This is a genomic window from Stenotrophomonas sp. STEN020 (assembly GCF_056760195.1).
The window spans coordinates 1-100,247 of record NZ_JBRREI010000012.1; the positions used below are offsets into that span (position 1 = coordinate 1).

The following is a 100,247-nucleotide window of genomic DNA, read 5'->3' on the forward strand; positions in this document are numbered from 1 at the left end:
AACAACCCCCACCAAAAACTTGTCGGGCCCGCCCTGGGCGGGGGTGGTGTCTTCCCCGCCCCCCCTCTTCCTCTTGTTTGGCTCGGCACTACATCTGCTCAGAACTCGAGCACCTCACCATCAGCTGGAACCCACAGGCGATCCGCCAGCCCGGCCTCCCGCGCAGCCAGCAGCAACGCCTGCCGACTCACCGGACAATGGCTCAACGCCTCCAGATGATTGGCAACAACAACGCCTTCGGCAATGCGCGCAAACGCCAGCGCCTCATCAAGGCCCATGATGATCTCCCCACCAAGATCAAACCGCGCGCCGCCGGCTGGAATGACACAGACATCCGGCTGATGCCTGCGCACGAAATCTTCGACGGCGGGCGTAAGCACGGTGTCGCCAGACAGATACAGACGAGGCTCGCCGGGGATCTCAATCAGATAGCCCACGCCGTGCTCCATGAAGCGCCCGATCACACCACGTCCGTGAGTGCAGCGCACGGTACGAATGCTCCCGCCTAGAAAAGGACTTCCGAGTTCGTGCGCCGCAGGCAATGGCTGCACGTTCAAGCCGCGCGTCGCCAGATGCCCAGCATCATGCGGCGTGCAGATCACCGGAATGCGGCGCTCGCGCAACCAGCGTTTGCCGGCACGATCCAGGTGATCGAAGTGACCTTTCTGGCAGTGGGTGATCAGGCAATGGGTAACCGACTGCAGCGACGGCTCGGCTTCCGCTGGCAGATCCACCAGCGGGTTGCGCTGCAGACCGGCAAACAGGCGCAGCGGCGGCAACACCGCCCTGCCTGCCAACATCGGATCGACCAAGATTCGATGCGGACCGATTTCAACAATGATCGTGGCATTGCGGAGCTGCTGGATTTTCATGGCATGGCCGATGGAAAGAGGCGCCCATGGTGAGCCGGTACGGCCTGCCTGATAATGGCAAGAAACGCCATATTCCATTCAATACCAGCCATGCCAAAAACCTGCCAGATCGGCCTCTTGCTCTTTCCCGGCTGCATGCCTGCCGGCCTGCTTGCCTTTGCCGACCTGCTGCATGCAGCCAATCGCCGCACCGGCAAGCCGCTGTTCCAAACCCGGTTCGTCGGCTTGAAAGCCGGGCCGGTCAACTGCAGCCAAGGTCTGGAAATGCAGGCCCACAGCAGCATCGATGACCCACTTCTCGATGCCGTGCTCGTACCCGGATTCTGGGCCGAATCCGCAGCCGAGGTGGAAGCCGCACTGCAGAACAACGCTGCACTGATTCGGGCGCTTTCGCGGTTTCCAAAGCGCGCCCGACTGTGGAGCTATTGCGTCGGCGTCAGCCTCGCTGCAGCCAGTGGGCGCCTGGACGGGCAAGCAGCCACCGCCACCTGGTGGCTGCTCGACACCCTGCGCAAGCACCATCCGAAGATACGCTGGCAGGCAGAGAACACCTGCATCTATGCAGCACGACATGCCACCGCAAGCGGCGTCAGCGGCTACCTGCCGATTGCGCAGAATCTGATTGAACAGGCAGTCAGTCCGGCCATCCTGCAGGACCTGGTCAAGCTGATGGTGCTGCCAAGGCCCGCACAAACCCACAATGTTTTCCAGGCGCTCAGCCTCATCCAGCAACCCAGCGACTTGCTGCGCAAGCTGCACGCGTCGATCGAAGCATTGCCCGCAGATCAGCTGACAGTGGACAAGCTCGCAGAACTACTGGGCATGTCCAGCCGCACGCTTGCGCGCAAGGTGAAGGACGAGACTGGCTACGCCGCAGCAACGTACTCGCGCCGCATCAAACTGGCGCAGGTAGCCGAACGCCTGACGCTGACCTCGGCGCCGCTTTCAACAATCAGCAACGAACTGGGCTTCAGCAGCGACTCGAACCTGCAGCGCATGTTCAAGGAGCTCACCCACCTCACGCCCATGCAGTACCGGCAGCGGTTTTCGCGTCAGTGATGCCAGCGAGCCGAGCGTGGCTCGGCACTACATCGCATCGCGCAGGGCTGAGCTCTGGTCATCCTGCTCGTCCTTGAAACAGGATACGCAAGGGCATCCCAACCAAACACCCAGCCCCCTTATTTGTTGCCGGCCGCGTTGTCGCGACGGAACAGCTCCCATTCTTCGATCTGGGTGCCATCGGCAAGGTGGCAGATGCCGTATTCGCCACCTTCGCTGTTTTTCTTGATTTCGACCTTGCCGCCCTTTTTCACGCAATATTCGGACGCGGGATTGGCCATGCCTACACGCTTCTGACTAGCCTCGGTAGTGGTGTCATTTTTCGGCGCACAGGCTGCAACCGAGCCAAACAACGACAAGGCAGCTAAACAAATTACAACGGATTTCATCGGTGCTCTCCAGGGCTACTGCCATATTTTCAGCCGCAAGCCCGCAAAAGATTGTGATGACCTTGCAGCTTCCCAGCCAACCCGTCGGGCCATCGCATGCAAAGTATCGCGCGAGAGCATTGCACACGCGCGCAACAACGTTCTGGAGGCTGCCAGCAGCCTGGATTGACAAGCTACCCAGCACGCAAACAGCCCATGCCCACAACAGCGTTGCCGGAAGCATTGCGCCGCACCGGCAGGTTTGAATGCCCATTTGACAGCCAGTAAAATCCACCCTTTGTAGAAGGAGAGGAACGTGGCCAAAGACGAGCTGCTTCACGACATGTTGAACACCTTGGACAGGCTTATCACCGTCTTCTCTTCCCCCACCCCGGATGAAAAAGCCTGGCGCGAGGCGATCATCGAGATGCGCGGGATCCGCGCCTCATTGCCCGCATCTCCAATATTGGAGAGATTCGTGGGCAAGCGCATCAGGCAGTCTCTCGATATTCGCGGTTTGAGCCTCACCAATGGCCCAGCCACGCGAGCTCTCCTCGGCCCCAGCATCGTGGCCAACCTGACGCTGGCCAGGCAAGTCCTGGAAGGCTACCTGGGCAAGCCCTGAGGATAGAAACCAGTTACCTGTCACTCTTGGCGGCCCCTGGCCTGAGCAAAAATCAGCGACGGGTTTACGTCAATGCGTTGAGGCGACACTTCCACTGTTCTTCGGGATTTGACCGGCACGAGCATGCTTGAGCCAATATGCGCCTCTCGCCACGGATCGGCATCGGCCTCAATTTCAGTGCGCAGACAGCCCTTTCTTCCGGCCGCTACGATCCGCCGCCCTACCCGATAGAGAAATCGTCAATGTCCGACCTACCGCCTCTTCCCAGTCTGATGCCTGGACGCTATCGCCATTTCAAAGGCGGCGAATACGAGGTCATCGGCCTCGCCCGGAGCAGCGAAACGTTGGAAGCGCTGGTGCTCTACAAGCCGCTGTATGGCGACCTGGGTGTGTGGGCCCGGCCCTATGCGATGTTCGTGGAACAGGTGACTGTCGAAGGTGTTTCTCAGCCGAGGTTTGCCTACCAAGGCTGATATCGGCGTGCAGGCGCGACCATTTCACACGCAGCACCGTGCCGGAGCCTAAACGAGTCACAGCGAGACCGACCTGCGCAGTGACAAGTTCAGAGGCAGCTGACGCTACCGATGTCCCCACTTCTTGAACGCAATCGCTGCCGTCTCAGCTCGCAATCTGCGCTCATTTCGCCGCGCCCATTCCTCGCATCCCGCCTTGCCGGTCTCGTAGCTCCGGCAGTTGCGCGGCGGATGCAGCACCGCTCCGCCAGCTGGGGGCAGGTGGTACGCCAGATTCACGAACCACGATCCGTCCAGCCGCTCGACCAATCGGGATACAGCAATCTCGTTGACGTAGATCGCCGTCAGCTGGCTCTCGAAGTCTGCGACCTTCGCCCATTTGAAGTTGTCTGGAAGCATGGCCCAGCATGGCGCGATGGCGTCTCAGAGGCTGGGATCTGAGACAGCAATGCCTTCAACCAAGTGATGCCGCCTTGAATGGCTAATCAGCCCTGAACTCATCCGGCCAGAGTGGCTCTCGCTTGATCGGGTGGCTGATCTGAATGCGGGGTGCCTCGATTCTCGAACCCTGCCCAACTGGAACTGGAACTGGAACTGGAGTTGGGACTGATCTTTCAATAAGTGTGTACGCCGAAAGAGAGAACTGGCGAAGGACTCCTTTACTCATCCCGTAGCCACCCCGGCCGGCTCCTTCGCCTTGGTGGGATAGGTGAGCAGATAGAGCAGCACAAGGATGCCCCCCACCGGCGCCAGACTGATCAGCTGCCACCACGGATTGAAACCAGCGTCGCGCAGGCGCCGGGTGCAGGCCGCTATCCAGGGCAGCAGCACCACCAGCGAAGCGATTTCCAGCGCCCACTGGCCAATGGCTTCAGCGAAAAGCTGGGCGAAGGCAAGCACCATCGCCACAGCCAGGGCGAACCACCAGAAGTCCGCCCGCGGGGTTGTGCCAGTGAACTCAAGCCCGCGCAGCACGCCGTCGCGCATTGCCTCCAGCGCTGGCTGACTGGGGGACGGAGTACCAGTCAGCAGGCTTTCGGCAGGCACCTCGAAGACGGCAGCCAGTGCCCGCAAGGATTCCGTCGAGATCTTCGCGCCTGACTCCAGGCGCTGGATGGTCCTCAGGTTCAAACCGCTCAGATTGGCCAACTGCTCCTGCGACCATTGCCGGCCGGTGCGGAGCTCGCGAAGTCGGGCGCTGTTGATGTGCATGAAAGATTCCTTGAATCAGTTGTTTGGCTCACCAACATCATCCCGACGTTCCCGGTCGCGGGTAACGACATCAGCCCGACACGGGCAGGACACGAACCCGACCCGGCACTGGCGGTCCCATATCTGGCCTGAGCATAGCGCCCTGCGCGCCCAGGATTCATGCATTAGGGGAGTCGTCCTGAGGACAGCCTGCAGGGGATGCCCCGAAACTGGTTGCGGCCAATCACTGCTCCACTGCATCCAGCCAGTGCCTCGTGGCTCGTCAGCGAAGTAGCGGACAGCTGGCAACAACAACGAAAAAGGGCCTGCGCAATGAAGCGCAAGCCCTTGTTCGTGATGCAGTAGTGGTCGGGACGGCCGGATTTGAACCGACGACCCTCTGCCCCCCAGGCAGATGCGCTACCAGGCTGCGCTACGCCCCGATCGTTACTGCTTTCGCCTTGCGACGAGCCGGTGATTATACCGGTTTTCACACAAAAAGTTCAGCGACGGAGCAGTTGCAGTACTTCTTCCAGCTCCATGCGCACCTGCTTGATGATCTGGTTGCTCAGCGCCGACTCTTCGCGGGCGCCCTCGCCTTCCAATCGCAGGCGGGCGCCACCGATGGTGTAGCCCTGTTCGTACAGCAGACCGCGGATCTGCCGCACCATCAGCACGTCATGGCGCTGATAGTAACGACGGTTGCCACGGCGCTTGCCTGGCTCAAGGCTGGGGAACTCGGTTTCCCAATAGCGCAGCACGTGCGGCTTGACGTCGCACAGCTCGCTCACTTCACCAATGGTGAAGTAACGCTTGGCCGGAATCGGCGGAAGTTCGCGGTTACTGCCCGGATCCAGCATATGCCTCCACCCGCTCCTTGAGCTTCTGGCCCGGACGGAAGGTGACTACCGTACGGGCGGAAATCGGAATTTCCTCGCCGGTCTTTGGGTTGCGACCCGGGCGCTGGTTCTTGCGCCGCAGATCGAAATTGCCGAAGCCCGACAGCTTCACTTGACGTCCCTGTTCCAATGCATCGCGCAACACATCGAAAAACGCGTCGACAAACTCCTTGGCCTCGCGCTTGTTCAGACCGACTTCGTCGAACAAACGATCCGCCATCTCCGCCTTGGTCAATGCCATGCCTGCTCCCTGTATCCCGCCTCAGCCACGGATCTTTGCGCCGTGCCCATGATCAATCGCCGTCACCACGTCGGTGACTACGGCTTCCACGTCACGGTCCGTCAATGTGCGCGACTTGTCCTGCAAAATCAAGCCCATAGCCAAACTCTTGAAACCCGGCTCGACGCCTTGGCCGACATAACGGTCAAACAGCGCCACGTCACGCAGCAGTTCGCCAGCAGATGCCCGGATGGTTGCCGACAGCTCAGCCCAGCTGACCGATTCAGCCACGACCACGGCCAGATCCCGACGGACCGCCGGGAAGCGCGACAGCTCACTGGAACGCGGCAGCGAACGCGCAGCCAGCGGAGCCAGGTCCAGCTCGAAAGCGTAGACATCGGCGTCCACGTCCATGGCCTTGGTCAGGCGCGGGTGCAGTTGGCCGATCCAGCCGATGCACTCGCCATCACGCCAGATGTCCGCCGAGCGGGCCGGGTGTGCATACGGGCGCTGCGAGGCACGGAACTCCAGGACTGCGCCGGAAGCGGCAGCCAGCGATTCCAGATCACCCTTCAGGTCATGGAAATCGACCTTGCGCGCCTTCTCGCCCCACTGCAGGGTGGCGGCATCGCCGCACACGGCAGCTGCAATGCGAACGGTTTCCTTCGGCGCGGGCTTGCCCTCGCCAGCCTGCGCGGCGAACACGCGACCGATCTCGAACAGACGCACGCGACCAGCCTGACGGGCGACGTTGCGGCCCAGCGTTGCCACCAGACCCGGCAGCAGTAACGGACGCATCACTGCCAGCTCGGCCGACAGCGGGTTGGCCAGCGCAACCAGACCTTCGCTCTGCTGCCACTGCTTCAGCAGCTCGGCATCAACGAAGGCGAAGTTGATGGTTTCCAGCATTTCGCGGGCCACCAGCTGGCGGCGCAAGCTGAGGTCATCCAGACGGGTTTCGCTGGGCATGGCGATACGTGCAGCGCCGCCCGGCAAGGTGGTCGGGATCGACTCATAGCCGTGGATACGGGCCAGTTCTTCGATCAGGTCTTCTTCGATGGCGATATCGAAGCGACGGCTCGGGCCGGTAACGGTCCAGCCATCGGCAACAGTCTCGACCTGCATGCCAAGCGCGCGCAGGATGCGCTCCACTTCGGCGTCTTCAATCTGGATGCCGAGCACGCGCACGATGCGGGCGCGACGCAGCAGGATCCTGGCGGCGACCGGCAAGTCGGCTTCGCGCACGGCTTCGGTGACCGGCGCCGGCGTACCGCCAGCCAGTTCCACTACCAGCTTGGTGGCGTACTCGATGGCGGTGCGCGGCAGCTGCGGATCGACGCCACGCTCGAAGCGGTGACCGGCATCGGTGTGCAGGCCGAGCTTGCGGCCGCGGCCCATGATCGCCGCCGGGGCGAAATGCGCAGCCTCCAGGAATACCTTGCTGGTCGCATCGGTGACGCGGGTATCGAAGCCACCCATCAGGCCAGCCAGGCCGACCGGACGGTCGGCATCGGTCACCACCAGGAAGCTGTCATCCAGCGCGGCGTCGCGTCCGTCCAGCAGCTTGAGGCTTTCACCGGCACGCGAACGGCGCACGGCAATCGGCCCCTTCAGCGTATCCAGGTCATAAGCATGCATCGGCTGACCGAGTTCCAGCATCACGTACTGGGTGATATCGACCAGCAGCGACACCGGACGAACACCACTGCGGCGCAGGCGCTCGGCCATCCACAGCGGCGTGGTCGCGGCGGCGTTGACGCCTTCGATCACGCGGCCGAGGTAACGAGGCGCCTCAGCACCGGCTTCGAGCTGGATGCTCAGTTCACGTGCACCCTGTGCCGGCACGGCATCGGCGGCAAACGGCTTCACTTCGCTGCGGGTAGCGGCAGCCACGTCGAAGGCGATGCCACGCACGCTGAAGCAATCGGCGCGGTTCGGAGTGAGTTTGATCTCGATGCTGGCGTCCGGCAGGCCGAGGTACTCAACCAGCGCGGTGCCGACCGGTGCGCCGTCCGGCAGTTCCAGCAGGCCGGAAGCGTCGTTGTCCAGCCCCAGCTCCTTGGCCGAGCACAGCATGCCGTTGGATTCCACGCCGCGCAGCTTGGCCGGCTTGATCTTCAGCTCGCCGATCTGCGCGCCAACCATTGCCAGCGGTGCAACCAGACCCGGGCGCGCATTCGGCGCGCCGCAGACGATCTGCAGCAGCTCGGCCTGGCCTGCGTCGACCTTGCAGATCTGCAGACGGTCGGCTTCCGGATGGCGGGTCGCTTCGACGATGCGCGCGACCACCACGTTATCCAGGCCTGCGCCCAGCGCGGTGACTTCTTCGACTTCCAGACCGATGGCAGTCAGCACGGCACTGAGTTCGTCGCGCGATGCGGTGGTCGGTACGTGGCTGCGCAGCCAGCTTTCAGAGAATTTCATGTGTTTACCTTGATGGGAGGCGGGCCTCCCGTTGCGGTTTTTTGTTGATACCCGGCGCTTTGCGCCTGGGGTTGGTCAACGTTTGGAAGCTGCCGAGCATGGCTCGGCACTACACAGTTCGCCTTTAGGCGAACTGCTTGAGGAAGCGGACGTCGTTTTCGAAGAAGGCGCGCAGGTCATTGACGCCGTAACGCAGCATCGCAAAACGCTCAACGCCCAGGCCGAAGGCGAAGCCGGTGTAACGCTCCGGATCGATGCCAACCGACTTCAACACGTTCGGGTGGACCATGCCGCAGCCCAGCACTTCCAGCCAGCGGGTGCTGCCATCGGGCTGCTGCCAGGCGATATCCACTTCCGCACCCGGCTCCACGAACGGGAAGTAGCTCGGGCGGAAACGCATCTCGAAATCGCGCTCGAAGAAGGCGCGCACGAACTCGGACAAGGTGCCCTTGAGGTCGGCGAAGTTGGAGTGCTCATCCACCAGCAGACCTTCAACCTGATGGAACATCGGCGAATGGGTCTGGTCGCTGTCGCTGCGGTACACCTTGCCAGCCGCGATCATGCGCAGCGGCGGCTTGTGCTCGCCCATGTAGCGCACCTGCACACCGGAGGTATGCGTGCGCAGCAGGCGGCCGTCGCCGAAGTAGAAGGTGTCGTGCATGGCGCGCGCCGGGTGGTGCGGCGGGAAGTTCAGCGCTTCGAAGTTGTGCCAGTCGTCTTCGATTTCCGGGCCTTCGGACAGTTCGTAACCGAGGCGGGCGAAGATTTCGGTGATGCGCTCCAGGGTGCGCGTGACCGGGTGCAGGCCGCCGCGCTCGCCATGACGGCCCGGCAAGGTGACATCGATGCTTTCAGAAGCCAGACGTGCATCCAGCGCGGCGTTTTCCAGCAGCGTCTTGCGCTCACCCAGGGCCGAGGACACGGCGTCGCGCGCGATGTTGATCGCCTCGCCTGCCGCCTTGCGCTCGTCGGCCGGCAATGCGCCAAGCTGCTTGAGCTGGGCAGTGATGCTGCCACTCTTGCCCAACAGCGAAACACGCAGGTTTTCCAGCGTTTCCGGGCTCTGCGCCGCGGCCACATCGGCCAGCGCCTGCGCGGTCAAGGATTGGATGTCACTCATGGGATCGACGAAACCTCTGGCCGGCTTGCCTACGCGGTACGCGCCGGGCCGACCCCCGTCGCCACCAGTGGCTGACCGCCGCGCAACCATCGGCAGCGGCAACCAGCACAAAAAAGAATGGGGAAGGACTTGCGCCCTTCCCCATGCATTGTCTCACCACAGCCGCTGCGCGTGAACGCTACAACTGCTGCAAGAAGAACTTATGCCGCCAGTGCGCCCTTGGCCTTTTCTGCCAGAGCGGCAAAACCGGCTGCGTCGTGCACGGCGATATCAGCCAGAACCTTACGGTCCAGGGTGATACCAGCCTTCAGCAGGCCGTTCATGAAACGGCTGTAGCTCAGGCCGTTGATGCGGGCAGCCGCATTGATGCGGGTGATCCACAGCGAACGGAAATTGCGCTTCTTCTGCTTACGGCCAATGTAGGCGTATTGCTGTGCCTTGATGACTGCCTGCTTGGCAACGCGGAAGACCTTGCGACGGGCGTTGTAATAGCCCTTGGCGAGATCCAATACTTTCTTGTGGCGGCGGCGCGCCTGCACACCACGCTTTACTCGTGCCATGGTTCAGTCCTCAGAGGTAGGGAAGCATACGGTCCAGACGGCCTGCGTCTTCTGCGCGGACGTGATTCGTCTGACGCAGGTTACGCTTCCGCTTGGTCGCTTTCTTCGTGAGGATGTGGCTACGGTTGGCGTGACCGCACTTGTACTTGCCGGAGGCGGTCTTGCGGAAACGCTTGGCCGCCGCCCGGTTGGTCTTGATCTTGGGCATTGCTATGTCCTTGATGGTCTCTTTTCACTGACTGGGCGGTGGTTTTACCCACACTTTCCGTCCCTGCCCTTGTCTGTTTAAAGCCCACACTCCCACTGGAGGCAGGCAGGTCCTGGGTGAAGCAAACAACAAACCCGGCGAACCGGGTCGCCCATTATGCCTTGCGCACCAGCCACTTGCAAACTGCAAGCAGGTTGGCACCCAAAATAGCTGAACAGGCATGCAAACAGGGAGGCAGCCGAAGCCCCTCCCTGTTCAGCAAAGCAGCAGACCCGAGGGCCGACGGCTTACTTCTTCTTCGGCGCGATCATCATGACCATCTGCCGGCCTTCCAGGCGCGGACGGGACTCGATCACGATGTCCTCACCCAGATCAGCCTCGATCCGGTTGGCCATTTCGCGACCCAGTTCCTGATGGCTCATTTCGCGGCCACGGAAGCGGATGTTGACCTTGATCTTGTCGCCCTCTTCGAGGAAACCGCGCATCTTGCGCAGCTTGATCTGGTAGTCGCCCTCGTCCGTGACCGGACGGAACTTCACTTCCTTGATCTCGACCTGCTTGGTCTTCTTCTTGGCCTCGTTGGCCTTCTTCTGCGCTTCGAACTTGAACTTGCCGAAATCCATGATCTTGCAGACCGGCGGATCGGCCTGCGGCTGGATTTCAACCAGGTCCAGGCCTTCGTCTTCGGCCATGGACAGCGCTTCGTCGCGCGACAACACGCCAATCATTTCACCGTCACTGCCGATCACGCGTACGCGCGGCACCCGGATTTCCTGATTACGGCGGTTCTGTTTGTTGTCAGGGATACTGATATTGCAATCTCCAAGTGGATTAGTACCGGCCCTGCGGAGTGTCCGCCGGGGCCGGGGCCCTACTTACTTCAATGTTTCAATTCTGCCTGCAGCCGTTCGACGAAGGCCTGAACCGACATCGAACCAAGGTCTTCACCGGACCGCGTGCGCACGGCCACGGCCCCGTTTTCCTTCTCGCGGTCACCAATGACCAGCAGGTACGGTACGCGCTGCAGCGTATGCTCGCGAATCTTATAGCCGATCTTCTCGTTGCGCAAATCGGCGTCAACCCGGAAGCCTTGATTTGCAAGGCTTTTGCGAACTTCCTCGACGTAATCGGCCTGGGCGTCGGTGATATTGGCCACCATCACCTGCACCGGCGCCAGCCAGGTCGGGAACGAACCGGCGTGCTGCTCGATCAGAATGCCCAGGAAACGCTCCATCGAGCCCACGATCGCACGGTGCAGCATCACCGGATGCCGTTTCTGGCTGTTTTCATCGACGTATTCGGCACCAAGGCGGCCCGGCATCATGAAATCGACCTGCATGGTGCCCAGCTGCCAGGTGCGGCCGATGGCGTCCTTCAGGTGGTACTCGATCTTCGGGCCGTAGAACGCGCCTTCACCCGGCAGTTCCTGCCACTCGACACCGCAGCTGGACAGCGCGGTGCGCAGCGCGCCCTCAGCCTTGTCCCAGGTTTCGTCGTCGCCCAGACGCGATTCCGGACGCAGCGCGATCTTGATCTGGATTTCCTCGAAACCGAACGCCTTGTACACCGCCAGCGCCTGCTGGTGGAAGGCCGTCACTTCGGCTTCTACCTGGCTCTCGGTGCAGAAGATGTGGCCATCGTCCTGGGTGAAACCACGCACGCGCAGGATGCCGTGCAGCGCGCCGGACGGCTCATTGCGATGGCAAGCACCGAACTCGCCGTAGCGGATCGGCAGGTCGCGGTAGCTGTGCAGGCCCTGGTTGAACAGCTGCACGTGACCCGGGCAGTTCATCGGTTTCAGCGCATAGGTGCGCTTCTCCGACTCGGTGAAGAACATGTTGTCCTGGTAGTTGTCCCAGTGACCGGACTTCTTCCACAGGCTCACGTCGAGGATCTGCGGGCAACGCACTTCGCCGTAACCACTCTCACGGTAAACATTGCGCATGTACTGCTCGACGACCTGCCAGATCGACCAGCCCTTCGGGTGCCAGAACACCAGACCCGGCGCCTCTTCCTGCAGATGAAACAGATCCTGCTGCTTGCCGATGCGGCGGTGGTCGCGCATTTCAGCTTCTTCGATGCGCTTGATGTAGGCCTCAAGCTGCTTCTTGTCGGCCCATGCGGTGCCGTAGATGCGCTGCAGCTGCTCGTTCTTGGCATCGCCGCGCCAGTACGCACCAGAGATGCGCATCAGCTTGAAGGACTTCAGGAAACGCGTGTTCGGCACGTGCGGGCCACGGCACATGTCCACGTATTCCTGGTGGTAGTACATGCCCATCGCGGTGACGTCATCGGACATGTCTTCGATCAGGCGCAGCTTGTAGTCCTCGCCACGCGCCTTGAAGATTTCGATCACTTCCGCGCGCGGCGTAACCTTCTTGACGACGTCGTAGTCCTGCGCGATCAGCTCGCCCATGCGCTTCTCGATCGCCGCCATGTCTTCCGGCGTGAACGGGCGCTCGTTGTAGATGTCGTAGTAGAAGCCTTCGGCGATGACCGGACCGATCACCATCTTGGCCTCCGGATACAGCTGCTTTACGGCATGGCCGACCAGGTGGGCGCAGGAGTGGCGGATGATCTCCACGCCCTCCTCGTCCTTGGCGGTGATGATGCGCAGCGATGCGTCGTGATCAATCACGTCGCTGGCATCAACCTGCACGCCATCAACGGCGCCGGCAATGGTGGCCTTGGCCAGACCCGCACCAATGGACTGGGCAACGTCCATGACGCTGACCGGGTTTTCGAACTGACGGACGCTGCCGTCTGGGAGAGTGATGTTGATCATGGGATTCACCAAAGGTCACGGCCCGCCGGGCGGGCTGGAAACAACGCCAACAGGCGCGGTTTCACGGGATTCACGGAATTCTGGGCAATAAAAAAGCGCCACGACGGCGCCTGCATCAGGGCGGTGGCGGGATTCAGCAGTGGGCGATGGTAGTGCTCATGTCACACGCTCGGCCGGCGTTTCGCGCGGGCCACCTTGATTGCCGAAGGGGTTGTTATGGAGATATTAAACCAATCGGGGCAAACCTGCTCTGGGGCTTTCCGCGCCGCCAACTCACTGTCAGCACCAGAAGGCTGAACGCCCGCCTGCGCGGCTGACACTCGCCAGCATCAATGCACCTCCGCCGCTTCAGAAAAGCAACTGGGCACCACCCCGAAAGCCCCACAAAGCCAATGAAATCAGCAACCAAGTGAGGGTGTCGATAGCCTCCAGCCTTCAGCAATCGACATTCCGGCGATCCAGCCCCACCCAAGCGGTCGGACATCGGCGGCACGCGCCGATCATCAATGCCCGGCCACACCCACTTGGCGCTGCGCCCTACCAAAAACCGGAAGATTCTTGCTCACGCAGTGAATGCCGCCGCCACCAGCGGCGATCGGGTCGATATTGATCTGGACGACCTCCCGCCCCGGATAGAGCGACTTCAGCAGATCCCTGCAGCGCGCATCGGCCTCGGCATCACCGAACTCGGGCGCGATGACCGCACCATTGATCGGCAGGAAGTTGATGTATCCAGCAGCGTAGTCAGCCTCCCGCGTGTAGACGTTGTCACGCGGCGCCTCGGGCGGCGACAGCGTGTGCACCTGCAGGCGTCGCCCATCAGCGTCGGTCGCCGCCCGGAGTATCTCCAGGTGCCGACGCGTAACCGCAAAATCATAGGACTCCGGATCGTTGTCGAGGTTGGCGATAACGACACCCGGTGACGCGAATCGCGCATAGAAATCAACGTGGGCATCAGTGATGTCCTGCCCCTTGATTCCCGGCAGCCAGATGATCTTGCGTAGGCCAAGCAGCGACTTCAGCTCATCTTCGATCTGCGCACGACTCATGCCCGGGTTGCGGTTATCGTTGACCCAGCAACTCTCGGTCATGATCGCCGTGCCATCACCGTCCACCTCGATGCCGCCACCTTCGCCAGTGAGCCGACTGCGCATATAGCGCGCCTGCAGATCATCGCCCAGCACCTTCGCCACGGCGGTATCGCCAGCATAGGCCTGCTTGCGCCCCCAGCCGTTGAAGTTGAAATCAACCAGCCCGAGCTGCGCATCGCGCCCGAGCACAAAACAACCGCCGTAATCGCGTACCCATATGTCATCGAGCGGCATCGGCATGTAGCGGATATTGGCATTGCCGCAAGCACGCCGAGCCTCAGCCTCCTGCGCCTGACGGCAAAGCACAGTGACGGGTTGATAGCGGGAAATCGTGCGGGCGAGCAGCGCGACAGTCCTGTTCACAGGCGCAGCCCAATCACGCCAGACAGCCTTGGATGCGGCATAGGCCAGAAACACACGCTCCTGCGCCACCTCCTCCGCCGGCATGCGCCAGCCCTGCCCTGCTGCATCCAACGGCGCACACAAGCCACTTTTGATAGATGCCGCCGCGCCAAGGCCAACGGAGAGCTGCGCAAGAAACTGCCTACGGTTCAACATCACATCACCTCAAGGATAGGCGGCGATTTCATCAGACATTCGGCAGGCACGCGTGAACCGGCCACTACCGACGCGGAGGGTGCCAGCAGAGGTCAGATTCCACAGAACAAGCGGATAGTCCCGCCCAACTGATGAAGGCGCTGTCGCGAGCGACGGCGGGCGGAACTCCCTCACGACACCAGCCACAGGCAAAACCCACGCAGCACGACGCCAAGCAAGAGTGCCCAGCCATGACCATCAGCGAACAAATCCGGGTTGCCACGGGAACCTCCGGGCAGACGAAGCGAAATGCAAAGCCCAAGGGACTGATTCGCTCTTCAAGTGATTCCACCGAAACCGCTATACCGGGTTTCAAGTGGTGGGCGGTACAGGGTTCGAACCTGTGACCCCTACCATGTCAAGGTAGTGCTCTACCGCTGAGCTAACCGCCCGTTTGAAGCCTTTCTACGTTACGAGGGCCGGATCAGCCTTGCCGCAACGTATAACATCACCTGGAAACAAAAAACCCGGCCAGCGCCGGGCTTTCGTTGCCACTTCGCGAGGAAGTGGTGGGCGGTACAGGGTTCGAACCTGTGACCCCTACCATGTCAAGGTAGTGCTCTACCGCTGAGCTAACCGCCCGTCTCAGCAACAATTTCTTCGTTGCGAGGGCGCGTATCTTAACCCTGCTCTTCACGAAGAACAACCGTTTTCTCGAAAAATTTCACACCGGGCCGCCTCAGCCCAGATTCGCCTCCTTCAGGCGATGGATCTGGTCACGGATACGCGCGGCATCCTCGAACTCCAGATCCCGGGCGTGCTGGTACATCGTCTGCTCCAGCTCCTTGAGGCGCGCGGCCAGCTTGACCGGCTCCAGCGGCAGGTAATCGCTCTCGGGCTCGGCCACGCGACGCCCCTTGCCCTTGGCGCTGGACTTGGGCGAACTTTCCTCGTGCGCGCCCTCGAGGATGTCGACGATTGGCCGCACCACGGACTGCGGCACGATGCCGTGCTGTTCGTTGTATTCCACCTGCTTCTGCCGGCGACGGTCGGTCTCATCGATCGCCGCCTGCATCGAGCGGGTCATCTTGTCGGCATACAGGATGGCTTTGCCGCGGACATTACGCGCAGCACGACCGATGGTCTGGATCAGCGAGCCGGTTGAGCGCAGGAAGCCCTCCTTGTCGGCATCGAGAATCGCGACCAGCGACACCTCGGGCATGTCCAAGCCTTCGCGCAGCAAGTTGATACCAACCAGCACATCGAACTTGCCTAGGCGTAGATCGCGGATGATTTCCACGCGCTCCACCGTGTCCACGTCCGAGTGCAGGTAGCGCACTCGGATGCCGTGTTCGCTCAGGTATTCGGTGAGGTTCTCGGCCATGCGCTTGGTCAGCGTGGTGACCAGCACGCGGTCACCCATCTTGATGCGCTCAGTCGCCTGCGACATCAGGTCATCAACCTGGGTACCGACCGGGCGGATCTCCACCTGCGGATCGATCAGACCGGTCGGGCGCACCACCAACTCGGTGATGTCGTTGCCCGACTCGCGCAACTCATATGGACCCGGCGTTGCCGACACATAAATGGCACGCGGCGACCGCGCCTCCCACTCTTCGAAGCGCAGCGGCCGGTTGTCCAGCGCCGAAGGCAGGCGGAAGCCGAATTCCACCAGGGTCTCCTTACGCGACCGGTCACCCTTGTACATGGCACCGATCTGCGGAATGGTCACGTGCGATTCGTCGATGACCAGCAACGCATCCGGCGGCAGGTAATCGAACAGTGTCGGTGGCGGATCGCCAGCCGCCTTGCCGGTAAGGTGACGCGAGTAGTTCTCGATGCCATTGCAGTATCCAACCTCGGCCATCATTTCCAGATCGTACTGGGTGCGCTGCGCCAGCCGCTGCGCCTCGACCAGCTTGTTCTGCGCGTACAACTGCTCCAGCCGCTCCTTCAGCTCGACCTTGATGGTCTCGACCGCCGCCAGCACACGCTCACGCGTGGTCGCGTAGTGGGTCTTCGGATAGATGGTGTAGCGCTGCATCTTGCGCAGGCTTTCGCCGGTCAGCGGGTCGAACATGCTCAGTTGCTCGATATCACCATCGAACAACTCGATGCGCAGCGCCTCGCTGTCCAGCTCGGCCGGGAACACATCGATCACCTCACCGCGTACGCGGAAGGTGCCTCGCTGCAGTTCGTACTCGTTGCGGGTGTACTGCAACTGGGTCAGGTGCTTGATGAGATCGCGCTGATCGATACGCTCACCCTTGGACAGGATCAGGCGCAGCGACAGATAGTCTTCCGGCGCACCGAGGCCATAGATGGCCGACACCGTCGCCACCACGATCGCATCCGGCCGCGACAACAGTGTCTTGGTTGCCGCCAGACGCATCTGCTCGATGTGTTCGTTGATCGAACTATCCTTCTCGATGAAGGTGTCCGACGAAGGCACATAGGCCTCGGGCTGGTAGTAATCGTAGTAACTGACGAAGTATTCCACCGCGTTGTTCGGGAAGAACGCCTTGAACTCGCCGTACAACTGCGCCGCCAGGGTCTTGTTCGGCGCCATCACCAAGGTCGGGCGCTGCACCTGCTGCACCACATTGGCAATGGTGTAGGTCTTGCCAGAGCCGGTCACGCCCAGCAGGGTCTGCTTGGCGATGCCAGCCTCGAAGTTGGCCACCAGCTTTTCGATGGCGGCCGGCTGGTCGCCGGCGGGCGAATACGGCGATACGAGCTGGAAGCTATCGGACATGGCGAGTAAGACCTGCGTGGACTACCCAGTATAGCCAGCCCCGAGAAGACGACGCCGCAAGGGCTAACCCCATGTTCAGCCACTCCCTCCGGCGACACCGCTGCCAGGGACCGTTGGCGAGCATCGTTGCTCACATTCCAGACATTCGGCCATGCCAGCCTCCAGTTCATCCCACCCGCACCATCCAGTTGCACACCAGGGCGGCACCAGCATGGTCGAACTGCTTGTCTGCATCTGCGTGGCCGCCACGCTTGCCGGGATCGCGGCGACACAACTTGCACCACTGCTTGAGCGCAACCGCGCAGTTGCCGCCAGCAACGCGGTGGTGGCGCAACTCTATCTGGCCAGGACGACAGCGGTGAACCGGCGCACCGCAACGGTACTCTGCCCGTCCAGCACCGGCATTTACTGCAGCAGTGGCACCGATTGGACGATGGAATGGCTGATCTTTCTTGATGGCGACGGCAACGGCCGCCCGGACGCGGCGACTGACATCATCCGCGCCGATCCGCCAACGGTTTCTGGTGTGCAACTATTCAGCACCGTTGGCAGAACCCGCATCCGTTACCTGCCTGACGGTCGCAGCAGCGGCTCAAATCTCACGCTATCCATCTGCAGCGACAACGGTGCCCTGCTCAGCAAGGTCGTGGTCAACAACGCAGGCCGGGCGCGTAGCCAGCGCGGCAGCAATGTCGCCAGATGCCCAAAGTAGTCCGAAGGTGTTGCAACAATCTGCAGGGCTAAGTAGAATGCGCCTCCCCGCCCGAATAGCTCAGCCGGTTAGAGCACTTGACTGTTAATCAGGGGGTCGTTGGTTCGAGTCCAACTTCGGGCGCCAAAATTTAAAACCTGCGAGCAATCGCAGGTTTTTTTTTGCCGCCACTTTTTGAAGCCCGAAAACAGGACGGGCCGCAAAGCGGCCCGTCCATCAACTTTCAGACAACACTCAGAAGCACTTGCTCGTATCCGAGCCTGCCGAACCAGTCACGGCTCGTGCGCCATTCTGGTTGATGCTGATCGTCTTGCACAGCGCGTCCTTCGAATCCTGTGAGCCCTGCGGAACTGCACTGATCGTATAGGTGGTAGCCGTTACGTTGGAGCGTCCGATGGCGTAATGCGCGCTTATCTCATTCTGGCAAGGCAGCACAGTGCCCGCCGCTAGACCGGTATACCCGCCCCCCGGGTTGCTGGCGTATTGCCGCTCCATCAACTGTCCCCACTCCAGTATGCAGCCAGCCGCAGCGACACGGCGCCCTTTGACCACATGATTGATGTAGCTCGGGTAGGCGATGGCGGCAAGAATGCCGATCACCGCCACCACGACCATCAATTCGATCAGCGTGAAACCTTTCTGTTTCGACATGTTCATATCCCCGCTGCTCATTCCGGAACGATTTCACGCCAGCTGATACGGCTTGGACGACCAATGGTTGGCGGATTGGTCCCATCACTCTGGGTGCCACTGCTACCGTCGCTGCCCGGACCCTGCCCGGTACCCACAGTCGCCAACGAACTGGTCATATTGACCTCGGTGGGCATACCACCTGCGACCCCGATCGAGCCGATAACACCGCCATTCAATCCGGTCTGATCCGTGAAGTAGCCGCCACTCTTTGGACTGGTGCCGGTGAAAATATTGATGGCATTGACATAACCACTACCGGTAGCGCCATTGCAATCAACGCCTTCAGCAGGGATCTGCGATGCAAGATACATCGCAGATCCATACACCGTTGGCGCCGACGTCACCCGCTCGGGAACTTTCAGATCAATATACCAACCCTTCTTGCCAGCCGGCAGCGCCGAGTAACTTTCGAATCCACGCGCATCCTTCCCACTCGCCGTCTTGCCAGTGAAAGGAATGGTACGGGCCTGCAACTCGGAACGATTGGCAATGGTCGAATTGGAGTCAATGATGCCGTAGATACTCTGCACCTGGCTAGTTGTAGTCGCATTGCCAGGCACATCACTGCTCGAAATAAACCTACCCGTGCCGAATCCGACAAAAACATTGCCAGAAGTATCCCGGCCTACACCAAGACCGCCGGTTATCGGCTGAGGGGCCTTATTCGCATCCACCGCCTGGAACAACCTCACTGCGGTAGTGCTTGGCGTGTCACCCTGGAAATCCCAGCGCCAGATATTACCCTTCAGGTCGCCGCCGTAAACGACGTCGATCTTACCGTCGCCATTCAGATCCGCCAGACCGGTAGACATCAAACCATTACCCGTCCCGGTGTCAGCCACCAACTTACGCGTATCGAGAATGGTGCCCGTCGGCGACAGCTCGTAGGCATATAGCGTTGCGGACCCGTTTGGGCTGTCAATACCATTGGGCACCAGCGCATAGGTCTTGCCCCCGTTACCTTTACGAATACGGACTGCGCCAAGCACATAACCCATATCCAAATCATCGTCCGGAGTCGCACTGGATTTTGGCGTCTGGAACGTCCTGTCCCACAATACGTTGCTTGTACCCATTCTGGTCGAATCGGTTACATCCAGAGCAAACACACCGCGACCACCCCGCCCCAACGCCGCAACCAATATGTTCTTGCCATTGCCCTGATTGGCCCTGCTGATCACGTCCATCTGCCCATCGACAAAATAACGATGCGTATACGCCGTGGAACTCAGGCTGGCCATCGACTCGAAATCAACACCCTTGGGCACGTACGAGAACAAAATCTTGCCGTTATCAGCATTGATCCCGTGCAACATGCCATCGTTGGCACCGACATACACCATCTTGTTGTCGGCGACAAAAGCCGGCGACGAATCAACGATATCACCGAGCGGATAGGCGCGAGCACGCAGCACACCACCAACCTTGGACTCCTCCTTGCTCTGATCACCACGCAGATAGGCGATATTATCGACAGCCGAAACCGCATCAACGCTGCTGGCACGCGCGAAAACGGAAGTATTGGCCATGGCGCTGGTGAATAGCTGGGCAGTGCCATCCTTGCTGGTCAATATGGTCCGATCCTTGAACCCACTCGCATTGACCCCACCACCAGCAAAGCTACTGGAAAGCGACCACAGCGGCGTATCGGAAACACCAGTCAAAGCCGCATTGAACGGACTGGCAATCAGGTTGCCGATCCACGACACCGAGGTAAAGCCGGCCACGAAAGTCAGGGTCGCAGAGTCGGTCTTGGTTGAGCTGGAGGCGATATTGGAACCTGACGCACTACGCGCATCGATCGAAGCCAGTGCTGCAGACAGTGCATTCGCAAATTTTTCGGTATCGGTTGCGACGATGAAATCGCCCCGACCATTTATTGCCGCATGCCAAAGATCATCAATGCGCTGTTTGCCATCACTGCTGCTCCACGAAGTATTCGCATACTTGTCGCTCCCCCAGACATCCGGGAACGGATTCGGGGAAGCCAACTTGGGATCAAAATTCCCTTGCAGACCAATTGATACGCCAAAAGTCACCATATGCTGCCATGTCGCAGGATCCCGACTACTGGGGCGAATCGAGTTCGGCATCGCCGATTCGGGGCGCATGTCATTCTTCCAATAATAATAAGCCACGTCAGCCAGGGAGTAAGCCGTATTATCGGCGTAGGGATAACCTGCGCCCGAATCCACGTTGCCCGCACCGTCACCAGCGTTCTTGCCATCCGAATATTTCGCAATATCCCCACCCACGAATCCGGACTTACTGTTCCAATACCCGTCAGTGGTCAAAATTGCATAATTCTGGCGACATATCAGCTTATTGCCAGCCGAATCTTTCCACGGGTCATCGGTAGCAAAATAGCGCCCAGCGCGCTGCAAGGCACCATGCAGCGGCGTGCCGTCACTTGCACCAGCACCCTGCAATCGGGAGTAGAAATTCTCACGGTTCCTATCCAGAAAGAGGCCACCATCGGTACCTATGGCGATCGGAAGATTCGGCGAACTACCTGTTACATCATTACCACTACCGCCGCGATTCCAGATCGTGTCATAGCCAACCCGATAATTTTTTCCAAGCTTTGCGAAGGCCTCGGAGGCCCCGGCCTTGGCCATTTTGTTGCGCGTACGATGATATTGATACCAGTTGGCGAAATTCTGCAGCTCATCCTGCTGAGTCCGCCCAGTAGGTGTCACATCCGTCCAACCGCCCCATCCGGATACGTTGTACGTAACATTTGCACTATTTCCGCCATTGTAGATGTCGAAATAAACGGTAGTGTACCCAGACCCAATATAAACGTCCTTGACTACACTGTTCGAATCATTGTAGTCAATCAGCGACGAATTGGAGCAGTCTTTCTTGGAGTAAACATTGAGATTGGTATTCCCGTTACCCGTCAAACTGAACGTCACCGTGTCCACACCACTGACCACAACAGGAAAGCAGGACGAGTAGTTACGCCTACCCACTGTCACACTTCCACTGGCCAGCGATGAAAACCTAGAAGCGCGCTGCACGACTCCCTCGGCATAATTTCCAGAAGCAGTAGATTTAACAATACGGTATTTATCGTAATTGCCTAAATTGACCCCCGGAGTAGCAACATTCGCCTTCGGTACGTAGAAAAATGATTCAGGACTGCCCCGCAAATCGAAATTACCCGTCAAATTTGTGGCAGCCGATGACACTCCCCTGAAATTCGCAGAGGACAATCGTTTAACGGAATTCGTTGTATCGGACTCGGCAACTGCAGTATGCCAAGGCAAATATGACTTCAATGGATTGTAATATAACGTATTGGTTACATAAGAACGATCCGATGCATTATCAGAAAGGCCATCTGAACTATCATCAGGCATTCGCTGAAACGCCATTGAGCCCGAATCATCCAAGATCAGCATGATATTCGGCGGCACCGAATCACCACCGGTAAGCAGCGGATAGGGCGGGAATGAAACCGCTTGCGCCGAGCCTGCGGCCATCATCGATACCAACATGGCGCCGAGACCCAGGCGAATATGCTCCGACAGACTGTTTTTGCAGAATGCAGTTTTCATGACGTGCCCCATCAGCGGCGATACAACGATTGGACGATCACCTCTGCACCCGTAGCGGTCGCAGCATAAGAGGTGATACGAAAGACACTCTGCTCGCTCGTAGCAATGCAGGGCTTGGAAAGATCGATACAGTCAGATGCACCACCACCATTAACGGAAGTGCCGAAGTTCTCAATTACAAACCTCGGTGTGATAGAGCCATTGACCGTGCTTACTGCCGAACCCTGCCGGAACTGACCACTGACCCAGAAACTCGCCGCCGCCCAAGGCGCATCCGCATTGGGCAGCGGTGTCGCGCACAGCCCGGCAGAACACCCTGAACTGGGAAACCCGAGAGTACTGTCGCGCACAACGATCTCAGCCTGGCGCAAGCCGGCTTCCGCTACCTGGAAAGCCATGCTGCGCGAAATGGTATTGGCGGCCATGCGCTCCTGCATGATGGCGCCACGCATGGAGGCCAGCCCCAACAAGGTGATCACTACCAGCATCATCAGCACCACGATCAGTGCCGCGCCGGTCTGCCCGCCTCGCCCAAGTGCCCTGTATTGGTAATTCATTGAATGTCATCCTGGTGATTACGGAGAACGATGAAGTCCTCCATGGTCCGCGACAACACCGAGCCATCCACACCACGCCGGTCCGAATCGGTCATCGAGCCCTGCGCTGCCTGCAAGGTCATTACCAGGTGAATGGATGTCACCCGTCCCCAGCCAGCCGCAGCCTCGACCGCAGCGGCGTTGACATAGTTTGCCGCGCTGCCGATCTTGTAGCCCAAGGTCATTGCGGTAACACCTTCAGCGATCTCACTGCGGGCGCCTTGCACCGTGCGATACAGCGAAGAACCACCGCGCCCATTGTCAGCCACGGTCCAACCCGCCTCATAGGGAACAACCACGAACGCGGGCGAGCGACCGATACCGCGCGGGCATGCAGTCACGTCCGCTGCGGTTGGGGTTGTGGCAATACGGAAACAATAACCAGGCCCCGAAACCGGCGCACTGCACTGACTGGCATCCGGCACTGGAGTAAACCCAGCACCACAGTTCTTGCCCGCCGCATGCTGGACCGTCGCGCCGGAAACACCCGTAGCGGAAAATACGATCGCCTGATCGCTGTTGCACACCATCAAGGCTTGATTGGCAACCAAGCCTGCCGCTGTATTGAGCGTCAAGGCATCAGCCGGTCTCTTATGGTCCTGCACGCGGTACTCGCGCCCGTTGGCCAAGTACAACGACACAGAATCATTCCCGCCACTAGTGCTACCAAATACCCCATTGGCAAAACGCGCCCAGAACTGCGCGTCCGCGCCGGTCATCTGGATGGTGATCGGGTTGCTCGCATTGAAGCGGGAGCATGGATTGACCCCTGCTTCGCGAATGTCACGCGCCATCATCTCGAACGCAGCACGCTGGTTTTCCTGGATCCGACCCACCGCTTCGGTTGAACCATAGACGCGGCGGTTGGACAAGAAAATGCTGCCCGCTGCGGCCACGACCAGCAGGCCCAGCAACAGGGCAACCATCAATTCGATCAGCGTAAAACCGCGCTGCCGGCGGGAGCTCAGGGCTTTCATAGGTTACTGGCCACCTCAACCTTCTGCTGGGCGTCGCCGCCAGTTGCGCGCGCGTCATTCCATTGCACACCAACGGTGCAGCTCATCGTACTGGCAACGCAGACCACCCGCCCCATCGCATCGGGGGCCACTGTCCGCTGCAAACCCACGAGCCAGCCTGCCATGGTGCCGGGATCGCCGCGAGTCCCTGCGACATAGATATTGGTGTTGTAGGTACCAAGATTGGCCCGATCGGCGCGGATGATGTCCATCATCGAATACGCCTGCAGCGCCGCCTGGGTACGTGCAGCCGAGCTGCCACTGTTCTTCAGGGTGATGGCCTGCAATGCGGCGATACCGAGCACACCGATTGCCAGAATCAACACTGCAACCATCACCTCGATCATGCTGATACCGCGCTGTTGCGCGAACCCGAACCTGCGTTTTCCACCATAACGAGTCATATCAGATATCTCCCGGAGCCGAACAGCCAGCACCTGCCGCTCGGCGCGCAGATGCAATGCGCACTACCGCTGCCGAAACGTCAACAGCGTTGTTGCCACCCAAGTTGGCAGCGCATAGCGAGATGGTGCCGCTGGTCGCCGCCCCCACCTGCACGAAGCCGGCGGACGAAAAACCAATCCGCGCGGTGCCTGACACATTTGCACTGGGGACCAAACGCAGCGCGGGGTTCGCTGTTATCGAGCGCAACACCAAGGGAACGCCATTCTTCGTCGACAGCACGATCCAGCGCGACCCCATGCTGCCCGAGCAAGTAGTACCGTCATTGCTGGCGCACAGCACCGTACTGGAACGCCGCGTCAATGCCTCGGCACGCGCCAACTGCAAGGCGGCGATCATTTCATTACTGCTGGAAACAAGGCGGTTGTGACTGATCATCTTGCTGAAAGCGGGCACCGCGATCGCAGTCACAATCGCAATCACCGCGACCGTCACCATCATCTCGACCAGAGTGAAGCCCCTGGCGTGTGTCGCCCCTGCCCTGCAACCTCTTGCTGGCCGAAACCTGACCATGCGCAAGCTCCCCATATTGTCTAAGCTGACACGCTATGCCAGCCCCCACACCATAGCCAGCTCCTGCCGATGGACGGTAACTCATTCATGACCAATGGCAGCCACCACACCAGGCCAGCCGCCGGACAGGCGATCACCCCACTCGATGCCCTGTGGAAGGCCCCAGCCATCATCTGGACGATCATTGCCGGCGAAGGCCTGGCCATCATCCTGGCGCTGGCGCCGGAGATCAGCGGCAGTCGCTGGGTATTGTTCGGGGCGCTTTCATTGATGGTGCAATGGGTGTCATTGTCCGCACTGGGCGCTCTTTACTTGCTGCGCACCCCGCTGTCACGTCTACCCCCGACCTGGGTGGCCAACATCACCCTGCTGCTGCTGGTGGTATGCAACCTGCTGGTCGGCGCCGCCTGCTGGTGGCTGCTCAAGGCGTTGTGGCCGATGTCGGAAAGCAACTGGCTGTCCGCACTACTGCGATTCACCGGCATCGTACTCACCTTCGGGTTGTTGGGCGTCGCCGCTTTCCAAAACCATTGGCGCGCCCGTCAACTCGCGGTGCGCACCAAGCAAGCCGAGCTTGAAGCGCTGCAGGCACGGATCCGCCCACACTTTCTGTTCAACACACTCAATACCGGCGCAGCCCTGGTGCACCAACGTCCAGAGGTTGTGGAACACCTTCTGCTGGACCTGGCCGACCTGTTCCGCGCCGCGCTTGCCGGGCCGCAGGAAATATCTTTGGCAGACGAAATCGCCCTGACCCAGCGTTATGTCGAGATCGAGAAGCTGCGCTTTGGCGAACGCATGCGCATTTCCTGGGACGTCCCGGCGCCACTACCGGCCATCATGGTGCCCACACTGTCGTTGCAGCCGCTGGTTGAGAACGCAATCCGTTATGGGGTCGAACCGTACGCCGAAGGCGGCGACGTCAACGTCACCGTTCGCCAGGAGATGAACCTGGTAAAGGTAACGATAGAGAACGCGTTGCCGCCGACGGGCTACGCACCAATGCGCGGCGGCCACAAGGTTGGCCTGGAATCAGCCAGAGCCCGTATCCAGGCCCTCACCGCAGGTCTGGGCGATGTGACGACACACTCAACGAACGGCCGCCACATCACCACGGTCACCCTACCGGGCTGATACTCAGGCAACCACCTGATAACACGGGCGGTATTCACCCGATATCTTCATCCGGCGCTGTTCGACAAACGCGCGCAGCAGCTCGTCCAAGGCCTGCATCATCTCGGTATCGCCATGGATCTTGAACGGGCCGAATTCCTCGATCCGGGCCATGCTCTCTTCCTTGACGTTGCCGGCGACGATGCCGGAGAACGCACGGCGCAGGTCGGCGGCCAGATCCGGTGCCGGGCGACCCTTGTGCAGGTCCAGGCCAGCCATGGCTTCATGCGTGGGCACGAACGGCTGCTGGTAGGCCAGCGGGATTTCCACCTGCCAGTTGTAGAAGAACGAGTCACGCTGCGCGAGACGGAATTCACGTACACGCTTGATGCCTTGCGACATCTTGCGGGCAACGCCGACCGGGTCCCCCACGATGATCTCGTAGCGTTCGGCCGCCTTGTCACCCAGCGTCAAACGAATGAATCGGTCGATCTGCTGGAAATACGGCGCGGCGATGGCCGGGCCACTGAGAATCAGCGGGAACGGCAGGTCCTTGTTCTCCTCGCTCAACAGGATGCCGAGCAGGTACAGGATCTCCTCGGCGGTACCGACGCCGCCCGGGAACACGATGATGCCGTGGCCGAGACGGACAAACGCCTCCAGGCGCTTCTCGATGTCCGGCATGATCACCAGATGGTTGACGATCGGATTCGGCGACTCGGCGGCGATGATGCCCGGCTCGGTGATGCCGATGTAGCGGGTATTGGTCTTGCGCTGCTTGGCGTGGGCAATGGTGGCGCCCTTCATCGGCCCCTTCATTGCACCCGGGCCACAGCCGGTGCAGATGTCCAGGCCGCGCAGGCCCAGCTCATAGCCGACCTGTTTGGTGTACAGGTATTCGTCACGCGAGATCGAGTGACCGCCCCAGCACACGACCAGGTTCGGGTCGCTGGGCTGCAGGATGCGCGCATTGCGCAGCACGCCGAACACCGCATTGGTGATGCCGTCGGAGGTCTCCAGGTCGGAGGCGTATTCCGGCCCCAACTCGATGGCCATATAGGCCAGGTCGCGCACCACCGAGAACAGCAGCTCGGCGATACCGCGGATGATTTCACCATCAACGAACGCCACCGCCGGCGCATTGCTCAGGTCGATGCGGACACCACGGTCCTGCTGGGTCACCTGTACATCGAAATCAGGATACAGGTCGCGCGCAGCGCGCGGGTCGTCCGAAGCGCTGCCACTGGTCAACACTGCCAGCGCACAGCGCCGCAGCAATTCATGCATGCCGCCACCGGAAGCGTCGCGCAACCGCGCCACTTCTGCCCGCGACAAGACATCCAGACCACCGCGCGGATAAATACGTGCGTCCTGCACCGGCAACGCCCTCGCTGCCACTTCACTCTTGGTCATGTCCACAACTGCTCCTTCCTCTTTGGCGATCGACTTTAGCGCTCCCCCCATTAAAAAGAAAACGGCCGGGTTGCCCCGGCCGTTTTCGGTTTACATCCGATCAATCAGACGATCAGAACTGGTAGCGGAAGCCCAGCTGCAGCGACCACTGCGAGACACCCTGGTTGAAACCATCGGCGTCCGCGTTGGCGGCGGTCGGCTTGTCGTTGTACAGCTTGTCGTACACATACTTGCCGTCGACCATGCCGGCCAGGTTGGCACCGCGGGCATTTGCATAGAAGCCGTAGTCGTAGATCTGACCCCACTTCTTGTTCAGCATGTTGCCAACGTTCTGCACGTCAAGCCAGATTTCCGACTTGTGGCCCTTCATGAAGCCCGGCAGTTCCTGCGACACGCGGATGTCGAAGGTGTTGATCCAGCCGGTACGGAAACCGTTGGCCGGCGCATAGCTGCCAGCGTACTTGGCCAGCTGCGGGTTCTCTGCCAACCAGGCGAAGAACTGCTGCTCCAGCTTCGGGTCGGCCTTGAACACGCCGGTCTTGGTGTCGAAGGCACCGAACAGCACGTCACCCGGACCCTTCGGCACGTAGAACAGGTCGTTGGAGCTACGGCCATCACCATTGGCATCGCCGTTGAAGATGTAGCTGTACGGACGGCCACTGCGGCCTTCGTACACCAAGCCGACGCGGGTCTGGTAGTCACCGAAGAACTTGTGCTTCCAGTCCAACGAACCGGACACACGGTCCTTGATCTCGTAACGCGAGGTGGTCTCCGTGTTCGAGTTGACGTTGAAGGAATACTGGTTACCCCAACCCGAGCTGGCGGTGGAGCTGGTCAGCGAACCCACTTCAGTGGCGTCGGTGTAGGTGTAGCCCAGGCTCCAGGACCAATCACTGCCTTCGGTGAACGGCTTGCTCAGCGAGACGGTGAACTGACTGGTGCGACCCTTGTCGGTGTTGTCGATCAGGAAGACGTCGCTGTAGGCCTTATTGCGACCAGCGCGGTTGTCGTCCGCGATCCAAGCGCCATTGACGCTCTTGGCCGGGTTCCAGTACATGTCGCGGCCATCTGGACCGATGAAGGACGGCACCAGTTCGCCATCCACCACCTTGCCGATGTTCAAGGACTTGTAGTACAGGCCATCCTTGGTCTTGGTGACCAGCACTTCGGCCGAGGCCACGATGCCATACCACGGCAGTTCATGGTCGAACGCAAGGTTCGCCTTGTACAGCGACGGCAGCTTGAAGTCCTTGCCGACGAAGCTCACGCCCTGGGCCGCAGGAGTCGCGCCCGGGATCGGCTGGTTGCTGCCATCTGGGCTGAAGTTGAACGGCGGGGTAGTAAGGTTGTTGTTGTTGATGTTGTACGAATCGTAGTTGTAGCCGGTGTTGGAGAAGCTGTTGCTGATCCACACCTGCGGTGCATCACCCTGGAACAGGCCAACACCACCACGCAGCTGGGTCGGACGGTCCGAATCGAAGGTGTAGTTGAAACCAGCGCGCGGCTGAATCAGGAAACCACTACCGAACACCTTGCTGTTGTTATAGCCAAAGTAGGCTTCCGCCGGTGCGTTGTACTGCGGCGACGGGCTGACTTCCGGGCGATCGCCACGCAGGCCCAGGGTCAGGGTCAGGTTGTTGTTGACGTACCAGGTATCCTGCACGAACAGACCGAGGTTGCTGTTCTTGTAGCTGGCCGCGATCGAACCCGGAGCACGCTCCTTGTTGTACTGGTAATTCGCCCAGTTACCCTTGGCGAAGTTGTCCAGACCGAGGAATGTGTAAACACCCCAGCTGGCGCGACCAAACAGGTTGTAGATGTCGTTGTCGCTGTAATCGACGCCGAACTTCAGGGTATGGTCACCGAGGATGTAGCTACCCGAACCGGAGTAGTTCCAGGTCTTGGTCTGCAGGATGTTGCCCTGCGAGTTGGTTTCGGTACCCATGAACAGCACATCGCCGGTCGGGCGCGACTGGGTGCCGTCGAAGTAGATGGCGATGCTCGGTGCGTTGGTCGGCACTACGCGCTCGGAGGCGAAATCGCGGTACGAGACCTTGAACTCGGTGGAGAAGTTGTCGCTCCAATCGCTGAACAACTGACCGACATAGCTCTCGACCGTCTTGTTCTGCTGGTACCAGTACGAGCTCAGCGAGGCCTGGCTGCTGCTGCCCATGCCGTTGATGCGCAGCTTGCTCTGGTCCAACTTGCTGTAGCGGACGCTGGCGCGGTGATCGTCGTTGATGTTCCAGTCGATCTTCAGCGCGTACTCTTCCAGCTCGGTATCACCATTGCTGGAAAGGCCACCGGCATCGATACCGTAGACGTCCTTGGCAATCTGCTGCGCCTTGGCAACTTCAGCCATGCCGTACTTGGCCGTCGCCTTGCCCAGCACGCTGCTGCCGATGTCGGCACCCGGAGCGGCCTGCTTGAACTTCTCGTAGTTGGCGAAGAAGAACAGGCGATCCTTGAGGATCGGGCCGCCGAAGGTGGCGCCGTAGGTCTTTTCTTCGGTGAAGCCGTTGAACTTCTTGCCGTCCGGGTTGTTGCCAAACCAGTCGCCATCACGGTAGGTGCCGTACACCGAACCGTGGAATTCGTTGGTACCGGACTTGGTCACGGCGTTGACGGTTGCACCGGCAGCGCTGGCGATGGACACGTCGTAGTTGGACAGGTTGATGTCCAGCGCTTCGATGGCTTCCATCGACACCGGCTGACGCCGGGTGGTCATGTTGTTGCCTTCCAGACCAAACGTATCGCTGGCCGACACGCCGTCGATGTTGATCGAGTTGTAACGCGGGTTCAGGCCACCGGCCGAGATCGCACCCGAAGCGCGGTCAACGAAAGCCACACGCGGGTCAAGACGCATGTAGTCCTGGATGTTGCCACCGATCGACGGCAGCGCTTCCATCTGCACCTGGCTCAGGTTGGTACCCGAACCCATCTTGGTGGAGCTGAAAACTTCCGAGCCACCGCCGACGGCCATGACCTGGATCGCTTCCAGGTTGGTAGCTGCCAGGTCACCAGTCAGCTGGGCATTGATGGTGCCGGTCTGGTTCACGCCCAGATAGACGCCATCTTCGGTCTTGGTGCCTTCACCGGGCTTGGTGATGGTGATGGTGTACGGACCACCCACGCGCAGACCGCGGGCGTTGTAACGACCAGCCGCATCGGTGGTCGCACGGCTGACCGTGCCCGACTCGACGTGAGTGATGGTGACTTCAGCACCAGCAACCGGCTGGCCGCCGTTGTTCATGACCTGACCGCCGACGCCGGCAGAGGTGCTCTGTGCGAAAGCCGGTGCAGCCGCAAGTGCAACGACAAGACCAAGTGCAAGCTTGGACATCTTGATACGCGGGTGATTCATAGGTGGGTAGCCTCGAAACGAGTTGGCGATTGAGAAAAAACGCGATCCATCAGCCCCGGGGTCAACCGAGCGCCTGATCGTCTTGAATCTGGGGGTCCCTTCCGAGGCGGTTTCAGCCGCAACGGTTAAGATAAGGTTAACACGGTAATGACAATTTATGACTGCAAGAAGACAGCGGTATTGCGCTGCAGCAGTTTCCCCTACGGCAGATCAATCAGTTAGCGGATTGACGCCAGATAGGTCCCCAGACCATCCAGCAGCATCTGTACCGAAATTGCGACCAATAGCATGCCCATCAAGCGCTCCAGCGCGGTCAGCGCGCGGGCCCCCAGCAGCTTGTACAGCAGGGTTGCCGACATCAGGATCGCCGCTGTCCCACCCCAGGCCAACAGCAAGGCCAGGCTCCAATCGCCCAGCCGTTCTGGTTCATTGCTACCCATCAGCATCACCGCCGCCATGCCCGAAGGCCCGGCTACCAGCGGGATCGCCATCGGCACGATGAAGGGCTCACCGTCCGGCACCGCACCCATCAGGCCCTCCGGGCGCGGGAAGATCATGCGGATACCAATCAGGAACAGCACGATGCCGCCGGCAATGGCCACCGACTCCTGACGCAGATGCATCAGCTCCAGCGCGTACTTGCCGCCCCATAGAAAGGCCATCAGCACCGCCAGTGCTATCAGCAGCTCACGCACCAGCACCACCCGCTGCCGCCGGGGCGTCAACGGTTTGAGCAGGCTGAGGAATACCGGGATGTTACCCAGCGGGTCCAGGATCAGAAACAGCAGCAGCGCCGCTGAAAGGATGGTCACGGAGCCAGATCCAGCACCTTTCCACGCCACTGCGCCCCGCTGGCAGCAAGCAGCTGCACGCTGGCTGCGGCGTAATTGGCCGGATCCACCGGTGCCGCATCCTCCTCATGGGTGAATGCGCGCGCCCGCAGCCCGGTGCGCATTGGCCCCGGCTGCATGCCGCAGACCCGAACCGGGCCATTGCGCAGCTCGTGGCCCAGGCTCTCGATCAGCCCGCGCAGCCCATACTGGGCTACCCCGTAACCGCCCCAATAGGCTTGCCCGACCCGCCGCGGATCATCCAGCGCGAACACCACCGCCGCGTCCTCGCGCTGCCGCAGCAAGGGCAGGCAAGCCTGGGTCAACCAGGCACGGGCGGTCAGATTGACGTGGATCGCCCGGGCGAAGGCTGCAGGATCACCGGAAGCAAACGGGGTCAGCCCGGCAAAATCTGCCGCGCAATGCAGCACGCCGTCCAGCCGCCCGAGCTCGGACTCCAGCCGTTCAGCCAAGGCCGCGTAGTCATCGGGGCTGGCGCCCTCCAGATCCAGCGGATACAGCATTGGCTCGGGGCCGAGCTGCGCCGCACTGTCATAGACGCGATTGAGCTTGGCCACCTTGCGGCCCAGCATCACCACCGTCGCGCCCGCCTCGGTACAGGCCCGGGTCGCCGCTGCGCCCAAACCGCCCGCAGCGCCGGCTATTAGAATTACCCGATCGGCAAGATCGGCGCCCTCGCTCCCCCGAGGTTGGGCACTCACGCTTGCCCGGCCTCGGCAACAATACTCTTCAGCTCCCCGGACTCCAGCAGCTCCAGAATGATGTCGCAGCCGCCAATCAACTCGCCGTGCATGAAGAACTGCGGGAAGGTGGCCAGGTTCGAGTAGCGCGGCAGATTTGCCCGCACCTCCGGGAACTCAAGCAGATTGACCGTGCGCAGATTGATTGCCCCGGCGGCCGTCAGCGCCTGCACCGCGCGGCTGGAAAAGCCGCACATCGGGTACTGCGGCGTACCCTTCATGAACAGGACAAGGGGATGTTGCTCCACCTCAGCCTGGATTTGTTCCATCACCGGCATTCGAATTCTCCCTACTGCGAAAGAACGGCCCGTCCTGGTCGGATAGACTTTCCCGTGGTTGACCATTGTAAGCCGAGCCGGCCAACTCCCGTCGCCCTGCCCCGAAAAGAATCTCCAATGCCCGTCCAACAGCCTGAATTGCCCTACGCCCGTACCGCGCTGCAACCGCACATTTCCGCAGAAACCCTGGACCTGCATTACGGCAGACACCATCGCGGCTATGTGGATACGGTCAATGCGCGCATCGCCGGCACCGAGCTGGACGAGCTGCCGCTGGAGGAGATCGTGCGCAACAGCCAGGGCAGCCTGTTCCTGGCAGCGGCGCAGGCATGGAACCACGACTTCTTCTGGCAATGCCTGCACCCGCGTGCCGGCGGCGACCCGCACGGGCTGCTGGCCGAGCACATAAATCGGCAGTTCGGCGACGTGCAGAAGCTGCGTGAGGAGTTCAATCGTGCAGCCTTGGCAGTGCTTGGCTCTGGCTGGACCTGGCTGGTGCAGCACCCGGACGGCAAGCTGGCCATCGTCAGCACCCGCCATGCGAACACACCGCTGACCGGCACCAGCACACCCTTGCTGGTCTGCGATGTGTGGGAACACGCGTATTACAGCGACTACCAGAGTGATCGCGCACGCTTTCTGCAGGCGTTCTGGAAACTGGTGAACTGGGATTTTGTTGCGGCGCAGCTACGCTGAGGGTGAATGGCGGGAGCGCATTCTGCCGCCACAGGATGCCTGTACCGATTTGGCTTTGGCTCTAAGCCGTCATTCCCGCGCAGGCGGGAATCGCCCCTGCCCCTGCTTCAGACTCTGAACTACTTGTAGGCTGGAGCAACCGCGCGCAGCGGTGGCCGTAGAAGCAAAAGCGCAGAAGCCAGAGCGATTCCCGCCTACGCGGGAATGACGACCTGAAAATTCCCAGGCTACTCCCTCAGCGATTCCCACCTTCGCGGGAATGACGACCTGAAAATTCCCAGGCCACTCCCACGGCGATTACCGCCTGCGCGGGAATGGTGATTTGAAATTCTCTGAGTGAGCCAGAAGCACCGAACACTTCACTCGTGCGCAGCCACCGCATCCAGCACACGTGCCGAATACACCAGCGCCGCGCCTGCATTGAGCGCCACCGCCACACCCAGCGCCTCGGCGATTTCCTCGCGACTGGCACCCTGCTTCAAGGCAGCGTCGACATGGGTGGTGATGCAGCCATCGCAACGGGTGGTCACCGCCACCGCCAACGCGATCAACTCGCGGGTCTTGCCGTCCAGATGATTGGTCTGCGCGCCAGCACCGCTCAAGGTGATATAGCCCTTCAGCGTATCCGGCGAGAGCTTGCCGAGCTCGCCGATACGACCCTTCAACTCACGGCGGTAATCATTCCAGTCGAGCATGGGAGGTTCTCCAGTTGGGACTGGAGAACCTTACTCCGGCAATGATTAGCTCGCCGTCATGCCATCGCGACGCAGTGTTTCCACCACCGGCGCAACCTGCTCCTGGCGACCCAAGGCCTCGCCAACGCGCAGCAGGGCGTCAGCCAGAGCGGCCGGAGCGTCATCACGCAGGTTGGCATGGCCGACCTTGCGTCCTTCACGGGCCTGCTTGCCGTAGTCGTGCCAGTGACCAGCAGCTTCAGCCAGTACAGGCTTGGCATCGGGCATCTGCCCCAGCCAATTCAGCATGCAGGCGTGGCCCAGCATGCGGGTATCGCCCAAAGGCATGCCAAGCACGGCGCGGAGGTGGTTCTCGAACTGCGAGGTTTCAGCACCGTCGCTGGTCCAATGGCCCGAATTGTGCACGCGCGGCGCCATCTCGTTGGCCAACAGCGCATCGCCTCGACAGAACAGCTCCAGCGCGAATACGCCAACGTAGTCCAAGCGCTCGGCAACACGGCGCGCATAGGCAATCGCCGTGGCCTGCTGCTCTGTAGACAGCACCGCCGGCGCCAGACTGGCCGACAGCACACCGTCGACATGCCAGTTGGCAGTCAGCGGCCAAGCGCGGAACTCACCGTCGCGACCGCGCACGGCCACCACACTGATTTCCCGCTCAAATGCCACAAAGCCTTCGAGGATCAGCCCGGTCTTGTCGACCTGTGCGCCCAGCGTCTGCCATGCCGTATCGATATCCGCTGCATCGCGGATGCGGAACTGGCCCTTGCCGTCATAGCCCAGCCGCCGCGTCTTGAGGATGCACGGCATACCGAACTCGGCAGCTTTGGCAGCCAGCTCATCGCGGCTGCGGATATCGGCAAACGCCGGCAACGCGATGCCCAGTTCCTGGAACAAGGTCTTTTCGCTGAGCCTATCCTGCGCCACCGCCAGCGCAGCCGGATTCGGAAACACCGGCTTGCGCTCGGCCAGCCAATGCGCACTGGCGGCGGGCACGTTTTCGAAATCGAAGGTGATCACATCGACCTTGGCCGCGAACTCAGCCAGCGCCTCGGTGTCATCGAAGTTGCCCACCTGCAACGGCGCCACCTGCCCTGCACAAGCATCGGCAGCCGGATCGAACACCACGAAACGCAGGCCCAGCGGAGCACTCGCCAGCGCCATCATGCGGGCCAGCTGCCCGCCGCCCAGAATGCCAACCGTGATCATTGGCGCGGATCGTCCGCAGCCATCACATCTTCGGTCTGGCGCGCGCGGAAGGCTTCCAGCGCAGCACCGATCTGCGGCTGCTCGGCAGCCAGCATTGCCGCGGCGAACAGGGCTGCATTGGAAGCACCTGCATTGCCGATGGCAAAGGTCGCCACCGGGATGCCAGCTGGCATCTGCACGATCGACAGCAGCGAATCCATGCCGTTGAGCGCCTTGGACTGCACCGGCACGCCCAGCACCGGCACGGCGGTCTTGGCAGCCAGCATGCCCGGCAGGTGCGCCGCACCGCCGGCACCGCCGATGATCGCGCGCAGGCCACGCGGGCCCGCCTGCTCGGCATAGCTGAACAAAACATCCGGGGTCCGGTGCGCTGAAACTACCTTCACTTCATACGGAACGCCCAAAGCATCAAGCTTTTGGGCGGCGTGCTGCATGGTTTCCCAGTCTGAGCGGGAACCCATCACGATGCCGACTAGCGGCGCGGGGTGGTTGGGGGTCATTGGCCGTCACCTGCTGCAAAGACGTATTCTAGCCGTCTTCCCCGCAAGACCACGAACTGATGGACCGCAAACTGCTCGACCTGCTCGTCTCCCCCGACACCCGCCAGCCGCTGTTCCTGCTGGAAAGCGCCGGCCTGGACGCCCTCAACCGCGCCATCAGCAACGGCGGCGTGACCCGCGCCGACGGCAGCCCGCAGGCCCAACCGCTGCGCGAAGCCCTGATCAGCGGTGACCGCAAGCAAGTGTTCCGCGTCGATGACGGCATCCCGGTGCTGCTGGCCGATGAAGCCATCGCCACTGCCCAGATCACCGATTTCCCGGCCAAATAATGCTGCCGCACCCGCCGCTGGCCCCGCCGCAGGAACAGATTGACGCCGATGTCGCCCGCGCCCTGGCCGAGGACATCGGCAGCGGCGACGTCACCGCCGCGCTGTTGCCCGATGCCGCCGATGTCGCCTACCTGCTGTGCAAGCAGGATGCAGTGATCGCCGGCAGGCCTTGGTTCGACGCCGCCCATCGTGCACTGGACCCGCAGGTCCGGATCGATTGGCGGGTGTTGGAAGGCGACCACGTCAGCGCCGGCACGGTGCTGGCAACCCTGAGCGGGCGCAGCCGCAGCCTGGTCAGCGCCGAGCGCACCTCGCTCAACTTCCTGCAGACCCTGTCCGGCACCGCCACCATCACCGCGCGCTACGTCGCGGCGGTGGCAGGCACCAAGGCGCGCATCCTCGACACCCGCAAAACCCTGCCCGGCCTACGCCTGGCGCAGAAGTACGCGGTGCGCTGCGGCGGCGGCGACAACCACCGCATCGGCCTGTTCGATACGGTGATGCTGAAAGAGAACCACATCCGCGCCGCCGGCTCATTGACTGCCGCCGTGCACGCCGCACGCGTGCAGCAACCCAATCTTCCCCTGGTAGTGGAAGTAGAAGACCTGCAGCAGCTGCAAGAGGCCTTGGCCGCTGGTTGCGAACGCATCCTTATCGACGACTTCAGCGCGGCGATGCGCCGCGATGCGGTGCGCATCACTGCAGGGCGGATTCCACTGGAAGTCTCCGGCAGCGTCGACATGACCACGCTGCGCGCCATCGCCGAAGACGGCGTGGATTGCGTTTCCATCGGCGGGCTGACCAAACATGTGCAAGCCATCGATCTGTCGCTGAAACTGGGCCCGCCACCGCATTGACTCACAGCATGCACACGGCCCCGGCTGCAACACTCCCCCAACATCCCTCGCGGAGCCCGCTGTGGCATATCGATTCCTGCTGTGCGGTCTGACCCTGCTGCTACCCGCCTTGCCGGCGATGGCAGCCGAAGCCTGTGATGTGCCGCCGCGCTATGGCCTGAGCGAGACCGCCAAGGCCATCGTCGCGACGGCCTGCGGTGAACACCGCCTATGGTATCGACCCTTCATCGACCGCGATGGCCGCATTGCCAGTCTCGGCGTTACCGAGGCCGAGAACGAGCATCTGGCCGATAACGGCCTGATCGCCTGGCAGCGCGTCGTCGGCTATTGGCGCGACAGCGGCACGCTTGGCCCGATGGGCGCCATTGCCGGTGCCAGCAGCTGCGCGCAACCTGCAGGCAATCGTTTCACCGATAGCGACTGCCGCGCGTTCCTGATCGACAACCCGTGGTCAGCCGCCTTCATCTCCTGGGTGATGACACGTGCTGCCGTGCCCGGCTTCACCCGCTCGCCGCGCCATATCGACTACATCCGCGCCGCCTATCAAGGCGGCAGCAACGGCATGCCGTATCGCCTGGCCGACCCGGCCAACGAGAAACCGGCTCCCGGCGACATGCTCTGCTTCCTGCGCGACCGCAGCAGCACCTTGAACTACGCTGGGCTTATCCAGGCACTGGGCAGCGGCCGCGCCGGCAACTGGAAGTCACATTGCGAGATCGTGGTCAGCGCAAACATGGGCGGCGATCGCACGCTTTATCTGGTCGGCGGCAACGTCGCCAATTCGGTGGTGATGCGCAAGCTCATGCTTGACCGTACCGGCCTGCTCGAGCTGCCCAAAGCCAATGTTGCGCAGGCGCAAAGCTGGGCAGTTGAGCAGCGCTGCTCGCCGGGTCAAGAGGAAGAGTGCAACCTCAACCGGCAGGACTGGGCCGCATTATTGAAACTGACCGCAACCAACCCGGCACCGGCATTCAATTCGACCGCACCCTTGCCACCACCACCGGACGAACCGATTCCAACACCGGTCACTCACTGAGGCCTGCTGACGCGCGGGCATCAACAGCAAACAGAGGGCTGCGCATGGATGAGCAGATCGCCTAAAGTGCTCGCATGCCTACCCTTCTTATCCTGATGATTGTCGGCGCGATTGGTTTTGCGTTCTGGGACCGCTCCCGCGCTGCTGCCGACCGCGCCACCGAACTCGGCCGCAATGCCTGCCGCGCCGCCGACGTGCAATGGCTGGACCAGAGCGTGCACAGCACCGGCCTGCGCCTGTGCCGCCTGCCCAACGGCTGGCTGGGCTTCGAGCGCAGCTTCCGTTTCGACTATTCCTACGACGGCCAGGATCGCCACACCGGCCGCATGGTGTTGCGCGGCCGCGAACTGATCTCGTTCAGCGGCCCCGCTGCCGCCCAGATCGGCCGCCTGCGCAAAAGCACCGAAGAAGCAGAAGACATCTGATCCACCGTAGTGCCGAGCCATGCTCGGCAGAAGCCTTACCAACAAACCCGACCCGGTAGTGCCGAGCCATGCTCGGCAGAGGCCTTACCGATACGTTCCTGATGCTGCATACATTTGTAGGAGCGGCGTAAGCCGCGAAGCCCATGCCCCATAAGCATGCGGACATGCCAGCAACCTGACAGAACACCAGCTTCGCGGCTGACGCCGCTCCCACAACAGCCTTCCGGCACCGATTAAAAAGCCCCAGCCGAGCATGGCTCGGCTCTACCCAAAGCCCGCAAGCAAAACCGCCGCCGTGCGGCGGCGGCGGAATTATTTGACTACCCGCAGGAACGGACGCTTTGCCGTAGGCTGCGGACGCTCTGGCGGATCGGTCGGCGGCGTATCGTCGTCATCCGGCGTGGTCTCGGTGCCCGGAATGTCATCCGGCAAGGCCATGCCCTGCCCGGTCTCGCGCGCATAGACAGCAAGAATGGCCGAGATCGGCACGTACACCGGGAAACTGGTTCCGGAGAAGCGCGCAGTGAAGCTCACCGCGTCATTGTCGATATGCAGGCCAACAACCGCGCGCTCGGCAATATTGAGCACCACCCGCTCTTCCTTGACCGCACTGCTCGGCACCTGCACGCCGGGAACCCCGGCATCGACCATCACGTGCGGCGTCATGCCGTTGTCATTGATCCACTCGACCAACGCCCGCAACAGATACGGGCGATGGCTGCTCATCCGGAAAGTTTCTTCAGTCATTGCACAAGTGTACGCGGCATTGAAGCGCGATCACCGCCTTGCGGCGGTGATCGATAAGTTCGGATACAGCCGGGGACTGCTCAGCCCGGCAGTTCGCGCAGCTTCTTTTCCTGATCGGTCAGGCTACGAACGAAGGCCGGATGGCGGAAAAAGCGATTGCCATAATCTTCGATCGCCTTGCCATCCTTGGGCAGCGCAACGCCCAAGGATTCCAGCCGCCAGATGATCGGCGCAATCGCGCAGTCAGCCAGGCTCATTTCCGGGTTGAGGAAGAACTTGGAGGCCTTGAACAAAGGCACCGACTGCGCGACCAGCTCCTTCAAGCGCTTGCGGCCAGCCTCAGCCTGGGTCTTGTTGCCCATCTGAATGGCCTGCACCTGCGGCACCCAGTCATGTTCGATGCGCAGCATCGCCAGACGCAGCCGTGCGCGCGACAAGGGGTCAACCGGCATCAACGGCGGGTGCGGATAGCGTTCGTCCAGATACTCACTCACCACCGAAGCCGCATACAGCACCAACTCACGCTCAACCAAGGTCGGCACGGAGTGATACGGATTCAGATCGATCAGATCTTCCGGCGGATTCTGCGCGTCGACCGGCACCAGATCGTAAGTCACGCCCTTGGCCGCCAGTACCAGCCGCACCCGATGACACAGGGCATCGTCGTTTGCAGAGAACAAGGTCAGGGTATTACGCATACGCACACTCGCCGCCATCAAAGGCTCTCCATCGGTCGGATTCCGCCAACCTTACGGCCCCGCCAGCACATTGCCGACGGTGACCACGGTTACCCGAGTGTGCCAAGCCACAGGCGCAGTTGCCAAGGCCTCTGCGCACAATCCCCGGCTTGCACCCAGCTCAATGCACGTCTTTCCAGTACTCGGTCTTGACCAGATAGGCCAGGAAGGTAAGCAGGACCAGGAACAACACCACCCAGACGCCCAGGCTCTGCCGCTTCAACGCAGCCGGCTCACCGGCATATTCCAGGAAATTGGTGATGTCACGCACGGTCTGGTCGTAGCTGCGCGGGTCCACCTTGCCCGGCTGGGCCAATGTGAGCCCAACTACCGGCGGCTCCAATCCTTCCTGCTCAGCCTTGCCGTGAATCGCATGCTGCATGCCCTGCAGCTCCCACAATGGGTTGGGCATTGAGGCATTCGGAAACACGCTGTTGTTCCAGCCCAACGGCCGCGACTCGTCCACATAGAACGATTTGAGATAGCTGTAGACCCAATCGCTACCACGCACCCGCGAAATCAGGCTCAGGTCCGGCGGCATCTTGCCGAACCACTTGGTCGCCTCATCGTGCGGCATCGCTACCTGGATCTGCTCGCCGTAGGCGGCACCGGTGAAATTCAGGTTATCCATCACCTGCTGCTCGGTCAGACCGAGGTCTTCGCCAATGCGCGAATAACGCAGGTACTTCAGCGAATGACAGCCCGAGCAGTAGCTCATGTAGGCCTGCGCACCACGCTGCAGCGATGCACGATCGCCCAGATCATTGCCGGCCTGCATCAGCTTACCGCCACCGGAGGCAAACGCCGGGACACAGAACATCATCGCGGCAGCCATCGCCAACCGCACAATCCATTTGTCAGTCATGCGTCGTCACCCGGTCCGGTACCTGCTTGCTGCTGTCGATCTTCGTCCACAGCGGCATGGTGATGAAGAAACCAAAGTACAGGAAGGTCAGCACGCGGCCCACCCAGGTTTCCCAGATTGCCGTGCCCGGGCCGGAACCAATCACGCCCAACCACACGAAGCACACCACCAGGATGCCCAGCATCACCTTGGAGATCGGCCCGCGGTAACGGACCGACTTGACCTTGGCCTTGTCCAGCCACGGCACCAGAAACAGGATGGCAATGGCAGAGAACATCACCATCACACCACCGAGCTTGTTCGGGATCACCCGCAACATCGCGTAGTACGGCGTGTAATACCAGACCGGCTTGATGTGCTCTGGGGTCACCAGTCGGTTGGCCTCGGTGAAATTGTCATGCTCGAGGAACAAGCCACCGAATACCGGCGCGAAGAAGATGATGAAAGCCGCCAAGGTGAGCAGGAAGCAGACTCCGAACAGATCCTTGACCGTGTAGTACGGGTGGAACGGTATGCCATCGGTCGGCGCGGTCGGCGACCAGCGATTACCCTTCGGCCCCTTCTTGATCTCCACACCGTCAGGGTTGTTGGAACCCACCTCGTGCAATGCGCCCAGGTGCAGCACCACCAGCAACAGCAGCACCAGCGGCATCGCAATCACGTGCAAGGCAAAGAAACGGTTAAGCGTGGCATCGCCGGGCAGGTAGTCACCCATGATCCATTCGGTCAGGCCATTGCCGATCACCGGGATGGCACCGAACAGCGAGATGATGACCTTGGCACCCCAGAACGACATCTGCCCCCAAGGCAGCACGTAGCCCATGAAGGCTTCGGCCATCAGCACCAGGTAGATCAGCATGCCCAGGATCCACACCAGCTCGCGCGGCTTCTTGTAACTGCCGTACATCAGTCCACGGAACATGTGCAGGTAGACCACGATGAAGAACAGCGAGGCGCCGGTGCTGTGCATGTAGCGGATCAGCCAGCCCCACTCCACGTCGCGCATGATGTATTCGACCGAGGCGAACGCCTCGGCTGCGCTGGGCTTGAAATGCATCGTCAGGAAGATGCCGGTGACGATCTGGTTGACCAGGATCACCATCGCCAACGAGCCGAAGTAGTACCAGAAGTTGAAGTTCTTCGGCGCGTAGTACTCGCTGATGTGTTTGCGGTACACCGGCATCAGGCCAGGCGCGCGCTCATTGACCCAGTCGGCCACGCCGCTGACGGTGCGGGTAAGAATATTGTCGGCCATGATCAGGCTGCTCCCTGCGGATCAACGCCAATGACAAGGGTGTTGTCATCCACATAATGGTGCGGCGGCACCAGCAGGTTGATCGGCGCCGGCACGTCCTGGAACACGCGCCCGGACATGTCGAAACGCGACTTGTGGCAGGGGCAGAAATAGCCGCCCTTCCACTGCGCGTCGTAGGGCTCGGGGCGGATCTCGGCAACCATCTCCGGCGAGCAGCCAAGATGGGTACACAGACCTACCAGCACGGATACATCCGGCTTGATCGAGCGGAATTCGGGATTGCCCTTGAGCACGTAATCCGGCTGCTGGTCCTTGTTGCCGGACTCCGGATCTTTAAGGCGCGCATCCAGGGTAGGCAATGCCTGCAGGATGGCCTTGGAACGTTTGACGATCCAGATCGGCTGGCCACGCCATTCCAGGATCAGCCGTTGGCCTTCCTGCAAAGCGCTGATATCGGCAGTCACCGGGGCACCGGCCAACTTGGCACGGGCGCTGGGATTCCACGACTTGATGAAAGGAACTGCGGCGAAACCAACACCGACTGCCCCGACCACAGCTGTGGTCGCTGTCAAAAACCGCCGACGTCCGGTGTTGACTGGATCATTTACCCCATCGTTTGCCATCCGGCACTCCGATAATGATTAGGTAGCTAGAGGCTGCCAGCGGTCTGGTGGGGGCCATCCCGCTCTGAATCGAATCGTTCCGGAGTGTAGCGGAACGCTTAACGCTGACACAACGCGATCAAACACCAGTCCGCGAAATTTGTCACGGCCTGCTGCAACAGAATCATTCGGGGACAGTCTACTGGCGCGTGGCCAGCTCGCCACGGTAGCGGTCGGCCAACTGTGCGACGCGCTGCACGTAGTACTGGGTTTCCTTGTAAGGAGGTACACCGCCATGGCGGTCCACCGCACCTTCGCCGGCGTTGTAGCCTGCTGCGGCCAAGGTCAGGTTGCCATTGAAACGACGCAGCAACCACGACAGGTATTGCACGCCACCGCGGATGTTCTGGCCGGCGTCATACGAGTCCGAGACGCCGAAGCGACGTGCGGTCGGCGGCATCAGCTGCATCAAGCCCTGCGCTCCGGCGCGGCTGAGCGCGGTCGGGTTGAAGGCCGACTCGGCGTGGATGATGGCCCGCACCACCGCCTCCTCGACACCGAACTCGCGCGCGGCCGAAGCGATCTCGGTGCTGTAGGCCTGGGTGTTCAGTCGCACCGAGCCGAAATTGACCCTGGAGTTCACGCCACAGGCAAAGCAACGCTCGATATAACTGTATTGGATGGTGCGCACCGCGCCGATGTTGGCCACCTGGGCCGGCCGGCTGCTGGTGTAGTGGCGCACTCCGTCCTTCATATAAGAATAGACCTGCCCACTGATCACCCGCTGCGCCCGTCCTGTAGCAGGCGCAGGCGCCGGCGTGGGCGGCACTGCGGTGGGGGCGGTCTGGGCAGCGACCGCCGTCGAACTGTCATTGGCCTGGCTCGCGGGAGCCGCAGCCGGGGCGGCAACGGGCGCCGGGGTCGGCGGCACATAGCGCGGCGCCTCGCGAGTCGGCCGGTAATTGCTGACCACGCTGCAGCTCGCGCCACTGACGCGTTTGCTGACGTAATTGGGCACTCCATCGCTGCCAACACACTTGTACAGCGTGCCGGCACTGGCCGGCGAAGCGACCAATGCAGCTGCGAGAATGCCGGTGATCCCCAAAATCCCCTTCATGGGCGCGAGTCTCCCAGCTTCGCCGGGGCTTGCCAAGTATTTGACGCAGCGCCTTTCGTGCTTTGCCCGGCAGACCGATACAATAGCCGGCTACGAATGCAGCCCCAGCGGCTGCGTGCCCGCCCACCCGTCTGGAATAAGCGCCATGCCCGGGACGCCAGCAACTCCCCTGCCGATCACGGCCGGCTCCGCCGTGCCTACTGTTGAAATGACCACACCCGAACTGATTCCCCTGCCCGGCCAGCGGCCGACGGTTGCCGGCGGCGCGCGCGGCAAGCTCTACATCAAGACCCACGGTTGCCAGATGAACGAGTACGACTCGACCAAGATGGCCGACGTGCTCGCCGCATCCGAAGGGCTGGAGCTGACCGACAATCCCGAAGAAGCCGACGTGGTGCTGGTCAACACCTGTTCCATCCGCGAAAAGGCCCAGGAGAAAGTGTTCAGCCAGCTCGGCCGCTGGAAGGCGCTCAAGGCTAATGGCCGCGACGTCATCATTGGCGTCGGCGGCTGCGTGGCCTCGCAGGAAGGCGAAGCCATCGTCAAACGTGCGCCCTACGTGGACCTGGTGTTCGGCCCGCAGACCCTGCACCGCCTGCCGGAGCTGATCCGCGCCCGCCGCGAGCAGAACAAGCCGCAGGTGGACATCAGCTTCCCCGAGATCGAGAAGTTCGACCGCATGCCCGAGCCGCGCGCCGAAGGCCCGTCGGCCTTCGTTTCGATCATGGAAGGCTGCTCCAAGTACTGTTCGTTCTGCGTGGTGCCGTATACCCGTGGCACCGAGGTCAGCCGCCCGTTCGAGGACGTGCTGGTCGAATGCGCCCAGCTCGCCGATCAAGGCGTGCGCGAGATCAACCTGCTTGGCCAGAACGTCAACGCCTACCGTGGCCCCTACGGCGACGGCGAGATTGCCGACCTTGGCCTGCTGATCCGCACCCTTGCCGAAATCGACGGCATCGGCCGCATCCGCTTCACCACTTCCCACCCATTGGAATTCAGCGACTCGCTGGTGGACGCCTACCGCGACGTGCCGAAACTGGCCAACTACCTGCACCTGCCGGTACAGGCCGGCAGCGACCGCGTGCTCAGCGCGATGAAGCGCGGCTATACCGCGCTGGAGTTCAAGTCCAAGATCCGCAAACTGCGCGCGGTTCGCCCGGACATCTCGATCAGCTCAGACTTCATCGTCGGTTTCCCCGGCGAAACCGATGCCGATTTCGAGAAGACCATGAAGCTGATCGAGGACGTGGGCTTCGACCAGAGCTTCTCCTTCATCTATTCGCGCCGCCCCGGCACCCCGGCCGCCGACCTGGAAGACACCACCAGCGATGCCGACAAGCACGCCCGGCTGTCACGGCTGCAGGCACAGATCAACGAGCACGCCGCCGGCATCTCGACGAACATGGTTGGCACGGTGCAGACCGTGCTGGTCGAGGGCCCGTCTCGCAAGGACCCGAACGAGCTGACTGGCAAGACCGAGAACATGCGTTCGGTGAACTTCCCGGCCAGTTCACGGCTGATCGGCCAGTTTGTGGATGTACTGATCACTGAGGCCTTCAGCAATTCGTTGCGTGGGCGGGTGGTTACGCAGGATTGAGGTTGCCTGACTCCCGATTGCAGGGCTTGGTTAGTGGACCCGCTTCTTGCGGAAAAATGGGCTGCGAGGGTTGAGACCGAACTTCGCTGGTCCGAAGCAGGCGCGCCCTCCGCTCCGCGCCCCGGCCCTTGCGCTGGCGCAAGCTCGTTCGATGGGCAGCGAACCAGTGGTTCGCAAGCTGCCCCTCTCCCGCTAGCGGGAGAGGGGAAAAGCCTCCGCCGCCCGTTCTGGCTGTTGCCCGGCGGCTACGGTCATTTATTCGCCACACCGACCCAAAGCCCGTCGTTATTGGGCTGCGCTCGGTTATCCACATGTTCATCCCGAATCGATCCACAAAAAATGTGGACAACTTGTTACCCATAAATCGTCAAATGTGGCGGTTTTTTAACCACCCCGCCAAGAGGCTTATGCCGCAAGGGCTGGACAGGGATATCCACAGCTTGGCCCACGCCACATCCACATCGGCTGTGGAGAACCCGGACCACTATCTGCCGCGCTGGTGGTCCGTCAGCCGCAGGGGTACCCTTCCAAGGTCCAAGGCACGGCTTCGCCGGCCAGCAACTGTCAGTGAAAATGACCACCACCACGCATCGCGACTTCACTCTCGACCCGATTGATAACGAACGGCTGGCCAATCTGGCCGGGCCGTTCGACGAGCATCTGCGCCAGGTCGAACTCAAGCTGGGCGTTGAAATTGCCAACCGCGGCAATGTCTTCCGCGTCAGCGGCCCCGGCAAGACCGCACTGGAAGCGGAAAAGCTGCTCAAGGCCCTTTATGTGGAAGCAGCCGAAGCCGTCTTCGACAGCCACGCCATCCACCTGCGGCTGAACCGCGCCAATGTCGATCACGTGACCGAGCAGGCCTATGAAGCGCAGGAAGTAGCGATCAAGGTCAAGCGCGGCACCGTGCGTGGCCGCGGCCTCAACCAGGCCAGCTATCTGCACCAGATTGCCACCCACGACATCAGCTTCGGCATCGGCCCGGCCGGTACCGGCAAGACCTTCCTGGCGGTGGCGATGGCCGTGGACGCACTGAATGAATCGCGCGTGCAACGCTTGATCCTCGTGCGCCCGGCAGTGGAAGCAGGCGAGAAGCTGGGCTTCCTGCCCGGCGACCTGACCCAGAAGGTCGACCCCTACCTGCGCCCGCTATACGACGCCCTGTACGAAATGCTGGGCGTGGAAAAAGTGGCCAAGCTGCTTGAGAAGAATGTCATCGAGATCGCTCCGCTGGCCTACATGCGCGGCCGCACGCTCAATGACGCCTTCGTGATCCTGGACGAAGCACAGAACACCACGATCGAACAGATGAAGATGTTCCTGACCCGCCTGGGCTTCGGCTCAACCGCGGTGGTCACCGGCGACCTGACCCAAACCGACCTGCCTAAGCATGTCAAATCCGGCCTGCGCGACGCCATCGAGGTGCTGCGCGGCGTGGACGGAGTCAGCTTCACCTTCTTTGAATCGCGCGACGTGGTGCGCCACCCCTTGGTGGCCCGTATCGTCAGCGCCTATGACCGCCGCGATCTGCAGCAGGTCAAACCCGGAGCAAGCGAATGACCAAGGGCCCTGTCCGCCTTGATGTAGCCGTCAGCTACGCCCTGCCCCGCGCCGGCCTGCCGGCAGCGGTGAGCTTCCGTCGCTGGGTGGCTGCTGCCCTGAAAGGCCGCATCCGCGAGGCCGACCTAGCCATCCGCGTGGTCGACGCCAAGGAAGGCCAGTCACTGAACCGCCATTACCGGGGTAAGGACTACGCCACCAACGTACTCAGCTTTCCAGCCGAGCTGCCCGAAGGCCTGCCCAAGGGAGTGAAGTTCCCCTTGCTGGGCGACCTGGTGATCTGCGCCCCGGTGGTTGCCCGCGAGGCTGAGGAACAGGACAAGGCGCTCAACGCCCATTACGCCCACCTCACCGTGCACGGCGTGCTGCATCTACTCGGCTGGGATCACGAGGACGACAAGGAAGCTGAGGCCATGGAACAGCTGGAACGCGAGATCCTGGCCGACCTGGGCATTGCCGACCCCTACGCCAACGAGCAGTAGTGGCGAGCGATGCTCGGCAGGGGCTTTCCCAGCAATCCCATGTAGTGCCGAGCCATGCTCGGCAGGGGCCGTCCCCATAGCCTGACACCCCACAGCTTTGTAGGAGCGGCGTCAGCCGCGAAGCAGACACACCTTCTGATTGCAGCCATTCCAGGCTCTCATGGGATGCGAGCTTCGCGGCTTACGCCGCTCCTACAACACAGCGCTGCACTTCGATGCCGCTATCATCGGCATCAGGACTTCACCGAATGAATGCCGTGCGCTCAAGCTGCCTGCTACCGCTACTACTCCTCGCTGCCGGTTCGGCTCGCGCCCAGCCCACCATCGACCTGCCCGCCCTGATCGAGTGCCGACAAAGCGTCAGCGAGTTCGCTGCACTGGCACCCATCGCCAATGACCCACTGAAAGCGATAGCGTTGGGATGGCGGCCCTTGCCGCAGGGCAACCTGTTCATGGCCGAGTACATGCTGAACACTCCGATCGCGGTGTTCGGGCACAGCGCCGACCATATCGCCATGGCCGGCGGCACCATCATCGCCGTCCTCGACATGCCCGATCCGCGCCCGCTGGCCAAACAGCTGGAGCTGGAAACCGGCTACGACGCCCCTGACAAGTTCATGGCCGGACGCGAGCTGGTCAGCCGCGACGTCAACGACGCCAAGACCGGCGAGGCACTGATCGAATCGGTGATCCTGGGCGTGTCCACGGTCAAATCCCATCCGGGCAAAACCCTGGCCGGCTGCACCTACAGCCTGGACCTGCCCGCCGAGGGAGAAGCCCCGCCCGCACCCGCCAAGCCGGCCGAAACCCCGGCTGACGTACCGCCGGTAGCCCCAAGCGTGCAGACCCCCAACCCGCCGCCAGCTTGAACAGACCGCGGCAAACATCCTGCTAGACTTGTCGGCACCGCCCGGCCTGCCGGGTGCAGTCAAACCAAGAGATGTCTGAAGACGACAGTAGTACCTCGCCCGACAACGGCGAGAAGAAACGTAGCTGGCTGGAGCGCCTGGGTTCGGCGTTCTCCAGCGAACCCCACACCCGCGACGAGCTGGTTGGCATCCTGCAGACGGCACAGCAGGACGGCCTGATCGCCGCAGACACCCTGCGGATGATGGAAGGCGCCATTTCGGTGGCCGAGCTGACCGTCGGCGACGTGATGATCCCGCGCTCGCACATGGTGTCGCTGGCGGTGGACCGGCCTTTCATCGAGCTGATGAAGCAGGTGGTCGATTCCGGCCATTCGCGCTTCCCGGTACACGGTGAGAACAAGGACGACATCCTCGGCATCCTGCTGGCCAAGGACCTGCTGCGCGGCGTGGTCGCCGACAACAGCCATGCCAGCGTGCGCGAGCTGCTGCGTCCTGCGGTGCTGATCCCCGAATCGAAGAAGCTCAATGTGCTGCTCAAGGAGTTCCGGCTCTCGCGCAACCACATGGCGATCGTGGTGGACGAGTACGGCGGCGTCGCCGGCCTGGTCACCATCGAGGATGTGCTGGAGCAGATCGTCGGCCAGATCGACGACGAGCACGACGAGACCGAAGACCACACCTCGCAGATCGCCATCCTCGCCGATGGCCGCTATGTGGTGGATGCGCTGACCACCATCGGCGATTTCAACGAGCGTTTCGGCGCCGAGTTCTCCGATGATGATTACGACACCATCGGCGGGCTGGTCACTGAAGCCGTCGGCCATCTGCCGGAAATCGGCGATGAGCTGACCCTGGAGCGCTTCGTGTTCCGGGTGGCCAAGGCCGATGCGCGTCGCGTGCAGGCCTTCCACGTCACCATCCTGCCACCTGAAGACCAGGACGAAGCTTGATCACCCTGCGCCTGCCGCGGCTGCTGTCCGCGTTTGCGTCGTTGTTCCTGCTGCTGGCCGCGATGGCCAGCAGCGCACAACCGGTCGCCAACCAACCCAGCGAAACCAGCACCCACCCGGCACCGCGCATCGGCGTGGTGACCATGCTGCCGGGCGAAGTGTTCTTCGAGCGTTTCGGCCACGACGCACTGGTGGTACTGGACCCGGTAACGGGGCGGGCAACTTCGTACAACTTTGGCTTCTTCGATCCGTCCGAGCCGGATTTCATCGGCAACTTCGTGCGCGGCAAAATGATGTATTACCTGGTCGCACTGCCGCTGGAGCAGGACCTGGCGCAGTACGAGAGCGTTGGCCGCGGCGCAAACATCCAGTGGCTGGACCTGCCGCCGACACAGGCACAGGGACTGGCCGATGCGCTGGCCGAACGGGCCAAGCCCGAGAACGCGCGCTACCGCTACGACTACTTCACCGCCAACTGCGCCACCATGGTGCGCGACAGCCTGGACCAGGCCATGGGCGGCGCGCTGCAATCGCAGCTGGCCGGCCGCTCGCGTGGCAACAGCTACCGCAGCGAGTCGGTGCGACTGGCCTCGCCTTCGCTGTGGATGTGGCTGGGCTTTGACATCGGCCTGGGCCCGAATGCCGACCAGCCACTGTCGCGCTGGCAGGAAGCCTTCGTCCCCATGCGTCTGGCCGACAGCCTGCGCGAGGTGCGCAACAGCGAAGGCCGGCCGCTGGTACAGGCCGAGCAGGAACTGCTGCCGCAACGTCTGCCGCCCGAACCAAAAGAACAACAGCGCTCCTGGTGGCCGTGGTTGCTGGTCGGTCTTGCCGTCGCCGCTGCGCTGTACGCCGCACGCCGCAAGCCACGCCTGATTGGCGGCCTTGCCCTGCCGTTCTGGCTGTTCTGCGGCGTTGCCGGTGGCCTGCTGACCTTCCTGTGGGGCTTCAGCGAACACCAAGCCGCCTGGGCCAACCGCAACCTGCTGCTGCTCAGCCCGCTAGCGCTGTTGTTGATTCCCGGCGCATGGAGTCTGCTGCGCGGGCGTCAACCGCGCGCCTGGTTCAGGGTCGTCCTGTGGCTGATGACCGGCATTGCGCTGCTGGCGTTGCCGCTGCATTGGCTGTCGCTGCAGGCGCAGTTCAACATGCAGTGGATCGTGCTGCTGCTGCCCATCCACGTCGCACTGGCACTGATCTTGGGGCGCCGCAGCTTGGCGTTACCGGCCAGCTGAGGCACGATGCCGGGATGACTACCGGCATCACTCCAACTCCCGCCCAGGCCAACCCGGCCTGCGTGATCAATTGCACCTGGTACGGTGCCGACGGCACACAGCGCCCGCTGGACCTGGACAGCATCAGCGACGTGCTCGCCGATGATGCCAAGGGCTTCGTCTGGGTCGGCCTGTACGAGCCCAGTGACGCCATCCTGGACAAGGTGCAGGAAGAATTCGACCTGCATCCACTGGCGATCGAAGACACCCGCAAGGCGCACCAGCGGCCCAAGATCGAAACCTACGGCAATTCCCTGTTCGTGGTGGTGCACACCGCCCAGGTCGTGGATGAGCGCATCCGCTACGGCGAAACCCATGCCTTCCTCGGCCCGCGCTTCCTGGTGACGGTCCGCCACGGCGCCTCGTTGTCGTATGCGCCAGTGCGCGCGCGGCTGGAGCAGGAGCCCGAGCTACTGGCGATGGGCCCCTCGTTCTGCCTGTACTCGGTGCTGGATGCGGTGGTCGATCATTACCTGCCGATCACCGACAGCTTCCGCGACACCCTGGACCTGCTGGAGAAAAACATCTTCGCCGACACCTATGAGCGGCGCACGGTGATCCGCCTGTATGAACTCAAGCGCGAGCTCAACAAGATGCGTTTGGCGGTTGCGCCACTGCAGGATGCCCTGGCCCAGCTGCAGCGCAACCAGGCGCAGTTGATCAACGAAGAAGTGCGGCTCTATCTGCGCGATGTGCAGGACCACGCCGCCCGTGTCAACGAAGCCATCGACACCTTGCGCGAAATGCTGGGCACCGCGCTGAGCGTCAACCTGTCGCTGGTGACGCTGGCGCAGGGCGAGACGGTCAAGCAGCTCGGTGCCTGGGCAGCGCTGTTGGCTGCACCAACCCTGGTCACCAGCTGGTACGGCATGAACTTCGCGCATATGCCGGAACTGGCCGGGCGCTTCGCCTATCCGCTGCTGATGCTTGGCGTCGGCGTGATCTGCGTGGTGTTGTACCGCCTGTTCAAACGTTCCGGCTGGCTTTGATCAGCCACTTCGTCTTTCGAGAGAGCAACCATGCAGCACGACCACTCCAATCCTGCACGCCGTAATTTCCTGCGCAACACGCTGATTGCAAGCGCCGCCGCGCTGCCGTTGTCGCAACTGGCATCGGCGCAGACTGCCAGCAGCAACGACAACGCCTTGCCCGAATCAATGCGCGCCCTGAAATCAGTCGCTGCGCAGGTTGTACCAATTGGCAATGACGAGCGCATCGCGCGCGTGGCCAAGGCCCAGCGACTGATGGCCGAGCACGGCATCGATGCGGTGTTCATTGGCGCTGGCAGCTCGCTGACTTATTTCACCGGCATGCATTGGTGGGACAGCGAACGCCTTACCGGGGTGATCCTGCCGCGCAAGGGCGAGCCGGTCTACGTGACACCGGAGTTCGAGCGCGTACGCACGCTGGAGCAGATCAAGCTCGGCAACGATGTGCGCGGCTGGCAGGAAGATGAGGACCCCTACGCCCTGGTCGCCAAGGTGCTGCGTGACATGGGCCTTGCCACCGGCACGCTGGGCATGGAAGAAGCCGTGCCCTACTTCCGCGCCAAGGGCATTGCCGATGCTCTGCCGCAGGCCAAGGTCGTACCAGCATGGCCGGTGGTATCCGGCTGCCGGCGGGTAAAAAGTGCGGCCGAGCTGGCATTGATGAAGCTGGCCAATGAAGCCACGCTGGCGGTATATGAAGCAGTCTGGAAGGCCTTGAAGCCGGGCATGACCGAGCAGGACATCAGCGGCCTGCTGGCCATGGCCTACGCGCGTACCGGCCTGAATGGCGATGCCAGCGTCAACGTCGGCAAGTACACCGCCTCACCACATGGCTCGGACAAACCGCAGCACCTGGTCGAAGGCACGCCAATCATCTTCGACGGTGGCTGCCGCGCCGGTGGCTATACCAGCGACATCACCCGCACCGTGGTGCTGGGCCAGCCCAACGACGAGATCCGCAAGGTATTCGACATCGTGTTGAAGGCACAGACGGCGGCATTGAATACCGCACGCCCGGGCGTGGCGATGGGCGATGTGGATGCAGCTGCCCGCAAGGTGATCAGCGATTCCGGCTACGGCCCGGACTACCGCTATTTCAGCCACCGTCTGGGCCATGGCATTGGCCTGGACATGCACGAATGGGATTACCTGGTACGCGGCAACAAGCACTTGCTGGAACCGGGCATGACCTTCAGCGACGAACCCGGCATCTACATCCCCGACCGCTTCGGCGTGCGCCTGGAAGACATCCTCTACGTCACCGAGGACGGTGCCGCGCTGATGACCCCGCAGAGCCGGTCCATCGACCAGCCGTTTGGGTGATTGGAGCGGCGGCGCCCTTTGTAGGAGCGGCGTATGCCGCGAAGCCACTGCAAGATCGGAAGCCGCAGAGCGCTACCCCTCCCCAACCCTCCCCTTGGCCTTCGGCCAAAGGGAGGGAGCTGCATCCGTAGTGCCGAGCCATGCTCGGCAGAGGCTTTACTAGCAGCCCATGTCTGAGCGGCGTAAGCCGCGAAGCTACTGATCGTCAAAACGCTGCCCAGCCTGCAATCTGGGTCACTGCAGTTGCAGGTTTTCGTGGGCGCTTAAGGGTTGCCAGCTTCGCGGCTCACGCCGCTCCTACAACCTCTGCCGTCAGGCCACATAGACCGTTTTGATGTTCATGAACTCATGAATACCCGGCCCCGCCAACTCACGCCCGAATCCAGATCGCTTGGTGCCGCCGAATGGCAACCGCGCATCGCTCTTCACCACTGAATTGACGAAGGCCGCGCCGCATTGCAGCTGCACGGCAACGTTTTCGCCGCGCAGCACGTCGCGTGTCCATACGCTGCCACCCAAACCGAAACTGGTGTCATTGGCGACGCGCACGGCCTCGGTCTCGTCCTTGACCCGGATGATGGCCGCCACTGGCCCGAACAACTCCTGGTCATATGCCGGCATGCCGGGCCCAACGTTGTCCAGAATCGTGGCCTGGTAGCCTGCGTTGCTGCTGGCAACCGCTTCGCCACCCAGCAGCACCTTTGCACCCTTGTCGATGCTGGCGCGCACCTGCTTGTGCAGTTCCTCGCGCAGGTCAGCGCGCGCCATCGGCGCGAGCGTGCTCGCATCTTCCTGCGGATCGCCGTAAACACGCGTCTGCGCAGCTTCGACGAAACGCTGCACGAAAGCATCAGCAATGGAGTCGACCAGGATGAAGCGCTTGGCCGCGATGCAGGTCTGGCCAGCATTGTCGAAACGCGACCGCACTGCCGCAGCCGCAGCAAGGTCCAGATCGGCGTCATCCAGCACCACGAAGGCATCGCTGCCACCCAGTTCCATCACGCACTTCTTCAGCTGGTCACCGGCGTTCGCCGCGATCGACCGCCCTGCGCGCTCGCTACCGGTCAGCGTAACCGCCTTGATCCGCCGATCACGCAACACGTCCGCCGCCTGATCGTTGTCGATATGCAGAACGTCGAACACACCGTCCGGAATGCCGGCAGCAGCAACAACCTCGCGCAGCAGATCCGCACAGCCGGGCACATTGCTGGCGTGCTTGAGCAGGGCGACATTGCCAGCCATCAAGCCTGGGGCAAGGAAGCGGATCACCTGCCAGATCGGAAAATTCCACGGCATCACCGCCATCACGCAACCGACAGGTTGGTAGATGACGTAGCTGCGCTGGGCTTCGGTTGGGATCGGCTGCGGCTTCAGGTAGTCGGCAGCGTGGTCAGCGTAGTACTCGCAACCGACGGCGCTCTTCTCGATCTCGGCCAAGGCCTCACGGCGCAACTTGCCCATCTCGGAAGTCATTACGCGCTGGATCTCGTCGCGACGCTCACGCAGGACTGCTGCGACCTTGCGCAGATAGTCGCCGCGCTGCTGCAGCGACAATGCCGACCAGTGTGGGAACGCCGATTCAGCTGAAGCCAGACGCTGTTCGATCGCGGCAGCAGTCAGCAGCTCGACCGTGCGCACGATCTCGCCATTGAAGGGATTGATAGTCTGATACGACGCCATGGACTCACCTGCATTCAACGAATGCAGGAATGGTAGCGCCGCGAATGTTGCGCGCAGGTAAATCCCAAGCAGCCCTGTAGTGCCGAGCCATGCTCGGCAGGGGCTTTTACCAAGGATCCATCAGCCACTCCCATCATTGTGGGAGCGACGTCAGCCGCGAAGCTGGCAATGTTGAGATCACCCAAATCGTGGCGATTTGATGAATCACCAGCTTCGCGGCTTACGCCGCTCCCACAATTGATGATGGATTGCTGGTGAAGCCTCTGCCGAGCATGGCTCGGCACTACATGGGCATTGCTGGTGAAGCCTCTGCCGAGCATGGCTCGGCACTACAGTACCTCTCAGCCGTTTTCCTGCAGCGCCAGCTGCATGTCGCGCTGGCGTCGCTTGTCGGCGCGGGCCGATATCCACCAACCCAAGACCGCTACCGTCGATACTGCCAGCACCATCAGCGTGGCCAGCGCGTTGATCTTCGGGCTTACACCCATGCGCACCGAGGCGAAGATCTTCATCGGCAGCGTGGTCGAGCTGGGGCCGGCGACGAAGCTGGCAATCACCACGTCATCGAGCGACAAGGTGAAGGCCAAAAGCCAGCCGGACAGCAGCGCCGGGGCAATGATCGGCAAGGTAATCAGGAAGAACACCTTGAGCCGGTTGGCACCCAGGTCCATCGCCGCCTCCTCCAGCGAACGGTCCAGCTCCTGCAGGCGCGAGGACACCACCACCGTGACGAAGGAAATCGTGAAGGTCACATGCGCGATCCAGATCGCCACAACGCCCTTGGACGGCAGGCCGAAAAGTCCCCCCATCGACACCAGCATCAGCAGGATCGACAGGCCGATGATCACTTCCGGCATCACCAGCGGCGCGGTCACCAGCGCACCAAAGATGGTCTTGCTGGGAAAACGCTTGAAGCGCGTCATCGCCATCGCCGCCATGGTGCCGATCACCATCGAAGCCGAGGCGGTCCAGAACGCGATCTTGATGCTGATCCAGGCCGCCTGCAGCAGCTGCCGGTCGCGGAACAACTCGCCGTACCACTGCGTGGAGAAGCCCGCCCATACCGTCGCCAGCCGCGAGGAGTTGAACGAGTACACCATCAGCAACAGGATCGGCAGGTACAGGAAGGCGAAGCCGAGCAGCAGAACGCTCCAACCCAACCAGGAACTACGCCGGGTCATGCTCATGCCAGCTTCCCTTCCAGCTCACGCTGCTGCGAACGGTTGAAGATGATGATGGGGATCAGCAGCAGGATCAGCATCACGATCGCCACCGCCGAGGCCAGCGGCCAGTCGCGGTTGTTGAAGAACTCGCCCCACAGCACCCGGCCGATCATCAGCGTATCCGGGCCACCGAGCATTTCCGGGATCACGAATTCACCCACCGCCGGGATCATCACCAGCATGCAACCAGCAATGATGCCGCTGCGCGACAGCGGCAAGGTGATGCGCAGGAATGCCTGCCAGGGCTTGGCGCCGAGGTCGTAGGCCGCTTCCAACAAGCGATTGTCGAGCTTGACCAGGTTGGCGTACAGCGGCAGCACCATGAACGGCAGATAGCAGTAGACGATCCCGACGTAGGCCGCGAACGGGGTGTAGAGCATGCGTATCGGCTCGTCGATCACACCGATGCTCATCAAGGTTCGATTGATCAGACCATTGCTGTCGAGGATGCCGATCCAGGCATAGACGCGGATCAGGAACGAGGTCCACGACGGCAGCACCACCAGCATCATCGCGATGTTTCGCGCCGACGGCGACATGCGCGAGATCACGTAGGCCATCGGGTAGCCGATCAACAAGGTCAGCAACGTGGAGATCACCGCGATCTTGATCGAGCTCAGGTAGGCCACTATGTACTGGCTGTCGGTGAACAGCGCGGTGTAGTTGCCCAGGTTGAGATTGACCGTGAACGCGCTGTCCACGTATTCCACGATGGAGGTATACGGCGGCATCGCCACCGCCATCTTGGCGAAGGAGATCTTCAACACGATCAGGAACGGGATCGCGAAGAACAGCAACAGCCACAGATACGGCACGCCGATCACACCCGCGCGCGCACCCGGCAGCCAACGCCGCCAACCGCTGGTGAGTGGAGTAGTCGCGCTCATGAGGTCAGCACCACGCCGTCGTTGTCGTCCCAGGACACCCACACTTCATCGTTCCAGGTGATGCCGTCACTGTCCCAGCGCTTCATGTTGGCGAAGTTGGACAGGATCTTGGCACCACTGGGCAGACGCACGTGGTAGACCGAGTGGCTGCCGAAGTAGGCAATGTCCTCGACCACGCCAAACGCCTTGTTGGTGTCACCTTCCGGTTCTTCCTTGGCGATATGCACCTTCTCCGGACGCAGCGCGAAGGCTACCGGCTGGCCTTCGTAGCCGGTGATGCCGTGGCCGACGTAGATCGGCGCCGGGAAGTCGGCGGTGCGCACAGTGACGTATTCGGGCAGATCCTCGTCGATCACGCCTTCGAAGGAATTCACCGAGCCGATGAAGCCGGCGACGAAACGGTTGGCCGGCTGCTCGTAGATGTCATCCGGCTTGCCGATCTGCTGGATCCAGCCCTGGTCCATCACCGCGATGCGGGTGGCCATGGTCATGGCTTCTTCCTGGTCGTGGGTGACCATCACGCAGGTCACGCCGAGCTGCTCGATGATATTGACCAGCTCCAGCTGCATCTTCGAGCGCAGCTTCTTGTCCAGCGCGCCCATCGGCTCGTCCAGCAACAGCAACTTCGGGCTCTTCGCCAGCGAGCGGGCCAGGGCCACACGCTGCTGCTGGCCGCCGGAAAGCTGGTGCGGTTTGCGCTTGCCCAGCTTCTGCAGCTGCACCAGCTCCAGCATCTCGCCGACACGGCGGGTGATGGCGTCTTTGGCCATGCCGTCCTGCTTCAGGCCGAAGGCGATGTTCTGCTCCACCGTCATGTGCGGGAACAGCGCATAGGACTGGAACATCATGTTGATCGGCCGCTCGTACGGCGGCAGCGCGGTGATCGGCTGGCCGTCGAGCAGGATCGTGCCCTTGGTCGGGGTTTCAAAGCCGGCCAGGCAGCGCAGCAAGGTGGACTTGCCGCTGCCCGAACCGCCCAGCAATGCAAAGATCTCGCCCTTGCGCACATCAAGGTTGACGTCATCGACGGCGACGAAACCATCGAATTCCTTGCGCAGATCGCGGATGGACAGGTAGCCGGGCTCGCTGTTCAAAGCGATGGCCTCTGGCTTGGCGTCAACGGGCATGTAGGGCTCCGGAAGCAGGCAGATGAACAAACGCGCGTAGTGTAGCCCCCTGATTTTGCTGGCGACACCGCTGGCTGTGGCGGTTGGGGCGCCCCTCCCCTTTGGCGCAGCCAAGGGGGAGGTTGGGAGGGGGTGGCTTTTGCTGTTGCTCCTGGAGCTGCAAAGGCCGGAGGCTGAGCTGCAAAGCACCCCTCCCCAGCCCTCCCCTTGGCTGCGCCAAAGGGAGGGAGACAAGCCCGGCCTTGTCTTCCCCACTGGCAACCGACACGCCGCGAACGCCACAAACAACAACGCCTCCCTGCAAGAGGGAGGCGTTGTAAAGATTCAGGCGCTAAACCTGCCGGAAATCAACGACCGGTCTTAACCTCGGTCCACAGACGGGTGTACAGCTTGTCCGTCTCCGGGGTGTTGATCGCATAGGTGAACATCTTGGCAGCCACATCCTCGGCCGGATAGATGGTCTTGTCGTCACGGATGGCCGGATCAACCAGCGAGGTAGCCGACTTCACCGGGTTGGCGTAGTGGGTCACGTTGGTGTTCTTGGCCGCTACCTCCGGCTCCAGCAGGTAGTTGATGAAGGCGTAGGCGTTCTGTGGGTGCTTGGCGTCCTTGGGGATGGCCAGCATGTCGAACCACTGCGGTGCACCTTCCTTCGGGATGGAATACGCCACTTCGACGCCGTTCTTGGCCTCTTCGGCGCGGTCGCGGGCCTGGATGATGTCGCCCGACCAGCCGACCACCAGACAGGTGCTGCCATTGGCCAGCGAACCCACGTACTGCGAGGAGTGGAAGTTCTGCACGTACGGGCGGATCGACTTCAGCAAGTCAGCCGCCTTCTGCAGCACGGCCGGGTCAGCACTGTGCGGATCTTCGCCGAGGTAATGCAGGGCCACCGGGATCATGTCGGCCGGGGTATCCAGCAGGGTCACGCCGCAATCCTTCATCTTGGCGATGTTTTCCGGCTTGAACACCAGGTCCCAGCTGTTGGCGATCTCGGCGCTGCCGCCAAAACGCTCTTTCAGCTTGGCCACGTTGTAGCCGATGCCGGTGCTGCCCATCATGTACGGCACGCCGTACTGGTTGCCCGGGTCCTGGCCGGCGATGCGCTGCATCACTGCCGGGTCGAGGTTGGCCAGGTTCGGGATCTTGCTCTTGTCCAGCGGCAGGAACACACCGGCCTGGATCTGGCGGCCGAAGAAGTTCAGCGTCGGCACCACGATGTCGTAACCACTGTCACCGGTCAGCAACTTGGTCTCGACCATCTCGTCGCTGTCGAACACGTCGTAGGTGACCTTGATGCCGGTCGACTTCTCGAAGTTCGGAATGGTGTCTTCGGCGATGTAGTCCGAATAGTTATAGACATTGAGGACCTTGGCCTCGCCGCCTTCAGCGGGCTTGGCGCCGGGTTCCTTGCCGCCGCAGGCAGCAAGCAGGGAAATGGCGACACCAACGGTCAGAATGCGCAGATTCATGGGTTCTCCAGTGTGATCCGGGAGCGGTATGGGGGACCGGCCAAGCCGGGAGGTGGGCATATTGTCCCATCTGCGGCGGCTTCGTGTGTAGAAGGTGGGTTGCTGGTTGTGGGAGCGGCGTGAGCCGCGAAGCCACTGCCGCAACAGCCGGAGCAAGGCCTACCCCTCCCCAACCCTCCCCTTTGCTGCGCAAAAGGGAGGGAGACAAGCCGTAGGAGCGGCGTGAGCCGCGAAGCTGACATAGGCTCAGCCCCAGAGATACCCGCGACCTGACAGCCTACGAGCTTCGCGGCTTACGCCGCTCCTACAAACCTACGCCACTCCCACAATATCTGTGCCGATCAAACATTCAGCAACAGGAACTCGCGCTCCCAGGAGCTGATCACGCGGAAGAAGGTCTCGTATTCCTTGCGCTTGACCGAAACATAGGCACGGCAGAAACGGCGCCCCAGCAACTCCTGCAGGGCTTCGCAGCCCTCAAGCGCATCCAGTGACTCGCCCAGCGAGCGCGGCAGTTCGTAGCCCAGTTCCTTGGCGTTGCCGCTGATCGGGGTGGTCGGCGTCAGCTTCTCGCGGATGCCCAGCAGGCCGCAGGCCAGCGTAGCCGCCATCGCCAGATAGGGATTGGCGTCGGAGCCGGCAAAGCGACTCTCCACGCGGTTGTTCTCCAGGCTGTCCATCGGCACACGCAGGCCGCAGGTGCGGTTGTCGAAGCCCCACTCCACATTGCTCGGCGATACCTCGCCAAACACCAGCCGGCGATAGGAGTTCACGTTCGGGGCGAAGAAGCCCATCGCCGCCGGCACGTACTTCTGCAGGCCAGCCAGGTAGTTGTCGAAGGTTTCGCTGTACTCGCCTTCGGCGTGGCCGGCGAACACATTGCGGCCATCGGCAATGCGCACCAAACTCTGGTGGATGTGCATGGCGCTGCCGGGTTCGGTCTCCATCGGCTTGGCCAGGAAGGTGGCATAGATGCCGTGGCGCAGCGCCGCCTCGCGCATGGTGCGCTTGAACAGGAATACCTGATCGGCCAGCGACATCGCGTCGGAATGGGTGAAATTAACCTCCAGCTGCGCGGCGCCGGATTCGTGGATCAAGGTGTCCACGTCCAGTTTCATCGTGTCGCAATAGTCGTACATCAAATCGAGGATGGGATCGAATTCATTGACCGCATCGATCGAATACGACTGACGTGCGGTTTCCGGGCGACCGGAGCGGCCAGCAGGCGGCAGCAGCGGGAAATCCGGATCGGTGTTCTTCTGCACCAGGAAGAACTCCACTTCCGGCGCAACCACCGGCTTCAGCCCAAGCTCCTCATACGCAGCCAAGACGCGCCGCAATACATTGCGTGGTGCCAGCTCATGCGGCTGGCCACTCTTGGTGTAGCAGTCGTGGATGATCTGCGCGGTTGGATCGGTAGCCCACGGCACCATGCGCACGGTGTCCGGGTCCGGGCGCAGGATCATGTCCGCGTCGGCCGGCGAGGTCAGCTCGTAGTAATCGTCAGGGTATTCGCCGGTCACCGTGGTGGCGAAGATGCCCTCTGGCAGGCGCGTGCCGTAATCGTGCGAGAACTTGTCGGCCGGGATGATCTTGCCGCGTGCGTTGCCGGTGATATCCGGCACCAGGCATTCGACCTCGGTGATGTGCCGCTCCTTGAGCCAGCGCAGCAGCAGGCTTTCTTCCTGGACGGCGGTGGCGGTTTTACGGCTGCGGGTGCGGGGGCGCGAAGTCATGGGGAACCAACTTGTTTGTGTAACCGATAGCGGCGACAGGCCTCGCCGAAGGCTTGGAAAATGCCCAGATAGAACGGGTTTTCGGTAACCCGCCACTCCGGGTGGAACTGCAGGCAGAGCAGGAACGACGGGCCAGTGCCACGAAACGCTTCGATCAGCCCGTCCGGCGCTCGGGCCTCAACCTGCAGGCCTTCGCCGAGTCTGGCAACACCTTGTCCGTGCACCGAGTTGACCATCACCTCGCCGCTGCCGGCGATGTCGGCCAGCAAACCGCCCGGGCTCAAGTGCAGCGTGTGCGCAGGCCCATATTGCACTTCCAACGATGACGCTGGGTTTTCACGATGATCAGCCAGCCCGGGTACTTCATGTACTTTCGGATGCAGGCTGCCGCCAAAGGCGACATTGACCTCCTGGAAACCACGGCAGATGGCCAGTATCGGCATGCCCAGCGCCAGTGCCTGCGGGATCAGCCCGAACACATTGGCATCGCGCGCCGGATCATGCGGATTACCCGGCCAGCTGTCGCCGCCATCGTAGTGGTGCGGCTCGATATTGCTGGTTGCACCGGTCAGCAGCAGACCATCCAGCGTCGCCAGCCAAGCCTCGGCCGGCAGCGGCGGCTGCAACAACGGCAGCAGCAGTGGCGTGGCCTGCGCGCCGTCAACAACGGCGCGCACATACTTTTCGCCAACAACAAGAAACGGATGGGACCCGATCGGTTTGCTGTCGGTAGGCAAGCCGACCAGCGGCAGACTGGCCATGGGTAAAGCTCATGAGACGTGTCAGCACGCTACCCCTGCCTCGCTGTTTAGGCAACCAAGCGCCATCCAGCATTCAAGTAACGCAGGGCACACTACACATATTCTTCACCGGCATGCGCACGCCGCACACGCCGGGGTCGTTACACTTCCCGCCCCTGATTCGGCCTGATGTCCGTGGACGCCGCTGCATCCGTATATCCCCCGAGCTGGTACGCCGCCAGCCAACCCGAACTTCCGCTACGTGCGCCCCTGCGTGGGCAGGCGCGCGCCGACGTGGCCGTGCTCGGCGCCGGCTATACCGGCCTGACCGCCGCGCTGGCCTTGGCCGAAAAAGGCTACAAGGTCACCGTACTGGAGGCCGAGCGCGTCGGCTGGGGTGCCTCAGGCCGCAATGGCGGCCAGGCCATCGTTGGCTACGGCTGCGAGCAGGACACGCTTGAGGCGCTGGTAGGCGATGCCGATGCACGCCTGCTGTTCGATTTCTCGCGCGATGGCATGCACATGCTCAAGCAGCGCATCGCCGGACACGGCATCGACTGCGACTGGCGCGACGGCCATGCCAGCGTGCCGATCCAGCCGCGCCAGGAACGCGCCCTGCGCAGCGACATCGAGCGCATGGCGCAGCGCTACGACTACCCGCTGGAATGGTGGGATCGGCCGCGCCTGCAGCAGGAACTGGCCAGCGAACGCTATCTGGGCGCGGTCTATGACGCCGCCAGCGGCCATCTGCATCCGCTGGCCTATGCGCAGGGCCTGGCCCAGGCTGCAGAGGCCGCCGGAGTGACCATCCACGAGCAATCGGCGGTCATCCGGCTGGAACGCGGCCCGCAGCCTGCATTGATCACCACTCATGGCCGGGTCGACGCCGACTTCGTCGTATTGGCTGGCAACGCCTGGCTGCAGGACATCGCGCCCGAACTGGAAACCCGGATGATGCCGGTCGGCACCTACATCGGCGCCACCCAGCCGCTGGGCGCCGGTCGTGCCAAGGCGTTGATTCGCAATGACATGGCTGTGGCCGATGTGAACTGGGCATTGGACTACTTCCGGCTCAGCCGCGATCACCGCCTGCTGTTTGGCGGCCAGGCCAATTACTCGGCACTGCCGCCGCCAGGCCTGCGTGCCAGCATGACCCGGCGCATGCGGCGGGTATTCCCGCAGTTGGCTGACGTGGAGATGGAATACGTGTGGGGCGGCTATATCGACATCACCCGCAACCGCGCCCCGCATTGGGGCCGGATCACCCCGAACGTGTACTTCGCGCAGGGTTTTTCCGGCCACGGCGTGGCCAGCACCGGTCTGGCCGGTGAAGTGATTGCCGCCGCCATTGCCGGCCAGGCGCAACGGCTGGATGTATTCGAACGTATCCCGCACGGTGTATTCCCCGGCGGCAAGGTCTTGCGCATGCCGATGCTGGTGGCTGCAATGTCCTGGTACAAGCTGCGGGATCTGTTGTGGTGATGTGAAGCCGGGAGTGACAAATCAGCAGCTGGGATTGGAAACAGCTTGCTTCGCCCGGTCGAGCCCGGTCATTGCCGATTTCCGCTCAAGTTCTTACGCTTGCCGCCGCTACACCTTCCGATGCTCCCATCCCTCGCCACCGTAGCCAGTACGCCACAGGCCGCCTTCGACAGTCCGTCGATCGCGCCCCTGCCCCAGCGCATCCTGCTGGTGGAGAACTCACGCACCTTCACCACGATGCTGCGCGAGGCCATCGAACAACGGCTGGAGCTGCCTGTCAGCGTGGCCTCCAGCCTGGCCGAGGCCGGTGAGCTGCTGGATCGCGAGGATGGCTGGTTCCTGGTCCTGACCGGGCTGGTGCTGGCCGACGGTGACCGCGATCAGGTGGTGCAATACTTCGTCAATCGCGGCCTGCCGACCATCGTGGTCAGCAGCGTCTATGACGAGGACCTGCGCAAGCGCGTGCTGCAGCAGCAGATCATCGATTACGTGTTGAAGAACACGCCAGGCAGCATCGACTATCTGGTCTGGCTGGTGCAGCGCATGGAACGCAACCGCCGCATCGCCGCCTTGGTGGTGGACGACTCACCCTCGGCCCGCGCCTACGCCTCCGCCCTGCTGACCATGTACGGCTACCACGTCATCGAAGCCGACGACGGTCACTCGGCGCTACGCGCGATCGAGGCCGACCCGGCGATTCGTCTGGTCATCGTCGACGAGGAAATGCCCGGCATGCAAGGCGTGGAATTGACCCGACGGCTACGTGCGCTGCGTGCGCGCGACAAGGTGGCGGTGATCGGCATCTCCGGCAATTCGGACCCGTCGCTGATACCGCGCTTCCTCAAGAACGGCGCCAACGATTTCCTGCGCAAACCGTTCTCGCGCGAAGAGTTCTTCTGCCGTGTCTCGCAGAACGTGGACCAGCTGGAACTGATCGGCACATTGCAGGATCTGGCCACGCGTGACTTCCTGACCGGCCTGCCCAACCGCCGCAGCTTCCTCGAGCAGAGCCAGCGCCATCTGGGTGCGGTCAACAACGGCGGCATGGTCGCCGTGGCCATGGTCGACATCGACCACTTCAAGCACATCAATGACAGCCTCGGTCACGAAGCCGGCGACCAGGCCATCCGTGCCGTCGCCTCGGTGCTGCAAGCCAATACCCGCAGTCAGGACATCAGCTCGCGCTTTGGCGGCGAGGAGTTCTGCCTGATGGTCAGCGGCATGGACGCTGCCACCAGTGCCGCCCACTTCGAGAAGGTGCGCCAAGCAGTGGCTGATCTACAACTCCCGTTCGGCGACAACATCCTGAGCATGACGATCAGCATCGGCGTCTGCCGCATGCCACTGCGCAGCGGCAACCTGCATCAGCTGATCACCGAAGCCGACCGTCAGCTGTATCTGGCCAAGGCTGGCGGACGCAACCGCGTCTGCAGCGCCGATACACACTGAAGCCCATCACCCTGATATCTGAATGAAATCGACGCCTCGCTGCAGGCATTGATCCAGATCAACGCGCCTGCCCGACCCGCTCCCTACAGTGCAGCTCAAAGCACACGAGGGAGAAGTGGCGGTGGCACTACTGATTTGGCAGGACGATCTCAATACGGGTGTGGAGGTCATCGACCATCAGCACATGCGCATCGTGGAGATGCTCAACCACCTTCACGTCGCCCAGAAAAGCCTGGAGCAGGTCGCCGTGGCTGAAGTCATCGACGAACTGGTGGACTACACCATGTCGCACTTCGCCTTCGAAGAAGAGCTGATGGAAGAGGCCGGCTACCCGTTCTGCGCCGCGCACAAGCGTGTGCATGAGGTGTTTGGCAAGCGCGTCTCCGAGTACCGCATGCGCTTCCAGTCCGGCGAAGACGTCACCGACGAGCTGCGCAACATGTTGTCACGCTGGCTGTTCAACCATATCCGCGGTGACGACAAGGCCTATGCCGAGCACGTCAAGCGGCACCTCAACCAGTTCGCCAAGGATCATCAGGAAGGCAGCTGGCTGGGACGTACGCTGAAGCGCCTGTTCCGCTGAATCGCTTTGCAGGAACGGCGAGGCTGCAGACATCCCCCCAGATATCCCCTCCCCGCCGTTCCTGCGTTTTTATCGCTGCAGGAACGCCGCAAGGCGCACACGTCGCCGGTCTTGTGTGGGACCGGCAATAGTCGCGACTTACGGCGTCCCTGCGGCACCCTTCCGTTGCCAACGGCTGATGGCCAGCAAGGCCAACGCCGTTGCCACGGCGGTGATGCACAGGTAGCCGCCAACGGCAGCAATGCCGAATTTCCCGGCCAACCAGGTTGCCGCATAGGGTGCGGGCGCAGCGCCCAGAATGCCGGCCAGATTGAACGACAGCGACGCGCCGGTATAGCGCACCTGCACCGGATACAGGCTGGCCAGCATGGTGCCGCAGGGCCCGTAGGTCAGACCCATCAAAAACAGGCCCAGCGACAGGAACAACAGCACCTGCAACGGATGCCCCGCCTGGAACAAGGGCTGGAACAGCAGACCGAACACGAAGATGCCCAGCGTCGCCCACAACATCGCCTTGACCGTGCCATGACGATCGCCATATAGCGCAGCCAGCGGTATGCCGGCAGCGAAGAACAGGATGCCGACCATCTGCAGCAGCAGGAAGTCCTCGCGCGCATAACCCAGAGTCGAGGTGCCATGACCCAGCGTGAACACTGTCATCAGGTAGAACAGCACGAAGGTGGCAAACGCCGCCAAGGTGCCGACAACCACCGCAAAGCCGTGGGATACCAGCACCTCGCGCATCGGCAGGCGTACCCGTTGGCCCTGATCCAACGCCTTCTGGAAATCCGGTGTCTCGCGGATGTTCAAACGCACCCACAGACCGACGATCACCAGCAGCGCACTGGCAATGAACGGCACGCGCCAACCCCAGGCCAGGAAACTGGCGTCGTCCAGAACCCGCCCCAACAGCAGGAAGGTGCCGGCCGACAGCAGGAAGCCCAGCGGCGCACCCAACTGCGGGAACATGCCGTACCAGGCACGCTTGCCCGGTGGCGCATTCTCGGTCGCCAGCAGCACTGCCCCGCCCCATTCGCCGCCCAGCCCCAGCCCTTGCCCGAAACGACACAAGGCCAGCAACAGCGGCGCGACCACCCCGATGTCGTGATAGGTCGGCAACAGGCCGATCGCCACCGTCGACAGGCCCATCGTCAGCAGCGCCGCCACCAGCGTGGCCTTGCGCCCGATCCGGTCACCGTAATGCCCGAACACCGCCGAGCCCACCGGCCGCGCGATGAAGGCTACCGCGAAGGTCGCCAACGACTGCAGCAGCGCGGCGTCATTGCTGCTTTCCGGGAAAAACAGCTTGGGAAACACCAGCACCGCCGCGGTGGCGTAGATGTAGAAGTCAAAAAACTCGATGGTGGTGCCGATCAGGCTGGCCGCCAGTACGCGGCGCGGGGAATTCAGAGGGGCGGAGCTGGCGGCGGTCGACATGGTCGTAACAGAGGAAATAGTGGCCGCAGTCTGCCATGCAGCACCGCAGCGGCCGCCATTTGGTTGCAGCCGACACCGTTGCTTGACGCCGCCGCCGTTATTTCTTTGAGAGCAGGAAACTATTGGCACAGATGGCGGTCACAGCATCGCCCCCCGCATGGATGCATTGCCGATGGCGACCACTTCCGGACGATTCCGACACCCGCTCGCCCACCTGAGCGCCGCCATTACCGTCGTCGCAGTCCATGCAGCCCTCGCGCTATGGCTGCTGCAGCCACGCCAGCCGAGCTCGCCCGACGCGGGACCGCGTACCAGCCTGCGCTGGGTGCCGCGCCCTCCGAGCGCAGCACCCACCCTGCAAACCCCGCGCGCAACTGCGCAAACCACCAGAACGAGGGGTTCAGCAAGATCCCGTTCCCGGCCAGCGACCGATCAGCAACCGCTCCCGACCTCGGCGCAGGCAGCAGCTCCAGCCCCGGCACCGTTGAACCTGACCCTTGCCGAAGGCGCCATTGGTGGCAACCCACTGACCGCCGACAGCTTCGCCCAGCAACCGTTTCGGCGCCTCAACCAAGACCCTGCATTTCGACATGCGCCACGCTACTTCCGCTTGAAGCCGCAGATGAGCCCGAGGCAGATGATCCAGGGCGTGGCGAACTACCTTGGTTTCTGGCCGCCCGGCTACGAAGTCGACCCCTGCAAACTGAGCCGGCGCGACGTCAACTATTTCCAGAACGCAGTGAGCGAGCGCGACCGCGACGCATTGCGCACGGCACTGCTGCAGGAAAGTGCGCGTTGCCGACACTGATCCCTCAATCGTGCCTCACGCACGATCACACCCTGCAGTTCCCCCAATTCACGGATATGTAACCCGTCCAGCCCAATCGCTGTTTAGGCTGGGACGCTTCGTTGTGCACCTCCCCCCACAGACCGGAGAACCTCATGACTGAACCCAACCCACGTTTCGAGCACGAAGCCGACGCCACCGCCCGCTACTGGCACAACACACCCCTCAACACGCTGCCGCCACCGGACATGGTCGGCAACTACCAGCGTTTCAAACCACTGCCGACCGAGGGCATCCAGACGCGCAAGGCGTGGATCGTCGGCGGCGGCATCGCCGGCATGGCAGCGGCGTTCTACCTGATCCGCGACGGCCATATGCCGGGCGAGAACATCACCATCATCGAAGGCGCCGGCATCGAGGGCGGCTCGCTGGATGGCGCCGGTAATGCCGAGGACGGCTACATCGTGCGCGGCGGCCGCGAGATGAACTGGAACTACGACAACCTCTGGGACATGTTCCAGGACGTGCCTGCGCTGGAGCTGCCGGAAGGCTTCAGCGTGCTGGACGAATACCGGCTGGCCAACGATGCCGACCCAAACTGGTCCAAGTCGCGGCTGATGCACAAACAGGGCCAGGTGCTACCCGACTTCACCCGCTTCGGCCTGAGCCGCAAGCAGCAATGGGAAGTGGTGAGCCTGCTGCTCAAGCGCAAGGACCAACTCGATGACCTGACCATCGAGGATCATTTCAGCGAAGGCTTCCTTGCCAGCAATTTCTGGTTCCTGTTCCGCTCCATGTTCGCCTTCGAGAACTGGCACAGCCTGCTGGAGATGAAGCTTTACATGCATCGTTTCCTCGATGCCATAGACGGCTTTGGCGATATGTCGGCCTTGGTCTTCCCAAAGTTCAACCAGTACGACACCTTCGTCACCCCGCTGATCAAGCTGCTACGTGAGAAGGGGGTGCAGGTAAAACTCGGCATGCAGGTGCTGGACATGGACTTCGATGTGCAGGGCGAGCAGCGCACCGTCACCGCCCTGCACACACGCGGCAACGACGGCGAAGGTCGCCTCACCGTCGCCCCGCGTGATCTGGTGATCGCGCTGACCGGCTCGATGACCGAGGACACCGCGTATGGTGATCTGGACACCGTGCCGGTGTTGAAGAAGCGCCACGGCGGTCCGGCCGAAGGCAGCAGCTGGGGCCTGTGGCGAAACCTCGCTACCCAATCGCCGGTATTCGGCAAACCCGACAAGTTCTGCGGCGACATCGATCGCTCGATGTGGGAGTCGGCAACCCTCACCTGCAAGCCATCGCCGCTGGTCGACAAGCTGCGTGAGCTCTCGGTCAACGATCCCACCTCGGGGCGCACCGCTACCGGCGGCATCATCACCTTCACCGATTCCAACTGGGTATTAAGCGTCACCATCAACCGTCAGCCACATTTCCCCGGCCAGCCCAAGGACACGGTGGTGATGTGGGTATACGCGCTGTTGATGGACCAGCCCGGCAACTTCGTCAAGAAGACCATGCCGGAGTGCAACGGGCGCGAGATCGTAGCCGAGCTGTGCCACCACCTGGGCATCGCCGACCAGCTCGACGCCATCGTTCCGCATACCAAGGTGCGCCTGGCGTTGATGCCGTACATCACCGCCCAGTTCATGCCACGCGCAGCGGGTGACCGCCCGCATGTGGTGCCAGCCGGCAGCACCAATCTCGCCCTGGTTGGCCAGTTCGTGGAAACCGCCAACGACGTGGTATTCACGATGGAGAGCTCGGTACGTACCGCACGCATCGCGGTCTATAGCCTGCTCGACCTGCCCAAGCAGGTGCCCGATCTCAGCCCCACCCAGTACGACATCCGCAACCTGCTCAAGGGTGCGCGCGCACTCAACAACGGCGAGCCCTTCATCGGCGAACGCTTGCTGCACAAGTTCCTGGGCGACACCTACTTCGCCCACATCCTGCCACCGCTGCCCAGCAATGAAGGGGAATCCACCCGCCGCGAGCGCTTGGAAGCCGAGCTGGCTGGGCTCAAGGACAAGGGTGGCGCGGTACTGCAGGGCTTTGCGCAGTGGCTGGATCGTTTTGCCGGCCAGCTGCGCAAGCGTGGCGATGACTGACGGCTGATGGAACGTTGCCGGGCACCTGACTACAAACCCAGGTGAGGCCTTGTGGGAGCGGCGTAAGCCGCGAAGCATGCATCACATCAGAAGCAAGTATCGCTGCGATCAGATGGTGTATCGGCTTCGCGACTGACGTCGCTCCTACAAACCTGCAAGCGGGCAGCCTACGGGCGAGGCCCCTTGCCGAGCATGGCTCGGCACTACAGCTGCTTGTTGTTGTGCGCTGGCCCACGCATCCTCCACGAATGGGGTGAACGTTCTGAAAACACTTTTTTACGTTCACGTATACATCGATTAACCGTATCCAGCAGCCGCCGCACTACGCAGCAGCAATTCACGGATCGATACAGGTTGCCGCCGTTAGGGTTGGTTCCGCGCCAGAAGCGCGATGAAACCCCAAGGAGCAGACCAATGAACAACCGACCGCTACGTACTGCCTTGATTGCAGCCGCACTGACATTGGCTGGCAGCGGCATCGCCCAAGCCCAGGCCCAGGATGCATTGACCGCGCCGCAGGTACGCGCGCAGTTGGAAGCGCAGGGCTATACCAACGTCAAAGACGTCAAGTTCGAGGACGGCATGTGGGAAGCCGACGCGACCAGCGCTGATGGCAAGCAGGTTGATGTAAAACTTGATCCACGTAATGGCACCGTCTATCCGGACAAAGCCGTGTCGCAGTTGAGCGAGGCGGATATCCGCGCGCAGCTTTCCAGCGCAGGTTACACAGGCGTCAGCGATGTGAAGCTGGATGACGGCATGTGGAAGGCCAAGGGCAAGACTGCCAGCGGCGAGAAGGTCGAGGTGCGGCTGGATCCGACAACTGGCGCGGTTGTTGCGCAGGAGAAGGACTGACAGCTGCCCCTCCCCTTTGGCACGGCCAAGGGGAGGGAGCAAAACTGCATGCATCGCCCCTCCCCTTTGGCGCAGCCAAGGGGGAGGTTGGGAGGGGGTTGGCTTTTGCTGTTGCTTGTAAGGCTTCAAACGTCAGCGCCGAAGCTCAACAGCCAACCCCTCCCCAGCCCTCCCCTTCGCTACGCGAAAGGGAGGGGGCGGTCAGCCTTCGAGATTTATCCAGGTTGCCTTCATCTCGGTGTACTTGTCGAAGGCATGCAATGACTTGTCGCGACCGTTGCCCGATTGCTTGTAACCACCAAACGGCGCGGTCATGTCGCCGCCATCCCAATAGTTCACCCATACGCTGCCTGCACGCAGGCCGCGTGCAACCCGATGCGCGCGCGAAATATCGCGCGTCCACACGCCAGCCGCCAGGCCGTACTCGGTGTCATTGGCCAGTTGCAAGGCATGTTGCTCTCCATCGAAGGCAATCACCGACAACACCGGGCCGAATATCTCTTCGCGGGCGATGCTTTGTAGCGGGCTGACTTCATCGAATACCGTTGGTTCGATGTAACACCCGCCAGCAACGACTTCTGCACGCTTGCCGCCCAGCAACAGCCGCGCGCCTTCCGAGGTGCCTTTCTCCACATAGCCAAGCACACGCGTGGTCTGCGCCTCATCCACCATCGCGCCCATTGCCGCTTTCGGCTCAAATGGATGCGCAGGCTGCATATGCCGGCCGTGCTCGATTACCTTGGCGACAAACGCATCCTTGATTGAGCGCTCCACCAACAGACGCGAACCTGCCGTGCACACCTCGCCCTGGTTGTAGAAAATGGCGTTGGCCGCCGCCTCTGCTGCCTTGTCCAGATCATGCGCGTCGGCAAACACGATGTTCGGACTCTTGCCACCGCATTCCATGTAGGCGCGCTTCATGTTCGACAAGCCCGCACATTGCAGCAACCGCTTGCCCACCGCAGTGGAGCCGGTGAACACCAAACCGTCCACATCCATATGCAGCGCCAGAGGCTCACCTGCGCCCTTGCCACTGCCGGGCACCACGTTGAAAACACCATCTGGAACGCCGGCATCGCTCACCAGCTCGGCAAAACGCAGAGCGCTCAATGGCGACTTCTCCGAAGGCTTCAGCACCACGGAATTGCCTGCGGCCAGTGCCGGAGCGATCTTCCATGCCGCCATCAGCAGCGGAAAATTCCACGGCACGATGGCGCCGATCACGCCCAGCGGCTCGCGGGTGATCAAGCCCAGTTCGTTGGCGCCGGTCGGGGCGACTTCGCCATAGAGCTTGTCCACTGCTTCGGCGGTCCACTGGATGCAGCGGATCACCCCGCCGACATCCACCTGCCGTGCCTGCGCCACCGGCTTGCCCATGTCCAGCGTTTCCAGCAGGGCGAGCTCATCGGCATGCGCCTCTACCAAGGCCGCCAGCTTCAGCAATACCTGCTTGCGCTTGACCGGCTTCAAGCCTGCCCAATGACCGGCGTTGAAGCTGCGCCGCGCCGCCGCTACCGCATGATCGATGTCAAGCTGACCACCGTCGGCGATCCGCCCAAGCACGCGCCCGTCAATCGGGCTGATGCAGTCGAAGGTAGCGCCCGATACGGCATCCACATACTGGCCGTTTATGAACGCGCGGGTACGCAGCGACAGGCCGTCGGCCAGCACCTGCCATTGTTCGCGGATATGGGGACTGTTCATGGATGGTTTCCTGTGCGCAAGGCCTTGTAGCAGGCGTTCATAGTACGCCGGCCACCGTAGCGCACCGGCACGAACCTGTTATTTTCCGCAAATACAAGGGTTGGCCGTGGCCCTTGCTGGCTTCACAATGCCGCTCCACGTTTCTGGCATCGCTCATGGACATCATCGTCAACGAAGAACTCAAGGCCTATATCGATCCGCTCACGCAGGACGAGCACGACGCGCTGGAGCGCAGTCTGCTGGCCGAGGGCTGCCGCGACGCACTGGTGCTTTGGGGCGATGTACTGATCGACGGCCACAACCGCTACGGCATCTGTTCCAAGCACGGCATCGCCTTCAATACCGTGCAGAACACCCGCTTCAAGTCGATGGACGACGTTCACCTTTGGATGATCGAGCAGCACCTGGGCCGTCGCAGTGTGTCCGATTACCAGCGCGGCGTGCTCGCCCTGCGCAAGCGCGACATTCTGGAGACCCGCCGCCGCAGCGAGCAGGAGCAACTGCGCCGCGAGAGCGAAGGTGAAGCTGCGCCCAGCGCTGCCGCCGACAGCGACAGCCCGCCGTGGGATCCGGCACCCAAGCTGTCCAAGGCCGATCTGGCCCGCGAGGCCAAGCTCAGCCCCAGCCAGGTAACGATGATCGAGAAGATCCACGACCACGCCACCGCCGAAGTGATCGAGGCGATGCGTGTTGGCGCGATCTCGCTCAGCGCGGCAGCCACTGTGGCCAGCCTGCCTGAAGACGAGCAGCGCGCAGCGGCGCGTGGCGGCAAGGACGAGCTGAAGCAGGCGGCAAAACGCGTGCGTGATGCCAAGCGCAAGCCCAAGGCGGCGCGTGACGATGCCGATGACGATGCACAGCCGCTGAGCATGGCCGAAGCCGATGGCCTCGACGGCAGCAGCGACAGCGCCGAGTTGCAGGCCCTGCGCCAACGCGTGACCTCGCTCACCGCCGAGAACCAGGCCCTGCGCATGGAACTGGATGCACTGCGCGCGCGCATGCTGGCCGCACAGGTCGAAGAACCCATCGACGCTTGATTGCGCTGAGCCGGCACCCTAGGCTGCGGTCATCCCTGCAAGGAGCATGTGATGGCCTCGGCCTCTCCCGAACTTGAAACCTTTGTCCGCGACGCCTTGATGCGCGGACACAGCCGCCAGCAGGTCAGCAGCGCATTGCTGGCCGCCGGCTGGAGTGAACAGCAGATCAGCGGCGTCCTTGATGGCTGGGCCGAAGTGGATTTCCCGCTACCGGTGCCACGCCCACGCGCCTCGCTGTCGGCGCGCGAAGCCTTCGCCTATCTGGTGCTGTTCAGCACGCTGTACTTCTTCGCCTGGAACCTGGGCAGCCTGCTGTTCCAGCTGATCCAGTACGCCCTGCCCGATCCGGCGGATCCGGATTGGCAGCTGATGCGACTGAGCGGCGGCATCCGCTGGGCGATCTCGGCGCTGGTGATTGCCTTCCCGGTATTCGTCTTCGCCGCCCATCGCGTAAGCCGCGACGTGGACAAGCATCCAATCAAACGTTTGTCGCCAGTACGCCGTTGGTTGACCTATCTGACCCTGTTCGTGGCGGCCACAGTGTTGATTGGCGACCTCACCGCACTGGTATACAACCTGCTAAGCGGTGACCTCAGCCTGCGCTTCCTGCTCAAGGTACTGGTGGTTGGCGTCATCGCCGGCACCGTGTTCGGTTACTACCTATGGGACCTGCGCCAAGAGGAGGTCGAGTCATGAGCCGTACCGCTTGGGGCACCCGCGTACTTTGGGCAACCGGCATCGTCACTGCAGCAGCAATCGCAGCCGGCGTCTGGGTCATCGATTCTCCATCGCAACAGCGACTCAAGCGGCTGGATGATGCGCGCGTATCGCATTTGCGGACGCTTGAAATAGCAGCCGGCAACTACTGGCGCGAGAACGACGCACTACCGCCCAACATCCTCGCCCTCGCCGCGCAACCCGGCATGATCCTGACCTACAAGGACCCTGCTGGCGGGCCCGATTACCGCTACCGGGCCTTGGATGCCACCCATTACGAGTTGTGCGCGCAATTCGACACCAGCACCGCGGAGGGCCCCCAACGCGGCAATGCAGGGGAGTGGGCGCATCCAGCCGGCAATCATTGCTTCCGCCGCACCGTGAGCAAGAAGGACGTCGAGTAAACCGTGAGCCCACAGGACGATCCGCGCCGCGCGCAACTGCGACGGCTCAAGCTGTACGCCGTGGCGATGCTGCTGGCGATGCTCGCCGGCTTCATCGTCAGCCACGTCAACGGCGAACGCGGCGTGTGGGCCTGGGTTGGCGCCTTCTGTGAGGCGGCTACTGTTGGCGCTCTCGCCGACTGGTTCGCGGTGGTCGCGCTGTTCCGGCGGCCACTGAACCTGCCGATTCCGCATACCGCCATCATTCCGCGCAACAAGGAGCGCATCGCCGACAGCCTGGCGGTGTTTGTCCGCGACCACTTCCTTGAACCGGAAGCACTGCTGGCCAAGCTGAAGGTATTCGACCCGGCTACCCGCCTGGGCGAATGGCTGGCACAACCCGCGCAGGCAAAGATGCTGGCCGGCATGGCGCGTGGCTGGGCGGTGCAGGCATTGGACCTGCTCGATGAAGCGGCCGTGCGCCGTTCCATTCAGGGCTTCGTCGTTGCCCAGTTGCGACAGTGGAACGCAGCAGGAACCGCGGGCGAACTACTCGGCCTGCTTACCGCCGACAACCGCCATCAGCGCGTGCTCGATGAAGGCCTCACCCGCGTCGCCCACTGGCTGGACAACGACAAGGTGCGGCAGCAAGCATCCGCCCTGATCGTACGCTACATCCGCAAAGAGTGGCCGAAGCTGGCCAGCACCGTGGACTGGGTCAAACCCATCGACGAGATCGGCGATTCCTTGGCCGACAGACTGGCGCGCGCCGGCCTGGAAGAGCTGCAGGCGATCCTGTCACAGCCCGAGCATCCGTTGCGCCAGGACTACGCTGCGTGGATCGCCGACTACATCCGCCGTCTACGCGAAGATCCGGCCTTGGCTGCCAAGGTCGATGCATTGAAACAACAGGTGATCGATCACCCGGCAGTGCAGGATTACGTGCAGGGCTTGTGGCAACGTGTGCACGACTACCTGCGTGCGGACCTATCACGTGAAGACTCCGCCCTCGCCGCTCATCTGGAGCGTAGCCTGGGCAAGCTAGGCACCACCATCGGCAACGACCCTGCCCTGCGCGACGCCCTGAACCAGCACATGCTGGCCGGTGCAGAGAAGCTGACAAATCGCCTGCGCAGTGGCGTCACCAGCCATATCGCCCAGACCGTGAAAGCATGGGATGAAAAGAAACTGGTCGAACAACTGGAACTCAGCGTAGGCCGTGACCTGCAATACATCCGCTACAACGGCACCCTGGTAGGCGGCCTGATCGGCCTGCTGCTGCATGCCCTGACCGGCTGGCTGAAGTTCTAACCGCGCTGTTGTAGGAGCGGCGTCAGCCGCGAAGCTGGCACCCCATCAGGCCAGCGCACTTTCCGCGATCCGGATAAGCCAAGCGCATTTCCATATTGCAACCAAAACGGTGATTTGACGGCTCGTGAGCTTCGCGGCTTACGCCGCTCCTACAATAGCCGGCGCTCCTTTTGGGGCAGGCGTCAGCCGCGAAGCCGGCATCCCTTCAACCCGGCGATATTTCTGCAATCCACAAAATCAAGCCGCATCATTCGATTGCGGTTGATCAGTGAAATTGAATACGCGTCAGCTTCGCGGCTTACGCCGCTCCTACAAGCTTCCTGCTACCGCCCGCACTGAATCCACCAAGCGATCAATCTGCGCGGTCGAGGTGAATATCCCCGGCGTCACCCGCACGCACGCGCCCTCCGCCAGACCATCCCGGTGCACGGTGAATACACCGTGCTGCTCCAGCAACTGCCGAGCAATCGCCACATTCTGCTCAAGCGATGTGCGCCCCTGCAGCCGGAACGAAGAAATCGCACTACTAAGCGCTACTTCATCGCTACCCAGCAGCTGCACACCCTGCACTTCACGCACCCCATCGCGCCAACGGTTGCGCAGCAGCAACAGACGCTCGCGCTTGGCCTGCACACCGATGGCGGCATGAAAATCCAAGGCCGCCGGCAAAGCAAGGAAGGCCGCGAAATTGGCCGTACCCGTATGGATACGACTGGCGATACCGCGATCCGGGTCACCCATGTACGGGTCGATATCGGCCACCCGCCCACGCCGCACATACATCGCACCAACGCCTACCGGTGCGCCTATCCACTTGTGCAGATTGATCCCGACAAAGTCAGCCCCCAATTCGCCAACCTGCATGTCCACCTGACCCACCGCATGCGCAGCATCGACGATCACATCCACACCGCGCGCCTTGGCCAACGCCGCAATCTCGGCCACCGGCAGCAGCACGCCGTTGCGATGATTAACCTGCGTCAACAACATCAATTTCAGGCGCGGATATCTGGCCAGCGCATCGGCATAGACCTGCACTGCCGTCGCCGCATCGCAAGGCTCCGGCAGGGCAATCGCCACCGGCTCAGCCCCGCGCCGCTGCTGCAGCCAGCGCATCGCAGTGATGGTGCTGTCGTAGTCGATATCGGCATACAGCACCTGGTCACCCGGCTGCAGCCGGTTGTAACCACCGATCATTGCCTGCAAGGCTTCTGTCGCACCGCGGGTGAGTACCAGCTCGTCTTCGCCCACGCCGAGGAACGATGCCAAGCGCTGTTGCACCAAACGCGCCCGCTTCGGGAACTCGACACGGCCAAACCAGGCATTGCCTTGATTCACTTCAGCGGTGGCCTGTTGATAGGCCTGCAACACCGGCCGCGCCATGGCTCCCCAATAGCCGTTATCCAGCATCACCACCTCATCGGTGAGCTCGTACTGGGCAGCTACTTCCGCCCAGTACGTCTCATCCGTGGCCAACTGCGCGGCAGACCTGCCTGCCGGTGCGCTTGGCAGTGACGCTGTTGGCTTGGCCGAAGCCAACGCCCCGGCAGCGGCGCCCATCAGCGGCAACATCGCCGCCGAGCGCAGGAGACGACGTCGATTGGCATCCATGCTTAGAACTTCAACCGGTATTCGGCATAGACGTTGCGGCCGTCAGTGTCGTACGGTGCGTTGCGCGAATAGATCAGACCGCGGCTGGCCTGGAAGGTCGCTTCATCTGGATAGCGGTTGAATACATTGTCAGCACCGACCCGCAGCGAGTGCATCGCATTGATGCGGTAGCTCACTGCCAGATCGAAGAACTGCATGGCACCGAAGCGCTGGAAGATATCGCCGGTGGCATTGCCCGAGGAATCAGTCCACGCGCCGTAATGGCGCAGCTTGCCAAGTACGCTCCAACTACCGATGTCGTAGTTGGCACTGAATGTGCCCTTCTGCCGCGGCAGACGCTCTTCGAACACCACGCGCTGACTGGCATTGGTCGCCACACCGGTATCGCCCTTGTCGACTTCGGTCTTGTTGTAGTTCCAGCCGACGGTCAGGTTCAAACGACCCGCCCCCAGCTCGGTGGCATAGCTTCCAACCAGATCGATGCCGCGCGTAGTGGTGTCGAAGTCATTGGTGAAGTAGCTCACCGAGGTATAACCCATCGGGTTGGCAACGCCGGCCGGAATCTGGAATGCGGCCGACTGGCTGAAACGATCGGTTACCTTGATGTCGTACAGGTCCACAGAGCCCGAGAAGCCAGCGTCGTTGCGCCAGGTCAAGCCCAGCGATGCGGTGCGTGACTGCTCCGGCTTCAGATCCTTTGCGCCCAACATGCGTGCCAGCGGGTCGCTGGGCGAAAGACGCCCGGAGGTGAACACCTGCAGCGTCACCGTGTCCAGGCCCTGCTGGGTATTGGTGGTGTAAAGCTGGCCAGGTGTCGGCGCGCGGAAGCCGGTGGACACCGAGCCACGCAGGGCGAAGTCCGGGGTGAATTCGAAGCGCGAGGACAGCTTGCCATCCACGGTCTGGCCAAAGCTTGAGAAGTGCTCGTAACGCGTTGCAGCGCCCAAACTCCAACGCGTGGTAACTGGCACTTCCACGTCGACATAGGCGGCGTAGCTGCGCTGGTCCCAACTACCGGCATTGGCCGGACTGAAGCCAGGCGCACCATTGGAGTTGCCCGCCAGTCCCGCGACCGCACCGGGGCCGATTGCATACGACGCCGGGTCACCAGCATCAACGCCATAGGTCTCCTCACGGAACTCGGCACCGAAGGCGACATTCACCGGCGACGCCAGCGCGGCCAAAGGCAGGCTGTAAACGAAGTCGGCGTTGAGGTTGCGCTCTTCCTGGCTCAGGCGACCGAGGTAGAACGAGGTAGGGCTGTCCGGCCCCAACGAGGCATTGATCGAGTTCCCCAGCGTGTACTCGATGCGGTTGCGCCCGAAGCTGCCGCTTACATCCCAGTCCAGATTCTCGCCAATACGACCGCGCACACCGAACAGCAGCTGCAGATCGTCATAGTCGGTGCCGTACTTCGGGCTGAAGCCAGTCGGGTACAGCGTGCGCACATCCCAGCCCGGGAACACCGCCGTGGTGTTGTAGACCGAGGCGGTGCCATCAGGGTTGCGCCAGTTGAAATCACTCAGGCCCTCGCCCTTGCCATACAGGCCGTAGCCGTAGATTTCGGTGGTTTCGCCCAGGTAGTGCTTGAGGTTGAAGCCTACGCGTTTGCTCTCAAGCTCAGGCTGGCCCCAGCGCTGTACCGGGTTTGGCACTTTCAATTCAGGGTGTTTGTTCTGGAAAGCGATTGCATCGGCGCGCTGACGGGTGCGCGAGGTCGCATCGGAATTGTCGTAGTCAGCGAACAAGGACAGGCTGCCAGTGTCGCCCAATGCAATGCCGGTACGTGCGCCGACGTTGCGCGAGGTGCCATCGCCTTCGCTGTACTGCGACACGCCCATGCTCACTTCGGTGCCAACGCTGTCATCAAGAATGATGTTGATCACGCCGGCAATCGCATCGGAGCCGTACTGCGCCGAGGCACCGTCGCGCAGCACTTCGATGCGCTGGATCGCGCTCTTCGGAATCTGCGCAAGATCCGGCCCTTGGGCACCACGTGCGCCCAGCAGAGCCGAGCGATGGAAACGGCGACCATTGACCAACACCAGGGTCTGGTCCGGCGACAAGCCACGCAGTGTGGCTGGCCGCACAAACACCTGTCCGTCGTTCATTGGCATACGCTGCACCACGAACGAGGGCACCAACTGCGCCAACACGTCGGCAAGATCAGAAGACTCGATGCCCTGGATTTCCTCCTGCGAGAACACATCCACCGGCGCCAGCGTATCGAACTGGGTGCGATTGGAACCACGCGTACCAGTGACGATCATCGCGTCGAGGTTGGTCGCCTTTGCTGCTGGCGCTGCCTCCACCTGTTGCGCACGCGCACTGCTAGCCACGCCACCAAATACCACCAATCCAACTGCAATCGACAACGCACAACGCTTCACTGGCTGCTCCGGAATTCGAAAGACTGCTTCAGGCAAGTGCCTGCAGGGAGCTTCGCATTCTCGTAACAACGTGTTGCCCGGCGATGACAAATACAGCGCGTAGCGCTGTGGAATGAAACAAGCGGACGTTCGCCGTTGTTGCTTGCAAACGTCATCAATCGCCAGGTGTCCACAGCACTGGCATGGCGTGACGTGGTGCGTAGCGCTCGCCCCATCCTTACGAAAACGAGAGCGCAGGCCTGCGAAAAGCGGTGACACATCTGCTTGCTTAATTAAATGCGAACAATTATCGTTACCACCTAGGCAGTACGCCCAGCCTCGTGCGACATGGACGTTTCACTCCATCCCGCCACGCCCCGTGTACCCCCGATATCCGAACTGATGCCACGCGCGCCGTAGCCGGCCGCGCCGTGCATGCAGGCCAACTGGCGGGAGCGGTAGTACCCGGGGCATCCACGTATTGTGCGGGCTGCGCCGTGGGCGATTCCTGTGGTTGGCAATCCTTTTGCCCAACAGGAATCCACCATGTCCTCCCGCCCGACCCTGCCGCAGCCTGCACTGCTGGCCGCCGCACTTTCTGTCGCCCTTTGCAGCGCCGCCGCGTGGGCGGAAGAAGCAGCGCCCGCCGCCACCAATCTGGATACGGTGAAGGTCGTCGCCGACGCCGATATCCCTACTTCGTACACGGTCAAGCAGGCAAGCACCGCGACCAAGTTGGATCTGTCGCTGCGGCACACGCCGCAGTCGGTCACTGTGCTTACCCGCCAGCGCCTGGATGACATGGGCCTGTACGCGATGTCCGACGTGATGGGCCAGGTCACCGGCGTGCATGTGGCCGTCACTGATAGCGAACGCATCAACTTCGTCTCGCGTGGCTACACCATCAACAACTTCCAGGTTGATGGCATGCTCAATACGTTCGGCGGCTACATCAAGACCAACAACGACAGCGTCATCTATGACCGCATCGAGGTAGTCCGCGGCGCCACCGGCCTGACCACAGGCGCAGGTGACCCATCGGGCACCATCAACTACGTGCGCAAGCGCCCGACCGACGAGTTCGCGATGAGCGCCAACCTGATGCTCGGCCGCTGGGGCAACCAGCGCCTGGAAGCGGATATCGGCGGCCCGGTCGCATTGGATGGCCGCGTGCGCGCACGCATCGTCGCCGCCAAGCAGCAGAGCGATTCATTCCGCGATGTCTATAAGTTGGACAAGAACGTGTTCTACGGCATCGTCCAGGCTGACCTGAGCGACAGCACCTTGCTTGAAGTCGGCTACGAATACCAATCGCCAGAAACCTCGGGCGTTACGTGGGGCGTGGTGCCGTACTGGGGCGTCAATGGCAAGCCAGCCAACCTGCCGCGCTCGACCAACTTCTCGGCACGCTGGAGCCGTTGGCCTATCGTCGAGAAGACTGCGTTCGCACGACTCGAACAGAGTCTGGGTCACGACTGGGCGATCAAAGCCAGCTACACCCGCTCCAAGCGCGAGACCGAAGGCAATGTCTGGTACGGCGCATCTGGCTACCCGCGTCCTGACGGTACCGGCGTGACCGCCTACATCGGCGCGTTCGGCGAACGTGGTGACATGCAGGTGTTCGACCTCAATGCCGGCGGCCCGTTCAAGCTGTTCGGCCGCGAGCACGAACTGGTGGTCGGCCTCGGCCAGTCGGTGCGCAAGGGCGAAGTCCCAGGTTCGGATTTCGACTACGCCGATGGCTACGACAAGGTTCCGGATTGGCGTAACTGGACCGGCGACGTGGCGCCGCTGCAGGTCAATCGCTACAACTGGCTGTCCTCGCAGGATGAGCTCAAGCAGCGCGCTGCCTATGTTGCTGCACGCCTGCAACTTGCCGATCCACTGATGGCGGTGCTCGGCGCACGCTACGGCAGCTGGGAAACCCGCGAATGGGAGTACGAACGTGACGCTTCCGGAAAACTATTGCGCACCAACCGTGACGGTTACAAGCCGGATGACTCGCTGACTCCCTATGCCGGCCTGATCTATGACTTCAGCAAGTCGTTCAGCGCCTACGCCAGCTACACCGACATCTTCCAGCCGCAGAAATTCCGCGACAAGAACAACCACTACCTGGAGCCTGTAGTCGGCGACATGTGGGAAGCCGGCGTCAAGGCTGAACTCTTCGACGGCCGCATGAATGCCGCTGCTGCTGTGTTCAAGGGCGTCAAGGACAACGTCGCCGAAGTCGATGATTCGGTGCCGGAGAACTCCTTGCCCAATGGCGCCACCGCCCACCGTTCCACCGGCAAGGGCAACAAGGTCAGGGGTTGGGAAGTGGAAGCCCAGGGCAGCATCAGTGAACACTGGAATCTGTCTGCCGGCTACGCGCACACAGTCATCCGCAACAAGGACGGAGTGCGCCAGAACACCACCACGCCAGTCAACACTTTCCGCCTCAACACCAGCTGGCGCCCGGGTGGTGCATGGAGCCGGTTGTCGTTGGGCGGCGGTGCCACCTGGCAGAGCGAGATCTGGCGCATGAGCAACCGCCCCGCGGACGACTACATCACCAGCGGCAAGCGCTACAAATCGCCGATTACCCAGGACGCGGTGGTGCTGCTCAACGCGTTCGCCGGTTACCAGTTCAACGACAACTTCTCCGCGCAGTTGAACATCAACAACCTGCTCGACAAGAAGTACTACAGCAACGTCGGCTTCTATGACGGCGTCAACTGGGGCGAGCCGCGCAACGTGCGCCTGAGCCTGCGCTGGAAGCTGTAATCCCTCCAGGGAAACCACTGCTTCGCAGTGGCGGCCAGGGACGGCCGACTTATTCCACGCCACCGGCTTTGCCGGTGGCGTCCGTATTGATCCAACTTTGCAGGTTCCCGTGGACAGCACGCCTCTCGCCAGCCCTTGGTACACCCGTCTTGGCAGTTTCTTCGCGCGCCCTTGGCTGGGCGTGTTGTCGCGTTCGCTTGCCGCCATCGTCGGCGGCTACGCGCTGGCCGCCACATGCTCGATGTTCTTCGCCGTGGCCCTGCCCATCGCCCGCAGCCAGGCCGTGCTGACCGGCATGCTGGTCGCCATCGTGCTGTGCGCCTGCGCTGCACTATGGGCTTTCGCCACCCGCAGCGCTTTGCGTGCCTGGATGGGCATTCTGATTCCGATCGCGCTGTTGTGGCTGGGCTCACAGTGGTTCGGAGCGGCAGCATGAAGAACGGATTCCGCCAATCGATGGCGTGGCTGCACACCTGGACTGGCTTGCTGGTCGGCTGGTTGCTACTGCTGATCTTCATGGCCGGCACCGCCAGCTACTACCGCGAAGAAATCAGCCGCTGGATGCGCCCTGAGCTGCCACGCAGCACGATCAGCGCCGACGATGCCGCCGCCCGCGCGCTCAGCTTCCTGCAGCACAAGGCACCGCAGGCCGAGAGCTGGAGCGTCACCCTGCCCGATACCCGCAATCCGGCGCTGCGCATGTTCTGGCGCAATCCCGAATCAATGGTCACGCCGCCAGTCGAAGGCGAGAAGCGCCGTCGCCGTGGTGGTGGCCGCTTCGGCGATGCCACCGTCGATCCCAACACCGGCAATGAAGTCACCGCGCGCGAAACCCGTGGTGGCGATTTCTTCTATCGCCTGCACTTCGACCTGCATTACATCCCGGTGGTGTGGGCACGCTACATCGTTGGTTTCTGCGCGATGTTCATGCTGGTGGCGATCATCAGCGGCGTCATCACCCACAAGAAGATTTTCAAGGACTTCTTCACCTTCCGCCCACAGAAAGGTCTGCGCTCATGGCTGGACTTCCATAACGTCAGCGCCGTGATGGCATTGCCGTACCACGCCATGATCACCTACACCGGCATCGTCACCTTGATGTTCATGTACCTGCCATGGGGCGTGAGCACTGCCTATCCAAAGGACGAGGATGCGTTCTTCAGTGAAGCCTTCGCGCGCATGGCGGATATCGAATCGCCAGGGCAAGGAACAGCAGCGCCGGTGCCGATCCAACAGCTGATGGACAGCGCGCGCAAGCAGTGGAATGGGGCTGACATCGGCGGTTTCACTGTGTACCGGCCAGGCGCCGCCAACGCCGTGGTCGACATCCAGCAGCGCGATGGCAAGCGCCTGTCGGTGGATACGCCGTCGCTGCGCTACAACGCCGTCAGTGGCGAGCTGCTGGAAGCCAGCCCCAACGCAGGTGGTGCAACGCAGACGCGGGGCGTGATGTATGGCCTGCATCTGGCACGTTTTGCTGACTGGGGCCTGCGCGCCCTGTTCTTCCTGTCCGGATTGATCGGCTGCCTGATGGTGGCCAGCGGTGTGGTGCTGTGGGCGGTGAAGGAACGGCCCAAACATGCCAAGTCCGGCAAGACTGGCTTTGGCCTGCGCCTGGTCGATGCCTTGAACATCGGCGCCGTCGCCGGTCTGCCGATTGCCTTTTCCGCCTACTTCTGGGGCAACCGTTTGCTGCCGGTGCAGTTGGCCGAGCGCAGCGACGCCGAGGTCAGCGTGTTCTTCTACGCATGGGGTGCATCGCTGTTGGCAGCCTTCATCTGGCCGAAGCGGATGATGTGGGCATGCCAGCTGTATGTGGGCGCGGCGTTGTTTGCGCTGATTCCCGTGCTCAATGCCTTCACCACGAAGGCGCACCTTGGCACTACCATTGCTGCCAGTGATTGGGTGTTGGCGAGTTTCGACCTGACCATGATCGCCTTCGGCGCAATGTTGGCGTACTGCGGCTGGCGCATGCAGCATTGGCAGCCGCCGTTGAGTGCCGCCGAGAAGAAGCGCCGGCAACAGGCCGCTGTTGTGGCGGAGGCAAGCGCATGATGCTGCTCGCACTTGGTTTGTCGTTCGCTGCGTTTGCGGCCTTGTCGCTGGCGATGGAGAAGCATCAGTTGGAGCTGCATGGCAAAGCCGGTGCCAGTGCCGCGCGCATGCGGCTATGGCGTTGGCTGGGCTGGGGTCTGCTGACCGCCGCGTTCGCGCTATGCGTATGGCGCAACGGCTGGGCGATGGGGCCGGTGTGGTGGCTGGGCGCGATGACCGTCGCCGGCCTGCTGCTGGCGTTCGGTCTGTACCCGTATCGCCCGCGCTGGATAGCGCCATTGGCGTGGGCGTTGCCGGTCGTGGGGATGGCGGCAGCAAGCCTGTAGAGCCGAGCCATGCTCGGCTGGGGCTTTACTAGAAATGCTCCTGGTAGCGCCGAGCCATGCTCGGCGGAGGCCTTCCCGTTAATGCCGACCTGTAGTGCCGAGCCATGCTCGGCACTACAGGTCGGCATTAACGGGAAGGCCTCCGCCGAGCATGGCTCGGCACTACAGGTCGGCATTACCGGGAAGGCCTCTGCCGAGCATGGCTCGGCACTACAGTTGAGGCGCGCCGGCATTACATCCGGCGCAGTTCCCAGGCGCGGTGGATGCGGGCGTTGCGCTCGAAATCCGGGCCGATGGTCTGTGCGGAAATCTCGCGGCAGTTGGCGAACTCGGCAACCGCATTCTCGTCCAGTTTGAAGCGGCGGAAGTTGTTGGAGAAGTACAGCACGCCGTCGGAGGTCAAGCGATCCATCGCCGCACGCAACAGGCGCACATGCTCGCGCTGGATGTCGAAATCCTCAGCGCGCGCCGAGTTGGAGAAGGTCGGCGGATCGCAGAAGATCACGTCGTAACGGTTCTTCTCCGCTTCCAGCCAGGTCATCGCATCGCCCTGCACCAGGGTGTGCTGGCTGCCGCCCTTGCCGTTGAGCGCGAGGTTGTCGGCACACCACTGCAGATAGGTACCCGACAGGTCGACGCTGGTGGTCGAAGAGGCGCCAGCAACCGCCGCTTCCACGCTGGCGACGCCGGTGTAGCAGAACAGGTTGAGGAAGCGCTTGCCCCGCGCTTCCTGCGCCATATGCGTACGCAGCGGGCGGTGATCGAGGAACAGGCCGGTGTCCAGGTAATCGAACAGATTCACGCGCAGCAGCGCGTTGTTCTCGCGCACCAGGATGAACTCGCCGCGCTGCTCGAAGCGACCGTATTTGCTGCCGCCCTTGCCGCGCTCGCGCGACTTCAGCGCTACCTGCTCGGCAGGCACCTGGAATACTTCGCGGGCAGCCGCCAACAGTTCATTGCGACGGCGACGCACGTCCACGTCCGGAATGGTGGCCGGTGCCGCATATTCCTGCACATGCAGGAAGGTGCGGTTCTTGCCACCGTCTTCGCGGTAGACGTCGATGGCGGCCGCGTATTCCGGCAGATCGGCGTCATAGGCGCGGAAGCAGGTGATGCCTTCGCGGTTCAACCAGTTCTTGAATTTCTTGAGGTTCTTGCGCAGGCGATTAGCCACCATCTGCGCGCCTTCGCTGAGCTCGCGCGGCTGGCCGGCGTTCTCGCGCTCTGGCACAGCAATCGGATCACAGACGATCAGCGCGCACTCGATGGCACCGTTGAACATCTGGTATTTCTTGCTCGCGCGCAGGCCGGTGGCAAAGGCCAGATCGGCGCTGCCGCACAGCAGGCTTGCGCGCCAGGTTGGCACCGCCCGCTTGAGCGCATCGCCGATACGGCGGTACAGCACGGTGTCAGCAGCCAGGCGTTCGTCGTAGGGCGGATTGCAAACCACGCAACCGGTTTCCTGCGGCGGCACCTGCACGTCGGCCACGTCACGCACGCCGAACCAGATGGCTTCGCTGACGCCAGCCACTTCAGCATTTTCCTTGGCCGCACGGATTGCCTGCGGGTCGATATCGCTGCCGTGGATGACCTGCTTGAGCGCAGCGCGGCCAACCTGCTCACGCTCACGCGCTTCGGCAGTCAGTTCCTTCCACTGCGCCTGATCGAAACCGCGCCAGCGGCTCGGCGGGATGCTGCCGTGGCGCTGCAGGCCCGGCGCCACGTCGGCGGCCATCAGGGCACCTTCGATCAACAAGGTGCCGCTGCCGCACATCGGGTCCAGCAGACCACCGCCTTCGGCATGGATCTTCGGCCAGTTGGCGCGCAACAGCACGGCGGCGGCCAGGTTTTCCTTCAGCGGCGCGTCGTTCTGCGCCATGCGCCAGCCGCGGCGGTGCATCGGGCCACCGCCCAGATCGATCGAGATGGTTGCCCTGCCCTTGCGCAGCGACAGATTGATGCGCACGTCCGGGAACTCAACATTCACCGATGGCCGCTCCATGCCCTGCCCGCGTAGGCTGTCGACCACGCCGTCCTTGACCCGCTGCGCGGCAAAGCGCGCATGGGTGATCGCGGTGCCGGACACATGCGCGTCCACCGACAAGGTCAGCTCGGGGGTGATGTGCTGGTCCCACGGCATTGCCGCCACGCCCTGATACAGCGAGCTCTCGTCCGGGCACTCGAATTCCTGCAACGGCCACAGCACCCGGCTGGCCAGACGCGACCACAGCACCACGCGCTGCGCATCGCGCAGTTCGCCTTCGGCATTGACGCCGGAAATGGTGGCGGTCGCCCGTGGCAGGCCCATCGCCAGCAGTTCGTCGGCGAGCAGGTATTCAAGGCCCTTGGCGCAGGAAACAAAGAAATTCACGGGAGATATCAACTTTCAGAAAGGGAATCGGGCCGGCCAGACGGGCAGGCACGGTGGCCAGCCCCGGGGCATCCAAGGCCGCTATTGTAGGCAGTTGCCCGTCGCGCCGTCGGATTCAGCCAGCGGCCGCGTTCACAAACCGCGCAGCAAGGCCTCAAATGCCTGACAGGAGGCGTCCACATGGCGCATCAAGCGGTGGCCGTCATTGACCAGCAGCAGCCGCGCTTTGCGCTCGGCCGCCCATGCAATGACATCGGCGGCCGGGATCAGCTCGTCGCTCCAGGCGTGGACCACGCTGATCGGCACCGCCGCGGCATCCAGCGCCGGCATGGGCCCCATTGTGGTCGGCGGCACCATCAGGAACAGCCCGGCCACCGGCACCTGCAGCGAGGTGATCGCCGAGATATAGGCGCCCAGACTGGACCCGGCCAGCACCAGCGGGCCGCGTGCGGCCATCTCAGCCGCGCGTTCGACCAGCCGCTGCAGCCGCGCCGGCACGTCGCCGACCCGGCTGATCTCGTGCTTGGCGTCCAGGTCGGTGTAATCCGGACGTTCGTGGCTCCAGCCCAGACGTTCGGCCACATCGGCCAGCGCAGTGACCTTGGTGGCGTCCGGGCCGCTCTCGAAGCCGTGCGACAGAATGCAGTGGCCGCGGCTCATGGCTGGCGGCAAGTCGTGGGGGAAATCATGCGCGAATGCTAGCATCCACACATGCACCTGCCGCCCCCCATCATCGCCAAACCGCTGCCCTACGAACGCCAGTTGGCGCAGCGCAAACCCGCCGAGATCGATCTGGTGGTGATCCACTGCACCGAGTTGCCGGACCTGGCCACGGCACGCGAATACGGTGAGCGTGCGCTCTACGACAACGGCAGCGGTAACAGCGGCCACTACTACATCGACCGCGACGGCAGCATCCAGCAGTACGTCGCGCTGGACCGCGTTGCCCACCACGTGCGCGGCATCAACCCGCGCTCGATCGGCATCGAGCTGGTCAACCGCGGGCGTTGGCCAAACTGGTTCGACTCCAACAACCAGGCCATGAGCGAGCCCTACCCGGAAGCGCAGATCGCTGCCTTGGTGAGGTTGCTGGAATGGCTGCCGCAGGCAGTGCCGTCATTGCGTTACATCGCCGGCCATGAGCAGTTGGATACCGCACTGGAACCGGCCAGCAATGACCCCGGGCTTAGCGTGCAGCGCAAGCTCGATCCGGGCCCGATGTTCCCGTGGGAACTGGTGCTGCGGGCTATCGATCTGCAGCAGCTGCCGGACTGAGCAGCCCCTGGCAGCCACTTACTGCGGCAGGTACTGGAACTTCTCGCCTGCGGTCACCGCAAGATCCAGCCGGTTGATGGCCGGCGCAATCGGGCACACCACGTGCGGGGTGAACGCACAGGGTGGGTTTTCGGCGCGATTGAAGTCCAACTGCACCACACCGTCGGTAGGCATTGCCGCGTACACATAACGCGCACCGCCATAGGTTTCGCGACCACTGGTGCGGTCCGACAACAGGAAGAACAAGCGCCGCGATGGCGGTGCGGCCTCATCCAACACCGGCTGCAGGTGATAGCTACGCCCATTGACCTCAAACACTGCCTCACCCGGCACAACCGCAGGCAACGGGGTACCGATCGAGGTCAGCAATACCGCCTGCTTGGGCGCCGGGAACGGCCGCCATTGCGCGCTGATATTCCATTTCGGGTCGACCGGGAAGTGCTCGATAGCCGTAAATGCCAGGCGCCGCGGCGATTGCGGGTCGCGGTAGCGCCAGCCCAGGATGCTGCCAGTGCGCACCAGATAGAACTCCGAGTCACCCACTTCAACGCGACTGGCCTCGTTGACATGAGCGACTCCGGGAATCAAGACCGCGCGTTGCAGCGGCTGACCTTTCATCTGAGCACCCGCACGGGAACCTGCGGTGAAGATGGCTTCACCATCACGGCCCACCTGCAGGAAACCAAGCTCGGCAGGACCACTGGGCAACACCACATCATTGGCCGCGGCGCTGCCCACCCGGTAAGCACCGGTCTTGAGCCGGCCCGAGCCGGTGTAGCTGAGCCAACCATCGGGTGCGCGCAGCTCGGCCAGACGCTGCGTCCGCCACTGTTCAACCTCGCGCAGATACTGACGCGCTGCATCGCCGGACAAGCCGCTGCCTGGCGCGTTGCACGCACCAAGAACTGCCGCCAACAGCGCTACGCCTAGCCATTTCAATGAACGCACGCTTCCCCCGAAGCATTCATACCCATCGGCACCGCGCCCACTCGCGGCGTACTGATTACTCAAGCTGTAGCAACCGGCCTGTTTGCATCACTGGACCAACCACTCCAGGAATCACTGAACACACGCAGCCCGGGCATACCGGCATGCGCAAACGCCAGGGCGAGATGACAGGCAGTGACGCCCGAACCACACATCACCGCCATCTGCGCCGGCGCCTGCCCGGACAACAGCGGCGCCAACTCAGCGCGCAGCTCCTGTGCTGGACGGAAACGACCATCACGCAGGTTCATGCCGAACGGCCGGTTCAGCGCACCGGGTACATGCCCGGCGACCCGATCCAGGGGCTCCACTTCGCCGCGGTAGCGTTCACCTGCACGCGCGTCCAGCAGCCATGCTGGCGTCTGCGACAAGCGCGACTGCACCTCATCGACGCTGACTACCTGGGTCATATCGAACTGACCTGGGTAGGCGGGCAACGATGGCGCCGCAACCGGAGCCGCATCGAGTGCGTGCCCTGCTGCCTGCCACGCGGCCAAACCGCCATCGAGCACGGCGACCTTGCGATGGCCAATCAGTTTCAGTAACCACCACAGGCGCGCTGCCGCCATGCTGCCGTCGGCCGCATCGTAGACCACCACCTGTGTATCGGGAGCAATGCCCCAACGCCCCAACTGCGCTGCAAAGACCGCGCTTTCAGGCAGCGGATGCCGGCCATGCCCTTGCTTGCGCATGTCCGACAGGTCCTGCTCCAGATCGGCATAGACCGCACCGGGGATATGCCCGGCGGTATAGCCAGCCATACCGGATTGCTTGTCGGCCAGCGAGTAGCGTGCGTCCACCACCCGCAATGCAGTGCTGGCAGTAGCGCGGGCATCGACCACGCGCAAATCAGGTTGCACCAAGGCATTGGCGAGATCCGCTGCATCAATCAGCGTGGTCCACGAGATTCCGGTCTGGCTCATGCCAGCTGCTCCAAACGACGGCGAAGGTTGTAGAGAATGGCGGCGGTCGCTCCCCAGATGCGCTGCCCGGGCCAGCTGTACTCCATGACATGGCGGACACGCCCACCATGCTCGATATCCACCTGGCGCAGATTGGCCGGGTCCATAAGGTAATCCAGCGGCACTTCGAACACCTCGGCCACTTCACCGGGTTCGGGACGCGCGATGAACGCCGGGTCCACTACCGCGACCACCGGCGTTACCCGGAAGCCAGTGATGGTGATGAACGGGTCCAGGTAACCCAGGGCCAATACCTGGCTGCGCGGCAACGCGATTTCTTCATCGCTCTCGCGCAGCGCAGCTGCCAGCGGATTGCGGTCGACGGTTTCGATACGGCCACCGGGAAACCCGACTTGTCCGCCATGGTTGCGCAATCCTTCGGTACGGCGGGTCAAGATCACCTGCGTGCCCTGCGCGCGCGGCACCAGGCCCGCCAATACCGCAGCTTCCACCGGCGGCCCGGGCGGCAGCAGGTCTTCCAGTTCCGAACGATTCCACCCTGGCCCGGTTGGCGTCCTGGTCAGTGGCATCAAGGCCTGCTGCAGCCGATCACGGCCCTGCAACTGCTCAGCAAACGCCTGCGCGTGGCGTGCGCGCCGTGGCAGCTCCTGTGTCATTACCCGCCGCCGCTCGTCCTCGCTCATGCGCATCCAAGCACCTATCTCGGCACCATTGCGCCAGCAACCACGGCAATAGCCCTGCTCATCAAGCGCGCAGATGCCAATACAGGGGCTGGAGATGACACGAGCAGGTGCATCCATCAATTCCGACATCACGTAAGCGTAACGCGAGGCGCACTTTCGGACCAGTTACCCGCCTTTGCCAGCAAGGAATTTGCATTGTCCGGATGGCAATGGGGGCCGATTCAGCGGATCGGGCGACTCCAAAGCCCATTCATTATGTGACACCCATCAAACTATGGTTGAGCGGAGGTTCATCTAAGGGCACACTCCAGTTGCCGACAGGGGGAACACGAACCATCCAATGCGCGTGACGCGCGTTCGATCAGCGTGGCTGTTGGACGCCTGCTTCGCACGCATATGGATGGAGCCTTATCGCTTTTCACTCTGTAAGCGGAGCTCGGAAATGAGAATGGCAAAACCCTCCTTGTTGTTATCGGCGCTGGCACTGTCCGCCAGCCTTTCAGTACAGGCCCATGAGCCGCCAACGGACGGCAACCCAAGTACCCCTACCGAAAGCGGCATGGTCGCCGGCATCGATGCCAAGACCGGCAAGCTGCGCAAACTCACCGATACCGAGATCCGCGCACTTTCCGACAAGGCAAACGCAATGCCCTCGGCAAGCCGCAGCGCCGCCGGAGCCAATGCCGCCTGGGCGCGCATTCCACAGACCGGCACCGATGCCGCCAAGACCGTGCGCCTGCAGAGCAACGGCATGAGCACGGCCGACCTACCCCTGTCCGCGCTGAACTCGTTGAGTGTTGAGCGCAACGCCGCTGGTGAAGTGCAGATCCTGGAGAACGGCGCCCCGCTTTCGCATGGCAGACAGGAGGTGTCCGAATGAAGACGCTGCTACTTTCCGCCGTCATCGCCAGCGCCCTGCTCGGTGCATCGGCAAACGCCGCCATCATCACCCCTATCAATCAGGACCCAGCCGGCAAAGGCCTGAACGACCCCACCCTGCGTGCACCAGAAGGCGGTAATCCAGGCAAAACGGTGGGCGAACAACGCCGCATCGTCTATCAATTTGCCGCCGATCTGTGGGGCGCGGTACTGCAGAGCAATGTAGAGACCTTTGTCGGCGCAAGTTTCCAGGACCTGACCTGTACCGCTACCGGCGGCACCCTCGGCTCAGCCGGCGCCTCATGGATCGCAACCACGCCACCGACCGCGACCGAGCTGGGCATGATCTATCACGCTCCATTGGCCAACGCACTCAATGGCAGCCGCATCACCATCAGCAGCGCCGGCACCGACATCACCAGCCGCTTCAACAACAATCTGGGCGGCAGCAATCCGGACGGCACGCCGTGCATGACCGGCTCGGGCTGGTACTACGGACTGGACGGCAAGGCACCTGACAACCGGGTCAGCTTCCTCGACGTGGTGATGCATGAAATCGGCCATGGTCTGGGCTTCTCCGGCTTCGTCGGCTACACCACCGGGCGACTGGGCGAACGCATCGGTATCCCGCAGTACTACGGCTACTCCGACGTCTACACGGAGAACGCCTACGACAACCTGTCCGGCAAACGCTTCACCGAAGCCAGCATGACCAACGCGTTGCGCGCCACATCGATCAAGACCCGCGGCGCACCCGCGTGGAACGGCGCAACCACCAGGGCACAGACACCACTGTGGCTGGACCCTGCCGTCGTGCTGTCGGTCAACGGCAGCAGCGTGGTCACGCAGTTCTTTGGAACCGCATCGTTCGGCCCCCCCGCCACACCGGCCAACTTCGCCGGCGCGGTCACCATTGCCAACGACGGCACCGCCGACACCGCCGATGCCTGCCAAGCGATCCCGGCCGGCAGCCTCAGCGGCAAGGTGGCCTATATCAACCGCGGCGGTTGCGCGTTCGAGATCAAGGCAGCCAACGCGCAGGCAGCAGGCGCGATCGCAGCAATCATCGGCAACGTCGCCAGCTCCGGTGATCCGGGTACCGCACCCGGCATGGCGGAAGACCCCAGCGTCAATGCGACCATCCCGACCCTGAGCGTCAACCTTGCCGATGCCAATCTGATCAAGGCAGCGGCACAGGCAGGCACAGCGCTGACTGCGGCATTGGGAGAAGTTGCCGGACGCTATGCCGGTGCCGATGCCAGCGGGCGTCCGTTGCTATACGCACCAGCGGTGGTTGCCAGCGGCTCGACGTTCTCGCACTTTGAAAGTGTGTTGATACCGGATGCGTTGATGGAGCCGGCCAACAGCCCCAATACTGACGCGGGGCGCATGGTCGATCTCACCCTGGCGGCATTTGTCGACGAAGGCTGGAGCTTGAATGCAGGCACTGCACGCATCGGCAGCTGCGATACGGGGGTAAAGCTGTTCAAGAACCCGGGCTTGATCGCAGGCGCCAATGTGCAGGCACAGGATCGTTTGTGCCGCACAACCGCCAACGGCAACCGTGCGCTTTACCTGCGCTGCATGAACGACACCGCTGCCTCGCTGAAAGCCGTCAACCTGATCAGCACCGTTGAACAGGCCGGCATACGCACCTGCGCTGCCAAGGTGACATCGCCGTAGATCTGGTAGAGCAGGGATTGCCGGTAATGCCGAGCCATGCTCGGCAGAGACTTTCCCAGCCACACCACCAGCTCGTCCAGAATCAGCACTGGATTGTGGACAAAGAGCCGGCGCCTTGATGGCGCCGGCTCTTCTTTTTTGCACAGCACTGATAGCTACCTGGCCTGCAACAACCCAGCTTGCGATGGTCGGCTACTGCGGCCTTGGCCAGTAGCGCGCCCGCACTGGGCTGATTGTTGATGAAGCCGCTCCTGCTGGTGTCGCTGGTGAAGCCCCTGCCGAGCATGGCTCGGCACTACCGGCATCGGGTGGGAATTTCGGACAAAAAGAAAGCGCCGGTGTTGCCACCGGCGCTTTGTACTGCATCACTGGTTTGCGCTTACTTGACGCTGACCAGCTTGATCTCGAACTGCACAGCCACGTTCGGCGGGAACGGCGTACGCGGGTCGGCACCGTAGGCCTTCTCCGGCGGCAAGGTCACTTCCCACTTGGCGCCAGACGGCATCTGCAGCAGGGTTTCGCGCATGGCAGCCATTTCCACTTCGCTCAGCTTGATCGACGGAATCGACTGTGCCGGGCGAGCTTCGGTCGGACGCTGGCCGTACGGGAACGGACCGGCAACTTCCAGTGCAACAGTGCTGGCCTGGGTCGGCTTGGCGCCGGCGCCGGCTTCGATCACGCGGTACTGCACGCCGCTGGCCAGGGTCTGCACGCCGGCCTTGGCCTTGTTGGCAGCAATGAACTGGTCGCTACGGGTCTTGTTTTCAGCGGCGGCCTTTTCGTACTCGGCCTTGGCAGCCTGGGCACGGCCCTGCTCGCGACGCTGGAAGGCTTCAACGGCCGGCTTCAGCTGATCGGCGGTGATCGCCGGCTGCTTCTTGGCGTAGGCATCCTGCAGGCCCTTCACCACCGAAGCGATGTCCAGCTGCTCGCCACGGCCGGTGAGTTCGGCCAGGTTGTTACCGTAGTCATAGCCGAAGTAATAGCTCAGCTTGCCCTTCTCGGACGCGATGTCCTGGGCGAAAGCGGTGCCGGTGACGGCCAGGGCGGCCACGGCGACCGCAATAGAACGCAACTTCATCAAACAGTTCTCCAGGAATGGTGTCTCAGGGCAAACATGCCGCTAGAGGCGACGGGTTAGGATAGCCGTCGCAAAGGCTGTCCGCCACTGACGACGCTCACCTATGACCGTCGCCGGTTGAAAGAGTTCCATTCATTACTTTTTTTTAACGTTTTGAGGCTTTCACCCTTATGTCCGAGTCACCGGTTTCGACCAGTACCCACGCAGGCGTCCGCACCATCACCGTGCAGCGCCCGGAAAAGCTCAACGCCCTCAACCGGCTGACCTTGGAAACGCTGGATGCAGCCTTTGCCGAGGCAGCATTGGCCGAGGACGTAAGAGTGGTAGTCCTGACTGGCGCCGGCAGCAAAGCCTTCGTTGCCGGCGCGGACATCTCCGAAATGAACACACTGACCCCGGTTCAGGGGCGCGACTTTTCGCTGGTCGGGCAGCGACTGATGCGCCGTATCGAGCGCCTGAACAAGCCGGTCATCGCAATGGTGAACGGTTTCGCACTGGGCGGCGGCATGGAACTGGCCATGGCCTGCCATCTGCGCATCGCCGCCGACAGCGCCAAGGTCGGCCAGCCGGAGATCAATCTGGGCTTGGTACCGGGTTTCGGCGGCACCCAGCGCCTGTTGCGCCTTGCCGGCCGTGCGGCCGCGCTGGAGCTCTGCCTGCTCGGTGCGCCGATCAGCGCCGAGCGCGCTCAACAGCTGGGCCTGATCAACCGCGTGGTCCCGGCCGCCGAGCTGGAAGCAGAGACCACCAAGCTGGCCGAGCAGCTGGCCAACGCGGCACCGCTGGCCCTGCGCGGCATCCTCGACGCGATCAACGTCGGTGGTGAGTGCGCTATCGAGGAAGGACTGGAATACGAAAGCGCGCAGTTCGGCCTGGTGTTCTCCACCGACGACATGCGCGAAGGCACCAGCGCCTTCCTGGAACGTCGCAAGCCGGAATTCAAGAATCGCTGAGTTGTCCATGTCCAACGCAAGCGCCACACCCCGCCAACTGCTGCAATTCGTACTGGATGATGATCTGGATGCGGCGCTGTGCGCAGGGCTGATGGACTACCTGCCGCAGCCCGGCGACGAACTGCTGGATCCCGCGTACCCGCAGCTGCCACAGCAGTTGCAGCAAACCCAGCAACAGCTGCGCACAGCCTGGGCCGCGCGTGAGCGCTATCGCGCCCGCGCCGCGCGACTTGAACGCCGCGATGCCGAGCGCCAGGCACGTCGTGCGCCACCGCCGGTAGCAGACAGCAAGCCTGCCCTGCCCTCTGCGGCTGCGGCAATCCTGGCCCGGGCCAAGGCGCGCGCCGCAGAGAAACCAGGCACATGACGGCAGTGGCAGTGAAGAATACGACGAGAAAAGAAGCCGCCGCAAAAAAGATCGGTGCCAAGAAGATCGCGGTGAAAAAGGCTCCGGCAAAAAAAACCGCAGCGCCGAAAACCACATCGGCTCGCGGCAGCAAACGCATGAATGCCGCCGAAGTACTGGAGATGTTCACGCGCCTGCGTGAGCTCAACCCGCATCCGACCACCGAGCTGGAATACAGTTCTCCGTTCGAGCTGCTGGTGGCGGTGACCTTGTCGGCGCAGGCCACCGACGTTGGCGTCAACAAAGCCACCCGCAAGCTGTTCCCGGTGGCCAATACCGCCCAAGCCATTCTTGCCTTGGGCGAAGAAGGACTGAAGCCCTACATCGCCACCATCGGCCTGTTCAACGCCAAGGCCAAGAACGTGATTGCCGCCTGCGCGATTCTGGTGGAGAAGTACGGCGGCGATGTGCCGGCTGAGCGTGCCGCACTGGAGGCCTTGCCCGGGGTTGGCCGCAAGACCGCAAACGTGGTGCTCAATACCGCGTTTGGGCAACCAACGATGGCGGTGGACACGCATATCTTCCGCGTCTCCAACCGCACCGGGCTCGCTCCTGGCAAGGATGTGCGGGTGGTCGAGGATGGCCTGATGAAGGTCATTCCGGAAGAATTTCTGCAGGATGCGCACCACTGGCTGATCCTGCACGGGCGCTATGTCTGCAAGGCGCGCAAGCCCGATTGCCCGCAGTGCGTGATCCGCGACCTCTGCCACTTCAAGGACAAGACCGCCAACGCTGCCTGAGCGTCGGCGGCTGCCATCTGCACGACACTTTCCCGTAACAGCCAATAGGCCAAATACGCAGGCCCTTGTGTCACGGGGCCAAAGCTGGTCGCCGAACTGTCACATTTACGCAATCTTTACGCCCTAGCCTTCGCAGCAACCTCCAACTGCCTGCAAGGCTACCCACCCAATGAAACTGCATCGCCAACTCCTCACCGCGGCCGTGGCTGCTGCACTGTTCGCGCCGGCTGCACACGCTGAAGTCGCCATCGACGTTATTGGCGGTTCCGAAATCACCTTCGAAGGCCTGGTCCAGGCTGACGGCAACTGGTTCAGCAATGACAAGGCCGACTTGAACGGCAACACCGGCAAGAACGGCAAGGACAGCGAGTTCGAACTGCGCCGCGCCGAGCTGGTGCTGAAGGGCAAGGGTCCGGGCAATATCGAATGGGTGGTCGGTTATGACGCCAAGGCCGACAAATTCCTGGACACCAACGTCAAGTACAAGCTGGGCGGCAACAGCAACCACTTCCTGCAGGCCGGCCAGTACAAGCAGCCGAACAGCCTGGAAGAGCTGTCCAGCACCAAGAACAACGACTTCATCTCCAAGGCCACCGTCACCAACACCTACGCAGTTGCCCGCCGCCTCGGCGTTGGCTACGGCATCGGCGATGCCAACTGGTCGGTCACCGCTTCGGCCTTCGGCCGCGAGCTGACCCGTGACCTGGCCCACGGCAGCGGCTACGGCGTGCGCGGCACCTTCGCCCCGATCAACGAGAAGGGCAACATCATGCACCTGGGCCTGAGCTACGTCGACTACGACACCGACGCCGACCTGCTGCGCCTGCGCGCACGTCCGAACGCCGATCTGGCCACTGTGCGCCTGGTCGACAGCGGCGACCTGAAGGACACCGACCGCCTGAGCACCATCGGTGCCGAAGCCATGTACGTGCGTGGCCCGTTCAAAGCCCAGGGCGAGTACTACAGCTCCAAGGCCAAGCGCTACGACCACGGCAACTACAGCACCGACGGTTACTACATCAGCGGCGTGTGGAACGTCACCGGTGAGACCTGGGGCTACAAGGGCGGCACCCCGAGCCTGGGCCTGCCGGACGAGCCGGGCCGTGGCATGTGGCAGCTGGGCGCACGCTTCGACCACATCGATCTCAACGACGGCGGCCTGAAGGCCCCGGCCGTGGTCGGCGGCACCCCGCTGGTGGACGGCGTGCTCGGCGGCAAGATGGACATCTGGACCGTTGGTGCCAACTGGTACTGGCGTTCGAACTTCAAGGCCTCGCTGAACTATGTGATGGTCGACAGCAACAAGTACTCCTCGTCGAGCAAGAAGTTCGTCAGCGACAAGCCGGACATCTTGGAAGCGCGCCTGCAGTTCTTCTGGTAAGCATTGGCTGCAAGCAACACCACGAACGCCCCGCAAGGGGCGTTCGTCGTTGCAGCGATTGTGATTTTGTAGGAGCGGCGTAAGCCGCGAAGCAAGCGACGTTTGCGCGCAAGCAGTTGCCGCAATCTGAAGCTGCGTCAGCTTCGCGGGTTACGCCGCGCCTACAACGGTGGGCGCCGCTGCGCTTGTTGAAGCGGTGTTAGCTTCGCAGCTTACGCAGCTCCCACAATCTACTCGGGGAGCGCTCCAACCGGACGGATCCATGCGCACCTGCCTGCTCGTACTGCTGCCTTCCCTGCCCTTCACCGCCCTCGCCCAGGATTGCGGCGATGACAGCGCTGCACGCATCACCCAGGCCTACCAGCAACGCGATAGCAACGCCCTGCCCGACCGTCCTGGCTGGGCCATCGATGCCGAACGCGGCGCTTGTCGGGTCTGGCCGGCCGACACCTCGTTGACCCTGATGGCGGTGCCGATGCTGGGCCCGGAGGAATTCAGCGGCGAGGTCCAGCAAGGTGACCTGGACGTACTGGTAGTCGACAGCGCCAGCCTGCGCCCACGCGCGGGCCTGCGCCTGCCTGAAGTGATGAGCAGCGATGCCATCCATGTCGACAGCGTCGGCCTGGATACCGCGCGCTATAACCTCTCGCCGAGCGTGCGCGCGTTCGGCGTGCGCAGCTCACGCAGCAACTCGTCGCAGCCCAACCCTTTCAGCGAAACCCGGCTGCAGCTGCTGGTATTCAACGGCACCACCCTGGAGGCTGTCACCGAGCAGATTGTCGTATCCAGCAACGGCGGCGAATGGGACACCCGCTGTGCCGGCGAGTTCCATGAAACAAAGCGCACGCTGGAGCTTGGCCCCGCCCCGGCGCAGGGCTGGGCCACACTGACGGTACGCGAGCGCAACGCCAGCACCGTCAACCGCGAGGATGCCGCTGGCACGTGCAGTGAAGCGCGTGAAAACCACCCCATTCGCAGTTTCAGGCTGCAGCCAAAGGGTCGCTTTTACCCGCTCCCCAGCGAGATAAAAGCAACATTCTGATGACATGAGGCATTGTCATTTGAACGTCATGTGACAGACGCTGCACTGTCATCAAATCGTTATGAAATAGGCGCCGGGCGGAACTCACCGCACATTCACACCTCCCAGGAGCCACTTGTGATCCACGCCATCAAATCGCGCGCAGCCGTTGCCATCCTCGCTGCGTCGTCCGTGTTCGCCGCCAACGCTGCCGATGTCACCGGCGCTGGCGCGTCCTTCATCTACCCGGTCATGTCCAAGTGGTCGGCCGATTACAACACCGCTACCAGCAAGCGCGTGAACTACCAATCGATCGGCTCGGGCGGCGGCATTGCCCAGATCAAGGCCAACACGGTGGACTTCGGTTCGTCCGATGCCCCGCTGAAGCCAGAAGAACTGGCTGCAGCCGGCCTGGTGCAGTTCCCGTCGGTGATCGGCGGCGTGGTGCCGGTGCTCAACGTGCCGGGCGTGGAAGCCGGTGCGATGAAGTTGGATGGCCCGACCCTGGCCAACATCTTCCTGGGCAAGATCAGCAAGTGGAATGACCCGGCCATCGCCGCGCTCAATGCCGGCCTGACCCTGCCAGACACCAAGATTACCGTCGTGCACCGTTCCGACGGTTCGGGCACCACCTTCAACTTCGTCAACTTCCTGTCCAAGGTCAACGCCGACTGGAAGACCACCGTCGGTGAAGGCACCAGCGTCCAGTGGCCGGTCGGCATCGGCGGCAAGGGCAACGAGGGCGTGGCTGCCTACGTCAAGCAGATCCGCGGCTCAATCGGCTACGTCGAGTTCTCCTACGCCCTGCAGAACCGTCTGACCTTCTCGCGCATGAAGAATGCCGCCGGCAACTTCGTGCAGCCGCGCGACGAGACCTTCTCGGCCGCTGCCGCCAGCGCCGACTGGGCGAACGCACGTGACTTCTACCTGGTGATGACCAACGCCCCGGGTGAGCAGGCATGGCCGATCACCGCCACCAACTTCATCCTGATGCGCAAGCAGCCGAAGACCGCTGAAGGCGCCAAGGCCGCGGTCGAATACTTCCGCTGGATCTACGCCAACGGCGACGCCCAGGCCCGTCAGCTGGACTACGTGCCGCTGCCGGACCCGCTGGTCCGCCAGATCGAAACCTACTGGCAGCAGAACCTGCGCTACTGAGTAAAGAGCCGGCGGGACCCTCTCCCTCGTCGTCTCAAGCGCGGATCAGGTGATCCGCGCTTTTTTTTTGGTTTTTGTGGGAGCGGCGTAAGCCGCGAAGCCGGAAATCCAGTCCCTGCGGCATTGCCGGGACCACTCCCTGTAGAGCCGAGCCCATCAGGGGGTGCGGGGTTGCGGGGACTCCCCGGCCGCCGCATGGTGGGGGGGGGACGGGGGCGCGGGGGGGGGGGGCCC

General features: G+C 62.3%; 92 protein-coding genes and 4 tRNA genes. 42 read left to right on the forward strand and 54 right to left on the reverse strand.

All coding sequences use genetic code 11. The features are described from left to right. Nucleotides 1-98 precede the first annotated feature (98 nt). The gene (locus ACVOLZ_RS07080; protein ID WP_481515566.1) at nt 99-872 is read right to left on the reverse strand and encodes an MBL fold metallo-hydrolase; all 774 of its coding nucleotides are present in this window, start codon (nt 870-872) and stop codon (nt 99-101) included. A 135-nt stretch (nt 873-1,007) separates the two neighbouring features. Here ACVOLZ_RS07080 and ACVOLZ_RS07085 point away from each other — a divergent pair, with 135 nt between their 5' ends. Continuing rightward, nucleotides 1,008-1,931 (forward strand): GlxA family transcriptional regulator, encoded by a 924-nt coding sequence (locus ACVOLZ_RS07085; protein ID WP_481515567.1) that lies wholly within the window; start codon nt 1,008-1,010, stop codon nt 1,929-1,931. Nucleotides 1,932-2,050: 119 nt separating this feature from the next. On the opposite strand, the gene ACVOLZ_RS07090 is transcribed toward ACVOLZ_RS07085, so the two are convergent. Beyond that, nucleotides 2,051-2,320 carry a putative hemolysin gene (locus ACVOLZ_RS07090; RefSeq protein ID WP_481515568.1) on the reverse strand — a complete coding sequence of 90 codons (270 nt, stop codon included), beginning with the start codon at nt 2,318-2,320 and terminating at the stop codon, nt 2,051-2,053. Nucleotides 2,321-2,615: 295 nt separating this feature from the next. On the opposite strand from ACVOLZ_RS07090, the gene ACVOLZ_RS07095 reads away from it, so the two are divergent. Further along, a complete protein-coding gene (locus tag ACVOLZ_RS07095) occupies nt 2,616-2,924 on the forward strand; it encodes a hypothetical protein (protein ID WP_481515569.1) in 309 nt (102 codons plus the stop codon). 242 nt (nt 2,925-3,166) lie between these two features. Beyond that, on the forward strand, nt 3,167-3,397 hold the full coding sequence (locus ACVOLZ_RS07100) for a DUF1653 domain-containing protein (protein ID WP_481515639.1): 231 nt from the start codon (nt 3,167-3,169) through the stop codon (nt 3,395-3,397). Between the two features lie 105 nt (nt 3,398-3,502). Here ACVOLZ_RS07100 and ACVOLZ_RS07105 read toward each other — a convergent pair whose 3' ends face one another. The 15 genes from ACVOLZ_RS07105 to uvrB form a co-directional block, all read right to left on the reverse strand. Next, nucleotides 3,503-3,796 carry a hypothetical protein gene (locus tag ACVOLZ_RS07105; protein ID WP_481515570.1) on the reverse strand — a complete coding sequence of 98 codons (294 nt, stop codon included), beginning with the start codon at nt 3,794-3,796 and terminating at the stop codon, nt 3,503-3,505. 264 nt (nt 3,797-4,060) lie between these two features. Next, nucleotides 4,061-4,609 (reverse strand): DUF805 domain-containing protein, encoded by a 549-nt coding sequence (locus ACVOLZ_RS07110; protein WP_481515571.1) that lies wholly within the window; start codon nt 4,607-4,609, stop codon nt 4,061-4,063. Between the two features lie 345 nt (nt 4,610-4,954). After that, nucleotides 4,955-5,031: transfer RNA gene (locus ACVOLZ_RS07115), tRNA-Pro, on the reverse strand. A gap of 60 nt (nt 5,032-5,091) precedes the next feature. After that, a complete protein-coding gene (locus ACVOLZ_RS07120; protein WP_303746832.1) occupies nt 5,092-5,448 on the reverse strand; it encodes a MerR family transcriptional regulator in 357 nt (118 codons plus the stop codon). Beyond that, nucleotides 5,429-5,728, reverse strand: a complete 300-nt coding sequence (locus ACVOLZ_RS07125; protein WP_054657702.1) for an integration host factor subunit alpha — start codon at nt 5,726-5,728, stop codon at nt 5,429-5,431. The genes ACVOLZ_RS07120 and ACVOLZ_RS07125 overlap by 20 nt, the downstream gene beginning before the upstream one ends. A 21-nt stretch (nt 5,729-5,749) precedes the next feature. Next, nucleotides 5,750-8,131: a phenylalanine--tRNA ligase subunit beta gene (gene pheT, locus ACVOLZ_RS07130; protein ID WP_481515572.1), complete on the reverse strand. Its 2,382-nt coding sequence runs from the start codon at nt 8,129-8,131 to the stop codon at nt 5,750-5,752. A gap of 124 nt (nt 8,132-8,255) precedes the next feature. Next, the gene (gene pheS / locus ACVOLZ_RS07135; protein WP_481515573.1) at nt 8,256-9,251 is read right to left on the reverse strand and encodes a phenylalanine--tRNA ligase subunit alpha; all 996 of its coding nucleotides are present in this window, start codon (nt 9,249-9,251) and stop codon (nt 8,256-8,258) included. Between the two features lie 200 nt (nt 9,252-9,451). Next, entirely contained in the window at nt 9,452-9,811 is a 360-nt protein-coding gene (rplT, locus tag ACVOLZ_RS07140; RefSeq protein WP_054657697.1) for a 50S ribosomal protein L20, read from the reverse strand. 10 nt (nt 9,812-9,821) lie between these two features. Beyond that, complete coding sequence (rpmI, locus tag ACVOLZ_RS07145; RefSeq protein WP_002811096.1) at nt 9,822-10,019, reverse strand: 50S ribosomal protein L35; 198 nt, start codon at nt 10,017-10,019, stop codon at nt 9,822-9,824. A 287-nt stretch (nt 10,020-10,306) separates the two neighbouring features. Beyond that, nucleotides 10,307-10,831 carry a translation initiation factor IF-3 gene (infC, locus tag ACVOLZ_RS07150; protein ID WP_313319538.1) on the reverse strand — a complete coding sequence of 175 codons (525 nt, stop codon included), beginning with the start codon at nt 10,829-10,831 and terminating at the stop codon, nt 10,307-10,309. Nucleotides 10,832-10,899: 68 nt separating this feature from the next. Then, nucleotides 10,900-12,804, reverse strand: a complete 1,905-nt coding sequence (gene thrS / locus ACVOLZ_RS07155; RefSeq protein WP_481515574.1) for a threonine--tRNA ligase — start codon at nt 12,802-12,804, stop codon at nt 10,900-10,902. 503 nt (nt 12,805-13,307) lie between these two features. Then, a complete protein-coding gene (locus tag ACVOLZ_RS07160; protein ID WP_481515575.1) occupies nt 13,308-14,453 on the reverse strand; it encodes an agmatine deiminase family protein in 1,146 nt (381 codons plus the stop codon). Between the two features lie 356 nt (nt 14,454-14,809). Then, nucleotides 14,810-14,884, reverse strand: a tRNA-Val gene (locus ACVOLZ_RS07165). Between the two features lie 115 nt (nt 14,885-14,999). Continuing rightward, a tRNA-Val gene (locus ACVOLZ_RS07170) sits at nt 15,000-15,074 on the reverse strand. Nucleotides 15,075-15,171: 97 nt separating this feature from the next. Further along, nucleotides 15,172-17,187, reverse strand: coding sequence for an excinuclease ABC subunit UvrB (gene uvrB, locus ACVOLZ_RS07175; RefSeq protein ID WP_481515576.1), 2,016 nt, complete (start codon nt 17,185-17,187; stop codon nt 15,172-15,174). A gap of 211 nt (nt 17,188-17,398) precedes the next feature. On the opposite strand from uvrB, the gene ACVOLZ_RS07180 reads away from it, so the two are divergent. Next, nucleotides 17,399-17,899, forward strand: coding sequence for a GspH/FimT family pseudopilin (locus ACVOLZ_RS07180; protein WP_481515577.1), 501 nt, complete (start codon nt 17,399-17,401; stop codon nt 17,897-17,899). A 49-nt stretch (nt 17,900-17,948) separates the two neighbouring features. After that, nucleotides 17,949-18,025, forward strand: a tRNA-Asn gene (locus ACVOLZ_RS07185). A 108-nt stretch (nt 18,026-18,133) separates the two neighbouring features. Here ACVOLZ_RS07185 and ACVOLZ_RS07190 read toward each other — a convergent pair. Genes ACVOLZ_RS07190 through ACVOLZ_RS07215 form a run of 6 tightly spaced genes read right to left on the reverse strand, consistent with a single transcriptional unit; the run spans nt 18,134 to nt 24,757 of the window. Continuing rightward, nucleotides 18,134-18,550 carry a type IV pilin protein gene (locus ACVOLZ_RS07190; protein ID WP_481515578.1) on the reverse strand — a complete coding sequence of 139 codons (417 nt, stop codon included), beginning with the start codon at nt 18,548-18,550 and terminating at the stop codon, nt 18,134-18,136. A 17-nt stretch (nt 18,551-18,567) separates the two neighbouring features. Further along, nucleotides 18,568-22,155: a pilus assembly protein gene (locus ACVOLZ_RS07195; protein ID WP_481515579.1), complete on the reverse strand. Its 3,588-nt coding sequence runs from the start codon at nt 22,153-22,155 to the stop codon at nt 18,568-18,570. 11 nt (nt 22,156-22,166) lie between these two features. Beyond that, nucleotides 22,167-22,712: a pilus assembly PilX family protein gene (locus ACVOLZ_RS07200; protein WP_481515580.1), complete on the reverse strand. Its 546-nt coding sequence runs from the start codon at nt 22,710-22,712 to the stop codon at nt 22,167-22,169. Then, complete coding sequence (locus ACVOLZ_RS07205) at nt 22,709-23,728, reverse strand: PilW family protein (RefSeq protein WP_481515581.1); 1,020 nt, start codon at nt 23,726-23,728, stop codon at nt 22,709-22,711. The genes ACVOLZ_RS07200 and ACVOLZ_RS07205 overlap by 4 nt, the downstream gene beginning before the upstream one ends. Beyond that, complete coding sequence (gene pilV, locus ACVOLZ_RS07210; protein WP_481515582.1) at nt 23,725-24,171, reverse strand: type IV pilus modification protein PilV; 447 nt, start codon at nt 24,169-24,171, stop codon at nt 23,725-23,727. Before pilV ends, ACVOLZ_RS07205 begins: the two co-directional genes overlap by 4 nt. A gap of 1 nt (nt 24,172) precedes the next feature. Then, complete coding sequence (locus ACVOLZ_RS07215; RefSeq protein ID WP_481515583.1) at nt 24,173-24,757, reverse strand: GspH/FimT family pseudopilin; 585 nt, start codon at nt 24,755-24,757, stop codon at nt 24,173-24,175. 54 nt (nt 24,758-24,811) lie between these two features. On the opposite strand from ACVOLZ_RS07215, the gene ACVOLZ_RS07220 reads away from it, so the two are divergent. After that, complete coding sequence (locus ACVOLZ_RS07220) at nt 24,812-25,876, forward strand: sensor histidine kinase (RefSeq protein WP_481515584.1); 1,065 nt, start codon at nt 24,812-24,814, stop codon at nt 25,874-25,876. 3 nt (nt 25,877-25,879) lie between these two features. Here the strand turns inward: ACVOLZ_RS07220 and ppnN are convergent, their stop codons facing one another. The 5 genes from ppnN to grxD all read right to left on the reverse strand — a co-directional run bounded on the left by ppnN (nt 25,880) and on the right by grxD (nt 32,501). Then, nucleotides 25,880-27,268, reverse strand: a complete 1,389-nt coding sequence (gene ppnN / locus ACVOLZ_RS07225; RefSeq protein WP_481515585.1) for a nucleotide 5'-monophosphate nucleosidase PpnN — start codon at nt 27,266-27,268, stop codon at nt 25,880-25,882. 112 nt (nt 27,269-27,380) lie between these two features. Next, the gene (locus tag ACVOLZ_RS07230; RefSeq protein ID WP_481515586.1) at nt 27,381-30,611 is read right to left on the reverse strand and encodes a TonB-dependent receptor; all 3,231 of its coding nucleotides are present in this window, start codon (nt 30,609-30,611) and stop codon (nt 27,381-27,383) included. A 239-nt stretch (nt 30,612-30,850) separates the two neighbouring features. Further along, a complete protein-coding gene (locus ACVOLZ_RS07235) occupies nt 30,851-31,444 on the reverse strand; it encodes a YhgN family NAAT transporter (protein ID WP_481512480.1) in 594 nt (197 codons plus the stop codon). After that, nucleotides 31,441-32,184, reverse strand: a complete 744-nt coding sequence (locus ACVOLZ_RS07240) for an SDR family NAD(P)-dependent oxidoreductase (RefSeq protein WP_481515587.1) — start codon at nt 32,182-32,184, stop codon at nt 31,441-31,443. Before ACVOLZ_RS07240 ends, ACVOLZ_RS07235 begins: the two co-directional genes overlap by 4 nt. Next, nucleotides 32,181-32,501: a Grx4 family monothiol glutaredoxin gene (gene grxD, locus ACVOLZ_RS07245; RefSeq protein ID WP_481512478.1), complete on the reverse strand. Its 321-nt coding sequence runs from the start codon at nt 32,499-32,501 to the stop codon at nt 32,181-32,183. The genes ACVOLZ_RS07240 and grxD overlap by 4 nt, the downstream gene beginning before the upstream one ends. 117 nt (nt 32,502-32,618) lie before the next feature. On the opposite strand from grxD, the gene ACVOLZ_RS07250 reads away from it, so the two are divergent. Then, a complete protein-coding gene (locus tag ACVOLZ_RS07250; RefSeq protein ID WP_481515588.1) occupies nt 32,619-33,197 on the forward strand; it encodes a superoxide dismutase in 579 nt (192 codons plus the stop codon). Between the two features lie 359 nt (nt 33,198-33,556). Here the strand turns inward: ACVOLZ_RS07250 and ACVOLZ_RS07255 are convergent, their stop codons facing one another. The 3 genes from ACVOLZ_RS07255 to purE are packed head-to-tail and all read right to left on the reverse strand — an operon-like array spanning nt 33,557 to nt 35,598. After that, nucleotides 33,557-33,892 carry a carboxymuconolactone decarboxylase family protein gene (locus tag ACVOLZ_RS07255; protein WP_282267792.1) on the reverse strand — a complete coding sequence of 112 codons (336 nt, stop codon included), beginning with the start codon at nt 33,890-33,892 and terminating at the stop codon, nt 33,557-33,559. 45 nt (nt 33,893-33,937) lie between these two features. Next, nucleotides 33,938-35,098 carry a 5-(carboxyamino)imidazole ribonucleotide synthase gene (locus ACVOLZ_RS07260; RefSeq protein ID WP_481515589.1) on the reverse strand — a complete coding sequence of 387 codons (1,161 nt, stop codon included), beginning with the start codon at nt 35,096-35,098 and terminating at the stop codon, nt 33,938-33,940. Beyond that, entirely contained in the window at nt 35,095-35,598 is a 504-nt protein-coding gene (gene purE, locus ACVOLZ_RS07265) for a 5-(carboxyamino)imidazole ribonucleotide mutase (protein WP_057629361.1), read from the reverse strand. Before purE ends, ACVOLZ_RS07260 begins: the two co-directional genes overlap by 4 nt. Nucleotides 35,599-35,657: 59 nt before the next feature. Between purE and ACVOLZ_RS07270 the strand changes: the two genes are divergently transcribed. The 4 genes from ACVOLZ_RS07270 to ACVOLZ_RS07285 all read left to right on the forward strand — a co-directional run bounded on the left by ACVOLZ_RS07270 (nt 35,658) and on the right by ACVOLZ_RS07285 (nt 38,245). Next, nucleotides 35,658-35,927 carry a Trm112 family protein gene (locus ACVOLZ_RS07270; RefSeq protein ID WP_481515590.1) on the forward strand — a complete coding sequence of 90 codons (270 nt, stop codon included), beginning with the start codon at nt 35,658-35,660 and terminating at the stop codon, nt 35,925-35,927. Beyond that, a complete protein-coding gene (gene nadC, locus ACVOLZ_RS07275) occupies nt 35,927-36,784 on the forward strand; it encodes a carboxylating nicotinate-nucleotide diphosphorylase (RefSeq protein ID WP_481515591.1) in 858 nt (285 codons plus the stop codon). Before ACVOLZ_RS07270 ends, nadC begins: the two co-directional genes overlap by 1 nt. 118 nt (nt 36,785-36,902) lie before the next feature. Beyond that, nucleotides 36,903-37,820 (forward strand): DUF2272 domain-containing protein, encoded by a 918-nt coding sequence (locus ACVOLZ_RS07280; RefSeq protein ID WP_481515640.1) that lies wholly within the window; start codon nt 36,903-36,905, stop codon nt 37,818-37,820. 74 nt (nt 37,821-37,894) lie between these two features. Continuing rightward, a complete protein-coding gene (locus ACVOLZ_RS07285; protein WP_062166374.1) occupies nt 37,895-38,245 on the forward strand; it encodes a DUF3301 domain-containing protein in 351 nt (116 codons plus the stop codon). A gap of 312 nt (nt 38,246-38,557) precedes the next feature. Here the strand turns inward: ACVOLZ_RS07285 and ACVOLZ_RS07290 are convergent, their stop codons facing one another. The 6 genes from ACVOLZ_RS07290 to ACVOLZ_RS07315 all read right to left on the reverse strand — a co-directional run bounded on the left by ACVOLZ_RS07290 (nt 38,558) and on the right by ACVOLZ_RS07315 (nt 43,568). After that, complete coding sequence (locus tag ACVOLZ_RS07290; RefSeq protein WP_481515592.1) at nt 38,558-38,992, reverse strand: ClpXP protease specificity-enhancing factor; 435 nt, start codon at nt 38,990-38,992, stop codon at nt 38,558-38,560. 80 nt (nt 38,993-39,072) lie between these two features. After that, nucleotides 39,073-39,708, reverse strand: a complete 636-nt coding sequence (locus ACVOLZ_RS07295) for a glutathione S-transferase N-terminal domain-containing protein (RefSeq protein WP_296253894.1) — start codon at nt 39,706-39,708, stop codon at nt 39,073-39,075. Nucleotides 39,709-39,850: 142 nt separating this feature from the next. Next, a complete protein-coding gene (locus ACVOLZ_RS07300) occupies nt 39,851-40,594 on the reverse strand; it encodes a cytochrome c1 (RefSeq protein WP_481515593.1) in 744 nt (247 codons plus the stop codon). After that, entirely contained in the window at nt 40,587-41,849 is a 1,263-nt protein-coding gene (locus ACVOLZ_RS07305; RefSeq protein ID WP_481515594.1) for a cytochrome b, read from the reverse strand. Before ACVOLZ_RS07305 ends, ACVOLZ_RS07300 begins: the two co-directional genes overlap by 8 nt. Before the next feature lie 2 nt (nt 41,850-41,851). After that, on the reverse strand, nt 41,852-42,472 hold the full coding sequence (gene petA, locus ACVOLZ_RS07310; protein ID WP_481515595.1) for a ubiquinol-cytochrome c reductase iron-sulfur subunit: 621 nt from the start codon (nt 42,470-42,472) through the stop codon (nt 41,852-41,854). 178 nt (nt 42,473-42,650) lie between these two features. Beyond that, nucleotides 42,651-43,568, reverse strand: coding sequence for a lytic transglycosylase domain-containing protein (locus ACVOLZ_RS07315; RefSeq protein ID WP_481515596.1), 918 nt, complete (start codon nt 43,566-43,568; stop codon nt 42,651-42,653). 145 nt (nt 43,569-43,713) lie between these two features. Here ACVOLZ_RS07315 and miaB point away from each other — a divergent pair, with 145 nt between their 5' ends. The 8 genes from miaB to ACVOLZ_RS07355 all read left to right on the forward strand — a co-directional run bounded on the left by miaB (nt 43,714) and on the right by ACVOLZ_RS07355 (nt 52,612). Further along, complete coding sequence (gene miaB / locus ACVOLZ_RS07320) at nt 43,714-45,165, forward strand: tRNA (N6-isopentenyl adenosine(37)-C2)-methylthiotransferase MiaB (RefSeq protein ID WP_481515597.1); 1,452 nt, start codon at nt 43,714-43,716, stop codon at nt 45,163-45,165. A gap of 573 nt (nt 45,166-45,738) precedes the next feature. Next, nucleotides 45,739-46,725, forward strand: a complete 987-nt coding sequence (locus ACVOLZ_RS07325) for a PhoH family protein (RefSeq protein ID WP_481515598.1) — start codon at nt 45,739-45,741, stop codon at nt 46,723-46,725. Then, nucleotides 46,722-47,207 (forward strand): rRNA maturation RNase YbeY, encoded by a 486-nt coding sequence (ybeY, locus tag ACVOLZ_RS07330; protein WP_313493664.1) that lies wholly within the window; start codon nt 46,722-46,724, stop codon nt 47,205-47,207. Before ACVOLZ_RS07325 ends, ybeY begins: the two co-directional genes overlap by 4 nt. A 248-nt stretch (nt 47,208-47,455) precedes the next feature. Continuing rightward, nucleotides 47,456-48,076 (forward strand): hypothetical protein, encoded by a 621-nt coding sequence (locus tag ACVOLZ_RS07335; RefSeq protein WP_481515599.1) that lies wholly within the window; start codon nt 47,456-47,458, stop codon nt 48,074-48,076. Nucleotides 48,077-48,147: 71 nt separating this feature from the next. After that, complete coding sequence (locus ACVOLZ_RS07340) at nt 48,148-49,026, forward strand: HlyC/CorC family transporter (RefSeq protein ID WP_481515600.1); 879 nt, start codon at nt 48,148-48,150, stop codon at nt 49,024-49,026. A gap of 62 nt (nt 49,027-49,088) precedes the next feature. Then, a complete protein-coding gene (locus ACVOLZ_RS07345; protein ID WP_481515641.1) occupies nt 49,089-50,261 on the forward strand; it encodes a lipoprotein N-acyltransferase Lnb domain-containing protein in 1,173 nt (390 codons plus the stop codon). A 14-nt stretch (nt 50,262-50,275) separates the two neighbouring features. Beyond that, nucleotides 50,276-51,289, forward strand: coding sequence for a magnesium and cobalt transport protein CorA (locus ACVOLZ_RS07350; protein ID WP_481510848.1), 1,014 nt, complete (start codon nt 50,276-50,278; stop codon nt 51,287-51,289). Nucleotides 51,290-51,319: 30 nt separating this feature from the next. Then, nucleotides 51,320-52,612: a M24 family metallopeptidase gene (locus ACVOLZ_RS07355; RefSeq protein ID WP_481515601.1), complete on the forward strand. Its 1,293-nt coding sequence runs from the start codon at nt 51,320-51,322 to the stop codon at nt 52,610-52,612. A 312-nt stretch (nt 52,613-52,924) separates the two neighbouring features. On the opposite strand, the gene ACVOLZ_RS07360 is transcribed toward ACVOLZ_RS07355, so the two are convergent. From ACVOLZ_RS07360 to ACVOLZ_RS07390, 7 genes are all read right to left on the reverse strand, one after another. Then, nucleotides 52,925-54,292, reverse strand: coding sequence for an NAD-dependent succinate-semialdehyde dehydrogenase (locus ACVOLZ_RS07360; RefSeq protein WP_481515602.1), 1,368 nt, complete (start codon nt 54,290-54,292; stop codon nt 52,925-52,927). Between the two features lie 341 nt (nt 54,293-54,633). Further along, nucleotides 54,634-55,479 (reverse strand): ABC transporter permease subunit, encoded by an 846-nt coding sequence (locus ACVOLZ_RS07365; RefSeq protein ID WP_481515603.1) that lies wholly within the window; start codon nt 55,477-55,479, stop codon nt 54,634-54,636. Beyond that, nucleotides 55,476-56,402, reverse strand: coding sequence for an ABC transporter permease subunit (locus ACVOLZ_RS07370; protein WP_481515604.1), 927 nt, complete (start codon nt 56,400-56,402; stop codon nt 55,476-55,478). Before ACVOLZ_RS07370 ends, ACVOLZ_RS07365 begins: the two co-directional genes overlap by 4 nt. After that, nucleotides 56,399-57,529 (reverse strand): ABC transporter ATP-binding protein, encoded by a 1,131-nt coding sequence (locus ACVOLZ_RS07375; protein WP_481515605.1) that lies wholly within the window; start codon nt 57,527-57,529, stop codon nt 56,399-56,401. The genes ACVOLZ_RS07370 and ACVOLZ_RS07375 overlap by 4 nt, the downstream gene beginning before the upstream one ends. A 347-nt stretch (nt 57,530-57,876) precedes the next feature. Continuing rightward, a complete protein-coding gene (locus ACVOLZ_RS07380) occupies nt 57,877-59,001 on the reverse strand; it encodes a polyamine ABC transporter substrate-binding protein (protein WP_481515606.1) in 1,125 nt (374 codons plus the stop codon). 341 nt (nt 59,002-59,342) lie between these two features. Then, nucleotides 59,343-60,737 (reverse strand): glutamine synthetase family protein, encoded by a 1,395-nt coding sequence (locus ACVOLZ_RS07385; RefSeq protein ID WP_481515607.1) that lies wholly within the window; start codon nt 60,735-60,737, stop codon nt 59,343-59,345. Continuing rightward, the gene (locus ACVOLZ_RS07390; protein WP_481515608.1) at nt 60,734-61,498 is read right to left on the reverse strand and encodes a gamma-glutamyl-gamma-aminobutyrate hydrolase family protein; all 765 of its coding nucleotides are present in this window, start codon (nt 61,496-61,498) and stop codon (nt 60,734-60,736) included. Before ACVOLZ_RS07390 ends, ACVOLZ_RS07385 begins: the two co-directional genes overlap by 4 nt. Before the next feature lie 168 nt (nt 61,499-61,666). Between ACVOLZ_RS07390 and ACVOLZ_RS07395 the strand changes: the two genes are divergently transcribed. The 3 genes from ACVOLZ_RS07395 to ACVOLZ_RS07405 all read left to right on the forward strand — a co-directional run bounded on the left by ACVOLZ_RS07395 (nt 61,667) and on the right by ACVOLZ_RS07405 (nt 64,991). Further along, the gene (locus tag ACVOLZ_RS07395; RefSeq protein ID WP_481515609.1) at nt 61,667-62,959 is read left to right on the forward strand and encodes an NAD(P)/FAD-dependent oxidoreductase; all 1,293 of its coding nucleotides are present in this window, start codon (nt 61,667-61,669) and stop codon (nt 62,957-62,959) included. A 120-nt stretch (nt 62,960-63,079) separates the two neighbouring features. Next, nucleotides 63,080-64,408, forward strand: a complete 1,329-nt coding sequence (locus ACVOLZ_RS07400; RefSeq protein WP_481515610.1) for a GGDEF domain-containing response regulator — start codon at nt 63,080-63,082, stop codon at nt 64,406-64,408. A 121-nt stretch (nt 64,409-64,529) separates the two neighbouring features. Next, nucleotides 64,530-64,991, forward strand: coding sequence for a bacteriohemerythrin (locus ACVOLZ_RS07405; protein ID WP_481515611.1), 462 nt, complete (start codon nt 64,530-64,532; stop codon nt 64,989-64,991). Between the two features lie 138 nt (nt 64,992-65,129). Here ACVOLZ_RS07405 and ACVOLZ_RS07410 read toward each other — a convergent pair whose 3' ends face one another. Next, nucleotides 65,130-66,428 (reverse strand): MFS transporter, encoded by a 1,299-nt coding sequence (locus ACVOLZ_RS07410; RefSeq protein ID WP_481515612.1) that lies wholly within the window; start codon nt 66,426-66,428, stop codon nt 65,130-65,132. Nucleotides 66,429-66,912: 484 nt separating this feature from the next. Between ACVOLZ_RS07410 and ACVOLZ_RS07415 the strand changes: the two genes are divergently transcribed. The 3 genes from ACVOLZ_RS07415 (at nt 66,913) to ACVOLZ_RS07425 (ending at nt 70,193) form a co-directional block, all read left to right on the forward strand. After that, nucleotides 66,913-67,236 (forward strand): hypothetical protein, encoded by a 324-nt coding sequence (locus ACVOLZ_RS07415; protein WP_481515613.1) that lies wholly within the window; start codon nt 66,913-66,915, stop codon nt 67,234-67,236. Between the two features lie 134 nt (nt 67,237-67,370). Then, nucleotides 67,371-69,338 carry an oleate hydratase gene (locus ACVOLZ_RS07420; RefSeq protein ID WP_481515614.1) on the forward strand — a complete coding sequence of 656 codons (1,968 nt, stop codon included), beginning with the start codon at nt 67,371-67,373 and terminating at the stop codon, nt 69,336-69,338. 414 nt (nt 69,339-69,752) lie between these two features. Next, entirely contained in the window at nt 69,753-70,193 is a 441-nt protein-coding gene (locus tag ACVOLZ_RS07425) for a PepSY domain-containing protein (protein WP_481515615.1), read from the forward strand. 201 nt (nt 70,194-70,394) lie between these two features. Here the strand turns inward: ACVOLZ_RS07425 and ACVOLZ_RS07430 are convergent, their stop codons facing one another. Then, on the reverse strand, nt 70,395-71,897 hold the full coding sequence (locus ACVOLZ_RS07430; RefSeq protein ID WP_481515616.1) for an aldehyde dehydrogenase: 1,503 nt from the start codon (nt 71,895-71,897) through the stop codon (nt 70,395-70,397). Nucleotides 71,898-72,052: 155 nt separating this feature from the next. Between ACVOLZ_RS07430 and ACVOLZ_RS07435 the strand changes: the two genes are divergently transcribed. From ACVOLZ_RS07435 to ACVOLZ_RS07450, 4 genes are read left to right on the forward strand one after another with little or no spacing between them, the layout of a single operon-like run. Continuing rightward, on the forward strand, nt 72,053-72,934 hold the full coding sequence (locus tag ACVOLZ_RS07435) for a ParB N-terminal domain-containing protein (protein WP_481515617.1): 882 nt from the start codon (nt 72,053-72,055) through the stop codon (nt 72,932-72,934). Between the two features lie 51 nt (nt 72,935-72,985). Further along, nucleotides 72,986-73,630: a DUF5671 domain-containing protein gene (locus ACVOLZ_RS07440; RefSeq protein ID WP_481515618.1), complete on the forward strand. Its 645-nt coding sequence runs from the start codon at nt 72,986-72,988 to the stop codon at nt 73,628-73,630. Then, on the forward strand, nt 73,627-74,055 hold the full coding sequence (locus ACVOLZ_RS07445) for a hypothetical protein (RefSeq protein ID WP_481515619.1): 429 nt from the start codon (nt 73,627-73,629) through the stop codon (nt 74,053-74,055). The genes ACVOLZ_RS07440 and ACVOLZ_RS07445 overlap by 4 nt, the downstream gene beginning before the upstream one ends. 3 nt (nt 74,056-74,058) lie before the next feature. Next, entirely contained in the window at nt 74,059-75,345 is a 1,287-nt protein-coding gene (locus ACVOLZ_RS07450; RefSeq protein ID WP_481515620.1) for a DUF445 domain-containing protein, read from the forward strand. Nucleotides 75,346-75,654: 309 nt separating this feature from the next. On the opposite strand, the gene ACVOLZ_RS07455 is transcribed toward ACVOLZ_RS07450, so the two are convergent. Further along, nucleotides 75,655-76,956 carry an aminotransferase class V-fold PLP-dependent enzyme gene (locus ACVOLZ_RS07455; protein WP_481515621.1) on the reverse strand — a complete coding sequence of 434 codons (1,302 nt, stop codon included), beginning with the start codon at nt 76,954-76,956 and terminating at the stop codon, nt 75,655-75,657. 2 nt (nt 76,957-76,958) lie between these two features. Beyond that, nucleotides 76,959-79,346: a TonB-dependent receptor plug domain-containing protein gene (locus ACVOLZ_RS07460; protein WP_481515622.1), complete on the reverse strand. Its 2,388-nt coding sequence runs from the start codon at nt 79,344-79,346 to the stop codon at nt 76,959-76,961. A gap of 525 nt (nt 79,347-79,871) precedes the next feature. Here ACVOLZ_RS07460 and ACVOLZ_RS07465 point away from each other — a divergent pair. From ACVOLZ_RS07465 to ACVOLZ_RS07480, 4 genes are all read left to right on the forward strand, one after another. Then, nucleotides 79,872-82,091: a TonB-dependent siderophore receptor gene (locus tag ACVOLZ_RS07465; protein WP_481515623.1), complete on the forward strand. Its 2,220-nt coding sequence runs from the start codon at nt 79,872-79,874 to the stop codon at nt 82,089-82,091. Between the two features lie 109 nt (nt 82,092-82,200). Next, complete coding sequence (locus tag ACVOLZ_RS07470; RefSeq protein ID WP_481515624.1) at nt 82,201-82,527, forward strand: DUF3649 domain-containing protein; 327 nt, start codon at nt 82,201-82,203, stop codon at nt 82,525-82,527. Then, nucleotides 82,524-84,146: a PepSY-associated TM helix domain-containing protein gene (locus ACVOLZ_RS07475; protein ID WP_481515625.1), complete on the forward strand. Its 1,623-nt coding sequence runs from the start codon at nt 82,524-82,526 to the stop codon at nt 84,144-84,146. Before ACVOLZ_RS07470 ends, ACVOLZ_RS07475 begins: the two co-directional genes overlap by 4 nt. Next, a complete protein-coding gene (locus ACVOLZ_RS07480) occupies nt 84,143-84,472 on the forward strand; it encodes a DUF3325 domain-containing protein (RefSeq protein ID WP_481515626.1) in 330 nt (109 codons plus the stop codon). The genes ACVOLZ_RS07475 and ACVOLZ_RS07480 overlap by 4 nt, the downstream gene beginning before the upstream one ends. A 232-nt stretch (nt 84,473-84,704) precedes the next feature. Here ACVOLZ_RS07480 and rlmKL read toward each other — a convergent pair whose 3' ends face one another. Together rlmKL and ACVOLZ_RS07490 are read right to left on the reverse strand one after the other, a co-directional pair. Then, nucleotides 84,705-86,843, reverse strand: coding sequence for a bifunctional 23S rRNA (guanine(2069)-N(7))-methyltransferase RlmK/23S rRNA (guanine(2445)-N(2))-methyltransferase RlmL (gene rlmKL / locus ACVOLZ_RS07485; protein ID WP_481515627.1), 2,139 nt, complete (start codon nt 86,841-86,843; stop codon nt 84,705-84,707). Nucleotides 86,844-86,975: 132 nt separating this feature from the next. After that, nucleotides 86,976-87,503, reverse strand: a complete 528-nt coding sequence (locus ACVOLZ_RS07490; protein WP_481515628.1) for a hypothetical protein — start codon at nt 87,501-87,503, stop codon at nt 86,976-86,978. Between the two features lie 51 nt (nt 87,504-87,554). On the opposite strand from ACVOLZ_RS07490, the gene ACVOLZ_RS07495 reads away from it, so the two are divergent. Beyond that, nucleotides 87,555-88,118, forward strand: a complete 564-nt coding sequence (locus ACVOLZ_RS07495; protein WP_481515629.1) for an N-acetylmuramoyl-L-alanine amidase — start codon at nt 87,555-87,557, stop codon at nt 88,116-88,118. An 18-nt stretch (nt 88,119-88,136) separates the two neighbouring features. Here the strand turns inward: ACVOLZ_RS07495 and ACVOLZ_RS07500 are convergent, their stop codons facing one another. The 3 genes from ACVOLZ_RS07500 to ACVOLZ_RS07510 all read right to left on the reverse strand — a co-directional run bounded on the left by ACVOLZ_RS07500 (nt 88,137) and on the right by ACVOLZ_RS07510 (nt 90,828). Further along, entirely contained in the window at nt 88,137-89,057 is a 921-nt protein-coding gene (locus ACVOLZ_RS07500; RefSeq protein WP_481515642.1) for a DUF1684 domain-containing protein, read from the reverse strand. A 68-nt stretch (nt 89,058-89,125) separates the two neighbouring features. Beyond that, on the reverse strand, nt 89,126-90,028 hold the full coding sequence (locus ACVOLZ_RS07505; protein WP_481515630.1) for a sulfurtransferase: 903 nt from the start codon (nt 90,026-90,028) through the stop codon (nt 89,126-89,128). Beyond that, nucleotides 90,025-90,828, reverse strand: a complete 804-nt coding sequence (locus ACVOLZ_RS07510) for a CoA pyrophosphatase (protein ID WP_481515643.1) — start codon at nt 90,826-90,828, stop codon at nt 90,025-90,027. Before ACVOLZ_RS07510 ends, ACVOLZ_RS07505 begins: the two co-directional genes overlap by 4 nt. 331 nt (nt 90,829-91,159) lie before the next feature. Between ACVOLZ_RS07510 and ACVOLZ_RS07515 the strand changes: the two genes are divergently transcribed. Beyond that, on the forward strand, nt 91,160-91,591 hold the full coding sequence (locus ACVOLZ_RS07515; RefSeq protein ID WP_481515631.1) for a post-PEP-CTERM-1 domain-containing protein: 432 nt from the start codon (nt 91,160-91,162) through the stop codon (nt 91,589-91,591). Continuing rightward, the gene (locus ACVOLZ_RS07520) at nt 91,588-93,273 is read left to right on the forward strand and encodes a PA domain-containing protein (protein ID WP_481515632.1); all 1,686 of its coding nucleotides are present in this window, start codon (nt 91,588-91,590) and stop codon (nt 93,271-93,273) included. Before ACVOLZ_RS07515 ends, ACVOLZ_RS07520 begins: the two co-directional genes overlap by 4 nt. A gap of 379 nt (nt 93,274-93,652) precedes the next feature. On the opposite strand, the gene ACVOLZ_RS07525 is transcribed toward ACVOLZ_RS07520, so the two are convergent. Beyond that, a complete protein-coding gene (locus tag ACVOLZ_RS07525) occupies nt 93,653-94,354 on the reverse strand; it encodes an FKBP-type peptidyl-prolyl cis-trans isomerase N-terminal domain-containing protein (protein ID WP_481515633.1) in 702 nt (233 codons plus the stop codon). 170 nt (nt 94,355-94,524) lie between these two features. Between ACVOLZ_RS07525 and ACVOLZ_RS07530 the strand changes: the two genes are divergently transcribed. The 6 genes from ACVOLZ_RS07530 to pstS all read left to right on the forward strand — a co-directional run bounded on the left by ACVOLZ_RS07530 (nt 94,525) and on the right by pstS (nt 100,013). Then, nucleotides 94,525-95,307, forward strand: coding sequence for an enoyl-CoA hydratase/isomerase family protein (locus tag ACVOLZ_RS07530; RefSeq protein ID WP_481515634.1), 783 nt, complete (start codon nt 94,525-94,527; stop codon nt 95,305-95,307). A 7-nt stretch (nt 95,308-95,314) separates the two neighbouring features. Then, nucleotides 95,315-95,674 carry a hypothetical protein gene (locus ACVOLZ_RS07535; protein ID WP_481515635.1) on the forward strand — a complete coding sequence of 120 codons (360 nt, stop codon included), beginning with the start codon at nt 95,315-95,317 and terminating at the stop codon, nt 95,672-95,674. A 137-nt stretch (nt 95,675-95,811) separates the two neighbouring features. Beyond that, complete coding sequence (gene nth / locus ACVOLZ_RS07540) at nt 95,812-96,453, forward strand: endonuclease III (RefSeq protein ID WP_481515636.1); 642 nt, start codon at nt 95,812-95,814, stop codon at nt 96,451-96,453. A gap of 169 nt (nt 96,454-96,622) precedes the next feature. Further along, nucleotides 96,623-97,834: an OprO/OprP family phosphate-selective porin gene (locus ACVOLZ_RS07545; protein WP_481515637.1), complete on the forward strand. Its 1,212-nt coding sequence runs from the start codon at nt 96,623-96,625 to the stop codon at nt 97,832-97,834. A gap of 262 nt (nt 97,835-98,096) precedes the next feature. After that, complete coding sequence (locus tag ACVOLZ_RS07550; protein WP_481515638.1) at nt 98,097-98,876, forward strand: PA3715 family protein; 780 nt, start codon at nt 98,097-98,099, stop codon at nt 98,874-98,876. 117 nt (nt 98,877-98,993) lie between these two features. Beyond that, complete coding sequence (gene pstS, locus ACVOLZ_RS07555) at nt 98,994-100,013, forward strand: phosphate ABC transporter substrate-binding protein PstS (RefSeq protein WP_481508972.1); 1,020 nt, start codon at nt 98,994-98,996, stop codon at nt 100,011-100,013. The last annotated feature ends 234 nt before the right edge of the window (nt 100,014-100,247 follow it).

Excerpts from the sequence above, each read along its gene's own strand:
- ACVOLZ_RS07325 (WP_481515598.1), top strand. The coding sequence starts at position 45,739 with ATGACCACCACCACGCATCGCGACTTCACTCTCGACCCGATTGATAAC.
- ACVOLZ_RS07340 (WP_481515600.1), top strand. The coding sequence starts at position 48,148 with ATGTCTGAAGACGACAGTAGTACCTCGCCCGACAACGGCGAGAAGAAA.
- ACVOLZ_RS07305 (WP_481515594.1), bottom strand. The coding sequence starts at position 41,849 with ATGGCCGACAATATTCTTACCCGCACCGTCAGCGGCGTGGCCGACTGG.
- ACVOLZ_RS07360 (WP_481515602.1), bottom strand. The coding sequence starts at position 54,292 with ATGGCGTCGTATCAGACTATCAATCCCTTCAATGGCGAGATCGTGCGC.
- ACVOLZ_RS07425 (WP_481515615.1), top strand. The coding sequence starts at position 69,753 with ATGAACAACCGACCGCTACGTACTGCCTTGATTGCAGCCGCACTGACA.
- ACVOLZ_RS07525 (WP_481515633.1), bottom strand. The coding sequence starts at position 94,354 with ATGAAGTTGCGTTCTATTGCGGTCGCCGTGGCCGCCCTGGCCGTCACC.
- ACVOLZ_RS07375 (WP_481515605.1), bottom strand. The coding sequence starts at position 57,529 with ATGCCCGTTGACGCCAAGCCAGAGGCCATCGCTTTGAACAGCGAGCCC.
- ACVOLZ_RS07200 (WP_481515580.1), bottom strand. The coding sequence starts at position 22,712 with ATGAATTACCAATACAGGGCACTTGGGCGAGGCGGGCAGACCGGCGCG.
- ACVOLZ_RS07270 (WP_481515590.1), top strand. The coding sequence starts at position 35,658 with ATGGACCGCAAACTGCTCGACCTGCTCGTCTCCCCCGACACCCGCCAG.
- grxD (WP_481512478.1), bottom strand. The coding sequence starts at position 32,501 with ATGCCGGTGATGGAACAAATCCAGGCTGAGGTGGAGCAACATCCCCTT.
- purE (WP_057629361.1), bottom strand. The coding sequence starts at position 35,598 with ATGACCCCCAACCACCCCGCGCCGCTAGTCGGCATCGTGATGGGTTCC.
- ppnN (WP_481515585.1), bottom strand. The coding sequence starts at position 27,268 with ATGACCAAGAGTGAAGTGGCAGCGAGGGCGTTGCCGGTGCAGGACGCA.
- ACVOLZ_RS07495 (WP_481515629.1), top strand. The coding sequence starts at position 87,555 with ATGCACCTGCCGCCCCCCATCATCGCCAAACCGCTGCCCTACGAACGC.
- ACVOLZ_RS07400 (WP_481515610.1), top strand. The coding sequence starts at position 63,080 with ATGCTCCCATCCCTCGCCACCGTAGCCAGTACGCCACAGGCCGCCTTC.
- ACVOLZ_RS07410 (WP_481515612.1), bottom strand. The coding sequence starts at position 66,428 with ATGTCGACCGCCGCCAGCTCCGCCCCTCTGAATTCCCCGCGCCGCGTA.
- ACVOLZ_RS07160 (WP_481515575.1), bottom strand. The coding sequence starts at position 14,453 with ATGTTGAACCGTAGGCAGTTTCTTGCGCAGCTCTCCGTTGGCCTTGGC.
- ACVOLZ_RS07480 (WP_481515626.1), top strand. The coding sequence starts at position 84,143 with ATGATGCTGCTCGCACTTGGTTTGTCGTTCGCTGCGTTTGCGGCCTTG.
- ACVOLZ_RS07430 (WP_481515616.1), bottom strand. The coding sequence starts at position 71,897 with ATGAACAGTCCCCATATCCGCGAACAATGGCAGGTGCTGGCCGACGGC.
- pheT (WP_481515572.1), bottom strand. The coding sequence starts at position 8,131 with ATGAAATTCTCTGAAAGCTGGCTGCGCAGCCACGTACCGACCACCGCA.
- petA (WP_481515595.1), bottom strand. The coding sequence starts at position 42,472 with ATGGCAAACGATGGGGTAAATGATCCAGTCAACACCGGACGTCGGCGG.
- ACVOLZ_RS07390 (WP_481515608.1), bottom strand. The coding sequence starts at position 61,498 with ATGGCCAGTCTGCCGCTGGTCGGCTTGCCTACCGACAGCAAACCGATC.
- ACVOLZ_RS07545 (WP_481515637.1), top strand. The coding sequence starts at position 96,623 with ATGAAACTGCATCGCCAACTCCTCACCGCGGCCGTGGCTGCTGCACTG.
- ACVOLZ_RS07465 (WP_481515623.1), top strand. The coding sequence starts at position 79,872 with ATGTCCTCCCGCCCGACCCTGCCGCAGCCTGCACTGCTGGCCGCCGCA.
- ACVOLZ_RS07355 (WP_481515601.1), top strand. The coding sequence starts at position 51,320 with ATGCAGCACGACCACTCCAATCCTGCACGCCGTAATTTCCTGCGCAAC.
- ACVOLZ_RS07515 (WP_481515631.1), top strand. The coding sequence starts at position 91,160 with ATGGCAAAACCCTCCTTGTTGTTATCGGCGCTGGCACTGTCCGCCAGC.
- ACVOLZ_RS07530 (WP_481515634.1), top strand. The coding sequence starts at position 94,525 with ATGTCCGAGTCACCGGTTTCGACCAGTACCCACGCAGGCGTCCGCACC.
- pilV (WP_481515582.1), bottom strand. The coding sequence starts at position 24,171 with ATGACTCGTTATGGTGGAAAACGCAGGTTCGGGTTCGCGCAACAGCGC.
- ACVOLZ_RS07285 (WP_062166374.1), top strand. The coding sequence starts at position 37,895 with ATGCCTACCCTTCTTATCCTGATGATTGTCGGCGCGATTGGTTTTGCG.
- ACVOLZ_RS07335 (WP_481515599.1), top strand. The coding sequence starts at position 47,456 with ATGAATGCCGTGCGCTCAAGCTGCCTGCTACCGCTACTACTCCTCGCT.
- ACVOLZ_RS07395 (WP_481515609.1), top strand. The coding sequence starts at position 61,667 with ATGTCCGTGGACGCCGCTGCATCCGTATATCCCCCGAGCTGGTACGCC.
- ACVOLZ_RS07105 (WP_481515570.1), bottom strand. The coding sequence starts at position 3,796 with ATGCTTCCAGACAACTTCAAATGGGCGAAGGTCGCAGACTTCGAGAGC.
- ACVOLZ_RS07490 (WP_481515628.1), bottom strand. The coding sequence starts at position 87,503 with ATGAGCCGCGGCCACTGCATTCTGTCGCACGGCTTCGAGAGCGGCCCG.
- rplT (WP_054657697.1), bottom strand. The coding sequence starts at position 9,811 with ATGGCACGAGTAAAGCGTGGTGTGCAGGCGCGCCGCCGCCACAAGAAA.
- ACVOLZ_RS07085 (WP_481515567.1), top strand. The coding sequence starts at position 1,008 with ATGCCTGCCGGCCTGCTTGCCTTTGCCGACCTGCTGCATGCAGCCAAT.
- uvrB (WP_481515576.1), bottom strand. The coding sequence starts at position 17,187 with ATGTCCGATAGCTTCCAGCTCGTATCGCCGTATTCGCCCGCCGGCGAC.
- miaB (WP_481515597.1), top strand. The coding sequence starts at position 43,714 with ATGCCCGGGACGCCAGCAACTCCCCTGCCGATCACGGCCGGCTCCGCC.
- ACVOLZ_RS07380 (WP_481515606.1), bottom strand. The coding sequence starts at position 59,001 with ATGAATCTGCGCATTCTGACCGTTGGTGTCGCCATTTCCCTGCTTGCT.
- ACVOLZ_RS07365 (WP_481515603.1), bottom strand. The coding sequence starts at position 55,479 with ATGAGCATGACCCGGCGTAGTTCCTGGTTGGGTTGGAGCGTTCTGCTG.
- ACVOLZ_RS07215 (WP_481515583.1), bottom strand. The coding sequence starts at position 24,757 with ATGGGGAGCTTGCGCATGGTCAGGTTTCGGCCAGCAAGAGGTTGCAGG.
- ACVOLZ_RS07550 (WP_481515638.1), top strand. The coding sequence starts at position 98,097 with ATGCGCACCTGCCTGCTCGTACTGCTGCCTTCCCTGCCCTTCACCGCC.
- ACVOLZ_RS07080 (WP_481515566.1), bottom strand. The coding sequence starts at position 872 with ATGAAAATCCAGCAGCTCCGCAATGCCACGATCATTGTTGAAATCGGT.
- ACVOLZ_RS07510 (WP_481515643.1), bottom strand. The coding sequence starts at position 90,828 with ATGGATGCACCTGCTCGTGTCATCTCCAGCCCCTGTATTGGCATCTGC.
- ACVOLZ_RS07505 (WP_481515630.1), bottom strand. The coding sequence starts at position 90,028 with ATGAGCCAGACCGGAATCTCGTGGACCACGCTGATTGATGCAGCGGAT.
- ACVOLZ_RS07300 (WP_481515593.1), bottom strand. The coding sequence starts at position 40,594 with ATGACTGACAAATGGATTGTGCGGTTGGCGATGGCTGCCGCGATGATG.
- ACVOLZ_RS07125 (WP_054657702.1), bottom strand. The coding sequence starts at position 5,728 with ATGGCATTGACCAAGGCGGAGATGGCGGATCGTTTGTTCGACGAAGTC.
- ACVOLZ_RS07435 (WP_481515617.1), top strand. The coding sequence starts at position 72,053 with ATGGACATCATCGTCAACGAAGAACTCAAGGCCTATATCGATCCGCTC.
- ACVOLZ_RS07250 (WP_481515588.1), top strand. The coding sequence starts at position 32,619 with ATGCCCGTCCAACAGCCTGAATTGCCCTACGCCCGTACCGCGCTGCAA.
- ACVOLZ_RS07120 (WP_303746832.1), bottom strand. The coding sequence starts at position 5,448 with ATGCTGGATCCGGGCAGTAACCGCGAACTTCCGCCGATTCCGGCCAAG.
- ACVOLZ_RS07370 (WP_481515604.1), bottom strand. The coding sequence starts at position 56,402 with ATGAGCGCGACTACTCCACTCACCAGCGGTTGGCGGCGTTGGCTGCCG.
- ACVOLZ_RS07420 (WP_481515614.1), top strand. The coding sequence starts at position 67,371 with ATGACTGAACCCAACCCACGTTTCGAGCACGAAGCCGACGCCACCGCC.
- ACVOLZ_RS07090 (WP_481515568.1), bottom strand. The coding sequence starts at position 2,320 with ATGAAATCCGTTGTAATTTGTTTAGCTGCCTTGTCGTTGTTTGGCTCG.
- ACVOLZ_RS07445 (WP_481515619.1), top strand. The coding sequence starts at position 73,627 with ATGAGCCGTACCGCTTGGGGCACCCGCGTACTTTGGGCAACCGGCATC.
- ACVOLZ_RS07180 (WP_481515577.1), top strand. The coding sequence starts at position 17,399 with ATGGTCGAACTGCTTGTCTGCATCTGCGTGGCCGCCACGCTTGCCGGG.
- ACVOLZ_RS07295 (WP_296253894.1), bottom strand. The coding sequence starts at position 39,708 with ATGGCGGCGAGTGTGCGTATGCGTAATACCCTGACCTTGTTCTCTGCA.
- ACVOLZ_RS07385 (WP_481515607.1), bottom strand. The coding sequence starts at position 60,737 with ATGACTTCGCGCCCCCGCACCCGCAGCCGTAAAACCGCCACCGCCGTC.
- ACVOLZ_RS07110 (WP_481515571.1), bottom strand. The coding sequence starts at position 4,609 with ATGCACATCAACAGCGCCCGACTTCGCGAGCTCCGCACCGGCCGGCAA.
- ACVOLZ_RS07255 (WP_282267792.1), bottom strand. The coding sequence starts at position 33,892 with ATGCTCGACTGGAATGATTACCGCCGTGAGTTGAAGGGTCGTATCGGC.
- ACVOLZ_RS07220 (WP_481515584.1), top strand. The coding sequence starts at position 24,812 with ATGGACGGTAACTCATTCATGACCAATGGCAGCCACCACACCAGGCCA.
- ACVOLZ_RS07350 (WP_481510848.1), top strand. The coding sequence starts at position 50,276 with ATGACTACCGGCATCACTCCAACTCCCGCCCAGGCCAACCCGGCCTGC.
- ACVOLZ_RS07345 (WP_481515641.1), top strand. The coding sequence starts at position 49,089 with ATGGCCAGCAGCGCACAACCGGTCGCCAACCAACCCAGCGAAACCAGC.
- ACVOLZ_RS07205 (WP_481515581.1), bottom strand. The coding sequence starts at position 23,728 with ATGAAAGCCCTGAGCTCCCGCCGGCAGCGCGGTTTTACGCTGATCGAA.
- ACVOLZ_RS07475 (WP_481515625.1), top strand. The coding sequence starts at position 82,524 with ATGAAGAACGGATTCCGCCAATCGATGGCGTGGCTGCACACCTGGACT.
- ACVOLZ_RS07290 (WP_481515592.1), bottom strand. The coding sequence starts at position 38,992 with ATGACTGAAGAAACTTTCCGGATGAGCAGCCATCGCCCGTATCTGTTG.
- ACVOLZ_RS07280 (WP_481515640.1), top strand. The coding sequence starts at position 36,903 with ATGGCAGCCGAAGCCTGTGATGTGCCGCCGCGCTATGGCCTGAGCGAG.
- rpmI (WP_002811096.1), bottom strand. The coding sequence starts at position 10,019 with ATGCCCAAGATCAAGACCAACCGGGCGGCGGCCAAGCGTTTCCGCAAG.
- pheS (WP_481515573.1), bottom strand. The coding sequence starts at position 9,251 with ATGAGTGACATCCAATCCTTGACCGCGCAGGCGCTGGCCGATGTGGCC.
- ACVOLZ_RS07440 (WP_481515618.1), top strand. The coding sequence starts at position 72,986 with ATGGCCTCGGCCTCTCCCGAACTTGAAACCTTTGTCCGCGACGCCTTG.
- ACVOLZ_RS07455 (WP_481515621.1), bottom strand. The coding sequence starts at position 76,956 with ATGGATGCCAATCGACGTCGTCTCCTGCGCTCGGCGGCGATGTTGCCG.
- ybeY (WP_313493664.1), top strand. The coding sequence starts at position 46,722 with ATGACCAAGGGCCCTGTCCGCCTTGATGTAGCCGTCAGCTACGCCCTG.
- ACVOLZ_RS07195 (WP_481515579.1), bottom strand. The coding sequence starts at position 22,155 with ATGAAAACTGCATTCTGCAAAAACAGTCTGTCGGAGCATATTCGCCTG.
- ACVOLZ_RS07100 (WP_481515639.1), top strand. The coding sequence starts at position 3,167 with ATGTCCGACCTACCGCCTCTTCCCAGTCTGATGCCTGGACGCTATCGC.
- ACVOLZ_RS07230 (WP_481515586.1), bottom strand. The coding sequence starts at position 30,611 with ATGTCCAAGCTTGCACTTGGTCTTGTCGTTGCACTTGCGGCTGCACCG.
- ACVOLZ_RS07535 (WP_481515635.1), top strand. The coding sequence starts at position 95,315 with ATGTCCAACGCAAGCGCCACACCCCGCCAACTGCTGCAATTCGTACTG.
- ACVOLZ_RS07315 (WP_481515596.1), bottom strand. The coding sequence starts at position 43,568 with ATGAAGGGGATTTTGGGGATCACCGGCATTCTCGCAGCTGCATTGGTC.
- nadC (WP_481515591.1), top strand. The coding sequence starts at position 35,927 with ATGCTGCCGCACCCGCCGCTGGCCCCGCCGCAGGAACAGATTGACGCC.
- ACVOLZ_RS07260 (WP_481515589.1), bottom strand. The coding sequence starts at position 35,098 with ATGATCACGGTTGGCATTCTGGGCGGCGGGCAGCTGGCCCGCATGATG.
- ACVOLZ_RS07520 (WP_481515632.1), top strand. The coding sequence starts at position 91,588 with ATGAAGACGCTGCTACTTTCCGCCGTCATCGCCAGCGCCCTGCTCGGT.
- thrS (WP_481515574.1), bottom strand. The coding sequence starts at position 12,804 with ATGATCAACATCACTCTCCCAGACGGCAGCGTCCGTCAGTTCGAAAAC.
- ACVOLZ_RS07190 (WP_481515578.1), bottom strand. The coding sequence starts at position 18,550 with ATGTCGAAACAGAAAGGTTTCACGCTGATCGAATTGATGGTCGTGGTG.
- nth (WP_481515636.1), top strand. The coding sequence starts at position 95,812 with ATGAATGCCGCCGAAGTACTGGAGATGTTCACGCGCCTGCGTGAGCTC.